The sequence below is a fragment of the Mycobacterium branderi genome (genome assembly GCF_010728725.1).
In the GTDB taxonomy this organism is placed as follows: domain Bacteria; phylum Actinomycetota; class Actinomycetes; order Mycobacteriales; family Mycobacteriaceae; genus Mycobacterium; species Mycobacterium branderi.
The window spans coordinates 1,172,648-1,287,535 of the sequence record NZ_AP022606.1; the positions used below are offsets into that span (position 1 = coordinate 1,172,648).

100 protein-coding genes and 2 pseudogenes (2 of these 102 only partly in view) are annotated in these 114,888 nt (G+C 66.3%); 46 read left to right on the plus strand and 56 right to left on the minus strand.

Translation table 11 applies throughout. The features are described 5' to 3' along the window. On the plus strand, window positions 1-457 hold the 3' end of the coding sequence (locus tag G6N47_RS06145; RefSeq protein WP_083131754.1) for a lipase maturation factor family protein. It extends 989 nt beyond the left edge of the window; 457 of the gene's 1,446 nt are visible here — the last part of the coding sequence; its start codon lies off the left edge, out of view; its stop codon occupies window positions 455-457. 8 nt (window positions 458-465) lie between these two features. Here the strand turns inward: G6N47_RS06145 and G6N47_RS06150 are convergent, their stop codons facing one another. From G6N47_RS06150 to G6N47_RS06165, 4 genes are all read right to left on the minus strand, one after another. Continuing rightward, the gene (locus tag G6N47_RS06150) at window positions 466-1,920 is read right to left on the minus strand and encodes a catalase (RefSeq protein WP_083131753.1); all 1,455 of its coding nucleotides are present in this window, start codon (window positions 1,918-1,920) and stop codon (window positions 466-468) included. A 41-nt stretch (window positions 1,921-1,961) separates the two neighbouring features. Further along, a complete protein-coding gene (locus G6N47_RS06155) occupies window positions 1,962-3,419 on the minus strand; it encodes a catalase (protein ID WP_083131752.1) in 1,458 nt (485 codons plus the stop codon). A gap of 136 nt (window positions 3,420-3,555) precedes the next feature. Then, a complete protein-coding gene (locus tag G6N47_RS06160; RefSeq protein WP_139799481.1) occupies window positions 3,556-5,289 on the minus strand; it encodes a GMC family oxidoreductase in 1,734 nt (577 codons plus the stop codon). Between the two features lie 148 nt (window positions 5,290-5,437). Further along, window positions 5,438-6,418, minus strand: coding sequence for a LysR family transcriptional regulator (locus tag G6N47_RS06165; protein ID WP_083131751.1), 981 nt, complete (start codon window positions 6,416-6,418; stop codon window positions 5,438-5,440). Window positions 6,419-6,873: 455 nt separating this feature from the next. Here G6N47_RS06165 and G6N47_RS06170 point away from each other — a divergent pair, with 455 nt between their 5' ends. From G6N47_RS06170 to G6N47_RS06180, 3 genes are all read left to right on the plus strand, one after another. Further along, on the plus strand, window positions 6,874-7,287 hold the full coding sequence (locus G6N47_RS06170; RefSeq protein ID WP_232080137.1) for a hypothetical protein: 414 nt from the start codon (window positions 6,874-6,876) through the stop codon (window positions 7,285-7,287). Window positions 7,288-7,605: 318 nt separating this feature from the next. Beyond that, window positions 7,606-8,037 (plus strand): hypothetical protein, encoded by a 432-nt coding sequence (locus G6N47_RS06175; protein ID WP_083131750.1) that lies wholly within the window; start codon window positions 7,606-7,608, stop codon window positions 8,035-8,037. Window positions 8,038-8,098: 61 nt separating this feature from the next. Further along, complete coding sequence (locus G6N47_RS06180; RefSeq protein WP_083131749.1) at window positions 8,099-9,031, plus strand: LysR family transcriptional regulator; 933 nt, start codon at window positions 8,099-8,101, stop codon at window positions 9,029-9,031. 19 nt (window positions 9,032-9,050) lie between these two features. Here G6N47_RS06180 and G6N47_RS06185 read toward each other — a convergent pair whose 3' ends face one another. Together G6N47_RS06185 and G6N47_RS06190 are read right to left on the minus strand one after the other, a co-directional pair. After that, window positions 9,051-9,509 (minus strand): hypothetical protein, encoded by a 459-nt coding sequence (locus G6N47_RS06185; protein WP_083131827.1) that lies wholly within the window; start codon window positions 9,507-9,509, stop codon window positions 9,051-9,053. Between the two features lie 2 nt (window positions 9,510-9,511). Continuing rightward, entirely contained in the window at window positions 9,512-11,917 is a 2,406-nt protein-coding gene (locus tag G6N47_RS06190; protein ID WP_083131748.1) for a molybdopterin oxidoreductase family protein, read from the minus strand. Between the two features lie 186 nt (window positions 11,918-12,103). Between G6N47_RS06190 and G6N47_RS06195 the strand changes: the two genes are divergently transcribed. Next, window positions 12,104-13,033, plus strand: coding sequence for a LysR family transcriptional regulator (locus G6N47_RS06195; protein WP_083131826.1), 930 nt, complete (start codon window positions 12,104-12,106; stop codon window positions 13,031-13,033). Between the two features lie 6 nt (window positions 13,034-13,039). After that, window positions 13,040-14,077, plus strand: coding sequence for an FUSC family protein (locus tag G6N47_RS06200; protein ID WP_169717261.1), 1,038 nt, complete (start codon window positions 13,040-13,042; stop codon window positions 14,075-14,077). Here the strand turns inward: G6N47_RS06200 and fdhD are convergent. The 4 genes from fdhD to G6N47_RS06220 are packed head-to-tail and all read right to left on the minus strand — an operon-like array spanning window position 14,067 to window position 19,848. After that, complete coding sequence (fdhD, locus tag G6N47_RS06205; protein WP_083131746.1) at window positions 14,067-14,897, minus strand: formate dehydrogenase accessory sulfurtransferase FdhD; 831 nt, start codon at window positions 14,895-14,897, stop codon at window positions 14,067-14,069. The two genes, G6N47_RS06200 and fdhD, sit on opposite strands and share 11 nt — an antisense overlap. A gap of 1 nt (window position 14,898) precedes the next feature. Beyond that, window positions 14,899-17,271 (minus strand): FdhF/YdeP family oxidoreductase, encoded by a 2,373-nt coding sequence (locus G6N47_RS06210; protein WP_083131745.1) that lies wholly within the window; start codon window positions 17,269-17,271, stop codon window positions 14,899-14,901. Window positions 17,272-17,284: 13 nt separating this feature from the next. Next, window positions 17,285-18,394 carry a cytochrome d ubiquinol oxidase subunit II gene (cydB, locus tag G6N47_RS06215; RefSeq protein ID WP_083131825.1) on the minus strand — a complete coding sequence of 370 codons (1,110 nt, stop codon included), beginning with the start codon at window positions 18,392-18,394 and terminating at the stop codon, window positions 17,285-17,287. Between the two features lie 5 nt (window positions 18,395-18,399). Continuing rightward, window positions 18,400-19,848 (minus strand): cytochrome ubiquinol oxidase subunit I, encoded by a 1,449-nt coding sequence (locus tag G6N47_RS06220; protein ID WP_083131744.1) that lies wholly within the window; start codon window positions 19,846-19,848, stop codon window positions 18,400-18,402. Between the two features lie 693 nt (window positions 19,849-20,541). Here G6N47_RS06220 and G6N47_RS06225 point away from each other — a divergent pair. The 3 genes and pseudogenes from G6N47_RS06225 to G6N47_RS06235 form a co-directional block, all read left to right on the plus strand. Continuing rightward, window positions 20,542-21,710, plus strand: a pseudogene (locus G6N47_RS06225) (molybdopterin-dependent oxidoreductase); the annotation flags it as partial. Window positions 21,711-21,725: 15 nt separating this feature from the next. Then, window positions 21,726-22,802: a GTP 3',8-cyclase MoaA gene (gene moaA / locus G6N47_RS06230; protein WP_083131743.1), complete on the plus strand. Its 1,077-nt coding sequence runs from the start codon at window positions 21,726-21,728 to the stop codon at window positions 22,800-22,802. A gap of 84 nt (window positions 22,803-22,886) precedes the next feature. Then, window positions 22,887-23,507 (plus strand): TetR family transcriptional regulator, encoded by a 621-nt coding sequence (locus tag G6N47_RS06235; RefSeq protein WP_372517518.1) that lies wholly within the window; start codon window positions 22,887-22,889, stop codon window positions 23,505-23,507. On the opposite strand, the gene G6N47_RS06240 is transcribed toward G6N47_RS06235, so the two are convergent. Further along, the gene (locus G6N47_RS06240) at window positions 23,504-23,680 is read right to left on the minus strand and encodes a hypothetical protein (protein WP_163659564.1); all 177 of its coding nucleotides are present in this window, start codon (window positions 23,678-23,680) and stop codon (window positions 23,504-23,506) included. The genes G6N47_RS06235 and G6N47_RS06240 overlap by 4 nt on opposite strands. Window positions 23,681-23,876: 196 nt before the next feature. On the opposite strand from G6N47_RS06240, the gene G6N47_RS06245 reads away from it, so the two are divergent. Continuing rightward, on the plus strand, window positions 23,877-25,280 hold the full coding sequence (locus G6N47_RS06245) for a hypothetical protein (RefSeq protein WP_232080138.1): 1,404 nt from the start codon (window positions 23,877-23,879) through the stop codon (window positions 25,278-25,280). A 102-nt stretch (window positions 25,281-25,382) separates the two neighbouring features. Here the strand turns inward: G6N47_RS06245 and G6N47_RS06250 are convergent, their stop codons facing one another. The 11 genes from G6N47_RS06250 to G6N47_RS06300 all read right to left on the minus strand — a co-directional run bounded on the left by G6N47_RS06250 (window position 25,383) and on the right by G6N47_RS06300 (window position 38,250). Further along, the gene (locus G6N47_RS06250) at window positions 25,383-26,660 is read right to left on the minus strand and encodes an Abi-alpha family protein (protein WP_083131739.1); all 1,278 of its coding nucleotides are present in this window, start codon (window positions 26,658-26,660) and stop codon (window positions 25,383-25,385) included. 98 nt (window positions 26,661-26,758) lie between these two features. Beyond that, window positions 26,759-26,998 (minus strand): hypothetical protein, encoded by a 240-nt coding sequence (locus G6N47_RS06255; protein WP_062539074.1) that lies wholly within the window; start codon window positions 26,996-26,998, stop codon window positions 26,759-26,761. Window positions 26,999-27,115: 117 nt separating this feature from the next. Further along, the gene (gene hchA, locus G6N47_RS06260) at window positions 27,116-27,985 is read right to left on the minus strand and encodes a glyoxalase III HchA (protein ID WP_083131738.1); all 870 of its coding nucleotides are present in this window, start codon (window positions 27,983-27,985) and stop codon (window positions 27,116-27,118) included. Between the two features lie 12 nt (window positions 27,986-27,997). Then, window positions 27,998-29,704: a GMC oxidoreductase gene (locus G6N47_RS06265; protein WP_083131737.1), complete on the minus strand. Its 1,707-nt coding sequence runs from the start codon at window positions 29,702-29,704 to the stop codon at window positions 27,998-28,000. Window positions 29,705-29,714: 10 nt separating this feature from the next. Beyond that, window positions 29,715-31,253, minus strand: a complete 1,539-nt coding sequence (locus G6N47_RS06270) for a succinic semialdehyde dehydrogenase (RefSeq protein ID WP_083131736.1) — start codon at window positions 31,251-31,253, stop codon at window positions 29,715-29,717. Continuing rightward, entirely contained in the window at window positions 31,250-32,299 is a 1,050-nt protein-coding gene (locus tag G6N47_RS06275) for a Rieske 2Fe-2S domain-containing protein (RefSeq protein ID WP_083131735.1), read from the minus strand. The genes G6N47_RS06270 and G6N47_RS06275 overlap by 4 nt, the downstream gene beginning before the upstream one ends. Further along, window positions 32,296-33,297 carry a PDR/VanB family oxidoreductase gene (locus G6N47_RS06280; RefSeq protein WP_083131734.1) on the minus strand — a complete coding sequence of 334 codons (1,002 nt, stop codon included), beginning with the start codon at window positions 33,295-33,297 and terminating at the stop codon, window positions 32,296-32,298. The genes G6N47_RS06275 and G6N47_RS06280 overlap by 4 nt, the downstream gene beginning before the upstream one ends. Next, the gene (locus tag G6N47_RS06285; RefSeq protein WP_083131733.1) at window positions 33,294-34,532 is read right to left on the minus strand and encodes a cytochrome P450; all 1,239 of its coding nucleotides are present in this window, start codon (window positions 34,530-34,532) and stop codon (window positions 33,294-33,296) included. Before G6N47_RS06285 ends, G6N47_RS06280 begins: the two co-directional genes overlap by 4 nt. A gap of 180 nt (window positions 34,533-34,712) precedes the next feature. Continuing rightward, window positions 34,713-36,188 carry a long-chain-fatty-acid--CoA ligase gene (locus G6N47_RS06290; RefSeq protein WP_083131824.1) on the minus strand — a complete coding sequence of 492 codons (1,476 nt, stop codon included), beginning with the start codon at window positions 36,186-36,188 and terminating at the stop codon, window positions 34,713-34,715. 5 nt (window positions 36,189-36,193) lie between these two features. Further along, window positions 36,194-37,012 carry a lysophospholipid acyltransferase family protein gene (locus tag G6N47_RS06295; protein ID WP_083131732.1) on the minus strand — a complete coding sequence of 273 codons (819 nt, stop codon included), beginning with the start codon at window positions 37,010-37,012 and terminating at the stop codon, window positions 36,194-36,196. An 89-nt stretch (window positions 37,013-37,101) separates the two neighbouring features. Beyond that, window positions 37,102-38,250 (minus strand): PucR family transcriptional regulator, encoded by a 1,149-nt coding sequence (locus tag G6N47_RS06300; RefSeq protein WP_083131731.1) that lies wholly within the window; start codon window positions 38,248-38,250, stop codon window positions 37,102-37,104. 322 nt (window positions 38,251-38,572) lie between these two features. Between G6N47_RS06300 and G6N47_RS06305 the strand changes: the two genes are divergently transcribed. Next, window positions 38,573-40,096, plus strand: coding sequence for a flavin-containing monooxygenase (locus tag G6N47_RS06305; RefSeq protein WP_083131730.1), 1,524 nt, complete (start codon window positions 38,573-38,575; stop codon window positions 40,094-40,096). Further along, complete coding sequence (locus G6N47_RS06310) at window positions 40,096-41,367, plus strand: PucR family transcriptional regulator (protein ID WP_083131729.1); 1,272 nt, start codon at window positions 40,096-40,098, stop codon at window positions 41,365-41,367. Before G6N47_RS06305 ends, G6N47_RS06310 begins: the two co-directional genes overlap by 1 nt. A 12-nt stretch (window positions 41,368-41,379) precedes the next feature. Here the strand turns inward: G6N47_RS06310 and G6N47_RS06315 are convergent, their stop codons facing one another. Further along, on the minus strand, window positions 41,380-41,799 hold the full coding sequence (locus tag G6N47_RS06315) for a hypothetical protein (RefSeq protein WP_083131728.1): 420 nt from the start codon (window positions 41,797-41,799) through the stop codon (window positions 41,380-41,382). A gap of 128 nt (window positions 41,800-41,927) precedes the next feature. Next, on the minus strand, window positions 41,928-43,574 hold the full coding sequence (locus G6N47_RS06320) for an acetolactate synthase large subunit (protein ID WP_083131727.1): 1,647 nt from the start codon (window positions 43,572-43,574) through the stop codon (window positions 41,928-41,930). A 65-nt stretch (window positions 43,575-43,639) separates the two neighbouring features. Here G6N47_RS06320 and G6N47_RS06325 point away from each other — a divergent pair, with 65 nt between their 5' ends. The 3 genes from G6N47_RS06325 to G6N47_RS06335 all read left to right on the plus strand — a co-directional run bounded on the left by G6N47_RS06325 (window position 43,640) and on the right by G6N47_RS06335 (window position 45,724). After that, window positions 43,640-43,894 (plus strand): FitA-like ribbon-helix-helix domain-containing protein, encoded by a 255-nt coding sequence (locus tag G6N47_RS06325; RefSeq protein ID WP_083131726.1) that lies wholly within the window; start codon window positions 43,640-43,642, stop codon window positions 43,892-43,894. Beyond that, window positions 43,891-44,280, plus strand: coding sequence for a type II toxin-antitoxin system VapC family toxin (locus G6N47_RS06330; protein ID WP_083131725.1), 390 nt, complete (start codon window positions 43,891-43,893; stop codon window positions 44,278-44,280). Before G6N47_RS06325 ends, G6N47_RS06330 begins: the two co-directional genes overlap by 4 nt. A gap of 70 nt (window positions 44,281-44,350) precedes the next feature. After that, window positions 44,351-45,724 carry an NADP-dependent succinic semialdehyde dehydrogenase gene (locus tag G6N47_RS06335; protein WP_083131823.1) on the plus strand — a complete coding sequence of 458 codons (1,374 nt, stop codon included), beginning with the start codon at window positions 44,351-44,353 and terminating at the stop codon, window positions 45,722-45,724. Between the two features lie 48 nt (window positions 45,725-45,772). Here G6N47_RS06335 and G6N47_RS06340 read toward each other — a convergent pair whose 3' ends face one another. Together G6N47_RS06340 and G6N47_RS06345 are read right to left on the minus strand one after the other, a co-directional pair. Next, window positions 45,773-46,714 (minus strand): R2-like ligand-binding oxidase, encoded by a 942-nt coding sequence (locus tag G6N47_RS06340; RefSeq protein WP_083131724.1) that lies wholly within the window; start codon window positions 46,712-46,714, stop codon window positions 45,773-45,775. Further along, complete coding sequence (locus G6N47_RS06345; RefSeq protein WP_083131723.1) at window positions 46,711-47,388, minus strand: TetR/AcrR family transcriptional regulator; 678 nt, start codon at window positions 47,386-47,388, stop codon at window positions 46,711-46,713. The genes G6N47_RS06340 and G6N47_RS06345 overlap by 4 nt, the downstream gene beginning before the upstream one ends. A gap of 78 nt (window positions 47,389-47,466) precedes the next feature. Here G6N47_RS06345 and G6N47_RS06350 point away from each other — a divergent pair, with 78 nt between their 5' ends. The 6 genes from G6N47_RS06350 (at window position 47,467) to G6N47_RS06375 (ending at window position 54,152) form a co-directional block, all read left to right on the plus strand. After that, window positions 47,467-48,228 carry a class I SAM-dependent methyltransferase gene (locus G6N47_RS06350; protein ID WP_083131722.1) on the plus strand — a complete coding sequence of 254 codons (762 nt, stop codon included), beginning with the start codon at window positions 47,467-47,469 and terminating at the stop codon, window positions 48,226-48,228. After that, on the plus strand, window positions 48,225-49,289 hold the full coding sequence (locus G6N47_RS06355) for a Gfo/Idh/MocA family protein (protein ID WP_083131721.1): 1,065 nt from the start codon (window positions 48,225-48,227) through the stop codon (window positions 49,287-49,289). Before G6N47_RS06350 ends, G6N47_RS06355 begins: the two co-directional genes overlap by 4 nt. Then, entirely contained in the window at window positions 49,286-50,239 is a 954-nt protein-coding gene (locus tag G6N47_RS06360; protein WP_083131720.1) for a Gfo/Idh/MocA family protein, read from the plus strand. Before G6N47_RS06355 ends, G6N47_RS06360 begins: the two co-directional genes overlap by 4 nt. 66 nt (window positions 50,240-50,305) lie before the next feature. After that, window positions 50,306-51,550, plus strand: coding sequence for an HNH endonuclease signature motif containing protein (locus tag G6N47_RS06365; protein ID WP_163659566.1), 1,245 nt, complete (start codon window positions 50,306-50,308; stop codon window positions 51,548-51,550). A gap of 174 nt (window positions 51,551-51,724) precedes the next feature. Beyond that, window positions 51,725-52,705, plus strand: a complete 981-nt coding sequence (locus G6N47_RS06370; protein WP_083133123.1) for a phosphotriesterase family protein — start codon at window positions 51,725-51,727, stop codon at window positions 52,703-52,705. Beyond that, window positions 52,698-54,152 (plus strand): AMP-binding protein, encoded by a 1,455-nt coding sequence (locus G6N47_RS06375; protein WP_083133124.1) that lies wholly within the window; start codon window positions 52,698-52,700, stop codon window positions 54,150-54,152. Before G6N47_RS06370 ends, G6N47_RS06375 begins: the two co-directional genes overlap by 8 nt. Here G6N47_RS06375 and G6N47_RS06380 read toward each other — a convergent pair. Next, on the minus strand, window positions 54,118-55,272 hold the full coding sequence (locus G6N47_RS06380) for an acyltransferase family protein (protein ID WP_083133125.1): 1,155 nt from the start codon (window positions 55,270-55,272) through the stop codon (window positions 54,118-54,120). The genes G6N47_RS06375 and G6N47_RS06380 overlap by 35 nt on opposite strands. A 124-nt stretch (window positions 55,273-55,396) precedes the next feature. Here G6N47_RS06380 and G6N47_RS06385 point away from each other — a divergent pair, with 124 nt between their 5' ends. The 3 genes from G6N47_RS06385 to G6N47_RS06395 are packed head-to-tail and all read left to right on the plus strand — an operon-like array spanning window position 55,397 to window position 58,755. Beyond that, complete coding sequence (locus tag G6N47_RS06385) at window positions 55,397-56,644, plus strand: DUF3068 domain-containing protein (RefSeq protein ID WP_163659568.1); 1,248 nt, start codon at window positions 55,397-55,399, stop codon at window positions 56,642-56,644. A gap of 26 nt (window positions 56,645-56,670) precedes the next feature. Beyond that, window positions 56,671-58,350, plus strand: a complete 1,680-nt coding sequence (locus G6N47_RS06390) for a hypothetical protein (RefSeq protein ID WP_083133243.1) — start codon at window positions 56,671-56,673, stop codon at window positions 58,348-58,350. A 24-nt stretch (window positions 58,351-58,374) separates the two neighbouring features. After that, window positions 58,375-58,755, plus strand: coding sequence for a nuclear transport factor 2 family protein (locus G6N47_RS06395; protein ID WP_083133126.1), 381 nt, complete (start codon window positions 58,375-58,377; stop codon window positions 58,753-58,755). Here G6N47_RS06395 and G6N47_RS06400 read toward each other — a convergent pair. The 3 genes from G6N47_RS06400 to G6N47_RS06410 all read right to left on the minus strand — a co-directional run bounded on the left by G6N47_RS06400 (window position 58,752) and on the right by G6N47_RS06410 (window position 62,651). Beyond that, window positions 58,752-60,176: a PPE family protein gene (locus tag G6N47_RS06400; protein WP_083133127.1), complete on the minus strand. Its 1,425-nt coding sequence runs from the start codon at window positions 60,174-60,176 to the stop codon at window positions 58,752-58,754. The genes G6N47_RS06395 and G6N47_RS06400 overlap by 4 nt on opposite strands. 139 nt (window positions 60,177-60,315) lie before the next feature. Next, window positions 60,316-61,485 (minus strand): cupin domain-containing protein, encoded by a 1,170-nt coding sequence (locus G6N47_RS06405; protein ID WP_083133244.1) that lies wholly within the window; start codon window positions 61,483-61,485, stop codon window positions 60,316-60,318. Window positions 61,486-61,496: 11 nt separating this feature from the next. After that, complete coding sequence (locus tag G6N47_RS06410) at window positions 61,497-62,651, minus strand: glycosyltransferase family 4 protein (protein WP_083133128.1); 1,155 nt, start codon at window positions 62,649-62,651, stop codon at window positions 61,497-61,499. A 42-nt stretch (window positions 62,652-62,693) separates the two neighbouring features. Between G6N47_RS06410 and G6N47_RS06415 the strand changes: the two genes are divergently transcribed. Further along, a complete protein-coding gene (locus G6N47_RS06415) occupies window positions 62,694-63,458 on the plus strand; it encodes a class I SAM-dependent methyltransferase (RefSeq protein ID WP_083133129.1) in 765 nt (254 codons plus the stop codon). A 56-nt stretch (window positions 63,459-63,514) separates the two neighbouring features. Further along, window positions 63,515-64,987 carry an aldehyde dehydrogenase gene (locus G6N47_RS06420; protein WP_083133130.1) on the plus strand — a complete coding sequence of 491 codons (1,473 nt, stop codon included), beginning with the start codon at window positions 63,515-63,517 and terminating at the stop codon, window positions 64,985-64,987. A 43-nt stretch (window positions 64,988-65,030) separates the two neighbouring features. Here the strand turns inward: G6N47_RS06420 and G6N47_RS06425 are convergent. Further along, window positions 65,031-65,857, minus strand: a pseudogene (locus tag G6N47_RS06425) (methyltransferase domain-containing protein). 136 nt (window positions 65,858-65,993) lie between these two features. On the opposite strand from G6N47_RS06425, the gene G6N47_RS06430 reads away from it, so the two are divergent. After that, the gene (locus G6N47_RS06430) at window positions 65,994-66,671 is read left to right on the plus strand and encodes a winged helix-turn-helix transcriptional regulator (protein WP_083133245.1); all 678 of its coding nucleotides are present in this window, start codon (window positions 65,994-65,996) and stop codon (window positions 66,669-66,671) included. Window positions 66,672-66,685: 14 nt separating this feature from the next. Here G6N47_RS06430 and G6N47_RS06435 read toward each other — a convergent pair whose 3' ends face one another. Continuing rightward, window positions 66,686-67,489 (minus strand): crotonase/enoyl-CoA hydratase family protein, encoded by an 804-nt coding sequence (locus tag G6N47_RS06435; RefSeq protein ID WP_083133131.1) that lies wholly within the window; start codon window positions 67,487-67,489, stop codon window positions 66,686-66,688. A 189-nt stretch (window positions 67,490-67,678) separates the two neighbouring features. Here G6N47_RS06435 and G6N47_RS29155 point away from each other — a divergent pair, with 189 nt between their 5' ends. Then, window positions 67,679-67,825 (plus strand): hypothetical protein, encoded by a 147-nt coding sequence (locus G6N47_RS29155; protein WP_169714670.1) that lies wholly within the window; start codon window positions 67,679-67,681, stop codon window positions 67,823-67,825. Between the two features lie 28 nt (window positions 67,826-67,853). Then, window positions 67,854-68,474, plus strand: coding sequence for a TetR/AcrR family transcriptional regulator (locus G6N47_RS06440; RefSeq protein WP_083133132.1), 621 nt, complete (start codon window positions 67,854-67,856; stop codon window positions 68,472-68,474). Window positions 68,475-68,481: 7 nt separating this feature from the next. Here G6N47_RS06440 and G6N47_RS06445 read toward each other — a convergent pair whose 3' ends face one another. The 6 genes from G6N47_RS06445 to G6N47_RS06470 form a co-directional block, all read right to left on the minus strand. After that, window positions 68,482-68,778, minus strand: coding sequence for a hypothetical protein (locus G6N47_RS06445; RefSeq protein WP_062540528.1), 297 nt, complete (start codon window positions 68,776-68,778; stop codon window positions 68,482-68,484). Further along, window positions 68,775-70,268: a class I adenylate-forming enzyme family protein gene (locus G6N47_RS06450; RefSeq protein ID WP_083133133.1), complete on the minus strand. Its 1,494-nt coding sequence runs from the start codon at window positions 70,266-70,268 to the stop codon at window positions 68,775-68,777. The genes G6N47_RS06445 and G6N47_RS06450 overlap by 4 nt, the downstream gene beginning before the upstream one ends. A gap of 66 nt (window positions 70,269-70,334) precedes the next feature. Further along, window positions 70,335-71,162, minus strand: coding sequence for an arylamine N-acetyltransferase family protein (locus G6N47_RS06455; RefSeq protein WP_083133246.1), 828 nt, complete (start codon window positions 71,160-71,162; stop codon window positions 70,335-70,337). Then, window positions 71,159-71,935 (minus strand): crotonase/enoyl-CoA hydratase family protein, encoded by a 777-nt coding sequence (locus G6N47_RS06460; RefSeq protein WP_083133134.1) that lies wholly within the window; start codon window positions 71,933-71,935, stop codon window positions 71,159-71,161. Before G6N47_RS06460 ends, G6N47_RS06455 begins: the two co-directional genes overlap by 4 nt. A 16-nt stretch (window positions 71,936-71,951) precedes the next feature. Then, window positions 71,952-73,121, minus strand: coding sequence for an SPFH domain-containing protein (locus G6N47_RS06465; protein WP_083133135.1), 1,170 nt, complete (start codon window positions 73,119-73,121; stop codon window positions 71,952-71,954). A gap of 13 nt (window positions 73,122-73,134) precedes the next feature. Continuing rightward, window positions 73,135-73,359 (minus strand): hypothetical protein, encoded by a 225-nt coding sequence (locus G6N47_RS06470; protein WP_083133136.1) that lies wholly within the window; start codon window positions 73,357-73,359, stop codon window positions 73,135-73,137. A gap of 121 nt (window positions 73,360-73,480) precedes the next feature. On the opposite strand from G6N47_RS06470, the gene G6N47_RS06475 reads away from it, so the two are divergent. Both G6N47_RS06475 and fadD12 read left to right on the plus strand, forming a co-directional pair. Continuing rightward, on the plus strand, window positions 73,481-74,287 hold the full coding sequence (locus G6N47_RS06475; RefSeq protein WP_083133137.1) for a 1-acyl-sn-glycerol-3-phosphate acyltransferase: 807 nt from the start codon (window positions 73,481-73,483) through the stop codon (window positions 74,285-74,287). Continuing rightward, on the plus strand, window positions 74,251-75,885 hold the full coding sequence (fadD12, locus tag G6N47_RS06480) for an acyl-CoA ligase FadD12 (protein WP_372517550.1): 1,635 nt from the start codon (window positions 74,251-74,253) through the stop codon (window positions 75,883-75,885). Before G6N47_RS06475 ends, fadD12 begins: the two co-directional genes overlap by 37 nt. A gap of 67 nt (window positions 75,886-75,952) precedes the next feature. Here fadD12 and G6N47_RS06485 read toward each other — a convergent pair whose 3' ends face one another. Further along, a complete protein-coding gene (locus G6N47_RS06485; RefSeq protein ID WP_083133138.1) occupies window positions 75,953-77,368 on the minus strand; it encodes a WS/DGAT/MGAT family O-acyltransferase in 1,416 nt (471 codons plus the stop codon). A 54-nt stretch (window positions 77,369-77,422) separates the two neighbouring features. Next, entirely contained in the window at window positions 77,423-78,640 is a 1,218-nt protein-coding gene (locus G6N47_RS06490; RefSeq protein WP_083133139.1) for an alpha/beta hydrolase, read from the minus strand. Between the two features lie 67 nt (window positions 78,641-78,707). Here G6N47_RS06490 and G6N47_RS06495 point away from each other — a divergent pair, with 67 nt between their 5' ends. The 3 genes from G6N47_RS06495 to G6N47_RS06505 are packed head-to-tail and all read left to right on the plus strand — an operon-like array spanning window position 78,708 to window position 81,932. Continuing rightward, window positions 78,708-79,601, plus strand: coding sequence for an alpha/beta hydrolase (locus G6N47_RS06495; protein ID WP_083133140.1), 894 nt, complete (start codon window positions 78,708-78,710; stop codon window positions 79,599-79,601). 4 nt (window positions 79,602-79,605) lie between these two features. Next, window positions 79,606-80,718, plus strand: a complete 1,113-nt coding sequence (locus G6N47_RS06500) for an acyl-CoA dehydrogenase family protein (protein WP_083133141.1) — start codon at window positions 79,606-79,608, stop codon at window positions 80,716-80,718. A 53-nt stretch (window positions 80,719-80,771) separates the two neighbouring features. Then, window positions 80,772-81,932 carry an acyl-CoA dehydrogenase family protein gene (locus G6N47_RS06505; protein ID WP_083133142.1) on the plus strand — a complete coding sequence of 387 codons (1,161 nt, stop codon included), beginning with the start codon at window positions 80,772-80,774 and terminating at the stop codon, window positions 81,930-81,932. A 5-nt stretch (window positions 81,933-81,937) separates the two neighbouring features. On the opposite strand, the gene G6N47_RS06510 is transcribed toward G6N47_RS06505, so the two are convergent. From G6N47_RS06510 to G6N47_RS06520, 3 genes are read right to left on the minus strand one after another with little or no spacing between them, the layout of a single operon-like run. Further along, entirely contained in the window at window positions 81,938-83,242 is a 1,305-nt protein-coding gene (locus tag G6N47_RS06510) for an amidohydrolase family protein (RefSeq protein ID WP_083133143.1), read from the minus strand. After that, window positions 83,236-84,414, minus strand: a complete 1,179-nt coding sequence (locus tag G6N47_RS06515) for a CoA transferase (protein ID WP_083133144.1) — start codon at window positions 84,412-84,414, stop codon at window positions 83,236-83,238. Before G6N47_RS06515 ends, G6N47_RS06510 begins: the two co-directional genes overlap by 7 nt. A 10-nt stretch (window positions 84,415-84,424) precedes the next feature. Then, window positions 84,425-85,402: a MaoC family dehydratase gene (locus G6N47_RS06520; RefSeq protein WP_083133145.1), complete on the minus strand. Its 978-nt coding sequence runs from the start codon at window positions 85,400-85,402 to the stop codon at window positions 84,425-84,427. A gap of 14 nt (window positions 85,403-85,416) precedes the next feature. Between G6N47_RS06520 and G6N47_RS06525 the strand changes: the two genes are divergently transcribed. Both G6N47_RS06525 and G6N47_RS06530 read left to right on the plus strand, forming a co-directional pair. Beyond that, a complete protein-coding gene (locus G6N47_RS06525; protein ID WP_083133146.1) occupies window positions 85,417-86,559 on the plus strand; it encodes an acyl-CoA dehydrogenase family protein in 1,143 nt (380 codons plus the stop codon). Window positions 86,560-86,647: 88 nt separating this feature from the next. Further along, a complete protein-coding gene (locus G6N47_RS06530) occupies window positions 86,648-87,406 on the plus strand; it encodes an alpha/beta hydrolase (protein WP_083133147.1) in 759 nt (252 codons plus the stop codon). Here G6N47_RS06530 and G6N47_RS06535 read toward each other — a convergent pair. The 5 genes from G6N47_RS06535 to G6N47_RS06555 form a co-directional block, all read right to left on the minus strand. Continuing rightward, entirely contained in the window at window positions 87,403-88,287 is an 885-nt protein-coding gene (locus G6N47_RS06535; protein ID WP_232080139.1) for an enoyl-CoA hydratase/isomerase family protein, read from the minus strand. The two genes, G6N47_RS06530 and G6N47_RS06535, sit on opposite strands and share 4 nt — an antisense overlap. Further along, the gene (gene fadD4 / locus G6N47_RS06540) at window positions 88,284-89,798 is read right to left on the minus strand and encodes a fatty-acid--CoA ligase FadD4 (RefSeq protein ID WP_083133149.1); all 1,515 of its coding nucleotides are present in this window, start codon (window positions 89,796-89,798) and stop codon (window positions 88,284-88,286) included. Before fadD4 ends, G6N47_RS06535 begins: the two co-directional genes overlap by 4 nt. A gap of 126 nt (window positions 89,799-89,924) precedes the next feature. Continuing rightward, window positions 89,925-91,745, minus strand: coding sequence for a phosphoenolpyruvate carboxykinase (GTP) (locus G6N47_RS06545; RefSeq protein ID WP_083133150.1), 1,821 nt, complete (start codon window positions 91,743-91,745; stop codon window positions 89,925-89,927). Window positions 91,746-91,884: 139 nt separating this feature from the next. Beyond that, window positions 91,885-93,363, minus strand: coding sequence for a hypothetical protein (locus G6N47_RS06550; protein WP_083133151.1), 1,479 nt, complete (start codon window positions 93,361-93,363; stop codon window positions 91,885-91,887). Continuing rightward, window positions 93,360-94,286 (minus strand): hypothetical protein, encoded by a 927-nt coding sequence (locus tag G6N47_RS06555; RefSeq protein ID WP_083133152.1) that lies wholly within the window; start codon window positions 94,284-94,286, stop codon window positions 93,360-93,362. The genes G6N47_RS06550 and G6N47_RS06555 overlap by 4 nt, the downstream gene beginning before the upstream one ends. A gap of 213 nt (window positions 94,287-94,499) precedes the next feature. On the opposite strand from G6N47_RS06555, the gene trmB reads away from it, so the two are divergent. From trmB to G6N47_RS06570, 3 genes are all read left to right on the plus strand, one after another. Further along, a complete protein-coding gene (gene trmB / locus G6N47_RS06560) occupies window positions 94,500-95,210 on the plus strand; it encodes a tRNA (guanosine(46)-N7)-methyltransferase TrmB (protein ID WP_372517549.1) in 711 nt (236 codons plus the stop codon). Continuing rightward, window positions 95,207-95,905 carry an NYN domain-containing protein gene (locus tag G6N47_RS06565; RefSeq protein ID WP_083133154.1) on the plus strand — a complete coding sequence of 233 codons (699 nt, stop codon included), beginning with the start codon at window positions 95,207-95,209 and terminating at the stop codon, window positions 95,903-95,905. Before trmB ends, G6N47_RS06565 begins: the two co-directional genes overlap by 4 nt. Window positions 95,906-95,966: 61 nt before the next feature. After that, window positions 95,967-98,849 carry an MMPL family transporter gene (locus G6N47_RS06570; RefSeq protein ID WP_083133155.1) on the plus strand — a complete coding sequence of 961 codons (2,883 nt, stop codon included), beginning with the start codon at window positions 95,967-95,969 and terminating at the stop codon, window positions 98,847-98,849. Here the strand turns inward: G6N47_RS06570 and G6N47_RS06575 are convergent. Next, the gene (locus tag G6N47_RS06575) at window positions 98,846-99,994 is read right to left on the minus strand and encodes an AI-2E family transporter (RefSeq protein ID WP_083133248.1); all 1,149 of its coding nucleotides are present in this window, start codon (window positions 99,992-99,994) and stop codon (window positions 98,846-98,848) included. The genes G6N47_RS06570 and G6N47_RS06575 overlap by 4 nt on opposite strands. Window positions 99,995-100,081: 87 nt before the next feature. On the opposite strand from G6N47_RS06575, the gene G6N47_RS06580 reads away from it, so the two are divergent. Further along, complete coding sequence (locus G6N47_RS06580; RefSeq protein WP_083133156.1) at window positions 100,082-101,239, plus strand: lysylphosphatidylglycerol synthase transmembrane domain-containing protein; 1,158 nt, start codon at window positions 100,082-100,084, stop codon at window positions 101,237-101,239. Here the strand turns inward: G6N47_RS06580 and G6N47_RS06585 are convergent. Next, window positions 101,232-101,753: a hemophore gene (locus tag G6N47_RS06585; RefSeq protein WP_083133157.1), complete on the minus strand. Its 522-nt coding sequence runs from the start codon at window positions 101,751-101,753 to the stop codon at window positions 101,232-101,234. The genes G6N47_RS06580 and G6N47_RS06585 overlap by 8 nt on opposite strands. Before the next feature lie 277 nt (window positions 101,754-102,030). Here G6N47_RS06585 and G6N47_RS06590 point away from each other — a divergent pair, with 277 nt between their 5' ends. From G6N47_RS06590 to G6N47_RS06600, 3 genes are read left to right on the plus strand one after another with little or no spacing between them, the layout of a single operon-like run. Next, a complete protein-coding gene (locus tag G6N47_RS06590; RefSeq protein ID WP_083133158.1) occupies window positions 102,031-104,985 on the plus strand; it encodes an MMPL family transporter in 2,955 nt (984 codons plus the stop codon). Then, the gene (locus G6N47_RS06595) at window positions 104,982-105,521 is read left to right on the plus strand and encodes a transcriptional regulator (RefSeq protein WP_083133159.1); all 540 of its coding nucleotides are present in this window, start codon (window positions 104,982-104,984) and stop codon (window positions 105,519-105,521) included. Before G6N47_RS06590 ends, G6N47_RS06595 begins: the two co-directional genes overlap by 4 nt. Further along, complete coding sequence (locus G6N47_RS06600) at window positions 105,518-105,937, plus strand: CoA-binding protein (protein WP_083133160.1); 420 nt, start codon at window positions 105,518-105,520, stop codon at window positions 105,935-105,937. Before G6N47_RS06595 ends, G6N47_RS06600 begins: the two co-directional genes overlap by 4 nt. A gap of 70 nt (window positions 105,938-106,007) precedes the next feature. On the opposite strand, the gene G6N47_RS06605 is transcribed toward G6N47_RS06600, so the two are convergent. Continuing rightward, window positions 106,008-106,697, minus strand: coding sequence for a hypothetical protein (locus G6N47_RS06605; protein WP_083133161.1), 690 nt, complete (start codon window positions 106,695-106,697; stop codon window positions 106,008-106,010). Continuing rightward, entirely contained in the window at window positions 106,694-107,290 is a 597-nt protein-coding gene (locus G6N47_RS06610) for a hypothetical protein (protein WP_083133162.1), read from the minus strand. The genes G6N47_RS06605 and G6N47_RS06610 overlap by 4 nt, the downstream gene beginning before the upstream one ends. A gap of 41 nt (window positions 107,291-107,331) precedes the next feature. Between G6N47_RS06610 and G6N47_RS06615 the strand changes: the two genes are divergently transcribed. Then, complete coding sequence (locus tag G6N47_RS06615) at window positions 107,332-109,317, plus strand: M13 family metallopeptidase (protein WP_083133163.1); 1,986 nt, start codon at window positions 107,332-107,334, stop codon at window positions 109,315-109,317. A gap of 91 nt (window positions 109,318-109,408) precedes the next feature. On the opposite strand, the gene G6N47_RS06620 is transcribed toward G6N47_RS06615, so the two are convergent. The 3 genes from G6N47_RS06620 to ricR all read right to left on the minus strand — a co-directional run bounded on the left by G6N47_RS06620 (window position 109,409) and on the right by ricR (window position 112,154). Next, window positions 109,409-110,431: a L,D-transpeptidase gene (locus G6N47_RS06620; protein ID WP_083133164.1), complete on the minus strand. Its 1,023-nt coding sequence runs from the start codon at window positions 110,429-110,431 to the stop codon at window positions 109,409-109,411. A gap of 134 nt (window positions 110,432-110,565) precedes the next feature. Beyond that, entirely contained in the window at window positions 110,566-111,792 is a 1,227-nt protein-coding gene (locus tag G6N47_RS06625; protein ID WP_083133249.1) for an MFS transporter, read from the minus strand. Between the two features lie 71 nt (window positions 111,793-111,863). After that, window positions 111,864-112,154, minus strand: a complete 291-nt coding sequence (ricR, locus tag G6N47_RS06630) for a copper-sensing transcriptional repressor RicR (protein ID WP_083133165.1) — start codon at window positions 112,152-112,154, stop codon at window positions 111,864-111,866. A 71-nt stretch (window positions 112,155-112,225) separates the two neighbouring features. Between ricR and ilvD the strand changes: the two genes are divergently transcribed. Further along, a complete protein-coding gene (gene ilvD / locus G6N47_RS06635; RefSeq protein ID WP_083133166.1) occupies window positions 112,226-113,935 on the plus strand; it encodes a dihydroxy-acid dehydratase in 1,710 nt (569 codons plus the stop codon). 272 nt (window positions 113,936-114,207) lie between these two features. Here the strand turns inward: ilvD and G6N47_RS06640 are convergent, their stop codons facing one another. Continuing rightward, window positions 114,208-114,651: an SPW repeat protein gene (locus tag G6N47_RS06640; RefSeq protein ID WP_083133168.1), complete on the minus strand. Its 444-nt coding sequence runs from the start codon at window positions 114,649-114,651 to the stop codon at window positions 114,208-114,210. Window positions 114,652-114,790: 139 nt separating this feature from the next. On the opposite strand from G6N47_RS06640, the gene G6N47_RS06645 reads away from it, so the two are divergent. Then, window positions 114,791-114,888 carry the 5' portion of an NAD(P)H-dependent flavin oxidoreductase gene (locus tag G6N47_RS06645; protein WP_083133169.1) on the plus strand. Its footprint extends 886 nt past the window's final position, so 98 of the gene's 984 nt are visible here — the first part of the coding sequence; the start codon lies at window positions 114,791-114,793; its stop codon lies off the right edge, out of view.

The window sequence follows — 114,888 nt, forward strand, 5'->3', positions numbered from 1 at the left end:
CAACACCTACGGGGCGTTCGGCAGCATCGGACGCGTGCGCCGGGAGGTGGTGATCGAGGGGACCGACGAGCCGACGATCACCGAGCAGACGGTATGGAAGGAATACGAATTCAAAGGCAAGCCGGGTTCGGTGCGCCGGCTGCCGCGGCAGTGGGCGCCCTATCACCTGCGGCTGGATTGGCTGATGTGGTTCGCGGCGATCTCCCCGCACTACGCGTATCCCTGGCTGCGGGGGCTTCTCGTGCGGCTGCTGCAGAACGACCCGCCGACGCTACGGCTGCTGCGGCGCAATCCTTTCCCGGATTCACCGCCGACGTTTGTGCGCGCCCAGCTCTACCGTTATCGGTTCACCACGGCGCGCGAGTTGGTACGGGAAAGGGCGTGGTGGCATCGCACGCTCGAAGGAACCTACGTTCCGCCGGTTGCGCTGGAGAAAGTGCATCGGGCTACCGCGTAGCGCTGGTCCTACCGGCTGGCGTTGGCGCGGATGCCGTCTTCGACTTTCTTGCCGATTTCGCGATCGATGTTGTACCAGTATTGGACGACTCGGGACAGCACCGGTTCTTTCACACCCGCACAGACATGCCCGACGATGTTGTGCACCAAGCGTTCCCGTTGTGCGTCATCCATCACCTCACGCACCAGGGTGCCGGCCTGACCCCAGTCGTCGTCATCGCGGCGCGGGGTATAGGCGGCGCGCATCATCTCCCCGTCAGCGGCCCAACCCACCTCGGCGGTCCGGTCCGGATCGGCTCTCGGCCCACCGACAGAGTTCGGTACGTACACCGGATCGGCGGCGTTGCCAAACCGCATCCGCCCGCCCTTGGAATAGGAGCGCACCGCACAGCGCGGGGCGTTGACGGGAATCTGATTGTGGTTGACCCCGATGCGAGCGCGGTGCGCATCGGCGTAGGCGAAACTCCTGCCGAGCAAAAGCTTGTCCGGGCTCAGCCCGGTGCCGGGCACCAGATTCGACGGCGCGAACCCGGCCTGCTCTACCTCGGTGTGGTGATCGGTGATGTTGCGGTCCAGCGTCAGCGTGCCGACGTCGATGAGCGGGTAGTCGGCATGTGGCCAGACCTTGGTGACATCAAATGGGTTGAATCGGTAGGTTTTTGCATCGGCGAACGGCATGACCTGCACCTTCAGCGACCAGCTCGGATACTCGGCTCGCTCGATGGCCTCATACAGATCGCGGATGCAGCAGTCCGGGTCGGTGCCGGCCAGGCGGTTGCCTTCTTCTTGGGTCAACCACTGGATGCCCTGGTTGGTCTTGAAGTGATACTTCACCCAGCAGATTTCCCCGGCGGAATTGATCCAGCTGAACGCGTGTAGGCCGAAACCGTTCATATGTCGAAACGTCTTCGGAATTCCGCGATCTCCCATCACCAGCGTCACCAGATGAGCTGTTTCGGGGCAGAGCGTCCAAAAGTCCCAGACCATGTTGTGGTCGTGCAGATCGTTGTCTGCACGACGCCCCCCGGCGCGGATCAAGCTGGGAAACTTGATCGGATCCCGGATGGCAAACACCGGCACATCGCTACCGACGATGTCGAAATTCCCCTCGGCGGTGTAGAACTTCACCGAAAACCCGCGGTTGTCGCGTGCCGTATCCGCACTGCCACGCTCACCGCTATTGCCCGAGGAAAACCGGGCAAATACCTCCGTGGTCGCACCCGGTTGAAACACCGCAGCCTTGGTGTACGCACTCAGATCATTGGTCACCTCGAACCGACCGAACGCACCGGCCCCCTTGGCGTGCGGCTGACGCTCGGGTGCCCGCTCCCGATTGAACGCCGCCATCTGCTCAATCAGATAGGAATCCTGCAACAGGATCGGGCCATCGGGCCCCAGCGACAATGACAGTTCGTCACTGGGTGCCGGAGCACCCGCATTCGTCGTCGTGTAGTTCTCGGCCATCTCGCGGCTGTCTTGCGGAGGAAGTCGAGTGGTACGAACGTTTACCGGCTTCGGTTCGCGGCGCGGATGCCGTCTTCGACTTTCTTGCCGATGTCGCGATCGATGTTGTACCAGTATTCGACGACTCGGGACAGCACGGGTTCTTTGACACCGTTGGTGACGTGGTGAACGATGTTGTGCACCAAGCGCTCCCGTTCCGCATCGTCCATCACGTCACGCACCAGGGCGCCGGCCTGGCTCCAGTCGTCGTCGTCGGGACGAAGGGTGTAGGGGGCCCGCACCATCTCCCCTCCCTCGGCAGACCATTTCACCACCGACGCCCGGTCAGGATCGGCTTTGGGCCCACCATAGGAGTTGGGTGCATACACCGGGTCGCATGCGTCGATAAAGCGCATCTGCCCGTCCTTGGAATAGCTGCGCACCGGACACTTTGGGGCGTTCACCGGGATCTGATTGTGGTTGGCCCCCACCCGGTGGCGGTGCGCGTCGGCGTAGGCGAAACTGCGCCCCAGCAACAGTTTGTCCGGGCTTAGTCCGATGCCGGGTACCAGCGCGTGGGGCGCGAAGGTGGCCTGCTCGACCTCGGTGTGGTGATCGCTGATGTTGCGGTCCAGCGTCATCTTGCCCAGATCGATGAGCGGATAGTCGGCATGCGGCCACACCTTGGTCACGTCAAACGGGTTGAGCCGGTAGGTTTTTGCGTCAGCGAATGGCATAATTTGCACCTTTACCGACCAGCTCGGATACTCCCCGCGTTCGATCGCATCATGCAGGTCGCGCATGCCGTAGTCCGAGTCCGTACCGGCCAACTGGTCGGCCTCTTCCTGGGTCAACCACTCGATGCCCTGATCTGTCTTGAAGTGAAACTTCACCCAACAGATCTCCCCGCCGGTGTTGAGCCAACTGAACGCGTGCAAACCAAACCCATCCATGTGCCGAAACGACTTGGGGATACCCCGATCGCTCATAATCATGGTCACCTGGTGAGCCGACTCCGGGGACAGCGTCCAAAAATCCCACTGCATGTTGTGGTCATGACAACCGTTGTTCGCACGGGTCTTGGCCGAGCGGACCATCTGCGGAAACTTAATCGGGTCGCGGATGACAAAAACCGGGAAGTCGAGGCCGACGATGTCCAGGTTGCCCTCGGGGGTGTAGAACTTCACCGAAAACCCGCGCGTGTCCCGCACGGTGTCGGCGCTGCCGCGCTCACCGGCATTGCCGGACAACCGCACAAATACGTCGGTCTTCGCACCCGGTGCAAACACCGCGGCCTTGGTGTAGGCGCTCAGATCATTGGTCACCTCGAAGCGGCCGAACGCGCCGGTACCCTTGGCGTGCGGCTGCCGTTCAGGCACGCGCTCCCGGTTGAACGCGGCCAACTGCTCGATCAGGTAGAAATCCTGCAACAGGACCGGACCATCGGGACCCAACGTCAACGAGTATTCGTCACTAGGCGCCGGAGCACCCGCGTTCGTCGTGGTGAAGTTGTCCGTCATCTCGTATCTCCTCGAATTCGAAGTCACCGGTGGCTTTTTCAGTTGGAATCGGCGGGGCGGGATGGTCGGGTGGGCCGCCCCGCCGATGGTCCGGTGTGCGCGGCCTACCACACGCAGGACGAGCAACGCTCCAGCGTTACTTGTAGAGATCCGCGTGGTCGGCCTTGATCGCGTCCGCGCCCTTCTCGCCGACCATGTAGACGGTGTTCTGGATCCGGCAGTCCGGGATGATCGGGAAGACCGAAGCGTCGATGACGCGAAGCTTGTTGACGCCGTGGACCTTCAGCTTCGGATCGACCACACCCTGGTCGATGTTCTTGGACAGCCGGTTGGTGCCGCACGGGTGGTAAGACGTCTGGACCCGGTCCTGAATGGACGTCCTCATCAGCTCGTCCGAGTGCAGCGGCATATCCCACGGGTACTGGCTGATGACGAGGTCCTTGAAGCCGTCGCCCTTGGTGAGAATGTCGTAGGCCAACCTGATGCCCTCGCGCAGCGCGATGATGTCGAGCTCGTTGGACAGATAGTTCAGGTTGATGTTGGGCTGCATGAACGGGTCGGTGCTGCCCAGCGTCACCTCACCGCCGTCGTAGACCGGGCGGACCAGGTCGACCATCACGGTGATGTGGTCCCCCTCCGGCGGGTGCGGGTACTGCCACTGGAACGCACTGCCGAACGCCGGGACGAAGTCGAGCTCGAAGTGCGGCTGTCCCTCCGGCGAGAAGGGATCGAGGCCACCGTTGGCGGCCTTGGCCTCACGGTAAATCGGATCCTTGTCTAGGTACTCGTCGACGCGGGGGAAGCCAATCATCTCCAGCAGACCAGAGCCCAGCGGACCCTTGTGGTCCTTCTGGTAGTCGGCAACGGCGGAGTCGTGCTTAGGACCGGGGCGCAGGTAGTCGTCGATGGCGTAGCCTTCCTTGATCCGCAGCACGAACGGAACGCCCGGGTGGTCGAACAAGTGCTGGCCGACGTGGCGAGAGTCGACGACCACGGGGATACCGTGCTTGGCCAACTCGCGGCCGGGGCCAATACCGCTGAGCATCAGCAGCTTCGGGCTCTCGAAAACGCCCTGGGAGAGGATGACCTCCCGGTTGGCGTAGAAGTTGCGCTCGGTGCCGGCGGCGTCGATGACGGTCACACCCTTGCAGGTGCGGTCGGCGTAATCGATGATCAGGCGCTTGGAGCGAACCTCGGGCACGATCGTGACGTTGGACTTGTCCTTCACGAACAGGTAGCTGCCGGAGCGCACCCCCCGGTAGATGGTGCTGACCGCGTGGGTCAGGCCGTTCATCTCACCGTCGTAGATGTTCTCGGTCAGTGGCAGGCCGCGCGATTTCCACGCTTGCGCGACAACGTCGCGGAAGGCCTGCAACTCAGGGATGTTGTTGTGCGAAATGGGGAGCGGACCGCCGGCGCCGATCCTCTTCATGTCGGACGAGAATGTCCCGTCGTCGTCGTGATAGGTCGGGCTCTTGCGGAGGTAGGGAAGAAGCGGCTCCCAGGTCCATTCCGAGCCACCGTATTCCGCCCACCGGTCGTAGGTCGGCTTGCAGCCGGGAATCCAGCTGAAGTAGTTGGCCGCGGAGCTGCCCCCGAGGATCTTGCCGCGGGTCTCGTTCTTGTCGATGCGCTGCCACACGCCACGATCGACGAACTTGGCCAGGTAATCCCAGTCATACGGGCTGTGGCGGAGCTCCATAGCCGTTCCCGGCGTGTTGACCCCGTCAAGCTCCCACGGATTGCCGACGCCGGCCTCGACGACCAGAACGTTGACGTTGGGATTCTCGGCCAGGCGGCCGGCGACGACGTTCCCCGCCGTGCCGCCACCAACAACAACAAAGTCAAAGCGAGCTCCGTCGGGGACCATGGGTTCCTCCTCAATGTGGATGATGTCCAGCCGTCCGCTACGAGTCTTGACCGCTGCCTTGCCGGTCGTCCAAGACGCAGAAGCTATCGGTCGATGCACGCCGCTTATGAAGTGGCGGTTGTGCGGCCCTCGTCAGTGCTGGGACGCGTCAAGAGGTGGCCGCATCCACGGATTCGCTTGCAGTAACAGATGTTTGGGGGATCACAACTATGTTGTTCGCTGCTGCGCGACGGTCGGGTCGCTGCAGTTTCAGCTGCTCTGCGCTCGCGGCGAATGCGCGCGCCACCGGCGGGGTAGGCCCCGTCGGGTTGGTGGCGAGGGCAATCTGCATCGTGACCGTCGGCTCGACGAGTTCGACCGCGCGGACATTGTGAACCATGGCAGTCGCCGTGAACCAGGTGTAGGGAAGGATGGTCGCCCAATCACCCGTGGCGACTTGCGCGAGCAACGCGCAGACCGAGTCCGTTTCGACCTGCGGCTCCACGCTGATCCCGTGACTGGCGAACGCGCCGTCGATGCAGTTGCGGACGCCAATGTCCGGCGTCAGCAACATCAGCGGCAACTGCGCCGCATCCGGCCAGCGCAGCCTCGACGAATCCGCAGGCAGCATGCCCGTCGGCGAGATCAGCACATACCGGTCCGCGTACAACGGCACCAGGTCCAGGCCTTGGCTATCTTGCGACCCCACGGGCACGATGGCGGCGTCGAGCTCGAAGTGGCGTAACCGTCGATACAACTCGGTCGTGGGCATCGCCGCGCGGACCTGGACCTTCACCAACGGGTACGCCGAGCAGAACCCTCCGAGCAACAACGACATGGTGGTGGACGCCGTCGGTATAGCCCCCAGCCGAAGTGTCCCGGTAACCTCCGACCGCGTCGCCCGCACCTCAGACTTGAACGCAGCATATTCGGCGAGAATCCGGCGAGCCCACATCACCAACTGCTCCCCCTCGGGCGTGAGGCCCTCGAAGCTGTGTCCGCGGTTGATCAGTGGGACATCCAATTCGCGCTCGAGTTTGGCGATCGCCGCGGAAAGCGCGGGCTGCGACACATAACACTTCTCGGCGGCCCGAGCGAAGTGCCGCTCCTGGGCGACCGCGACGAAATACTCCAGCTGACGAAACAGCATGGCTACCTAACTTCGCGCAACGGCGCACAGCGGAGCTTAGTGACCCCGTGGTGTGCACAAGAAACATTGCGTCCCAGAAGATCTCGATGACTGTCTGAAAGCTGCGCACATCTTCGCCAGTCAGTGACGCCGTAGGGCATGGCTCCCTCCGATTTTCCGCAAGCCCAATCGAACGGGATTCGGCAACTTCCGGAACGCTCGGTGTCGAATTCGAGGCCGTCAGATCGCTGAACTCGGCAGTGCGCTCGATGCCGACGCTATGCAGCCAGCACCGGCAGAGCGACGTCCTCGGCGCACGAACTTTCGCCGCACAGCTGTCGTTGAAAGACAACGATCGATCAGGTTTATCAAACGTTCCACATCATGTGTTGGACACAATCGGGGTCGTTTTAGGACACTGAGGTCACTTCGGTGATCGGCCGGCCCGACATGCCCGCTTGGGAAGGTAAGGAGCCATGACCACACCACGCGAGAAGGTCCGGCACGGACTACTGCTGGACGCCCTCGGCGATCCCCTCGACCTCAATGCGGTTGACTGGCATGTCAGACAGCAGAATCCATCCGCGTCTCCCTCGGAAGTGCAGAACGAAACCTTGGAGGTCATCCGTTCGTTGGTGAGCGATGGACTGTTCCAGCTGGGCGGCGCAAAGGTGCTCGGTGAACATCCCGGAGGCGTGGCGACGGAAGGGGAACGCTTCGTCCCGTGGAAGGAGTCGCTCGATCATTCGATGCACAAAATCTCCCACACCTACGTGAAGCACTACGACGATCCGGAGCGGTGGATGTACTCCGCTTACCTACAACTCACCGACAAAGGTCAAGACCTCGCACGGTCGATCGAAGACAAAGACATTCAGGGGTACCGATAGTTCGCGCAGGCGATTTCACCGATACGGCGACACATTTGTGACACGTAATCATGCCGCAGCACGACCCACCGGGTGAAAAGTTCGCTCGCAGTTGGTGATTCGCAGCCTAAATCACTTGATTTGTTTCTTGAGTCGCAGATCGCACGTCGTCGCGGCGCCTTAGACATATGGTGAACAACACCACATGTGAGGTAGCTCGATGGATTCCCTCGCGGGCGGGGCGTGTCCCGCCACTTCACGTTCACGATCGAGGCCGCGTTGGCATCCGCCGCCGGCCGGGCTCTTTGATCGGCCGACCTGATATGGCGGGGCGGTGAGATGAACGATCGAGAGCGTGTGGAGCTGGGGCGAAAGCTGCGCATCAAACCCGAACACTGGGTGGCGCTGGTCAATCCGCCACCCGAGTGCGCGTCGATCATCCCCCTGGTGCGTAGCACCGAACCCGATCGGGCTGATGTGGTGATCGGCTTTGCCACCCAACGCGCGGACCTTGACCTGCTGCACTTACTGTATGCGGCTGCCCGCGACAATCGGCTGGCCTGGCTCGCCTACCCCAGACCGGGCCGGCTAAGCACCGATCTGCGCCGCGATCTGCTTATCCGAGACCTTCGCAAATACGGCGTCGATCCGGCTGACTTTGTCTCGGTCGACGAGACCTGGTTAGCGCTGCTCCTGCGTCCGGGCCCGGACACCGCCCCTGACGCAGAGGCTGCGGAGTTGCTCGCATGGCCCTGCGCTTCGGACGCCTGATGGCCCGGCTCCGTCGGTCCCGTCAGGAGGGCTAACCAATCAGTGTTCACAAGGAGATCCCGTGCTATTCCGTCAGCTCGAGTACTTCGTAGCGGTTGCCGAGGAGCGGCATTTCGCTCGGGCGGCTAAGCGGTGCTATGTGTCCCAACCCGCGCTTTCCGCTGCCATCGCCAAGCTCGAACGCGAACTCGACGTCACGCTCATCAAACGTGGACGCAGCTTTGAAGGCCTCACTCCAGAGGGAGAGCGGTTGTTGGTGTGGGCCAAGCGGATACTCGCCGAACACAACGCCTTCCTGGCCGAGGTGGATGCCATCCGCTCCGGAGGGGCCATCGGGACACTGCGTCTGGGCACCATACCGACCGCGTCGACCACTTCGTCCCTGGTGCTCTCGGCATTCTGTTCGGCCCATCCTCAGGCAAAAGTGCAAATCCGTTCGCAGCTGACCACCGCCGATTTGTATCGGCGGCTGCGCAGCTTCGAGCTCGACGCCGCCATCGTGCCCGTCGCGCCGCAAGAGACCGAGGACCTAGAGGTGGTGCCGCTCTATGTGGATCGCTATGTGGTAATCGCGCCGACCGACATGCTGCCCACGGAGAAGTCGACAATCCGGTGGCTCGAGGCGGCGCAGCTGCCGTTGGCGTTGCTCACGCCAGACATGAGAATTCGCCAGCTCATAGACGCGGCGTTCGCGGGCAACGGGATCACGGTGAGTCCGCAGGTTGAGACGGACTCGGTCAGTACGTTGCTCGCACAGGCCGCCACCGGTGACCGGGCATGCATAGTTCCGCAGACCTGGTTGTGGACCAACATGATCGCCGCCGAACTGCGCGCCGTCAGACTCGTCGACCCCGCGCTGAAGACGCAGATCGCCGTCGCCGCCAACTCCAACCGACCTGGGTCACCCGTGGCACGCGCGTTCGTGGCAACCGCCCAGCACCTCGACTTGGACGAGTTCTTCACCAAACGGCTCGGCGGCCTCTACCGTCGCTGACCCACGCTGGCGTCGGGTGTCAGAACCCGACGAGAAGTGCTTGTGGCGCTTCGGCTTTCATCCGCATCCGCAGCCACGCCACTTGCGTGGCGATTTCTTGGTTGCAGCGGGTCGCGAGGTTGATCAGACCGCGATCCCGAGCGCCGCGGGCGGCTTGACCGATCAGTGTCCAGGTGATGTCGACGAGGTTGGCGAGCTGGTAGAGGTCCTGCAGGTCGCGCAGCAGACCGATCTGGCCCGCACGGGCAACGGTGAGCCCCTGCGGGTGTAGGCGTTCCGGCTCAGGCTCACCGAGGTGCGCGTAGCGCTCGACGATGGGAGTCAGCGCCGCGTTGCGCGCGTCGCACTGCCGGGCAAACGCCTGGCAGGTGTAGTACACGTCGGAATCCAGTTGATGGCCAATGGCGACTTTCCGGTGGGACTCGGCCAGCGCGGTTTCCGCACTTTGCAGCAAGCTGAGGTAGGTGGTCAAGTACACGATCAACACCGATCGAGGTGTGCGGGACGTACGCCGCACCCATCCGGCAGGGCGGGTGCCGAGGCGGTGTTGGTGGGGGCCGGTGCGGGGCCATCTCCGGCCCGCAGACGTTGAAGAGCGACGGCGGCGACTTTGAACTCGGGTTGTTTCGAAATCGGATCCCAAGCGCTGACGGTGAGCTCGTTCGCGGCGGTTTCACCGTAATGCCAGGGTGCGAAAACGACGCCCTCGCGTACATGCGAGATCCGTGCGGGTGCTTCGATGCTGCCCCGACGCGAGGTGGCGCGGACGATGTCGCCTTCGTCTATCCCTAGGCGCTGCGCGTCCTGCCGGGAGACTTCCAGCCACATGGCGGGAGCGGCCCGCTGCAGCTGCGGCGCCCGAGCAGTCTTCGTTCGGGTGTGCCAGTGGTAGACGGTGCGGCCGGTGGTCAGTCGCAGAGGGTATTCGGTGTCGGGCTTCTCGTAGGCGGGCTCGTACGGGGCACTCTTGAGGATCGCGCGGCCATCGGGCCTACTGGCTCGAAACTCGGTCTCGCTCACCGGCGCTCCGGTGGCCAGGTCGTGTCCATATGTCTCGCAGCGGTCCGGGCTGGTCGGGAAGTGCGCATCGACGTACAGGCGTTCCGTGCCGTTCGGTGCGTCGGCGGTGCACGGCCACTGGATGCCGCCGCGCTCGTGCAGCAGGTCATAGCTCAGGCCGGTGTAGTCCACCGGACGCCCCGCGCTGCATTGTTTCCACGCCTCGAACGCCTCCTCTGGACCCTCCCAGGGTGGCAGTGGCTGGTTGTCCTTGTCGGCCAAGCCCATCCGTCGCGCATAGTCGAGCCAGATCGCCAGATCCGGCCGGGCCTGCCCGGGTGGGTCGACGGCTTGCTCGGACAAGTGCACGGTGCGATCGACATTGGTGTAGGTGCCGGTCTTTTCCCCCCACAATGCCGCCGGGAGAACGATATCGGCGAGCTCGGTGGTTTCGGTGCGGTAGGCGTCGGAGACCACGACGAAACATTGGTCGCCGGTAAGGATCCTGCGGACGCGAGCGAGGTCGGGCATGGATACTGCGGGGTTGGTCCCGGCGATCCACAGGAACCCGATCGAGCCCTGTTCGGCGTAGCGGAACATCGTCATCCCGTCGGTCGGTGGCGCCCAGTGCGGGATGACGATCGGATCGATGTTCCACAGCTCTGCGAGTTCGCGGACATGCTCGGGGTTTTCCCAATTGCGAAATCCGGGCAACGCCGGTCCGCAGCCGGCTTCGCGGTTGTTCTCGGCGGAGGGCTGACCATTCATTTGCAAGATGCCCGCCCCCGGGCGACCGACCATGCCTCGCAGCAGGTGCAGGTTGTTGACTTGGCAGGATGCGGCGGTGGCCTGATGAGACTGGTAGAAGCCCATCGAGCAGGTCGACACCACTCGTTGGCTGATACCGAAGATCTCCGCGGCCCGGCGGATGTCGTCGGCACAGACACCGCAGACTTCGGCAGCCCACTCGGGGGTCGCATCCCGGGTCAGCGACTCGAGTTCGTCGAATCCAATCGTGTGCGCTGCTACATAGTTTCTGTCGATGAAGCCGCGCGTTATCTGCTCGTGCACCAACGCATTCATCAGGGCCATGTTGGTGCCGTTGCGAATGGGGAGATGCACGGTAGCCCGCTCCGCCACCTTGGTGCGTCGCGGATCGACACACACCAGCTGTGGGGGGTCGGCGCCGTCTAGCCGGTCGAGCATCCGTGCCCAGAGCACGGTCTGAGTTTCGGCGACATTGTGCCCGAACAAGAAGATCGCGTCGCAGGAATCGATGTCGGTGTAGGAGCCGGGTTGCCCGTCGCAGCCGAACGTCTCCTGGAACGCCGCCGACGCGGTGGCCGTGCACCAGCGTGTGTTGCCGTCCATGTGCGGGGTGCCGATCCCGCCCTTGCCGATCACGGCGAGCGTGTAGTACTCCTCGGTCATCAACTGCCCCGAGGTGAAGAAGCCATGTGACAGTGGGCCCTTCGCTTCCAGCAGTGCTCGTGAGCGTTCCACCACCCGCGACATGGCGGTGTCCCAGTCAATCTCGACCAGGCGACCTCTCTCACGGATCAGCGGAACCGTGAGCCTGTCACGTTGCTCGCCCTGCCAGCCGTACAACCCTTTCGGGCCGAGCCGGCCGTGATTGACACGGTCCTCGGCGCGTCCGCGGACCCCGACCATCCGTCCTCCACGCACCGCGATCTCCAGACCGCAACCGTTGGAACACAACAGGCAAGCACTACGCACCCACCGCTCGACATCAGATGCGGCTACCCCGTCGGCCAGAAACTCGTCGACACGAACCGGCCACCCGGTGCCCGACGAGTAGGGCGCACGGGTACCCCAAATGTCGGTGATTCGATCTGCATTCGAGGATCGACGGGATGTAGTAGCCATTCACACTCCGGTATCCAAAGTTGCACGGTGGTTGACCGAGCGTCCAAGACCGAACTCCTATACACCGATCCAAGCTGGCTATCAATCGCCGCCGAAATCTGCGTGGTCGTGCGAGACTTGTCCGCAGGACTAGCCGGCAGGGGCGTCGCGGGCTTGCTGAAGGACGCACGCGCGGAGGGAGATGTCGTGCTCTTCAGGCAGCTGGAGTACTTCGTCGCGGTCGCCGAGGAGCGCCACTTCGCCCGCGCGGCCGAGAAGTGCTATGTCTCGCAGCCCGCTCTTTCCGCCGCGATCGCCAAGCTCGAACGCGAACTCGACGTCACGTTGATCAAGCGCGGACGCAGCTTCGAGGGTCTCACTCCGGAGGGCGAGCGGTTGCTGGTGTGGGCCAAGCGAATAATCGCCGAGCACGACGCGTTCCGGGCGGAAGTGCGTGCCATGCGGTCCGGGGTGCTGGGGACGCTGCGGTTGGGCGCCATACCAACCGCTTCGACCACATCGTCTCTGGTGCTGTCCGCGTTCTGTTCGGCTCATCCGCTGGCCAAAGTCCAACTCCGATCGCAGCTGGCGACCACGGATTTGTACCGGCGGCTGCGCGGGTTTGAGCTCGACGCCGCCATTGTCCCCGTCGGGCAGGAAGAGACCCACGGCTTGGACGTGGTGCCGCTGTATGTGGATCGCTATGTCCTGATCGCGCCGGCCGACATGTTGCCGACGGACGCCTCGACGATGCGATGGCCGGAAGCCGCACAGCTGCCCCTAGCCTTGCTCACGCCGGACATGCGGGTCCGCCAGATCATCGACAAAGCCTTCGCCGGCCACGGCATCACGGTGAGCCCGCACGTCGAGACCGACTCGGTGAGCACGTTGCTCGCTCAGGCCACCAGCGGTGACAGGGCGTGCATCGTTCCGCAGACCTGGCTGTGGGCCAACCTGATGGCCGCCGACCTCCGCGCGGTCGAGCTCGTCGACCCAGTCTTGAAGACCCAGATTGCTGTCGCCGCGAACTCCACCGGGCCCGGCTCGCCTGTGGCCCGGGCATTCGTGGAAAGCGCGCAGAAACTGAAGCTCGACGAGTTCTTCGCCAAACGGCTCGGCAGCATCTATCGGCATTGACTCGCCGTGAATCGCCTTAACTCTGATACGTCGCGTCCCGCGTGGGCAGCACGGTTCGCGCCAGCCGCCGTCCGGCGATTGCGTAGCGCTCTATGGCCGATCGCTCAGACTGCGATCGCCGCCAGTGTCGCCTGGTACCTCGCTCGCGACCTGCTCGGCCATCACAACCCGTTTTTCGCGCCCATCTCCGCAGCGGTTTGTTTGTGGGCGACCAACGTGGTTCGGGCGGAGCTTGCCGTCGAAATGGTGATCGGCGTGACGTTGGGGATCGCAATCGGCGCCGCGGTGCACGCAGTTCTGGGCAGCGGACCGCTCGCCATGGGTGCAGCCGTGCTGATTTCGCTGTGTGCCGCAGATTTGATCGGCCAGGGGTTCACACGGCAAAGGCCGATGTTCGTCAACCAAACCACTATGTCGGCAATCCTGATCCTGGCGTTTCCGTATGGCGGCGTTGGCCCGGAACGGCTGTTCGACGCGTTGATCGGCGGCGGGCTGGCTGTGGTCTTCAGCATTGTGATCTTCCCGAAGAACCCACTGACCGTGATCCGCGATGCACGCCTCAGTACGGTGACCGCGCTGCGTGACATCCTCGCCCAGATCGCTGACATCACTGGCGATTTGGCGCCGGACTGGACATTGAAGGCGGCGGACCGGCTGCACCGACAACTGGCGCGGCTCATCGAAGCTCGCAGCACCGCAATTCAATTGGCGCGAGTCTGCCCACGACGGTGGCCATTGCGTGAGGCCACTCACGCCGCTGATCGTCAAGCCGCGCAGTTGGCGTTGCTTGGCAGCTCCGTGCTGCAGCTTGCCCGAGCAGTCACCGGTCCCGACGAGCACGGGGTCGCCGAACCGTTGCGTGCCGCGATTCGCGACCTCGCCGACGCTGGCGCAGCCCTCGCCGACGAGCAGCCCGCGGCCGCCGCCGCGCACGCCGCGTCCGCAAGGCAGCACGCCGCCGAGCTTCGCCCGACGACTTCGACCGCTGCAGTCATCGATGCCTGCGCCGACGAGATGCTACGGGCGGCCGACCTCAGCGAATAATGCGGTCGGGCCTGCTGTAGACGTTCATGGAGTCCCCCCGCAGGAACGCCACCAGCGTCAAACCCGACTGCGTGGCCAAGTCCACCGCAAGCGACGACGGCGCCGACACCGCAGCCAGCACGGGGATTCCGGCCATCACGGCCTTCTGGGTCAACTCGAACGACGCACGGCCGCTGACGAGAAGCACGGTGCCGGACAACGGAATTCGCCCCTGTTCGACGGCCCAACCGATCACCTTGTCCACCGCGTTATGGCGACCGATGTCCTCGCGTACCACCAGCATTCGGGCGTCAGCGTCAAACAGTGCGGCGCCATGCAAGCCGCCGGTGCTGGCAAACACGTTCTGCGCATCCCGAAGTCGGTCCGGCATCGCGGTGATCGCTTGTGTACGAACGGTGACCGGATCGTCGCCGGGACAATACCGGCTGATCGACTGCACCGCGTCCAGCGAAGCCTTACCGCACACGCCGCACGACGACGTGGTGTAGAAGTTGCGGGTGACGTCCACCTCGGGCATCGGCACGCCGGGCGCCAAGGTCACGTCGAGCACGTTGTAGGTGTTGAGGTTGTCGCTATCAGCTCGGGCGCCGCGGCAATAGCGCACCGTGAGCACGTCGTCACGACGAGTGATCACGCCCTCGGTGAGCAGAAAGCCTTGCGCGAGTTCGAAATCGGAGCCCGGTGTGCGCATTGTGACGGTCAGTGCGCGGCCGTTGACCCTGATCTCCAGCGGTTCCTCGACGGCCAGCGTTTCCGGCCGTTCGGCCGCATGACCGGCCGCCAGGTGACTGGCCCGTCGGCGTGCCGTTACACGACCCATGTCACCGCGCCGCCGAGCGGGTTACTTCGATCGGGACGTGCTTCATCACCGGTTGGCCACTCTCCCTGTTGAAGTTCCCGATCGGGCACAACACGTTGAGCTCGGGCATATATCCCGCTGCGCAGCCGCGGGGAATGTTATAGCCCACCGCACGGTAGCCGTACACGCTGCGCCGGGTGCCGTCGTCGGCGACGCTGGTGATGTCGATGTAGTCAAACTCGGAGATACCCATCTCGGCCATGTCGAGCGTGTTCATAAACAATAGCGTGCGCAAATTTTTTACGCCCCGGTACCGGTCGTCGTCGGAGTAGACGGTGGTGTTGAACTGGTCGTGGGAGCGCATCGTGCCCAAGATGAGTTGCCCTGCGGGGGGAACCACGTCGGGCAGAGCGGCGGCGGAAAATTCCGCCCGGCCGGAGTCGGTGAGGAACACGAGTTCCCGGGCAGGCTGGCGGATCCGGAAGCCCAGCGGTTGGCGTACCCGCCGGTTGAAGTCCTCAAAGCCATAGAGCCCCTTGGCCATCCGGTCCCGGATCAGGTCGTAGTCGGCGACGAGTTCGCGCCACGGGGTCTTGGAGTTCGGCAGGGTGGCCTCGGCCATGCCGGCGACGATCGCCGGTTCGGACAGCAGGTGCGGGGACGCCGGTTCCTTCATACCCACTGACAGGTGCACCATGCTCATCGAGTCCTCGACCGTGATCGACTGGATTCCGCTGGCCTGCCGGTCGATCTCGGTGCGCGCCACGCACGGCAGGATCAGTGCCCGCCGGCCGTGCACCAGATGGCTGCGGTTGAGCTTGGTGGAGACGTGCGCGGTCAGCTCGCACTGGCGCAATGCTTCGAAGGTGTAGGCGGTGTCGGGCGCGGCGAGCGCGAAGTTACCGCCCATCCCGAAGAACACCTTGACGTCGCCGCGGTGCATCGCGTTGATGGTGGCGACCACGTCGAGTCCGTGCTCACGGGGCACGTCGATCTCGCACGCGGCCGCGATGCGGTCGAGGAACTCCTTGGAGGGGTGGTGATCGACGCCGCAGGTCCGATTGCCCTGCACGTTGCTGTGGCCGCGAATTGGGCAGGGGCCCGCCCCTTCTCGGCCGATGTTGCCACGCAGCAGCAGCAGATTGACAATCTCGCGAACGGCGTCCGGCCCGTGAGCGTGCTGGCTCACACCCAGGCACCATGCGATGATTGTTGCCCGAGCTTTCCGGTAAATGTCTGCCAGGGCACGGATTTGGTCGACCGGCACGCCCGACTGGTGTTCGATCTCCGGCCAGCTCACTGCCTCACACGCCGCCTTGTACTCGGCGAACCCTCGGGTGTAGCGCTCGATGAACAACTCGTCGATTGCCGCCGGATCGTCTTTGGCCGTCTCCAGCAACGCCTTCGCGACGCCCCGGATCAGCGCAAAATCTCCGCCGGTGCGTGGCTGGATGTTCATCGTGCTGATGTCGGTGGCGCGGAACAGCGCCATGTCCAGCATTTCGTGCGGCACGATCGTGCGGGTCGCGGCCGCCTCGATCAGCGGGTTGATATGCACGATGGCCGCCCCGCGGCGATGCGCCTCCACCAGTGCGGTGAGCATCCTCGGGGCGTTGGTGGCGGCGTTGACGCCCATGATGATCAGCGCGTCGGCCTCCTCCCAGTCGACCAGATCGACGGTGCCCTTACCGGTTCCCAGCGTTGTCAGCAACGCGACACCGCTGGCTTCCTGACACATGTTCGAGCAGTCGGGGAAATTGTTGGTGCCGAACTCGCGGACAAACCACTGGTACAGGAAGGTCGCCTCGTTGCCCAGCCGGCCCGAGGTGTAAAAGGACGCCTGGTTTGGCGAGTCAAGACCGCGCAGCGTCTCTCCGATCAATGCGAACGCCCGGTCCCACTCGATCGGCACATAGTGATCGGATTGCGGGTCGTACACCATCGGTTGGGTAAGCCGACCGGCGTCCTCCAGCGCGAAGTCGCTCCACGTCAGTAGCTCGGTAACACTATGGGCGGCAAAGAAATCCGGGCCAACGCGTTTGGGGTCCATTTCCCAGGTCGAGTGCTTGATGCCGTTCTCGCAGATATCCAGGCGCAGGCCCTTACGATCGTCCGGCCATGCGCAGCCCGGGCAGTCGAATCCGCCGTTCTCGTGATTCATCCGCACGATCACCTGCGGACCCTCCAGCAGCTCACGACGTTGCAGCAGTACCTTGCTGACGCTCATCGCTGCGCCCCATCCCGCCGCGGGATGGTGATAGTCGCGTTTCTTCGGGCGGCCCTCCCCCGGCCCGCACCCCGGAGCCGCCGATTCGGGAGTGCCCTGTCCCAGCAGAACCTCCGCGCTCTCGCCGGGCAGCCGGGATGCCGACTCGCCAGGTGTTGTCGTGGTCATCGTCGTACTCTCCTTATGCCGCAGGGGCTTTTCGGTCCATCGCAATGCGCGGCCCTGCCGCATTCCTGCGCAATCCGGTCGACGGCGGGATGGCCTCCGCTGAAATCCGGCGGCGGAACACCCAGTACGTCCACGCCTGCGCAATCAGCACCGCCGGGGCGGTGATCAGGGCGGCCCAGGTCATGATCTTCAGCGTGTACGGGGTCGACGACCCGTTGTAGACGGTGATGCTCCACTGCGGGTTCAGCGTCGACGGCACCAGGTTCGGATACAACGCGCCGAACAGCAACACGACGACCGCGGCGACGACGAGCGTCGTACATGCGAAAGTCCAGCCCTCCCTCGGGTTTCCGGTCATGACCTTCAGGCCGATCCACTGGCGCCACACCAGCACGACCGCGACAAGCTGAGCGACCACGGCGGCGCCCAGCACGTACCAGGTCCAGTCCTTTCCGTGCGCCAATTGTGTCCACAGACCGAACGCCGCGACGACAGCCGTCACCGGCAGCGACAAGACGGTCGCGAAACGCAACGCGTCCTCGCGAACTCCCTGGGCGGTCTTGAGGACCAGAAAAACCGCGCCGTGGAACAAGAACAGCGAGGCGGTCGCCACACCGCCCAGCACCGTGTAGGGGTTGATGATGTCGCCGAACGACAGATGAACCCGATGGTTCGCATCGACCGGAAGGCCACGTACCAGGATGGCGAACGCGACGCCCCAGAGCACCGCGGGCAGCCAGGAGCCGGCCGCGATCCCGGCGTCGGCCCACTTGCGCCACCCGGTGTCGTCGACCTTGCCGCGCCATTCGATCGCGACAACGCGAAGGATCATGCCGAAAAGGATTGCGAGCAAAGGGAGATAGAGCGCAGAGAAAACCGTGGCGTACCAGGCTGGGAATGCGGCGAACATCGATCCTCCCGCGACGATCAGCCACACCTCGTTGCCGTCCCAGACCGGCCCGATCGTGTTGAGGACCGCCCGCCGGTGCTGCTCGGGATCGCCCTTGGCGACGCGGCCCAGCGGCGCCATCAGCATCCCGACCCCGAAGTCGAAGCCCTCCAAAATGAAGAATCCCACGAACAGCGCGGCGAGGATTACGAACCACAGCTCATGCAAGTGAATTCCTTTCAGTACGCGAACGACAGTGGCGCAACCTCGTCCGGGCTCGGCGCGACCGGTGGTGCTGGTTCGGCATCGTGTTCTTGGGGGCCGGCAACCACGTAGCGGCGCAACAACCCGAACCAGATCACCGCGAGCACCGCGTAGACCAGCGTCAGTGTGATCACCGAGAACAGCACCATGCCGGCCACGTGGTCCGACACACCCTGCTGCACGGTGATATGAATCATCTGATCGCCGGTCGGGTTGGGCACCACGATCCATGGCTGGCGGCCCATTTCGGTGAAGATCCAACCCGCACTGTTGGCCAGAAACGGGGTAGGGATCGTCAGCAGCGCGAACCAGGATAGCCAGCGCCACTTGGGTATCCGGCCGCCCCGAGTCAGCCAGAGGGCGACGAGGGAAAACAACAACGGCACCGCCAACAGGCCCACCATCGCGCGGAACGACCAATACGTCACGAACAGGTTCGGTTGGTAGTTGCCCGGGCCGAACTGTTTTTCGTAGCGCTGCTGAATGTCCTTGACGCCTTCGAGAGTGACGCCGCTGAACTTGCCCTCGGCCAGGAAGGGCAGGGCGTACTGCGCCTCCAGGACACGCACGACGCTGTCGCAGTTGTTGTGGGTGCCCACCGTCAGGATCGAGAATGTCGGATCGGTTTCGGTGTGGCACAACGACTCCGCGGACGCCATTTTCATCGGCTGCTGCTTGAACATCAGCTTGCCCTGGATGTCCCCGGTGAAGAACAAACCGACCGAGGCGACGAGCACCACCCAACAGCCCAGGATGGTCGCCGGCCGGTACATGGTGCGTGCGTCGTCGGCTGTGGGCTCGCGCACCATCAACCAGGCGGAGACTGCGGCGACGAACACGCCGGCGGTCAGCCAACTGCCCACGACTGTATGCATGAACGCTGCTATCGCAGTGTTATTGGTAAAGAGTGCGACGATGCTGTCGAGTTCGGCGCGTTTGGTTTCCGGGTTGTAGTGCGCCCCGACGGGATGCTGCATGAACGAGTTGGCCGCGATGATGAAGAACGCCGAGACGTTGACCGAGATTGCCACCACCCAGATGCAAGCCAGGTGCACGAGGCGTGGCAGCCGGCTCCACCCGAAGATCCACAGCCCGACGAACACCGACTCGAAGAAGAACGCGGCGAGCCCTTCCATGGCCAGCGGGGCGCCGAAGATGTCCCCGACGAAGCGCGAGTATTCACTCCAGTTCATCCCGAACTGGAACTCCTGCACGATCCCGGTTGCGACGCCCAGCGCGAAGTTGATCAGGAACAGCTTGCCGAAGAACCTTGCCAGCCGGTACCACGATGTGTTGCCGGTGACCACCCATGCCGTCTGCATCAGGGCGATCAGCGGAGCCAACCCGATCGTCAGCGGCACCATGATGAAGTGGTAGACCGTCGTAATCCCGAACTGCCACCGTGAAACGTCGACGACATCCATCAGGGCGTCACCTGTTGGCCCCGTCCCCCAGAGAGAGCACCACGCTCATGGCCAAAACGATAGGCCCGGACTGCACCTGCGCGCGCGCGTTCCGTCAGATTTATCAATACATCTTTTTTATTAGCCCTGCACTTTGCGCAACCCGATATTTTCCGGGAGTAATTTTGCGGCCCGAAATGGTTGCGAACCTGCCAGTTACTTGATCACGCCACCACCCCGACCGAAACTCGTAATCGTCCCGGCTGCAACGGATCCGGGACGCAACTCAGACACACGCTGTCTATGAGCCGATATCATCTTTTTATGACCATTACCCCATTGCTGTAACCGCAACCTCGGAGCTTTGCGCGGTATATGTGCTCAGATACGAAGCCGACGAGCTCATATTTCCGCTGATACGGCAGTTCCGTTTCCGGTAGTGCGTCACAGGGTCAGGCGCGTTTGTAGATTTCTCCAGTGAATACCGCGGCTATTCGTTGAATAATTGGCGGCGCCCCGTTCTGTTGCTGCCTGTCCCAGGTCATTAAGCGAGGCGGCGGTTGTGTGGCCCTAAGGCGGCAACTGGGCGCCGGAGGGAGTGGCCCCATGACGAGCACCGAGGACGCCGGTGTCGGCCGCGCCGATTCAGCGGTAGCGGACTATCGCGAGCAGTTGAAGCTGCCGGCGGACGTCGTCAATCCGACAACATGGGCCGGCGGCATCGAAGACAAGCGCGCGATCGCGCCGCGGTTGCGGGTGGGACATGATCGGTGGTTCAACCTGTTGTGGATGGTGCCGATCGGCTTCGCGCTCCTGGTCGTGGGAATCGCGGTGGGCAAAGGCCTGCACAACATGCCCGGCGTGCAGAACTTTATTGCCCGCTATCCCGGCACCGTTGTGCCGTCCGGGGTTAGCCCGGGTGTTCCGGCGTGGTCGGGGTGGGCCCACTTCTTCAACCTCGTTCTGATGACCTTCATCATCCGGTCCGGGATTCAGATACTGACCGATCACCCCCGGTTGTACTTCAGGCGTAACTCCACCCCCGGCAAGGATGAGTGGCTCCGGGTGTCTCAGCCGGTGCCGGACAACCCGTTGTGGACGGCCAAGGACGATTCAGTAGGGCTGCCAAGGCATTTCGGTCTTCCCGGGCTCCGCCACACCATCGGCTTGTCTCGGTGGCGGCACTTGGGGACTGACGTCTTGTGGTTGATCAACGGCACCCGCGAGTGGTGCAGCGAGTTGGATACGCGTTGATCGGCCCGCTGCAGCGGCTGCTTGGCTCCGCCAACCCCGAGCCGGGCGCCTTCAAAGAAAAGCACATCTCGCCATACTTCTGGCACAACGGGATCTACCCGGAGACCGCGGAATACAAAGAGCTGGAAAAGAACAACTTCGTGGACTGGCGGTTGCGGGTCTACGGGCTCGTCGAGCATCCGACGGAATTCTCGCTCGAACAGTTGAAGGTTCTGCCCTACCACGAGCAGATCAGTCAACACTTCTGCATCCAGGGCTGGTCTGGAGTAGCCAAATGGGGTGGCGTCTCGATGAAGACGATCATGGATGTCGTCAAACCACTGCCCGAGGCCAAATGGGTGGTGTTCTACTCCCTGGGTCCCGGGGCGGACGGCGGGATCTACTACGACGCACATGCGATCCGGCAGATGCGCCATCACCAAACCATGCTGGCCTACGACATGAACGGTGAGCCGCTGAGCTACGGCCACGGCGCGCCGCTGCGGCTGCGCAACGAGTTGCAGCACGGCTTCCGACAAGTGAAGTGGCTCAAGGGCATTGAGTTCGTCAAACACTTCTCCGAAGTCGGCGGCGGATATGGCGGTTACGCCGAAGACCACGAGTTCTTCGGCTACCGGCAAACCATCTGATACGAAGGGAGTTCGATGACGGTAACAGCACTCGGCGTTCCGTCGGTGCGGCCGCGAGCCGAGAGCGCCGCAACCGCGCCGCCATCGACGGGCCCGTTGATCGATAGCTACGGTCGGGTAGCGACCGATCTGCGGGTGTCATTGACCGACCGCTGCAACCTGCGATGCACCTACTGCATGCCCGCCGAGGGCATGCCATGGCTGCCCGGCACACAGCTCCTGCGCCCGGACGAGGTCGTGCGACTGGTGCGCATAGGCGTCACCCGACTGGGCATAACCTGTGTCCGGTTCACGGGTGGAGAACCCTTGCTGGCCAAGCATCTCGAGGAAATCGTTGCCGCCACCGCGGCGCTGCGGCCCCGGCCGGAGATTTCGCTGACCACCAACGGGGTAGGGCTGGCCGGGCGTGCCCAACGGCTCGCCCAAGCCGGCCTGGACCGAGTCAACGTTTCCCTGGACAGCGTCAACCCTGCACATTTCGCCGCGATCACCCGCCGCGACCGGCTGGCCGACGTGCTGGCCGGCCTGACCGCGGCGCACGCGGCAGGTCTGCGGCCTGTCAAGGTAAACGCAGTGCTGGATCCGCAAACCGGGCTCGGCGACGCGGTCGCGCTGGTGCGCTTCTGCCTCGGGCATGACTACCAGCTACGAATCATCGAACAGATGCCGCTGGACGGCGGACACCAATGGCGACGTGAGGTCGAGGTGACCGCCGATCAGACGCTGGCGGTGCTGCGCCGCCATTTCAGGTTGAAACCCGACCCAGCGCCGCGGGGTTCAGCCCCGGCCGAGCTGTGGCGCGTCACCGACCCCACGACCGGCCGCACCGGCACGGTCGGCGTGATCGCGTCAGTGTCGCACCCGTTCTGCTCAACCTGTGACCGCACCCGTTTGACCGCCGATGGCCAGATCCGCAGTTGCCTGTTCGCCGCGGACGAGACCGACCTGCGCGGCCTGATACGTAGCGGCGCTGACGATGCCGCGATCGAAAGTGCGTGGCGTACTGCGATGTGGGGCAAGCCAGCCGGCCACGGCATTAACGATCCCGGCTTCGTCCAGCCGGCACGCTCGATGAGCGCGATCGGCGGCTAACTCGATAAGCGTTGTGAATCATCGCATAACACTTCGTTCTTGGACGTAAGGTCCAGCACCCTGCGAAGGTGATCGACGGGAACCATCAAACGAGCGAGGGGTGTGGCGGTGCTCGCGTCGACCGCGCCGGAATCCGGTGTCGAGACTCAGTGGCGGCGCCGCGAACGCGTTTTGGACGCCGCGCTGGCGATCGCCGCTACCGGTGGTTACGAGGCAGTTCAAATGCGCGTGGTGGCCAAACGATCAGGTATCGCCGTCGGCACGCTCTACCGCTACTTCCCGTCCAAAGTGCACCTGCTGGTGTCGGTGCTGGCCCGGGAAATCGAATCAGTTGAAGCCAGCGCGGATCTCGACGACGCCGCCGGCACCGCAGCTGCGCGACTGCACTACGTCATCGACCGGCTCAACTTGTCAATGCAGCGCAATCCGCAACTGGCAGAAGCGATGACGCGGGCATTCGTTTTTGCCGACGCGTCCGCCGCCGACGAGGTGGACCGGGTCAGCAGGATGACGGACCGCATGTTTGCGCGGGCGATTAGCGGTGGAGACCCTGCCGAGCAGCATTACCACACCGCCAGGGTGATCTCGGATGTCTGGCTGTCGAATCTGCTCGCGTGGCTGACCCGGCGGGCATCAGCTGCCGACGTCAGCAAGAGGCTGGACCTCGCTGTACGCCTCTTGGTCGGGGAATCTATCTGCCGCTAAACAGCGGGACGCTGCTGCGGAAGTGCGACCGCACGCAGCTGTGGCCTCTTCGCGGTTGCGCCGCGGGCCCGTCGAACGCCTGCCGTGACCTTGGGGCCGACGGTGACTGCCACTGGGATCCACAGCGGGAACATGATGAAGAACATGAAGACGGTGAGCTGTAGAAATGCCACGATGTGCTCGCTTTCTCCGCAAGGCGGAATTGGGATTTCGTGCGCCCGGCCGTCGCGCTGCAAAGGAAATTACCCAGGCGAGCCGCGGCGCGCGACGTCGTCAGCGGACCAAGTTTCGGCGCAGCCTTGTCCGCGGAAGACAAAGCGGCCGCAATCTCAGCAATTACCAAAATCGAAGCACGTCAACCGGGTTACGATGTCAACCACCAGACGAGGAAACCCCGACGGGCCGGGCGAAATGATCGAATTGACGACAGCGTCATCGTTTATTGATTGGGAAGAGCTGACCGGTCAATCTCAGTTCGTGGTAGACCTTGTCAGCATTCCGATCTTCAGCGCAATCGCGGGTCTGATCACGAATTGGACTGGCGTGCTGATGCTTTTCGCGCCGGTCCATTTCACCGGCTTCCACATGCGTGGCCTCAAGACAATCTTTCCGCTTCTGCCGCGCAAGGTGCAGATCTTGCCGATCTTCGCCCCCAACGGCGTCCTGGGCTTCCAGGGGTTCATCCCCTGTCGGGCGGAAAAGATGGCCAGCCTGATCGTGGACAAGTCGATTTTCCGGATCGGCGGCATCGCGGACTTCTACCAGGAGCTCGAGCCCGACGTCCTCGCGGAACAACTGTCCAAAGCAGCGCGGCCGAATATTCGCCAGCTGGCGACCGACGTTCTCGAGAAGGAGCACGCGCTGCTGTGGCAGATATTGCCGCAGCCGGCGCGCAATGCGGTACTCGCCACGATCGACGAACGGCTACCGGTGATTTCCCGCAAGGCCTTCGCCAAGATCGGCGAGCACATCGACGACCTGCTCAACGTCAAGCTGATGACGGTCAACTACCTGCGCAGCAATCCGGGCATCCTGTGCGACATCTTCAAAGGCTTCGGCGGACCCGAGTTGAGGTTCATGGTCCGGATCGGCGCGCTGGGATTCGTGTTCGGCTTTCCGCTAGCCCTGTACCTGACGTTCGTGCGCGAATTTCATCCGCCGGTTTTGAGTGCGATTCCCACCTGGATCATGGTGCTCGGCGGAGCCGCTCTCATCGGAGTCGTCGTCAACATCCTGGCAATCAAGGTCGTATTCGAGCCCGGTGATCCGCAGCCGCGGTACAAGTACCTGTGGAAGCAAGGACTACTGCCAAGGCGACAGCATGAGGCGGCGGCCCAGTTCGCGCACATGCTCTCGACCGAAGTGCTCACTGTCACCAACTTCGCCCGAGAACTGCTTTTCGGCGCATGCGGTGACAAGACCGCGGCGTTTATCGGTGAGGTTGTCTCCGACGAGGTCACCGGGATTCTGACGCCGGTGGTTTCCAACCTGGCCCATACCTTCGGCCTGGTGGACTTGGACTCGCTGCAACGACGGGCGAGTATGGAATTTGTCAACTTCGCACCGGAAGTGTTCTATTCCAAAGAGTTCAACGAAGAGAAGGCGAAGAAGATCGAAGCCTTTGCAACGCAACGCTTCCGGGCGCTGCCCCCGGCTGAGTTCGGCGAAATGCTCTATACCGCGATCGAGCAGGATGCGTGGCTGCTGTATGTCCACGGCGGGCTGCTCGGGGTGGCAGTCGGCGCCGTGCACCTACTGCTTTTCGGATGGTGAGCTGCCGATCAGGCCTCGCCGAGTGGCCTGTTATTGCACGCTTTCAACGAAATCCCGTGTAATAACTGGCCACTCGCGACCTGGCTAGTGCTAAGCGCCGTGTCACCCATGCCCGCGGATTTTGTCCTGCCGGCCGTCGGTATCCCAGCCGCCGGCGTTGTAGCCTTCCGTATCGATGCACGCATCGATGAATTGCCGACCGAACGCGGTAAGGGCGATGCTGCGGTAGATCGTGATGGTCTTCTGCCCGCTTTCGATCGCGTGCAAGGCGGCGGGTTGCACTTCCAAGAGTGCATACCTGCGATAGTCGTCGACCGGTTCGCGCGACAGGTCGATCAGGCCCAGGCGTTCGAGGTTCGCGAAGTAATGGTGGTCGCGGTCGGGCCAGTGACAGCCCGCCATCGACGCGACCATGCTGACGTCGCCGGCCAACAACACTGAGCCCACTTGGAACAGCGTCTTGGTTCGCACGTCGAGCAGTGGCTGGGTGCCGGCCACGGCCAGGAAGCGCAGGATTCGCGCCTCGTCGGGAAGCAGTTCGTCGAGTATGCGTGAGAAGGACGGGTGCACGTCGCGACGCTGCAGCTCGGGCTTGTAGGAGATCCGGATCAGTGCGTTACCGCGCTTCCGCAACGCATCTATCTCGTCGCGCGGGCCGACGACCTTGTCGATCACATCTCGAACGCCGGTCAATGGTGCTGTCGCGACTTGGCGTAACCCCTCCCCGACTTGCTCGACGACCGGCTGCACCGGTTCGGTGGCAGCACCGATGACCCTGCCCAAGACGTCGGTGGCGGGGTTTCTGCCCAAGACCGCGCTGACGAGGTTGTCGGGCTGGGTGGCCGCCGACGGCGCCGATTTTCCGTTCGCGGTCGCGGGATCGGATTTCGACGGGCTCGTCGGCTGTTCGCGCCCGGGCGTCCCCAGCACGTCATTGACGGCATCACCCACCGCGGCGAACGGGTTCCACAAACCCGGCTCATTCACAGATTCGGACGCCGTCGCCTGCTCGGTGGGCGGCGCCGACGTGCTGCCCGTTGGAAAGTTCAGCAGCCGGCGGATGTCCGTTACACCGGCGACCCGGCCCACGGCGCCAAGAGGATTTAGTAAATCGTCGACCGGGCTTCGTCCTGCCGCTGCGCCTCCCAACAGCCCGGCGGATGCATCGCCGGAGCCGTCTGGATATCGCAATAGCTCCAACGCATTCCATACATTTGTCGCCGCGCTGCGCAGATGTTCGACGGCGTTGACAACTTCGGTGGCCAGGTTCCTGATAAGAATCACCGACGCGCCGAACTCACCGAGCGAGTCCAGATTCAGATCGCCAAGCGGCGGCACTGATCCCGGCTTGTTGCGATCTTCTGGACTTGGACTGCTCATGCTGTTCCCGCCACGGGCGACTTGTGTCTTACGTCACATTCTACGCGACAGCCTGATTCCCCACCCGGCCCCGCTCGGGTGGGGAATCAGTCGTGCTGTCACCTCTTGGCTGTCGTCTTCTTGGCGTTCTTTTCCTTGACCTTGGCGAGCTTCTCGATCTGCTCGTTCAAAGCCTTCGACCGCGCACGCAGCGCTTCGATGCTCGAATCCTTCGTGTCCTTCGCCATGTCCGTGACATCTGATTCGAGTTTCTCGACGTTTTCGAGCACGTCGTCGACAAATTCTTTGGTGTTGTCGAGAAGCTTCGACACCAGACCGGAGACGGTTGGGTCTGCCATTTTGGATTTCCTCTCGTCGTGCTGTGTAGGTGAATGTGTGTTCTTAGCAATGATTTTGGTAACAGCCTCCTCCCTTACTGCAGCCGTGGCTGGCTCATGTTTGGCAACCCCGCGTGGTTACGCACTCGCATTGGCGGCTCCGACTAAGGCGTCTGCGGCCATCAGACCGAGGCTGTGTGACGCCAGCGGACTGTCACCGGTGAGAAGCGTGCGGTCTTGGTGCGTCTTGCCGGTCATGTCATCGTTGACGACGGTCACACCCTGTTTGCTCAGCAGGTCGGCGACCAGCCACTGCAAACGGCCAGGCAGATAACCGATCTCGATATTCGGGCCTTCGTCAAGCGCGTCGGGGAAAACACAGATCGAGTAGCCCTTGAACGGCGATTCTTGCCGGCCCAGCGATGCAGCGAGCAACGCTGCGGGTCCATGGCACAAGGTGATGATGAACCTGTCCTGCGACAAAGCCCAGTCGAGCGTCTGCCCCACTGCCGGGCTTGCTGGTAGCCCCACGACGGCGCCGTGCCCGCCCGGGATAAAGACCGCGAGGTAGTCCGAGTCGGGGCCGAGGTCATCAGCTATGACGTCGGAAAGCTTCTTGGGCTGCTTGAGCTTTGGCTTGAGCGCCTCGTACGTCGTCAGGACGGCCTCGTCTTCGCGGGGCATCGCCCATAGTTCCAGCTTGGCCGGATAGCCCGCCACCGTTGCGACATCGACATCGAAGCCGGCCGCCATCATGTGGTGCGCAGGAAGCAGCATCTCGACCGGATGGTTTCCCGTGGAGAACATCCTGCCGTTGTCCAGTAGGACGTAGCGCTCCTCGGTCGCGATCATGAGCACCTTCCACCGACCTTCGGTGTAGGCGTCCTTGTGCCGTACTCCGTCAAAGTTGGTCTTCGGCGACGTGTACTGGCTGAGTGAATACGGCGACGGAAAGAACGCGTTGTCCTCAGCCGAGTCCGGCGTCGGTTCCTTGCTCAACTCAGACATGCAGCTATCTCCTTACTGCAGCCGCAACGCCGCCGGCGCATGAGCCGGAACAACCGGCTTGAGCGGCTCCACCGGAGCGCTTCGTTGATAGTGGGCGCCGAGCTCTGGTCGGGTGTCGGCTTCGCCCTTGTTTGGCCAGAAGGAGGTGGCGCGCTCGGCCTGGGCGGTGATCGTTAGCGACGGGTTGACGCCGATGTTGGCGGAAATCGCCGAACCGTCGAACACGTGCAGACCGGGATGCCCGAACACCCTGTGATAGGGGTCGACGACTCCGCGTTGCGGCGACTCGCCGATCACGCAGCCGCCGAGAAAGTGTGCGGTCATTGGGATGTCGAGGATCTCCCCAACACTGCTCCACGGGGTGCCGTCGATCTCGCGGGCCATTCGTCGCACCGCCTCGTTGGCGGCCGGTATCCAGGTCGGGTTGGGCACCCCGTGCCCCTGCCGTGACGACAATTTGGTGCGGCCAAAGCGAGTGCGCTTGGGAAACAGCGTCAGCGAGTTGTCTTCGGTTTGCATCACCAGCGCGATGACGGTGCGCTGCGACCAGTCCCGCAGTCCCACATACAGCGACGCGGCCTGGGCGGGATGGCGCACCAGTTGTCCCAACCACTTCAGCCATCGCGGCACCTTTCCGCCGCCGTCGGTCATCACGGTGGTCAGCAGCGCCATCGAGGTGGAGCCCTTGCCATACCGCACCGGTTCGATGTGGGTCTTGTCGTCGGGATGGATGGACGACGTGATCGCGATGCCGGTGTGGAAGTCGGCGCCTTTGCGGTGGCGCAGTTTGACACTGGCGGTGCACAGCGCCTCGGAGTTGGTGCGGGTGAGCTCGCCCAGCCGGGGCGAAAGCTGCGGCAAGACGCCCTCGGCCTTCATGCGGTGCAGCAGCTGCTGTGTTCCCCACGTGCCGGCGGCGAAGACGACTTGTTCAGCGGTGAATGTTCGAGCCGTCTTTTTCGGTCGCCACGAGCCGGTGCGTACAGTGTCGACGGCGTAGCCGCCGTCGATCGGCCGAACCGTGGTAACGGTTGTCAACTCGTGGATTTCGGCGCCGGCCCGCTCGGCCAGGTAGAGATAGTTCTTCACCAGCGTGTTCTTGGCGTTGTGCCGGCAACCGGTCATGCACTCGCCGACTTCGAGGCAACCGCGCCGGCGCGGACCCACGCCGCCGAAAAACGGGTCGTCCACCTCGACACCGGGCGCCTTGGTGTTGTTCGGCCCGAAGAACACGCCGACCGGCGTCATGCCGAAAGTGTCTTGTACTCCCATTTGCTCGGCGACGCGGAGCATTACCTGATCGGAATGGGTCATCGTGGGGTTGCGCACCACTCCGAGCATCCGTTTGGCTTGGTCGTAGTAGGGCGCCAGCTCTGACTTCCAATCGCTGATAGCGGCCCATTGCGGATCCTTATAGAAAGCATCGGATTTCGGCTCGTACAGCGTGTTCGCGTATACCAGCGACCCTCCGCCCACACCTGCGCCGGCCAAGATGAGCACGTCGGGCAGGGCGTGGATGCGCTGAATTCCGGTGCAGCCCAGTTTCGGTGCCCAGAAGAATTTGCGGATCTGCCAGTTGGTCTTGGGCAGCTCGTCGTCTTCGAAACGCCGCCCGGCTTCCAGAACGCCTACCGCATAGCCTTTTTCGGTCAGGCGCAGCGCCGCCACCGATCCACCGAATCCTGAGCCGATCACCACAACGTCATAGTCGAATGTCATGCGTGCTCTCCTACTTGACGCCGGGCAGCCGTTTGAGGGCGCGCAGGCCGGTGGTCATGATCCGCGCATAGCGGCCCGGGTTGAGCCATGGCGGTGCGCCGACCGGCAGCAGGCGCTCGGTCGCAATCGTCTGCGACTCGGTGTATTTGAGGATTCCGTGTTCGCCGTGGCGTCGCCCGAGGCCGGACGCTTTCATGCCGCCCATCGGCGCGTCGACCGATCCCCACGCGGCCGCGTAGGCTTCGTTGACGTTGACAGTGCCCGCCTGCAGGCGGGCAGCCACCGCCTGCCCGTGCTTCGGGTTAGACGTCCACACACTGAAGTTCAGGCCATAATCGCTGTCGTTGGCCTTCTCGATCGCCTCGTCTTCGCTGTCCACCCGGTAGAGCGAGACCACCGGCCCGAATGTCTCGTCGGCGAACGCGGTCATGCCCTCCCGTACCCCGGAAAGGATTGTCGGCTCGTAGAAGTGCGGCCCGATGTCGGGGCGCGCTTTGCCGCCGGCCAGCACCGTGGCGCCCTTGCCGACCGCGTCGTCGACGTGCTCGACCACCGTCTTGAGTTGCTTCTCGGAGATCAACGAACCCATGTCGCCCGAATAGTCGAGGGCCGCCGAGAGTTTCATCGCTTTCGCGGCGTCGGCGTAGCGGGTGGTGAATTCGTCCCACAGCGATCCCGGGACATAGATGCGTTCGACCGAGATGCACAACTGCCCGGCGTTGGAGAACGCCGCCCGGATCGCGCCCGACACCGTCTTGCCGACGTCCGCGTCGTCGAGCACCAGTAGCGCGTTCTTGCCACCCAGTTCCATCGAGCAGTCGATCAGCCGCTCCCCCGCCTGCGCGGCGACGGTGCGCCCCACCGCGGTAGAGCCGGTGAACATCAAATAGTCCGATTGCTCGATGATCGACCCGCCCAGCTCCGAGCCGGATCCCGTGACAACCTGCACCAAACCCGCTGGCATGCCGGCTTCTTCGAGCAGCCGCACCGCCCACAGCGCCGAAAACGGGGTCTGCTGGTCGGGTTTGGTCAGCACGGCATTGCCGGCGACGATCGCAGGGATGGCGTCGCTGATCCCGAGGGTGAGTGGATAGTTCCACGGCGAGATGATGCCGACCAGGCCCTTGGGGTGATGGAGTTCGGTCACCTGGGTGAGCATCAACTGCACACCCTGTCGCCGCTTGGGGCGCAGGTAGTCGGCGGCGGTATTCGCGTAGTAGCGGGCGGTCAGGCAGACGTCGAGGACCTCCTCGAAAGCATGCCGGCGCGCCTTGCCGTTCTCGAGCTGGATGAGGTCGAGGACTTCGTCCTGACGTTGCAGCACCAGATCGTGGAAGCGCAGCAGCACGGCGGCGCGTTCTTTGACCGGCCGGGCGGCCCACGCCGGCTGCATCGCGCGGGCGCGCTCGGCAGCGGCGACGACGTCGTCGGTCGTGCAGCGAGGGACGTCGCCCAGCGGCTGGCCCGTCATCGCGTTGGTGACCTCGAGGCGGGCGTCTGCAGCGGACTCCACCTGGCTGGCTAATTCTTTGATCAGAACGCTGGTCATGATGTCGCCAGAATCCGGTTCAGAGTGAAGCGGCCGGTTTCCTCGTCGACCATCTCCATCGCGATGCGGCGTGCCCGGACCGCGGCGCGGTCCGCTTTGACGTTGATGTCGCGGCGCGGCACGGTCTCCTCGCCCAGGCGACGCTGGATGGTCTCCAGCACGACGAAGTCTCGCAGCGCCCACTCGTGGAACATGGTGCGCAGAAATTCGGCGACGCGGGCATCGTCGGCCGCGAAGTTGCGCGCCATCTGCAAAAAGACGTGGGTCACCCCGGGTGATTGCGGGGTGAACCCCTGAATTCGCAAGAGCTCGTGAGATTTTCCGGTCTCCGGAGCAATGGCGTAGTGCTGGACGTGTAGCGCCGGCGAAACGAAAGTGCCTTCCTCACGCCGGCTGCCCGTGGTCTCGGCGGAAAGCCCGGTGATCTCGGCCTCCCACGGGGCAAGCCGGCTCGGCGGTGTCGTCCGGGTATAGGAGACCGAGCGTTCGGAAACTTCGACCTCGTCGAGCTGCGGAAGCACCTCGATATCGGGCGGCACCACCTCCGGGTGCATCACGAACACGTCGGTCAGGTCGAGGTAATGCTCATGCAGCAGTAGGTAATTGGCCTCGACGTGCAGCACCTCGGTGGTGCCGGCCCAGCCAGTCCCGTCGGCATACCAGGGCACCCGCGGCGGCGGGCGCAGCGCGGCCACACCGGAGTCGCCGAGCCAGATCCACACGAACGGCGACTGCTCGTAGACCGGGTAGGTGCGCACACGGGCGCCCGGCGGAATGTTCTCCTGCGACGGCACGTCGGCCAGGCAGCCGTCGGGGTCGTAGGCGAAACCGTGGTAGCCGCATACCACGCGATCGCCGTCGCGTCGGCCCTCCGACAGCGGATAGGCGCGGTGGATGCAGCGATCCTCCATGGCGACCACGTCACCGGAGCCGCGCCGATATAGCAGCACGGGCTTGTCCAGCAGGCGACGGGCGAGCAGGCCCTCCCCGACCTCGCCGCTCAGTGCGGCCACGTACCAGCAGTTGAACGGGTAGTTCGATCTCATAAGTCCAAAACCAGCCTTTCGGAGCGCGAGCGCGAAACGCAGGTCATCATCACGTCGTTGCGGGCCTTCTCGGCGTCGTTGAGCACCGAGTCCCGGTGGTCGGGTTCGCCCTCCAGCACGTCGCATTCGCAGGTGCCACAAACCCCCTCCATGCAGGAACCGAGCACGTCGACACCGGCCTCCTCGCAGACCTGGTAGATCGACTTGTCCGGCGGCACAGTCAAAGTCACGCCGGAGCGCTGGCATTCCACTTCGAAGGTCTCCAACGCTCCGGGTGATGGCTCCTCGATCGCTTTGGCCGAGAACCGCTCGATGTGCAGGCTGCCCGGCGGCCAGGTCTTGCACGCGTCCTCGACCGCGGTCAGCAGTCCCTCGGGGCCACAGCAGTACACCAGCGTGTTCTCGCCCGGCTCGGCCAGCGCGGAACCCAGATTCGCACGGAAGTTCGCACCGTCCTGGGCATCCCGCGCGCAGACGGTCACACGGTCGCCGTAGCGCAGCAAGCTGTCGACGAACGCCATCGACGACCGGGTCCTACCGCCGTACAGCAGACGCCACTGCGCTCCGGCCGCCTCGGCCGCCGCGATCATCGGTATCAATGGAGTGATGCCGATGCCACCCGCGATGAACAGGTACCGCGGCGAACCGACGAGCGGAAAGTGGTTGCGGGGTCCGCGAATACGCACCGTACTGCCCTCGTGCAGCTTGTCGTGCACGAATTGGGATCCGCCGCGACTGTTGGGATCGAGCAGCACTCCTACCTGCCATTCGGCGCGGTTGGCGGTGTCGCCGCACAGCGAGTACTGCCGCACCAGCGACGGCGTCATCAGCAGGTCGATGTGTGCCCCGGGTGCCCACTCCGGCAGGTCGGCGCCGCTGGGGTCGGCGAGCGTCAGCGTGACGACCCCGTCGGAGACCTCCTCGCGGCGCCGCACTTCGACATCAAGCTCGACCTCGCGGTAGGCGGGCCTGGCCCGGGCTGTCTCCGTCGTGGTCACGATGTTCTCCGCACCGGTATCGAGTTGTACTGGTTGAGGAACAGCGCCCGCACCCGTCTCGGGTCACCGTCCAGTTCCAGGTCGGGGAAGCGTTCCAACGTCCGCTCGATCCACAGCTTCAGCTCGAGCCTGGCGAGGTTGGCGCCCAAGCAGAAATGCTTTCCCCGGCCACCAAAGGCCTGGTGCTTGTCGGTGAGCCCCTCGCGGGTGATGTCGAACTTGTGTGGGTTCGGGAATACGCTCTCGTCCCGGTTCGACGCGATGTACCACAGCAGCAGACGGTCGCCTTCTTTGATCGTCTTGCCGTGCAACTCGGTGTCTTTGGTGGCGGCACGTGCCATGAACGAGAATGCGGGATAGCAGCGCAGCCCCTCTTCCACCGCAGCCGGAATCAGTTCGGGGTTGTCCTGAAGTTGTTGGCGCAGCTCAGGATTGCGCAGCAACTCCAGCATCGTCGCGCTGTAGGTTGCCCGGGTCGAGTCGTTGCCCGCCGACATCAGCAACACGAAGAATGTGGCGATTTCCAGTTCGTTGAGCTTGTCGCCCTCGACCTCGGCGTCGACCATGGCGGTGAGCAGGTTGCCGCCGATGGATTGGTCGCGCTGCGCGATCCTTTTCTGGGTGTACTCGACGATCTCGCCGATGACACCCATGGTGTCTTTCCACTGTTCGCGGATTACCGGGTCTTCGAACGCGGTGAAGACGTTCGTCCAGTGCACCAGCGTGGCGTCGTCCTCGGGTGGCGTGCCCAGCAGTGAGCCGATCACGCGGGACGGGATGGGCCGCGCCACGTCGGCGACCAGGTCGAACCGTTGTTTGTCGGCGACGCTGTCGAGAACACCATCGATGATCTGCCTGACCTCATCCTCGTGGGCGGCTACCGCTTCCGGCGTGAACTCCTTGATCACCAGCGCCTTGAGACGGTCATGGCGTGGCGGGTCCATGGAAATCAGTTGCAGCCGCTGGATATCCAGCGGGACGCCGATGTCGTCCCAGTGGAAGATGCCGCGCTTTTCCGAGGAGAAGGTCCGGTGGTCGCGGCTGATCGCGCGCACGTCGTCGAAGCGGGTGATGTCCCAGAAGCCGCCTTCGTCCGGCCTGTTACGTTGCGGGCTGAAGTGCACCGGGTCCTCGCGCTGCATCCGGGCGAACAGCTCATAGGGCGGGCCGTCGTCCCACACCGCTTGGTCGGCCAGGTCGACGCTGTCGAGGTCCTGCAAGTCAACCGCGGTCATCGTTGCTCCTTTTACTTGCGTACAACTAAGAATTCATCTGCATATGGCGTTAGTCTGCGCCGCTGGCGCCTTGACGGTGAGTGGTTCGAGCACAATGATTGACGTGAACCGGCTGCCGCGTTGGGTCACGTCGCGGCACGGATGGTTGCAACCAAAAATCCCGTAGCACAACGGGTTTCATCACGCTTCCACCGGGATAGCGATGTCGCGCTTGAGGATTTTGCCGGTGGGCCCCTTGGGCAACTCGTCGACGAACCAGATACGCCGCGGGTACTTGTAGCCGGCCACCCGATCCTTGAGGTAGTCGCGGATCGCCGCCGCGTCCGCCTCGGCACCGGGCTTCAAAGCGACCGCAGCGCCGACTTCTTCGCCGAGCATCTCGTCGGGGATACCGACGACCGCCGCCTCACGCACGTCGGGATGCTCGTAGAGGACTTCCTCGATCTCGCGCGGATAGACGTTGTAGCCCCCGCGGATGATCATGTCCTTGGAGCGGTCGACGATGAAGTAGTAACCGTCGTCGTCGACACGGGCCAGGTCCCCGGTATGGAACCAGCCGTCGGCGTCGATCGCCGCGGCCGTCGCGTCGGGCCGGTTCCAGTAGCCCTTCATCACGTTGTGGCCGCGGATGGCGATCTCGCCGACCCCGTCGTCGCGGACGTCGACCAGCTTCATCTCGACGCCGGCGACCGGGGTGCCGATCGAGCCCGGTTTGCGCTCGGCGCCGGGATGGTTGAACGACGCCACCGGCGAGGTCTCGCTAAGACCGTAGCCCTCGAGCACCAGGCAGTCGAAGGTCTCTTCGAAGCCGCGCATCACCTCGACCGGCATTGCCGCACCGCCAGAGATACACAGCCGCAGCGACGACGTGTCCGGGCGCGTATCGCTGTGCAGCATCGCGGCGAACATCGTCGGGACACCTTCGAATACGGTCACGCCGTCGCGCTCGATGATCTTCAGCGCCTTGGCCGGATCGAACCGGGGGATCAACGTCAGGCAGGCGCCGGCGGCGACGGCGGCATTCAGCCCGGCGGTTTGGCCGAACGCGTGAAACAGCGGCAGGGCACCAAGGATCACGTCGTCGGCCGCCAGGTCCACCATCTCGACCACGGTCGCGACGTTGCGGCGCAGGTTGGCGTGGGTCAGCTCGGCGCCCTTCGGCGTGCCGGTGGTACCCGACGTGTAGAGGATCACCGCGGTGTCGTCGTCCTCGCGCGCAACGGGTTCGGCGACGGGTGCGGCGGCGCAGATCAGCTCCTCGAACTCCCCCGGGCTCACCACGATGCACTCGGCGCCGGCGGCCGCCGCCCCGGCCTGCGCGGCGGGCGCGAACTCGTGCCACGCGATGATCGCCTTGGCCTGCGAATCCGACAGGTAGAACGTGGTCTCGCGGTCCTTCAGCAGAACATTCATCGGCACCACCACGCCGCCCGCCCGCAGTACGCCGTAATAGGCGACCGCGAAATAGGGAACGTTGGGCAGCATGACGCCGACCCGATCCCCCGGCCGCAATCCGTGCGCTACCAGCAGGCCGGCCAGGCAGGCGCTCGCCGCATCCAGCCCGGTGTAGGGAATTTCGACTTCGTCGAGACGCAGCGCAATGCGCTCCGGGTGGCGGCGGGCGGTCTCGACCAGGTTGAAGGCCAGGCTGCTCATCGCGATCACCCCAGCACCGGGAAGCTGCGGCGTTTGGCCAGCCGGTCCATGCCGTCCTGGATCGCGCCTTCGACCTCGTCGTAGACCTTGTCGACGTAGTCGCGGTCGTCGGCGCGGGCCGGGTCGGTGTCGACCCGGATCGGGTCGAGGAACTCGGTGCGGATCTTGGCGGGCAGCGGCACGTGTGCGGGCAGTATTTCGACGGCCAACGGGAACGGGAAGCCGGCGATGATTGGCATCGTCGCGCCGCGCAGCCGCTTACCCAGCCCGGTCCAGCGGGCCAGAAACCTGCCCTCGGAGAGCACGAAAACGGTGTCGTGACCACCGACCGTCGCAACCGGGACGATCGGCACGCCCGAGCGAATGGCCTGACGCACAAACCCCTTGCGGCCGAACAGCATTGCCTTGTCGCGGTGGCGCCAGTGCCGCATCGAGTCCTGCTCGCCACCCGGCCAGACGACGACGTCGTGGCCGGCGGCCAGGGCGTCGGTGACCCCCTGGCGAGAGGCGGGAATGACGCCAACCGCCCGGAAGTAGTCGCCAAGCCCCGGTGTGGCCATCAACAGGTCATGGGCAGTGCCGTGCAAGATCCGGCGGCCCTCGAAATGACGATGCCAGGAGTGCACCAGCGTCCACGCGTCCATCGTCAACGACCCTCCGGAGTGGATGCCGATCAGCAGCGACGGCTCGTCCGGGATCCGGTGCCAGCCGTCGATCTCCAGCCGAAAGTAGTGGTCGCACAAGAAATTAAAGACCGGGTTCTGTACGTAGCGCATGAACGTCTCGTTGGGCCCGCGGAGCGACGGCGCTTTGGGTGTGGTCATCTGTTTCTCCTCGCGTTCAGGGTCCGTCCAGCGCCGAGGCGGTGGCTACGGAGCGATGTCCGATATTTCGGGTCTCGTCTTGGGGGCCGCTACAACCGCATGGCCGAGAGTTCGAGGGCCCACCACACCTCGAAGAGAACCTGTGTTTCACGCAGGCTGGCCCCGGTCAGCTCTTCGAACCGTGCCAGCCGGTAGCGCACGGTGTTCTGGTGCACGAACAACCGTGTCGCCGCCCGCTCCACGTGCAGTCCGCACGCCAGGTATGCCCGCAACGTCGCCATCAGCTCACACGCCGACCCGCCCGCCGCAAGGGGTTCGAGATACCGCTGGCGCAACCAGTCGCCGACGTCGGCATCCATGGCGACCGCCGCACGAAGACCGAGCGACGCAATGTCGTGCGCGCCGCGAAGACCGCAGGCCTGCATGGTCATGAGCGCACGGGCGGCCAGCCGGTACGACTCGGCCAGCCGGTCCAGCGGGCGCGGCGGACCATAGCCGACGACGCCTTCGACGCTTGCCGGTGGCGGCTCGGTCAACAAGCCGGCGACATCGCCGTCGACGAGGGCACACATGCCCCGCGGGCGCTGCAGCGGGTCATGAAAACCAAGCGCCCGCTCCAGCTCGCGCTGCGGGACACCGTCGGCCAGCCATGCGCGCACCGCAACATATTCGCGGGTCGGGTCGAGACCGTAGGCCTCGGCTTGAATGCGTAGCTCGGCGGCCGGGGCCGTGCCGAACAGGGCGCCGCGGACGAATGCTGCGCCGCGCGTCTCCTCCGAGACCGCCAGTGCGAGTTCGGTTTTGCGGTGCGCCTTGGCCGTGGTGACCATGGCGACGTCGGACCATGCGAGTGTCGACTGGACGAATTCCAGGACTTGGGTGTCGTCGATGCCCAACCGCTGGGCCGTCTCACGCGCGTAGCCGATGGCCACCTCGACACCGATGCGCCAGGCGCGGAGCATGTCGTCGACGGGGATGCCCTGGCGGGCACGCGCCTCGCCTATGGCGGCCAGCTCCGCGAGTTCGCTGTCGCTCACCGCCGCGCGTCCGGCGTGCGCGGAGCGCAAGACCCGCTCGACCTGAAACCCGACTTCCTCGTCGAGCGTCTCGCCGGGCATGGCACGGTACGACGACAGCTCGGCCTGGATAGCCTCGCGCACGCGTCCGGCCAACACTGCCCGGTCGCCGAGCAGTGTGTCGAAGAGGACGTCCCAGGAGACCGCCAGATCGGGCATCATGCAGGGCGCAGGTTGACGAGTGCGTGGTAGCCGTGGATCGCCGCCGGGACCAATGCCGGCCACAGCACGAACATGAGCATCGCGACGATCGTCAGATAAGCCATGGTGCTTCCTTTCTGTGCGTAACTCGAAGCTGTAACCAGACGCTAGGAAGTTTCGCCTTGTGGGACGACGTCCGCGGCGGACCAACTATTGGCCGCTTGTCGTCCGCTGAAGACAACAAAACTGTGGCGACACCCAAACCGCGAAGTACCGACTTCGTTTGCCAACCCAAAGACAGCCGTGCCCCGGCGTGGTCTGATGGGCGCATGAAGGGGGCGTGATGAGCGAGAGTCAGAACGGGCTGTCTAGTACGACCGTCGCGATCATCGGCGCCGGCTTCGGCGGGATTTGCATGGGCATCAAGCTCGGCCGCGCCGGGATTCCCTACACGATCTTTGAGAAGGCATCGGCGGTCGGCGGGGTCTGGCGGGACAACGTCTACCCCGGCGCCGCATGTGACATCCCGTCGCACCTCTACAGTTACTCGTTCGAGCCCAGCCATGACTGGTCGCGCACCTACGGTCAGGCCTCGGAGATTCGCAGCTACATCGAAAGCTGCGCCCGCAAGTACGGGGTGCTCGAGCACGTCCGGTTGGGCACCGAAGTCACCGCCGCCGACTTCCAGAAGAACTCCGGCCGCTGGCGCATCACGCTCGGCGACGGCAGCCAGGTGCAGGCCCGCTTCCTGGTTGCCGCGACCGGTCAGCTGAGCCTGCCGGCCGAGCCGCAGTTCCCCGGGCTCGACAGCTTTCCGGGCAAGATATTCCATTCGGCCCGTTGGGATTACGACTACGAGATGACAGGCAAGCGGGTCGCGGTGATCGGCTCGGGGGCAAGCGCCATCCAGTTCGTGCCGCAGATTGCGCCCAAGGTCGCGCAGTTGTACCTCTTCCAGCGCTCGGCGCCGTATGTACTCCCCAAACCGGACCGGCCGTACACGCCGCTGGAGAAGTACGTGTACCGCCATTTCCCAATTGCGCTCGCCGCCAGCCGCACCCGCAAGTACCTGTACCACGAGGCGCGGGTGATCCCGATGACCAAGGGCCACGGGATGTCACTGATCAAGATGATGTTCAACCGGAATCTGCGCCGCCAAGTCCCCGACCCGAAGTTGCGAGCGACGCTGACGCCCGACTACCCGATCGGCTGCAAACGAATCCTGATCTCCAACGAGTGGTATGCGGCGATCGCCCGTCCCAACGTGAAGGTCATTCCGGCCGGGCTGAGCGAGGTGCGCGGCAGCTCTGTCGTCGGCGCCGATGGCACCGAACGCGACGTCGACGCGATCGTGTTCGGAACCGGGTTCGCCACCAACGACTTCCTCGCGCCCACGTCGATCACCGGCCTCGACGGGCTGGACCTGCGTCGTGAGGCGTGGCGCGACGGTGCCGAGGCGTACTTGGGAATGACCGTCTCCGGTTTCCCGAACATGTTCATTCTCTACGGGCCCAACACGAACCTCGGGCACAACTCGATCATCTACATGCTCGAAAGCCAAACCGACTATGTGCTTTCGGCGATCCGTCACGTCGGCGCCTACGGCAACGGCTGGGTCAACGTCCGCCCCGAGGTGCAAGCGGAATACAACCGGGAGGTGCAAGACCGGCTCGGCGACACGGTATGGGAGGCCGGCTGCACCAGCTGGTATCGCACGGCCGGCGGCAAGAACACCAACAACTGGCCCAGCTACACGATCGAGTACCGGCGCCGTACCAGGTTCTTCGACGCCGGCAACTACGAGGCCTATCCGCCGGTCGAATCTCGGCCGCTGACAAGCGTCGGCGCTGCTGACATCAAGGCGTGATGGCCGACGGCACGGACGACGCGGGAATTGCCCAGGCTGCGACGACGATCATCAGCAGGCTGGAAGACCGGTTGGACGACACCACGCGATCCACGCAGGATTATCTGGTCGCCGAGATCGTGGATCTGCGCGGCGATGCCCAGTTGCTGCAGCTGCTCCGCGACACCGTCTCAAGCAATATCGAGACGTTCTTTTCGACTGTGCGCCACCGAATCCCGATCGAGCGCGTCGAGCCCCCCGCGGCGGCGCTGGAGTATGCCCGACGCCTGGCGCAACGCGAAGTGTCGGCCAACGCGTTGGTGCGCGCCTACCGGCTGGGACATCAGGCGGTGCTGAAGAGGGCGCTGGAGGAAATCCGCGCGTCGGACCTGGATCCGAAACTGAGCCTGGGTGTATACGAGCTCATAGCGTCGATCTCGTTCGACTACATCGACCGGATCTCGCAGCGGGTGGTCGCCGTCTATCAAGATGAGCGGGAACACTGGCTGGAGCAGCGAAATACGCTGCGTACCTTGATGGTTCGCAAGGTGTTGTCGGGAGACGATGTCGATATCGATGCGATGACCACCGCGATTCGCTATCCGCTCAATCAGATCCATCTCGCGCTGGTCCTCTGGTGCGGTGAGTCCGAGCGCGGCGACGAACTGGCGTCGATGGAACGATTCGTCCATAAGCTGGCTGAATCGCTTGGCGCCCGCGACAACGCGCTGTTCATCTCCGTCGACCATGTGACCGGCTGGGCGTGGATACCGCTGCTGGGCAATGCGGCGTCGGAAACCCCGTCGCGGATCCGCGAATTCGCTGGCGCGACGGCCGACGCCCCGTTTGTCGCCGCCGGCAACCCGTTGCCGGGGATCGAGGGCTTCCGCCGCTCACACCAGCAGGCGCTGGATGCTCGCACTGTGGTGACCGCGTCGGACACGCAAGCCTCGGAAGTGATCACGGCCAGCGATCCCGGGCTCGCGGTGGCGGGGCTGGTCGCCGACAACGCCGGAGCGGCCGCGGCCTGGGTCGGGGACGTGCTCGGCCCGCTCGCGTCGCCCACGGAGGGCGACGAACGGCTCCGCGAAACGCTGCGGGTGTTTTTGCGCACCGGGTCGAGCTACAAGGCCGCCGCCGAGGAGCTGCACCTACACGTCAATTCGGTGAAGTACCGGGTGCAGCGGGCGGTCGAACGGCGCGGCCGTCCGATCGGCGACGACCGCCTCGACGTCGAGGTCGCGTTGCTACTGTGCCAGTGGTTCGGCAGTGCCGTGCTGCGCGAGAAGTGATTGCGCAGGCTCTCATCCTCCGGCGACCGCGGCGTCCTTCTTGGCAATCTTGTCCCGGTATATCGGAAACAGCGGATCGGCCAGCGGGACCAGTTTGTTGATGAGCGTCTTCACCGGCCCCGCGCGCGTGATCTTGGCGTGGACCTCACTGTCGATGATCCCGCGGGCCAAGTTGTAGTCACCACGCCAGAACTTGTCCGCGATGTCGCCAGGCATTAGCAACGCGACGTCGGGCTCGATGTCGCTGGGGCCGAAGACGACTTGATAGTCCGGACGAAATGCGACCGTCAGCTCGCAGTCCGGCTCGGTAAGGACGACCCGCAAGACGAGGTCTTGTGCTCGGACCTTCGGGCCGACCTCGGGGTGTTCGCCCGCGTCGCGAAACATTCCGCAGATGTATTCGTCGACCTCGTCGGCGTTCTTGAAAAACATTGTCCCCAACTCCTCCCTGGGGGTAACCGGTATGGGTCAAGTATTTGGCGGCGCCAAGCAGACTGCTATGGAACCGTTGCCAAGATGCGCACCGCGTCCTTGGTGGCCGTTACAAAAGACCCGGATGACTACAGCGTGCTGTCGAGTTGTCCGAGTCGCTCGGTCAGCCGCAGGTTCTCCGAATAGTCCACCGGGCAGGAGATCAGTGACACCCCGTCGTCGTCGAGCGCAGCTTTCAGTGTCGGCAGCAGCTCGTCGGCACTGTTGATCCGATAGCCCTTGGCACCAAAGCTTTCCGCGTAGCTCACCACATCGGGATTGCCGAATTTCACGTAGTAATGGTCACCGAGTTCGAGGTCCATCTTCCACTCGATGAGCCCGTAGCCGCCGTCGTCCCAGATCAGCACCACTAGCGGGATCTTTTCACGAACGGCGGTCTCGATCTCCTGCGAGTTCATCAGGAACGCGCCGTCACCCACGACGGCCAACACCTTTGAATCCGGCCTGGCCAGCTTGACGCCCAGCGCTCCGGGCAATGCAAATGCCATGGTGGACAATCCATTTGAGATCAAACAGGTGTTGCGCTCATATGTCGGGTAGAGGCGCGCCATCCACATCTTGGTGGCACCTGTGTCCACCAGCACCACGTCGTCGCGGCCCAGCGCGGCACGGGTATCGGCGACTATTCGCTGCGGCGCGAGCGGAAACCGCGAATCCTGTTGTCCGCGAGCGAATTCCTCGGCTAGCAGATCACAACCGGGAGCCGCGGCGTCGGTGCTGAAGCGGTGTCCCGCAAGCGCGTCGGTGAGCGCGTCGAGCGAGGCGCTGATGTCACCGATGATGCCGACGGCAACCGGGTAGTGCATGTCGACCTCGGCCGGGAACCGGTGCACGTGGATGATCTGTTTGTCGCCGTTCGGGTTGATCTGGACCGGGTCGAACTCCTGCAGCTCGTAGCCGACCGCGACCACGACGTCGGCGTTGTCGAACCCGAAGTTGACGTAGTCGTGCCGCATGAAGCCCATCGTCCCGATGCTGTTGGGGTGATCGTCGGGCATCACGCCCTTGCCGTGGAAGGTGTTGGCAACGGGAACCGACAGCTCGTCGGAGAACCGGACCAGGGCCGCGGTGGCGTCGTTGCGGGCCGCACCGTGGCCGGCCAGTACCACCGGGCGTTTCGCGGTGCGAAGGATGTCGGCCGCGCGCTGCACCTGTCCCTCGGCCGGCGCCTCGGCGCGGGGAACATTGCGCGGCAACGGCTTCAGGTCGTAGTCGGTCTCGTCGGTATCTATGTCCTCGGGCACCGCGAGATATACGGCCGCCGGGCGTTCGGCCTCTGCCAGCTTGAACGCCTTGCGGAACATCTCGGGGATGGCCCGTGCGGTGGGCACGCCGTCGGCCCAGCGGGTGATCGGCGCGAACATGGAGACCAGGTCGACGTACTGGTGTGACTCCTTGTACTCGCGATCGTGGCCGACCTGGGCGGAGATCGCGACCATCGGCGTGCTGTTGGTGGTGGCGTCGGCGACGCCGAGCTGCATGTTGATCGCGCCGGGCCCGAGCGTGGTGGACACCACCGCGGCGCGGCCGGTCACCCGGCCATACATCTCGGCCATGAATGCCGCCGCCTGCTCGTGGCGGGTGAGCACGTAGCGGATGTCGGAGTCGGCGAGGGCCTGGACGAGGCGGATGTTTTCCTCACCGGGTAGCCCGAAGACCACGCGGACACCCTCGTTTTCCAGGCACTTCACCATCAGCTTGGCGGCGGTACTCACCCTCGCCACGATAGTGGCAGGCGCTGTGTATGCATTTTGTATGTATATACAGCTATCATGCATTCATGAGTTCGTTGGTGCAGATCCGCAACGTTCCCGAGGCGGCCCATCGGGAACTCAAAGCACGCGCTGCCGCGCGCGGCCAGTCGCTGAATGCTTACCTGCTTGACATGATCAACCGGGAGGTCGGCCGGCCCTCGGTCACCGAAGTCCTTGAGCGTGCCGCGCAACGCGCCGAGCGTGCTGCCGGGTCTGCAGTCGAGGTCATTGACGTCGCGCGAGCCGAGCGAGACGAGCAGTTGACTCGCCGTCGCGCGTGATCGTCATCGATAGCGCGGCGCTCGTCGACGCACTCACTGTCGCCGAGGGCACCGAGGAGCTGCGCGACGACCTCGCCGCCGAGGAACTACATGCCCCTACGTTGCTGGACTTCGAGGTGGTCTCGGCCCTGCGCGGGCTAACGCTGGCCGGGCACATCAGTCCGGCGCGGGCACGCGATGCCTTGACCGACTTCGATGCCCTAGCCATTTGGCGGTGGCCAAGCAGCGCAGCCTTTCGGCTACGGGCCTTCGCCCTCCGCGACAACCTCACCGCGTACGACGCCGCATACGTAGTGCTCGCCGAAGCGCTGGAATGCCCGATCCTGACCCGAGACACACGGCTGTCGCGCTCCAGCGGCCACGATGTAGAGATTCGGGTCCGCTGACGGTCGTGGCGACGGCGTCAAAGTGGCACGCTGGAAAACGAACGTTCCGCCAACTCATGAGGATGTCACCGTGTCCATCGCCACCATCAACCCCGCCACCGGAGAGACGGTCAAGACCTTCACCCCGGCGACGGCCGAGGAAATCGACGCCGCGATCGCCCGCGCGCACGACCGGTTCGCCGACTACCGCCGCACCAGTTACGCGCAGCGTGCCGAGTGGACTAACGCGACGGCGGATCTGCTGGAGGCCGAAGCCGACCAGGTCGCGGCGATGATGACGCTGGAAATGGGCAAAACGCTTAAAGCGGCCAAAGCCGAGGTGCTGAAGTGCGCCAAGGGTTTTCGTTACTACGCAGAGAATACCGAGAAGCTGCTCGCCGACGAACCGGCCGACGGTAAAGCGGTGGGCGCCACCAAGGCCTACACCCGCTACCAGCCGCTGGGCGTCGTGCTGGCGGTGATGCCGTGGAACTTCCCGCTGTGGCAGGCGGTCCGGTTCGCCGCGCCGGCGCTGATGGCCGGCAACGTCGGGATCCTCAAGCACGCCTCCAACGTGCCGCAGACCGCGTTGTACCTCTCCGACGTCATCCGTCGCGGCGGATTTCCGGAGGGCTGTTTCCAGACGCTGCTGGTTCCGTCGAGCGCGGTCGAGGACATCCTGCGTGACCCGCGGGTGGCTGCCGCGACCCTGACCGGCAGCGAGCCCGCGGGCCAATCGGTCGGGGCCATCGCCGGCGACGAGATCAAGCCGACCGTGCTCGAGCTCGGCGGCAGCGACCCGTTCATCGTGATGCCGTCGGCTGATCTGGACGCGGCGGTGAGTACCGCGGTCACCGCGCGGGTGCAGAACAACGGGCAGTCCTGCATCGCGGCCAAACGCTTCATCGTGCACACCGACGTCTACGACGAGTTCGTGGAGAAGTTCGTGGAGAAGATGGTCGCTTTACGGGTGGGCGACCCGACCGACCCGGACACCGACGTCGGCCCGCTGGCCACCGAGTCCGGCCGCGCCGACGTCGAGAAGCTGGTCGACGAGGCCACCGCGGCGGGCGCCGTAATCCGTTGCGGCGGAAAACGTGTCGACGGGCCGGGCTGGTTCTACCCGCCGACCGTGATCACCGACATCACCCGCGACATGCCGATCTTCTACGAGGAGGTGTTCGGGCCGGTCGCCTCGGTCTATCGGGTAGCCGACATCGACGAGGCGATCGAGATCGCCAACGCCACCACGTTCGGGCTGGGCTCCAACGCGTGGACCCGCGACGAATCGGAGATCAGCCGTTTCGTCGACGACATCGAAGCCGGGCAGGTGTTCATCAACGGGATGACGGTGTCCTACCCCGAGCTGCCGTTCGGCGGCATCAAGCGCTCCGGGTATGGCCGCGAGCTGTCCGGCCACGGGATCCGGGAGTTCTGCAACGCCAAAACCGTCTGGGTCGGCTAGCGGTTTGGGCGCGATAATTGTCGCTCAGCGACGAAAACCGCGCCCAAGTCACGCGGACGCGGCCAGGACTCGTTGGTCCTCGTCGGCGAAGGTGTCCTCCAGCTGCAGCGGCGAGTAGTCGACGTCGATCTCATCGACGGGCCGGCCGCGGGCGCTGCTGATCGTGCCGAACCGTCGCATGCCCTTGTCGCTGGCGTAGGCCAGGAACTCTTCGGTGGACAGGCCGAACGGGATGTCGGGGGCGTACAGCGCGAAGCCCTCTTCGGTGAGCTTTAGCGCCAGCGGCATCAGCTCGTTCATCCGGGCCTCGAACACCGTCCAGTTGGCGTCGTCGGCGGCGACGTGGCGCCGGCAGGTGAACGTGCCCCACGCCATATGGCGCCGCTCGTCGTCGCCGATGTGGCCGACCAGCGCCTGCATTCCGGGCAGGATGCCGCGTTCGACGCAGATCTTGTGCCAGGCGTAGTAGCCGGTCAGCGCCAACATGCCCTCGACGATGTGGTTGTAGGTCACCGATGCCCGGACTTGAGCCGCCGGTGAGGGATCGGCCGACAGCGCATCGAGTGACTCGGGAAGTTCTTCGTTGAACATTTGCCGATAGGCGGGCAGGTCGTCGAAGTAGCTGTGCAAATCGGCGGTCATCCCGACGGCGTCGAGCCACCGCCGAAAGACCGAGACGTGCTTGGCTTCCTCGAAGGCGAACTGGGTCAGATACATCTCGTCGCCCAACCGACCTTCGGCGCGCATCGCATCCATGAATGGCTGGATGTCCTTGGTGACCGCTTCCTCGCCGGCGATGAACTGGGCGCACAGCCGCGTGGCGTAGTCGCGTTCACGGTCCGAGAGCTTCTCCCAATCCGCGCGGTCGCGGGAGAAGTCGATGTCGGCCGGGTCCCAGAATTTTGCATTGCCGCCGGCAAAGAGCTTGAGCGGCAAGCTATCCCAGTTGAGACCGCCGGCGGCCAGTGAGCCGTATCGTGTCCGTGTCATGGGGTTTGGACCTCCTTTGGGGTGGTGTGTGGCAGCGGGGAGAAGGCTGCCGCCAAGACCGCTATGAGGCGGCGCACCGCCAGCGCCGGCTGCTCCGGCGTGGGCTCGTCGAGCCCGAGGACCGGGTCCATCCCGCGCACGTAGGGTGCCAGCGCCAGATGCGGAAAGATCAGCAACAGCAACGACAGCAACGCGTCGGTGTCTGCATCCGCCCGCAGGTCGCCGCGGGCCTGCGCGTCACGCACCAGCGGCCGCAGCACCTCCAGGTAGTGCCGGTGGATGACGGTTCGCACGCTGACCCGGGCATCGGTGTCGACCTCCAGGCTCGCCGCGGCATGCAGCGAACGTTCCCGCGGATGATCGGCGAAGTAGGCGACCCAGTCGTCGAGCAGGTCGGTGAGAAACTCGAAAAACGGTCTGCTCGGGTCGAGTTCGCGGATGCGGTCCTCCATGTAAGAGCGCACGCGCTGGCTGCCGACGTCGGCGATGAATGCGTACAGGTCACGCTTGTCCGCGAAGTACTGGAACAGGCTGCCCTTGGCGACGCCGGCGCGGCGGGCGATGACGTTGAGGCTGCCGCGGGAAAATCCATGCGCGCCGAATTCCGCCTCGGCGGCTTCTATCACGGCTGCGCGACGAGCCGGGTCTACGCGAGCCCACGTCACCGTCGGCATCGGTGCCTCCTAGCGGTCGATGACCACTGGTCATTCTAGTGTGACGCGGCTCACTCATCAAGGTGCGATGATCGGCGGATGAACCGGGCGTTCGACGAGCTTGTGGCAGAGGCCGATTCGGTATCGGTCGCGGGCTGGGACTTCTCCTGGCTGGAGGGTCGGGCCACGGAAGAGCGGCCGTCGTGGCGATACCAGCGACTGCTACGCGGGCGTCTGGCGGAGGTCTCATCAGCGCTCGACGTCTATACAGGCGGGGGTGAGGTCTTAGCAGGAGCCGCTCCCTTTCCGCCGACGATGGCGGCCGCGGAGCCGTGGCCGCCGAACCTCGCATTGGCCACCCGGCTGTTGCATCCGCTCGGTGCGGTCGTGGTCGCCACGGGTGACGAGCCGCCGCTGCCATTCGCCGACGCGGCGTTCGATCTGATCTGCAGTCGGCATCCGTCGGCCGTGTGGTGGGACGAGATCGCCAGGGTGCTCAAACCAGGCGGCGCGTACTTTGCGCAGCACGTGGGCGTGATTTACCTTCGCGAACTCATTGAGCACTTCGTCGGGCCGCGGCCTCACGAGCGAATTCGCGGGCAATTGGACCCGGATACCGTCCGCGCCGAAGTTGCTGCCGCCGGACTGGAAGTGGTTGACCTGCGACATGAGCAGATCCGGCTCGAGTTCTTCGATGTCGGCGCAGTGATTTATTTCCTGCGCAAGTTGAGTTGGGTCATTCCGGACTTCACAGTCGGTAGGTACCACGACAAGTTATTCAGAATGCACCAACAGATCGAAACCGAAGGAGTCTTCGTCACCTACAGCTCGCGAGTATTGATAGAGGCTCACAAGCCATGAGCCAGCCGGATCCACTACGCAGCGCGCTCATCGGTGCGGGCATGGTCGGCTCCGTGCACGCCCACGCCGTCCGTCGAGCCGGCGGAAAGCTCGTGGCGATCGCTGCCAGCACGCCGGAAAGTAGTCAGCGCTCCGCGCAGCGCCTCGGCGCCGAACGCGCAGCCACCGCAGAAGAAATCCTCAGCGCTGACGACGTCGACGTCGTGCACATCTGCACACCGAACAGTCTGCATCTCAAGCAGGCCACCGCCGCGTTGGCCGCAGGCAAGCATGTCATCTGCGAAAAGCCTTTGGCAACAACAGTTTCCGATGCTGCTGCCCTCGTCGACGCCGCCGACGCCGCCCGCGCCGTTGCGGCCGTGCCATTCATTTACCGTTTTTACCCGATGGTGCGGGAGGCGCGTTGCCGGATCGCCGATGCAGCCGTGTGGCTGATGCACGGCGGCTACGTGCAAGACCACATGTCCAAAGCGAACCCGCAAGGCTGGCGATCTGACCCGACACAAAGCGGTGTTTCGATGACCTTCGCCGACATCGGTTCGCACTGGTGTGACTTGATGGAATTCGTCACCGGTCATCGCCTCCGCGCCGTCGTCGCGACGGAAGCCGGCGGACCGCGAAACAACGGCGCAGTGGTCGCTTTTCGCACCGACCGAGGGGCGATCGGAAGCGTCGTCGTCAGCCAGGCCTCACCGGGCCGAAAAAACCAGCTGTCCTTCTCTTTCGACGGTCGTGACACGGCGGTGCAATTCGACCAGGAACATCCCGACGAGCTCATCGTCGGCGGGCTGCACGCCAACACGGTGCTATCACGCGACGCGGATGCACTCGATCCGCGCAGCGCGCGCTACTCCGTGCTGCCTCCAGGTCATCCCCAGGGCTACCAGGATTGCTTTAACTTGTTTGTTGCCGACGTGTACGAGACCATCCGCACCGGCACCGCGCCCGACGGGCTACCGACGTTCGCAGACGGCTTGCGGGCAGCCAAGATTCACTCCGCAGTGGCCGCCTCGGTGTGCAGCGGCGCCTGGGCGGACGTCGAACCGTCGGATGACCGGTGAACTCTAAGCCGGTGCGGCTCGCCCTCATTGGACTGGGCAACATGGGCATGGAACACTTGGCCATCTTTGCGAGCCTGCACCCGCAGGCACAGATCGCCGCGCTCGCCGACAGCCATGTTCCCTTCGTCGAACGCGCCGCTGCTTCTGTGCCGGCCGCAGCCGTTTTCCACGATCCCGTCGATTGCGTCAACAACGCCGACGTCGACGCGGTTGTGGTGGCGACCGCTGACGACACCCACCACGAGATCGTCGAAGCGTGTATCGCCCGCGGCCTGTACGTGCTCTGTGAGAAGCCACTGACGACGTCGGCCGACCAGTCGTTGCAGTTGGTCAACGCCGAATCGGCCACCGGTCGCCGGCTGGTGCAGGTCGGCTACATGCGTCGCTACGACGCCACCTACCAGGAGATCCACCGCACGCTGCAGTCCGGCCGTATCGGGGAACCGGTCCTGATCACTCAGCGCCACCGTAATCCGCTGGCAGTCATCACCTTTGACGAGCAACAACTCATCACAAGCTCTGCGTCCCACGACATCGACGTGTTCCGCTGGCTGTGCGGTGAGGACGTCGACGAGGTTTCCGCCATCGCCCACGCCAGTCGCGACGGATCAACAGTGTTCGTCGTCCTCACACTGACCTCGCAGTCGGGTGTGCTTGGCGCCATGGAACTCGGCCGTGGGCCGGGGCTGGAATACGACATCGGCTGCGACATCGTGGGCAGCTCCGGCGTGCTCACCCTCGCCTCCCCCACACCGAGCGCGTCGGCCGAGGCCTGGATGCAACGTTTCCACCAGGCCTATCGCGTACAAGACGCCGCCTGGTTGGCCGGAGTGTCCGGCGAGCCTTTCACCGGAGCGTCGAGCTACGACGGGTACGCCACCAACGTCGTCATCGATGCCGCCCTGGCCTCCCTGGCCAGTGGACGCCCGCAGCCTGTACGGCAGACGTGAAAGTCGGCGGGCTGGGCCGGGATCGACGACGGCGAACTTGTCGGACCCGGGTGCGATGATGCGGGTATGTCGTTGACCAGTGCTTCGCCTGCTGTGGGGTTGAGGCCTGTCGATCGGCTTGAGGTGTTGTTTGAGGAGTTGGCGGAGTTGGCCGGTCAGCGCAATGCCATTGATGCGCGCCTGGTGCAGATTGCCGCGGAGCTGGATCGTGACGAGCTGTGGGGGATGACCGGTGTGCGCTCGCTGGCGGCGTTGATGGCCTGGAAACTCGGGTTGTCCTCGGGCACGGCGCACACCATCGCGACGGTGGCGCGCCGGTTCGAGGAGTTTCCGCGCTGCGCTCAGGGGATGGCCGAGGGCCGGCTGTCGCTAGATCAGGTCGGCGTGATCGCGGGGCGGGCCGGGCAGGGCTCCGATGAGCATTACGCGGCGTTGGCGGCGGTGGCCACGGTCAGCCAGCTGCGCACCGCGGTCAAGCTCGAACCGCGACCCGAGCCCGAGGGGCGGCCTGAGCCGCAGCCCTCGATCACCAAGGGCGGCGATGAGCAGTTCGCCTGGTGGCGGATCAAACTCGCCCACGACGACGCGGCCAAATTCGAGGCGGCGCTGGCCTCGCACCGCGATGCGCTGATCACCGAGTGGAAGGCCGATCGCCCCGACGGGCGGGTCTTCGAGCAGGCGCCGCCGCTGCCGGGCACCCTGGAGGCGTTCATGCGGCTGGTCGAAACCAGTTGGGACACCGAGGTGGCCCGCCGCCCACACGGCCAGCACACCACGGTGGTGGCCCACCTCGACGTTAAAGAGCGCGTCGCCGCGCTGCATCTGGGCCCGCTGCTATCCGAGGCCGAGCGCCAATACCTGGGCTGTGACGCCACCTGTGAGGTGTGGTTCGAACGTGCCGGGCAGCCGATCGGCGCCGGGCGCACCACCCGGGTGATCAACCGGCGGCTGCGCCGCGCCCTCGAGCACCGCGACCGTTGCTGTGTGGTGCCCGGCTGTGGGGCCACCCGCGGCCTGCACGCCCACCACATCCGCCACTGGGAAGACGGCGGCCCCACCGAGCTGTCCAACCTGGTGTTGGTCTGCCCGTACCACCACCGGCTGCACCACAAAGGCGACATCACCATCACCGGAACCGCCGACAATCTGATCGTCACCGACAGCGACGGCCAACGCCTGAGCGCAGCATCACTGGCGCGCCCACCCAAGCATCCCCCACCCGATGTCCCACCCTGGTCCGGGCCCCTCGGCGAACGCGCCGACTGGTGGTGGTACGACCCCTTCCAACCCCAACCACCACCACCCAACTAGGCCGGCTAGCCCAAACGGATTGAAGCATAGAGGAATTCGCTTACCTGGCCTTGATAATCCGCGACCTCACCACGGCCTCATCAAGGCCATGGCGGCCGGACATTGATGCCCGGATGACGCCTCGCCAATGCAATCTCGCCGATTTCAAGCCGCGAGAGTCCTACCATCGGCCCCATGTCGCAACTGAATACCGCACGCGGACCGATCGATACCGCCGACCTCGGCGTCACGCTGATGCACGAGCACGTGTTCATCATGACGACCGAGATCATGGAGAACTATCCCGAGGATTGGGGCGACGAGGCCCAGCGTGAGGCCGACGCCGTCAAGCGGCTCAACGAACTCAAGGCCGCCGGGGTCGACACCATCGTCGATCTGACCGTCATCGGACTGGGCCGCTACATCCCGCGCATCGCCCGCGTCGCCGCCCAAACCGACCTCAATATCGTCGTCGCGACCGGCTTGTACACCTACAACGACGTGCCGTTCCGGTTCCACTTCCAGGGCCCGGGCACTCAACTCGACGGCCCGGAGATCATGACCGACATGTTCGTCCGCGACATCGAAGAGGGCATCGCCGACACCGGTATCAAGGCGGCGATCCTCAAGTGCGCCACCGACGAACCCGGCATCACTCCCGGCGTCGAGCGGGTGCTGCGCGCGGTGGCCCAGGCACACAAGCGCACCGGTGTGCCGATTTCCACGCACACCCACGCCGGTCTGCGGCGTGGGCTCGAGCAGCAACGCATCTTCGAAGAAGAAGGCGTCGACCTGTCTCGGGTGGTCATCGGCCACTCCGGCGATTCCACCGACATCGGTTACCTCGAAGAGCTGATCGCCGCCGGGTCTTATCTCGGCATGGACCGGTTCGGCATCGACGTGATCCTGCCCTTCGAGGACCGAGTGAACACGGTGGCGCAGATGTGCGAACGCGGCCACGCCGACCAGATGGTGCTCTCCCACGACGCCAACTGCTACTTCGACGCGCTGCCCGAAGAGCTGATGCCGGTCGTCGCACCCAATTGGCACTACCTGCACATCCACAACGACGTGATCCCGGCATTGAAGGAACGCGGCGTCACCGACGAGCACCTGCACACCATGCTCGTCGACAACCCGCGCAAAATCTTCGAACGACAGGGCGGCTATGAGTGAGGTCCCACCGATCGGCACGCAGATCTCAGCGCTGGCCGCCGAAGCGCCCGACGAACCCGCCATAACCTGCGACGGGCGCACGATCACTCGCGCCGAACTCGACAAGTCGACGAACCGCCTGGCCCGCGCATACAAAGAGCTCGGCGTGGGCGTCGGCGACTACGTGACGATCGTCTTACCGAATTCGATCGAGTGGGTGCAGGCCGCGGTCGCGTGCTGGAAGCTGGGCGCGGTGCCCCAGCCGCTGTCGCCGCGGCTTCCGGATGCCGAATTCGAAGGCATCATCGAGCTACGGCCCAGGGCCTTGATCATCGGCCGCGACCATCCCGAAATCCCCAGTGTGCCAGCAGGATTCACGCCAGAAACCTCCGACGACACGCTGCCCGAAGCGGTGTCGCCGTGCTGGAAGTCGATGGCCTCGGGCGGCAGCACCGGTCGTCCCAAATTGATCGAAGCGGGCGGCGACAGCCGGATACCACCCGAGATCGGCTACCCGTTGGGCGCGCAAGAGGGCGACGTCAACCTGATCTCCGTGCCGCTGACCCACAACACCGGCTTTACCACCACGGTGATCGGCCTGCTGATGCGCCACCACCTGGTGCTGATGCCAAGATTCGATCCGCACGAATTCCTGCGGCTCGTCACCGAACATCGCGTCACGTTTTTGACGACGGTGCCGACCATCATGCAGCGCCTGCTGCCGGTCTATCGGGCCGATCCAGGTGCTTACGACCTGTCATCGATCCGGCGATTCTGGCACCTGGGCGCGCCGTGCCCGCCCGCGATCAAGCAAGCCTGGATCGACCTGCTCGGTCCCGAGAAGATCTGGGAACTGTACGGCGGCACCGAATTACAAGCGCTGACCTTCATCTCCGGCGATCAGTGGCTTACTCATCGCGGCTCCGTGGGCATCGTCGTGGCCGGCGAGATGAAGGTGCTCGACGACGACGGCCGCGAATGCCCACCCGGCGTCGTCGGCGAGATCTACATGCGCCCCAGCCCCGGCACCGCGCCGACCTACCGCTATGTCGGCGTCACCGCCAAGAGCCGCGACGGCTGGGATTCGCTGGGCGATCTGGGCCACTTCGACGAAGACGGGTTTCTCTACCTGTCGGATCGCCGCGTCGACATGTTCACTGTCGGCGGCCGCAACGTCTATCCCGCCGAGATCGAGAGCGCCCTATCGGAACACCCGGATGTGTTGTCCTGCTTGGTGGTTGGCGTACCCGACGATGATCTGGGCCAAGTGCCCTACGCGCTGGTGCAATCGGAGGCACTCGACGAAGAAACGGTCCGCGCGTTTCTGGCCGAACGGATTGCCGCATATAAGGTGCCGCGTACCGTCGAGTTCGTCGACACCGCGCTGCGCGACGACGCCGGCAAGGCACGTCGCTCGGCGGTACGCGAGCAGATCATGGCGCGATTGCGTCCTCTTGGCGCCGGCTGACCGCCTCGCGTCTGCGGATCTCCCAGCGCCGCAACGCTTCCCGGCACGGCGATTCGACCAGCGCGTAGCTCACGGCCGCGATCGCGATTGCGAAAAGCAGCGTCAGCACCAACACCTCCGGCATGTGGCCGCGGAACGAGAACTCACCGATTACCGGGAACACCATGGTCAGCGCCGCCAGGTGCCAGATGAATATGCCGTAGGACCAGCGGCCCAGCGTCACCATCGGCGCGCTGCCCAACAACCGGTGCGGGGTATCCGGCCGGTCTAACACCAGCGGCGCGACCAATGCGGCGGCCACCAGCGACCCCATCGCGGTCTTGACCGCGAACTGGGCGGCGGTGCTGGGCGTCAAGCCGGCCGGGCCCGCCAGCGGCGACGCGGCCACCAGATATGCGCCCACCGCAACGACGGCCATCACCACCCGGCGCCGCGCCAGCCGATGCGGCAACCCGATCGGGCTGTGCACCCACTCCGCGAGCAGCATGCCGGCGGCGAACCAGGAAAAAAACGCTGGCGACCAGTTCAGCGGGTTGAGCCCGGGCGCCGCGTGGAAAGGAATCCAGCCCCAAAACCAACTGGCGACGCCCAGACCGGCGATCACCGGCACGCGGGCACGGACCGGCAGCCGCGCGGCCAGCAGCGCGAGGATCGGCAGCGCCATATAGAAGGTGACCTCGACCGACAGGCTCCACATCTGAGTCAGTCCCGCGGTCAGCGTCAGCGGCACATAGACCTGCGTGAGCGACAGATTCGCCAACCAGACCGTCAGGCTCGCGTGCTCGGCGTCCGGCAGCAAGGTCAGTATCACCACCACGGCCACCACATAGGCCGGCATGATGCGCACCACCCGCGACCGCAGATAGTGGCCTGTCGACGGACCGGGCCCCAGACCGCGCGCCGCGGCGGCGTGCCCCCGCCACAGAAGAAACCCCGACAACGCGAAGAACACCGCAACCGCCAGGTCGAAACGGCCGAACAGCCGGCCGTCGACCCCGCTGGAATGCCCGGTTTGAAACGCGACGTGGGTGACGACGACGCCGACGGCCGCACATGCCCGCATGCCTTCTACGGCGGGCAGGAAGCTGCGCACCCCACCGATCTGCTGGCCATCGCTCATGCGAGACAGTGTGCCCGCGATGCAACGCGGGACTAAGCCGGCACCTTAAATTTTGCTGTTAGGGTCAAACGAGTTTTGGCTTTGCTCCGAGGTCGGCCGGTCTTGGACCAGAAGGAGGACGCGGGTGAACCGAGCAGTCATGTTGCGGATCGCCGCATGCGGAATCATGGGGCTTGGGGCCGCTCTGCTGATCGCCGCGCTGCTGCTCTGGACGTACACCGCCAGCAGGATCACCAAGATTCCGCTCAACCTGGACACCACGCTGATCAGCGACGGCAGCGGAACCGCCCTGGATCCCGCGTCGTTGTCCGGCGACCACTTCGTCATCGACAAGAATGTCCCGCTGGTTTCCCAGCAACAGATCAGCGTCGAGTCGCCCGCCAACGCCGACGTGGTCACCTTCCAGGTGGGTACCTCGGTTCGCCGCACCGACAAGCAGAAGGACACCGGCCTGCTGCTGGCTTTGGTCGACACCGTCACCCTCAACCGGAAGACGGCCATGGCGGTCTCCGACGAGACCCATCCCGGTGGCGCCGTGCAAAAGCCGCGCACCATCAACGACGACAACCCGCCGACGAACATCGCGCTGCCGCATGACGGGCTGTCCTACCGGTTTCCGTTCCACACCGAAAAACAGACGTACTCATACTTCGACCCGATTGCACAGAAGGCGTTCGACGCCAACTACACCGGCGAAGAAGACGTCAACGGCCTGACCACTTACAAGTTCACCCAGAACGTCGGTTACGACGCAGACGGAAAGTTGGCCGACCCGGTGAAGTACCCGTCGCTGTACGCCAACGACGAGGACAGCAAGGCCACGGCGACGGCCGCGATGTGGGACGTCCCCAGCGACAACCCCGACGAGAAGATCACCATGACCCGCTATTACGCGGCGCAGAAGACCTTCTGGGTGGACCCCGAGTCGGGCACGATCGTCAAGGAAGAAGAGCACGCCAACCACTACTTCGCCCGTGACGCGCTCAAGCCCGAGGTGGCGCTGGCCGACTACAAGGTCACCACCACCGAGGAGACCATCGAAGCGCAGGTCAACGCGGCCCGCAACGAGCGCGATCGCATAGCGCTGTGGTCGCGGGTACTGCCGATCACCTTCACCGCGGCCGGCTTGATTGCCCTGATCGGCGGGGTGCTGCTGGGTTCGTTCAGCCTGCGGACCGAGGCGGCGTTGCTCGACCCTGGCCTGGACACCGCCGACCACGGCTTCTTCGGCCGCGGCGGGCCGCCCTCCGAGCCGGTACCCGGGGCCGAGGCCGAGACGGAGAAGCTGCCCACACCGCCCGCGGACCTGCACCGAGATACTCCGCCGCCGCCGACGACGCCACCCGAATCCGGTCCGCCAGACCGGACCTGACCTTGACCGGGATCGGCCGCTGGATTCTGCGGTGGTCCCGTCCCGGTTACGCGCTGGCCCTGGCGCTACTGGTGGCCGGACCATTGCTGAGACCGGGTTATCTACTGCTGCGCGACGCGGTGTCCACGCCGCGGTCCTATCTGTCCGATAGTGCTCTTGGTCTGTCCGAATCGGCGCCGCGCGCAACGCCGCAGGATTTCGCGGTGGCACTCGCCTCGCACGGCGTCGACGGCGGCGTCGTGGTCAAGGCGCTGCTCGTCGCAGGGCTGTGGCTGGCCGGCTGGGGTGCGGCCCGGCTGGCGGCGACGGTGCTGCCCGACGCCGGAGCGAGCGGCCAGTTCGTGGCGATCACGCTGGCGATCTGGAATCCCTATGTCGGCGAGCGGTTGCTGCAGGGACATTGGAGCCTGCTCGTGGGTTACGGCTGCCTGCCGTGGGTGGCGACGACGATGCTGGCGCTGCGGTCAGCAGGCGGGTGGCCGCGGTTCTTCGGGCTGGCGTTCTGGATCGCGCTGGCCGGTCTGACGCCGACCGGGTTGATGCTGGCCGCGACGCTGGGTTTGGTGTGCGTGCTGACGCCGGGCTGCGGGCATCGGCGTTGGCTGTGCTTTGCGGCGACGCTGGCCGGCGCGGTGGTGGCGGCGTTGCCGTGGCTGACGGCGACGGCACTGGGCTCATCGCTGCCGGCGCAGCAGGGCGCCGCGATTGCCGCGTTCGCAGCGCGCGCCGAGCCGGGCCTGGGCACGCTGGGCAGCCTGGCCAGCCTGGGCGGCATCTGGAACGGTGAGGCGGTACCGCCCACTCGCGCAACGCTTTTCGCGTTAGTCGGGGCAGTGGTGTTGCTGGGTGTGGTGGCTTCCGGACTGCCGGTCGTGGTGCGTCGACCGGCGGCGGTTCCGCTGCTGGCGTTGGCGGCGGTGGCGGTGCTGGTTCCTGCCGCGCTGGCCACCGGCCCGGGCCAGGCCGTGCTGCGGGCCGTCGTCGACGCCGCGCCCGGCCTCGGTGTGCTGCGCGACGGGCAGAAGTGGGTGGCGCTGGCGATGCCCGGTTATGCGCTGGCGGCCGCGGGCTCGGTGCTGACGCTTCGGCGCTGGGTGTACCCGTCGGTGACGGCGCTGATCTGTTGCGCTGCACTGATATTCACGCTGCCCGACCTGGCCTGGGGTGTCTGGGGCAGGGTGCAGCCGGTGCACTATCCGCGGGGCTGGGCCGTCGTCGCGGCGGCAATCAACGACCACCCCGGGACGGTGGCGGTGTTACCGGCCGGCAGCATGCGGCGCTTCTCGTGGTCGGGTCCGACGCCGGCGCTGGACCCGCTGCCCCGCTGGCTGCGCGCCGACGTGCTGACGACCGGCGACCTGACGATTTCCGGGGTGACCGTTGTTGGCGAGGGCACCCGGGCTCGTGGAGTGCAACAGCTGCTCTTGGCCGGAGCAGATCCCGCCGCGCTGAACCGCGCCGGGGTGGCGTGGCTGGTCGTGGAACGGGGAACGCCCGGCGAGATGGGCTCTGCGGCAAGGGTTCTCGGGCGACTACCCGCGCTCTATCGCGGCCCGGACCTCGAGTTGTATCGAGTCGGCGGGGAGAGTGTCGGTGCGCCCGCCAGTCGGCGGTCGACCGTGTTGGTCGCGCATTTCGTGTGGCTTGCGATGCTTGCCGTCGGCGCGATCGGCATAGGGGTGGCCTGCAGGCGTCGTAATCAGTGACAGCAACAACGAGGATGGGCGAGCATGAGCTTGTCGAAGGACGACGTGCGCCGGGTTGTCGATGTCTACCTGCGCGCATGGATGGCCCAGGATCCCGACCTGATCGTCACCATCTTCACCCCGACCGCCACCTATCATGAGCGTGTACTCGAGGAGCCGATCCGCGGTGTAGCCGGTATCCGCGACTATTGGAGGACCAAAGTCGTTGCGGAACAGGCGAATATCGAGGCCGACTTGCTCAACCTCTACCTCGACGGGACGACAGCCGTAGCCGAGTGGGAAGCCCGGTTCGACGACGTCGTCCAAGGCCACCGCAAACTGATGCGCGAGGTCGCCATCCTGGAATTCGACGGCGATCGGATCGCCAGTCTGCGCGAGTACTGGGCATCCGAACGCGTCGACTAAGTGTCGTCGGGATCCCAGCTGCTGGGCATCATCGGCATGGTCGGCCCGCCGGTCGAATCGCCGGCCAACGTGGTCAACCCCGCCGCTTGCCCGGCACTGGTCTTCTGCGCGGTACCGGCGAACCCCAGCGTTCCCGCACCCTGATCCGAGGCTGTCACGTCGGGCTCCAGATCCATGTATTCGTAACCCCTGCCCAGTTGCTTCACCATGGTTCGGCGCCTGCGCTGGCGCGCCTCTTCCCGCGCCGCCGCCGCGGCCGCAGCGGCGGACGAGTCAGGCTCAGACGCCTTCATTTTGGCGCCGGCGCGGACGCTCATCGGCGCGCCGGTCCCCACCCCGGGCGGACCCACCACATACGGGTAGGCGAAACCCGCCCCGCCGGGCGGAGGCGGTGCCGGCGGGGCGGTGGTCGCGACGGTGCTCGCCGCGGGCGCGGTCGCGGGTGCCGGGGACACGGTCGGGGCGGCGACGGGCGAAGGCGCGGGTGCGGGCGCAACTCCGGCGACCGGCGGGATGTCGGCCGGCGCCGGGGCCGCCACCGCCTCCGGAAGGGCGGGCGCCGAGACGGAAGCGGATTGCGACATGCCGGCCAGCCCGGCCAGGCCCGCCGCACCCGCGATAGGCATGGCGGGTGCGATCAAGCCGAACGAGAGCTCCGATAGTTGCGTCAGCTGCGGGGCGAACGTGAGATACACCTCGCCTCCCCAGCGCGGAATCCAATACGTGAAAATCTGATAGAGCACCTGGGCGTTGGTCGGATTTGGATTCGTCAGCTCATTCCAGATAGCGGAGCCGATCTTGTCCAACCGCTCCGTCCACCAACTCGGATCGGTGGGGCCCGGCCCCTCGTCTTGGCTTCCGCCGGAGTTGCCGTTGCTGTTGGATTTCTGGATTTCCGGCGCAGGGTCGGTTTGCGGCGTCGACGCCACCGCAGTACTGGTCACCGCATGATATGTCGTCATCGTGGTGGCCGCCTGCACCCACATCCGCGCATAGTCGGCCTCGTTGAGCGCGATCGGGATGGTGTTGATCCCAAAGAAATTCGTCGCCACCAACACCGCATGCATGGCGTGGTTGGCAGCCAGCTCGCCCAGTGTCGGCATGGCCGCCAGCGCGGTGGTGTAGGCGGCCGCCACCGTCTCATGCTGGGCGGCCGTCGCCGCACTGTTCGCGCTGGTCTGCATCAGCCACGCCAGATACGGAACATGCGCGGCCACATACGCTTCCGCGCTGGGGCCCTGCCATGCCCCGGTCTGCACCGCCGCCAACAGCGAGCTGAGTTCGGTGGCCGCCGACTCGTATTCGACGCTCAACGAATTCCACACGCCAGCGGCTGCCAGTAACGACTCCGGCCCCGGTCCGCTGCTCAGCAGCGCCGAATGCACCTCCGGCGGCGACGCCATCCAGATCGGCGCGGTCATCGTCGAACACTCACAGGCAGCCTCCCGGGGTAATTCTTCCGCCGGGCGAGTACTTGCGCAATAAAGAACTGCGGATGATTTCGGCTTATTGTGTCCGCTTTTTCGGACTGTTGGTCTCGATTTCTACGCGAAAGCGCTTTCAGTCGTCGAGTAGCCGGACGAGGAATCCGGTCGTGACCAATGTGCGGGCCAGCGCCATCTGCTGCTCCGCGCTCAATCCGGGCAGCTCGCGAACCCGAAATGGCTCGGTGCTCTTCGACATGAACTGCATCGCGGCTTCGTGTTCGGGGCCCACCTTTATCAGCAGTTGCGCAAACTGCAGGCCAACACCACCGTCATCGGCCACCACCCGCGAATAAAGCGGCTGATACTTGACAACCAGCGAGTCTCCGTCGATTCCAACGGCGTTCGAGATCTGTCCGACCGGTGGGCAGCGGCCACGCCGGGCCAGAACCTCCTCCATTGCCCCGAGACCTTCTTCGACGACCTCGGGGTCCTCGACGGTTCTGAGGATGTCGCGTACGACGTCAACCAGACTCGCGCGCACGCCGGCGTCGTCCAGGTACCGCGCCGGCAGACGGGCGTGAACGCCGTCGTCGCGAAGACTCAGCGCATGCAGCAGGTGGGTCATGAGGGTCAGCACGGTGGGCGCGTGAATTCCCACGGTCAAATGCACGGACGGCTCCGACTGCGTCTCAGCCCCGTGAACCCGGCCGCGCGGCAGGTACAGCACGTCGCCGGCTTCCAGGCGCAACTCGGTCGGCGACGAGAGTTCGGGCGTGACAACCGAATCCGGGCGGTGCATCTCGTGCGGCGGGACCACTGCATCGGTGGACAGGTACCACACCTTGGACCCCTGGATCTGAAGTATCAACACGTCGTGAGGGTCGTAGTGAGGAACGAAGCCGGCTGACCCGGGCGGCGTGATGTAGCCGTTGACCCGCGTCGGGAAATTCAGATCGACCTCGATGGCATGCGACAACGACCCGATCGCACGCACGTACTCCTCAAGCCGGTTGAGGACGACCGTGTAGCCGTCGTCAAAGTCCTTGCGGACGCGCGTCAGATCGAGGCTGCCGTCCGCAAGCCGGTAGCTGGCAGGATCCTTGTCCTCGCCCCGCCGGACCAGCCGCACCCCGGATGGCTCTGGCCGGACATACTCCAGAAGTTCGTCGATTACCGACGGCCCCTGCAGGAGGCGCTCGAAGTAGCCTGCGTTGCATCGCTTGACGTGGTAGTGCGTCGTCGCCCATATCTCGTCGAGAAAGGTCTGCACTGTGAGCGGTTGGAGCAGCCAGGCTAGCGACATCTCGGCCACGGCTACACCACGCCGCTGATCCGCTTTCCGGCCAACACGGATTCCAGCACTGTGCGCATCGCGTCGGCGCTTTGCGGCCAAGAGAATTCGGCACTGCGTGCCTGCGCCTTGCCTCCGAGCTGGTCGCGCAGCACCGCGTCGTCCAGAAGTTGGTGCAGCCGATTGACCAACTCGGTACGGTCGTCGACCAATACACCGGTCACCCCGTCGACGATCGAATCGGCCAGCCCGCCCGACGACCGGTAGCCGATGGTCGGCACCGCGTGCTGTGCTGCCTCGACCACGGCTAGGCCCCAGCCCTCCTTGCGCGACGGCAGCACGTGCACCCAAGACTGTTGCACCACACGGTGTTTGGTTACGTCGTCGACGTGGCCATGGAATGTCACCGCGTCGCTGATGCCGAGGCGCGCCGCGTGGTCGACCAGCCGCTGCCACCACCACCCGCCGCCGATGATGTCCAGGTGCAAGCCCGGTATTCGCGGACGCAGCACCGCCACCGCTTCCAGCGCGTCCTCGATCTGCTTGTGAGGCACCAGTCTCGACAACACGACAATCCGGGGTGCGCTCGCCCGCGGCCCGTTCAGCGTGGATGCCGGCGCCTCGTCAAGACCGTTGCGCACCACGGCAATTCGCTCGTAGTCCACTCCCAGCGCCACCAGGTCGCGGGCCGACGGCAACGACACCGTCACATACTGGCTGCGTCGGTGCACCCGCGGCGACAACCGGGACTCGACGAACCAGCCCAGCCGGCCGAGCATCCGACCGGCGACCGGCCACTGCTCGCGGTGGCAGTGGTGCACCAGCACGGCAACCCGTCGTCCGTAGACCAGCCGGGCCAGAAACGGCAGGCCGTTCTGGGTGTCGATCACCACGTCCGGCCGCACGTGCCGCAGTGGTCCGAGCCCGAGGCGCGCCGCCGTCATCGCCAGCAGTGCCCACACGTACACCGAATAGCGCCCGCCGGCGCGGCTAATCCGTACGCCGTCGATCACTTCGCGGCGAGCCGCGCCCGGGTAGCGTGCGGTACGCAGCGTGACGGCGATACCGGACTCGGCGAGCTGCGCGCCGATACGCTGCAAATACGCTTCGCTGCCGCCGCCCTGCGGGTGTCCGGTGTCACGCCAGCACAACAGCAGGACGGAGCGCAGAGCAGACATCAGGGGTCAGCCTAATGGGAAAGCCTCCGTAGGCTGACGGCGATGGCCGTGACCGACCTGTTTGCCCGGCGGGCGACGCTGTCGCGTTCGCTGCGGCTGCTCTCGGAGTTCCGCTACGAGCAATCGCAGCCGGCCCGCTTCTACGGAACGCTGGCTGCCGATACCGCGGCGATGGTCGGCGACCTCTGGCGCGGCGTGCACGAAGAATCCGCGGCGGGCCGAACCCTGCTCGACGTCGGCGGCGGGCCGGGATACTTCGCGACGGCGTTCACCGACGCCGGAATACGGTACATCGGGGTCGAACCGGACCCGGACGAAATGCACGCGGCCGCACCGGCTTACACGCACAACTCGGGTGAGTTCGTGCGGGCGTCGGGCATGGCGCTGCCGTTCGCCGACGACTCGGTGGACATCTGCTTGTCCTCCAACGTCGCCGAACATGTTCCGCGGCCCTGGCAGCTGGGCGCCGAAATGCTGCGGGTGACCCGGCCGGGCGGGCTGGCGGTGTTGTCGTACACGGTGTGGCTGGGGCCGTTCGGCGGGCATGAGATGGGCCTGACCCACTACCTGGGCGGCGAGCGGGCCGCCGCACGCTACGCCCGCAAACATGGCCACCCGGCCAAGAACAACTACGGGTCGTCGTTATTCGCGGTCTCGGCGGCCGACGGCCTGGACTGGGCGGCCAGCACCGGGACGCTCGTCGCCGCATTTCCGCGCTACCACCCGCGATGGGCGTGGTGGATGACGTCGGTGCCGGGCCTGCGGGAATTTCTGGTGAGCAACATGGTGCTGGTGCTACAGCCGTAGCCACCAGTTGATTGGAACCTGTTCTCGTTTTGCCGCTCGCTGGGTAGGGTGGCGCCATGAGCCAAAGCCACAAGACTGAATACGACAAGCTGTTCATCGGCGGCAAGTGGGCCGAACCGTCGAGTACCGACGTCATCGAGGTGCGCTGTCCGGCCACCGGCGACTATGTCGGCAGGGTGCCGCTCGCGGCTGCGGCCGACGTCGACGCCGCCGTCGCGGCGGCCCGCAGGGCGTTCGACACCGGACCGTGGCCCTCGACACCGCCGGCCGAGCGGGCGGCCGTCATCGCCAACGCGCTCAAGTTGATGGAAGAGCGCAAGGAGCTCTTCGCCGCATTGCTCGCCGGCGAAACCGGGCAGCCGCCGACCACCGTCGAGACGATGCACTGGATGAGCTCGATCGGAGCGCTGAACTTTTTCGCGGGCCCGGCCGTCGAGCAGGTCAAGTGGAAAGAGATCCGCAACGGCGGGTACGGCCAAAGCATCGTCTACCGCGAGCCGCTCGGCGTCGTCGGCGCGATCGTCGCGTGGAATGTGCCGCTGTTCCTGGCCGTCAACAAGCTGGGCCCCGCGCTGCTGGCCGGGTGCACGGTGGTGCTGAAGCCGGCAGCCGAAACACCGTTGAGCGCAATCGCTTTGGCGGAAGTGTTCGCCGAAGCCGGCCTGCCCGAGGGCGTGCTCTCGATAGTGCCCGGCGGGATCGAGACCGGGCAAGCACTGACGTCCAACCCGGACGTCGACATCTTCACCTTCACCGGCAGCTCGAGCGTCGGCAAGGAGATCGGCCGGCGCGCCGCCGACCTGCTCAAGCCGTGCACCCTGGAGCTCGGCGGCAAGTCGGCGGCCATCGTGCTCGACGACGTCGACCTGGCGTCCGCCATCCCGATGCTGGTGTTCTCCGGGATCATGAACACCGGGCAGGCCTGCGTGGCCCAGACCCGCATCCTGGCGCCGCGCTCGCGCTACGACGAAATCGTGGATGCGGTAAGCAATTTCGTGCAGGCGCTGCCGGTGGGCTTGCCGTCGGACCCGGCCGCCCAGATCGGTTCGCTGATCTCGGAGAAGCAGCGCACGCGGGTCGAGGGCTACATCGCCAAGGGCATCGAGGAGGGCGCCCGGCTTGTGTGCGGCGGCGGGCGGCCCGAGGGGCTCGACAGCGGCTTCTTTGTGCAGCCGACGGTGTTCGCCGATGTCGACAACAAGATGACGATTGCCCAGGAGGAGATCTTCGGGCCAGTACTGTCCATCATTCCCTACGACACCGAAGACGACGCCGTCGCGATCGCCAACGACTCGGTGTACGGCCTGGCCGGCAGCGTGTGGACCGCCGACGTGCCGCACGGGATCGAGATCGCGGAGAAGATCCGCACCGGGACGTATGCGATCAACTGGTACGCGTTCGATCCGTGCTGTCCGTTCGGCGGCTACAAGAACTCCGGCATCGGCCGCGAAAACGGGCCCGAGGGCGTCGAGCACTTCACCCAGCAGAAGAGTGTGCTGATGCCGATGGGCTACACGATCGACGGTTAGCTCGGACTCGCGGCTATATCGGCCCATCTCCCTTGACTCGCTGCTAGCGCTTGCGCGCGGTGATAAGCAGGTACTCCCAGCGCATCGTCGACGATCCGGCCAGGAATCGTTGCCCAGTCCAGCCAACGCGGCATCGAGCGCGGCGACACGCTCGTGGTCGGCCGCGATGCTGCGATACGTGGTGATCGTCGGTCCATAGTTGGTTTTGAAGAAGTCGCGGAATGCCTCTCCGGTGGCAAACAGGTCGACGTTCAGCGCGCGTCGCTGCATGGCCAGATCGATTACCCGTTCGCCCAGCAGTTGCTTGACGTGGTCTTCCTTGCCCCACAGCGGCGGTGACTGAACCCCGGGTGGTGGCGCCGGTGTAAAGGGCTTCATCGTCGCGAACATCTGACCGATGAAGCCCTCGGGGGTCCAGTTGATCAGCGCGAGCGTTCCGCCGCGACGGCACACGCGAACCAGTTCGTCGGCTGCCCGTTGATGGTGCGGGGCGAACATCACGCCGACACACGACACCACCGCGTCAAAGCTGTTGTCGTCGAACGGCAGTGCCTCGGCATCGGCCTCCCTCCATTCGAGTTCGACGCCGCGCTCGGCTGCCGCCGCGCGTCCGACTTTCAGCAACTCAGGGGTTAGGTCGCTCGCGACCACGCGGGCACCCGCTTCCGCGGCGGGGATTGAGGCGTTGCCGGTTCCGGCGGCCACATCGAGCAGGCGTTCACCCGGTCCGATGCCGCTGGCTTGCACCAGCACGGGTCCAAGTGGCGCGACCAATTCGCTGGCCACGATGCCATAGTCGCCAGTTGCCCAGACTGCGCGCTGTTTGCCGGCCAAGTCATGGTCAGCGGTAGTGGCGGCATCAGCGGTCACGGTGATCTCCTCGTTCGAAGCTTTTGCTGCATGGAGAATCGTCCGTTTACCAGCGCGGCGATTCCAGTGCCAAATCTGAACCGGTCGCGGTTCTGAATCTGTACCACCAGCCGCCTTCGGGATGTACCGTCACAACATGCCGTCCTACGGCCAGTTCTGCCCCGTCGCCAAAGCCATGGAGCTGCTTGACGAGCGATGGACGATGCTGGTGGTGCGCGAATTACTAGCGGGCAGTAGACACTTCAACGAGCTGCGCCGTGGCGTACCCAAGATGTCGCCGGCTTTGCTGTCCAAGCGGCTGCAGACCCTGACCCGCGCGGGTCTCGTCGAACGTTCCGAGGCCGACGGGCGGGCGGCGTACACACTGACACCGTGCGGCAAGGAGCTGCAAGACGTCGTGCAGGCAATCGGCGCCTGGGGTGTGCGATGGATTCCGCAAATCGGCGACGAAGAGCTCGACCCGCATCTGCTGATGTGGGACATCCATCGCACGGTGCCGATCAACAAGTGGCCGCGCGAGCGCACGGTGCTGGCATTCCGCCTGTCGGGCGTGGCGCCGAAGGCGTCGTCGTCGTGGTGGCTCATAGTCGCGGGCGGTCGAGCCGATGTATGCGACTTCGATCCCGGCTACGACGTCGCCGCGACGGTGTCGTGCACCCTGCGCGCACTCACCTTTATCTGGCGGGGCGATGTGTCGTGGTCGCGTGCGCTGCTCGACGGGTCGGTATCCATCGACGCGCCGTCGCAGGTGCGCCGCGTAGTGCCTATGTGGATCGGTCAATCTCGGATGGCCGCCGTCCCACGCCCCGCCTAGCAACCTAACGCGGGCTACTGTCCCTGGAAGTGGGCCTGCCGGCGCTCGACGAACGACTGCACGCCCTCGGCGGCATCGGCGGTCCCGAATAACGCGGCAACCTCCGGTCGCAGCCGTGCGATAGCGGCCGCATCACCGTGTTCGCGGGCCAGATGCGCCGACGCCAGAGTGGCCCGAACGCCCAGCGGTGCAGCATGATTCGCGATAGTGTGGGCGATCTCGCATGCCCGGGCCAGCGCGGCGGCCGCGTCGACGGTCACCTCCTGCACCAGTCCGATGCGGTGTGCCTCGTCGGCGTCGAACTCGTCGCCGGTGAGCAGCCAGCGCATCGCATTGCCCCAGCCGGCGTCGCGGGGAAGCCGGATCGTCGCACCGCCGAACGGGTAGATCCCGCGTTGCACCTCGAGCTGCGCGAACCGGGTACCGGCCGTGGCCACTCGGATGTCAGCCGCCAACAGCAGCTCGATGCCCAGCGTCATGCACCAGCCCTGGGCGACGGCGACCAGCGGAGTGGTCCAGGAGCCGTCGAGGCGCCACGGGTCGCGCCCGCCGTCTGGGAACTCCAGTTCGCCGGCGGCGATCGCCGGTGCGACGTCGACCAGGTCCAGCCCGCCGGTGAAGTGCTCGCCGTGGGCAAACAGCACCCCGGCACGGATCTCGGCGTCGGTCTCCAGCAGCGCATATGCCCGAGACAGGTCGGCGAGCATCGCGCGGTTGAAGGCATTGCGTTTGTCTGGCCGGTTGAGACCGATCAGCAGCACGTGGCCGTCCCGCTCGAGGGTCACGGTCTCCAGAACGGGCAGTGAGGTTTCGGTCATGGGCCGAGTCAACCGCAGGTCTAAGTAATATGCAATAGGACATAGACAGTGCGGCGTGCTAGCGCGGCTTGCCCATATGAGGTGCAGTTGTCCCTTGTAGGGCTACCTACTTGTATAGAACCCCTAGCTTGTTCTATGCTGTCTTGCATAATCATGGGCCTCACCGGCGCATGAGGCAGGAGAAAGATCATGTGGGTCCTCGAGTTGAACATCGTCGGTTACCGCTTCACCCGTGAGGTTCCCGACCTGCCCCACACGTCCTTGAAGTCGGTGCGGTTGCACCCGCGCAGCGTGCACTGGCGGATGCCGCAACTACGCCACTCGCACGCCGCTTGAGAGTCGGGGTTCCCGGGGGGAGTTCGCCATGTCGATAGCCACGCGCACCAGACGCGCCAAACGAGGCGGGACGCGCACCAAGATGCTGGTCAGCGCCGCGGAGGTGATGCGGGAACGCGGGGCCGCCGGCGTCACCATCGACGAAGTGCTCAATCGCAGCGGCGCGCCGCGCGGCTCGGTCTACTACCACTTTCCCGAGGGCCGCAACCAAATCCTCACCGAAGCCCTGCGGTATGCCGGTGATGCCATCACCGCCACCATCGATCAATCCGCCGAGCGTGGCGCGATGGTGCTGCTGCGCGAGTTCGTCGAATTGTGGGAAAAGCTGCTGGCCGACAGCGACTTCGCAGCCGGCTGCCCCGTCGTGGCGGCGGCAATCGGCTCGGCCGACGAGGATCCGCCCTTGACCGCCGAGGCGGGGCAGATCCTGGGCCGCTGGTGCGCGGCACTGGCCCGGGCATTCGTCGCCGACGGCTTCCCTGAATCGGATGCGGCATCGCTGGCGGTGACGTCGATCGCGGCGCTCGAGGGCGCCGTCGTGTTATGCCGTTCGACGCGTAGCACCGATCCGCTACGCGAGGTGCACAGCCAACTCGAATTCCTCATCAAGGCAAGGGAATTCGTCCGCCGTAACGGCGTGCCGAAGTAACGCGCGGTTAGTCGCTGGCCGGCAAGGGCTTGGCCTCTTTGAGGCTCAGCGCGGTCTGACCGATTGCCAGCGTGCCGGCACCGGCCTTGGTCACCAGCACCTCGGCGCCGTTCTCGTCCACGTAGCGCTTGCCCATCACGTTGCCGTCGGCGAACGCCGGATCCAGTTCCCCGGAACGCTCGGCGCCCAACGGCACCATCGGCGCCCCGCCGCAGCGCAAGTCGTCGAGGCTGTCGGCGCTGCGCACGACGATGACCTGCGTGTCGCACACCTGGCTGGCCAGGCGGGTTCCGTTCTTGATCATGATTTCGATCCTAGAGTTCTTAGGGATTCCACGATTTCGCGGCGAAGCACCTTGCCGGTGGCGTTGGTGGGCAGCTCGTCGCGAAAGACTACTCGGTCGGGAGTACGCGAACCGCGCAAGTGCTTGCGGACATACTCGCGCAGCTCGTCGGGGTCCGGTTCGACGTCGGGCACGGGCACCACCACCGCGACGATCGCCTGACCCCACTGCGGATCGTCGACGCCGACCACGGCGACGTCGCGCACATGCGGGTGCTCGATCAGCACATCCTCGAGCTCGGCCGGGGCAATGTTCTCACCGCCGCGGATGATCGTGTCGTCGCTGCGCCCGCCGATGAACAAGTAGCCGCCCTCGTCGAGCATCGCGATGTCGCGAGTGGCAAACCACCCGTCGGCGTCGAGCACCGAACCGATCCCCGTGTAGCGGCCCGACACCTGGTCGCCCCGGACGAACAGCTCGCCGGTCTGCCCCGGCCCCAGTACGGCACCGCTCTCGTCGCGGATCTGCACCTCGATTCCCGGCACGGGCTGACCAACCGATCCCAGCCGGCGGGCGACCGCCGGATCCGACGCCGCCTGCGCCTCGCGGTGGTCCTCCGGGGTGAGCACCGCGATCGTCGAACTGGTCTCGGTCAGGCCGTAGGCGTTGACGAAGCCGACGTTCGGCAACAGCTCCAGCGCACGGCGGACCAGCGGCAGACCGACCTTCGAGCCGCCGTAGGCGAGGTTGCGCAGCGACGGCAACTCGTGACGGCCGGTCTCCAGCACGGTGACGATGCGGTCGAGCATCGTCGGTACCACGGTGGCGGTGGTGACGTGCTCGGCGTTGATCAGCCTCACCCATTCCTCGGGGTCGAAGATCGGCAGGTAGACCATCTTGCGGCCGGCGTACAGGTTCGACAGCGCGGCCCCGACGCCCGCGATGTGATACGGCGGCACGCAGATCAGCGCGGCGTCGGCCGGCTCGGCCGACTCGAATTCCACTGTGCCGGTGACGTAACTGGTCAGGTTGTTGTGCGAGAGTTCGACGGCCTTGGGCTGCGACGTGGTCCCCGACGTGAACAAGACGATCGCCGTCGCGTCCGGGTCGGGGAACTCCGCGGCCGGCTCCGCGCTGCGGGCCTTCGCCAGAAACTCGTCGGAGTCCATCACCTGCTTGCCGACGACCATGTCGCGGTAGCGGTCGTCGACGATCACCAACGGTTCGGGCAACCGCGCGATCAGAGTCTGGATGCCCTCGGCGGAGAGCCGGTAGTTGATCGGCGTGAACGGCACACCGGCGCGCGCCGAGGCGAAGATCAGCAGCGGCAGCACTGCCCCGCCGGTGCCGACGTAAGCCACATGGCGGCAGCCCGATCCAGCGATGACCCCGGCGCCGCCGTCGGCCAGGTCACTCAGCTCTTGCGTCGTCAGCCGGAGGTCGCCGGAGACGACGGCGGTCCGGTCGGGATTGCTCGAGACCGCCATCTCGAGGAGTAGCGAAATGCTCAAAGCTCGGACTTTCTGTGCCCGTTACAAACGCAGCCAAAAGTGTCATGCCGAGTTTAGACGATGCAATTAGTTGTCGAGTACCTGGGCGATCCTGGCCTCGACGTCGCCGAGACCCGACACGTCGATCCCGAACCTGTCGACCAGCGCGTCGAGCACCTGCCCGGCGGCGTCGAATCGGATGCGCTCGGTTTCGCCCTTCGAATGGATGGCCAGATGGCGCCCGTTGAGGTTCCATCGCGCGTCGTCGGTCACCAGCGCGGCAGTGAGGCTGGTGACGAAGTGAGACTCGGGATACGTTGACACATACCAACTTCCGACCAGCAGGTCGATCAGCGGGCGTGGCTCGGTGCTGAAGATGTACAGCGGCTGCCACGTCTTTCTGACCAGTGCTTCCAGTACGTAGCCGTCGCCATGGGTGCGCAGCCGATACGGCTCGTGGCGCGTCTGTTGGACCGGGCCGGGTGTCAGCCGGATGGGCGAGGACAGGGTTTGGCCGCCGAAACCGACATCGACAAGAAACGGGCCGTCCACGCCGGGGATGCGGACCGACAGCGCCTGGTGGGTCTGCGCCGGCGGCGGTCCGTCCAACCCTTGCGGGCTCATCCACACCACCCGGCCCGCCAGCGCGTCGACCCCAAAACCCAACTGCTCGAGCACATATCGCAACAGGTTGTTGTGCTCGTAGCAGTAGCCGCCGCGACGCCGGCGCACCAGCTTGTCCGTCAGCACCTGAGGGCTGAGGTCGGCCACCGGAACACCGAGCAGCGGGTCGAGGTTCTCGAACGGAATGTGACGTCCGTGCGCGGCCACCAGTCCGGCCAGCGTCTCCAGCGTCGGGTCGGCCGACCCCGAGTAGTTGATGCGGGCGAAATACGCCGAGAGGTTGATGCTCAGGTCCCGGTCCACTTGGGAGGCCGCTTCTCGGCGAACGCGATCGCGCCCTCCTTGGCGTCGTTGGAGGCGAACACCGGCATCAGGATCTTGGTCTGCTCGGCGAACATGTTCTCCGGGCTCCAGCCGCGCGACTCGACGATGATCCGCTTGGTGGCGGCGACAGCCAGCGGGCCGTTAGCGGTGATCTTCTCGGCCAGCTTGATCGCCTCGTCCAGTGCCTTGCCCGGCTCGGCCAGCACGTTGACCAGACCCAGGGCATGCGCCCGCTCGGCCGGCAGGTTGTCACCGGTCAGCGCCAGCTCCATCGCGACCGCATACGGGATGCGCTGTGGCAGCCGCAGCAGTCCCCCGCCCCCGGCGACCAGGCCGCGCTTGACTTCCGGGATGCCGAACGCCGATTCCCTGGATGCCACGATCAGGTCGGTGGCCAGCGCCAACTCGGTGCCACCCGCCAACGCGTAGCCCTCGACGGCGGCGATCAGCGGCTTGGTCGGCGGACGTTCGGTGAAGCCCAGCCCGCGGCCTTCGACGACGACGTTCTCGCCGCGGGCGAACGCCTTGAGGTCCATGCCCGCGCAGAACGAGCCGCCGGCGCCGGTCAGGATCGCCACCGACAGGCCGGCGTCGCCGTCCAGCCGGTCCATCGCGTCGGCCAGGCCCTTGCTGACCGCGGCGTTGACGGCGTTTTTGGCCTCGGGCCGATTGATCGTGATGATCAGGATTCGGTCGCGCTGTTCGACGAGAACTGGCGGTGCTTCGGTTGCGGTGCTCACGACGCTGTGACACTCCTTAGTTTTCGGTGGCAGGTCCGACCGATGGTATCGACCGCTCAACCGGGTATGACGTCGGCTCACGTTGGCCGTCCTCGTCCGGCTTGCTGGCCGAGCCGAGGTTGTCCCGCAGGGTGCCCAGGATCGACAGACCCTGCGCGACGACGCCGGTAATCATCTCGTTGACGCCTTCCGGCCCGTTGAGGACGGTCAGCCTGGCGCCCGCGAGCCCCTTGGCCGCCTCCGACACCAGCAACGGCAGCTGCTCGATGAGTTGCTGATCCAACGCAATCTTGTTGTTGGAGGCCGCCGCCTCGGCCGCGATCTTGGTGCGATCGGCGTCGGCCTGCGCCAGGATGCGCACCCGCTCGGCTTCGGCCTCAGCAGGTTTGACGACCTCGGCCTGCAACTCCTGCTCACGCAGTTCGGCTCGCTTCTGGGCCAGCAGCCGCTGCTCAGCGAGAACCTCTTGCTGCGCGCGGGCCTCGGCCAGCGGAGCTGCTTGTGCGGCTTCGGCGTTGGCCCGGTCGACGTCCTTCTTGTACTGCGCCTGCAGGATCTCGGTCTCCCGTTGATATTTCGCTTGTTCGCGGGCCGACGCCTGCTCCGCCTCCGCGGCGGCCTGGCGGGCCTGCGCCTGGGCGATCTGGGCGTCACGCTGCACGGCCGCGTTGTGCGGCGCAGCCAGCGCGGCGATGTAACCCAGGTTGCCGTCGTCGATGGACTGGATCTGAAACGAATCCACCAGCAGCCCAATGTTTCCCATCTCGATCTTGGACGCGGTCAACACCTCGTCAGCGAGCTTCTGGCGCTCCCGGATGATCTCCTCAACTGTCATCGAGCCCACGATCGAACGCAGATGCCCCGAGAAGATCCGGCCGGTCAGCGTCGACATCTCCTGCTCCTGCTCGGACAAAAAGCGTTGCGCCGCATTGACAATCGAGGCGGTGTCGTTGGCCACCTTGAACGCGATCACCGCCCGCACGTCCAGCAGGATGCCCTGCCCGGTCACACAGCGTTCCTCGATCTCGGCCTCATACATCGCCAACGACAAAAAGCTGACCCGCCGGAAAAACGGCATCACCCACTTGCCGTGGCCGATGACGACCCGGAACGGTTCGTCGCCGCGCGAGCGGGCCCCGCTGATGAGCATCGCCTCGTCCGGTTCGGGAACGTGGTAACCAAGCATGGGTCGTCTCTCCTTATGTGGGCAGTGTCGGTTCGGCCGGCCAGGGCACCACGTCCACCTGCCGGCCCGGACGAACGGTGACGATCAAGACGGTCTCATGCTGGGCGATCGGCTCGTCGGCAAACGCGATGTAGGTTTCGGTGGCGCCCCGAACAGCAACCAAGATCTCGCCGGGCTGACCACCGCCACGAATCGGGCTCGTTGTCGTCGCTGTCAGGCCGAGTACGTCGTCCCGCACGCTGCGATACTAGTGACTTGGGCTAACATCACAGCCACATTCAGCGCGGAATCATAGCGGCGATCGCAAGCGCGGCGAAGCCGAGCGCAGCGGGTCGCCGCCATCAGATCAAGGGGGACTGTTGACTGCCATCGACCTCGAACCAACCGAAATCTCCAAGTGGGATCCCGGTCTCACCGAACGGGTGATCGGGTGGATCCGCCCGCTGATCAAGGGCTACCACCGTGCGGAGGTGCGCGGCCTGGAGTCGTTCCCGCCGGGCGGCGCGCTGGTGGTGTCCAACCATTCCGGCGGCCTGTTCCCGATGGACGTTCCGGTCTTTGCGACCGGCTTCTACGAGAAGTTCGGCTACGACCGTCCGGTCTACACCCTGAGCCATGACGTGCTGTTCACCGGCCCGATCGCGGACTTCTTCGTCCGGACCGGTTTCATACGCGCCAATCACGAGAACGCCGACGAGGCGCTGCGGTCCGGCGGCGTGGTGGTGGTTTTCCCGGGCGGCGACTACGACGTGTACCGGCCGACGCTGGCGGAGAACACCATCGACTTCGACGGGCGCACCGGCTATGTCCGGGCGGCGTTGAACGCCGGCGTCCCGATCGTGCCGGCGGTCGCCATCGGCGGGCAGGAAAGCCAGCTGTATCTGTCGCGCGGCACGTGGCTGGCGCACGCGCTGCGACTGGACAAGCTGATGCGGGTGAAGATCCTGCCGATCTCCGTGGGCTTCCCGTTCGGGCTGTCCGCGGTCCTGCCGGTCAACGTGCCGCTGCCGACCAAGATCGTCATGCAGGTGCTCGAGCCGATCGACGTCGCTGAGCAGTTCGGGGAGGACCCCGACATCGACGAGGTCGACGCCCACGTCCGCCACGTCATGCAAAAGGCGCTCGACGCATTGGCCAAAGAGCGGCGCCTGCCGATCGTCGGCTAGTGGCCGTCTTCGGCCTGCTGGCCACCATGGCCCGCGCAGGAATCATCGCACCGCTGCGGCCTGACCGATACCTGCGGATCGCCGCGGCCGCACGCCGCGAAGGTCTTTCCGTCACAAGCGGTTTCGCGATGTCGGCTGCGCGCTGCCCGGATAGGCCGGCACTGATCGACGAGCTGGGGTCACTGACCTACCGCGAGCTCGACCAGCGCAGCGACGCACTGGCCGCGGCGTTGCAGGGGCTGCCCGGCGGCACACCGGCGGTGGTCGGGATCATGTGCCGCAACCACCGCGGTTTCGTCGAAGCCTTGGTGGCCGCCAACCGGATCGGCTCCGACGTGTTACTGCTCAACACCTCGTTCGCTGGGCCTGCACTGGCCGAGGTCGTCCACCGCGAGGGCGCGGACGCGGTGATCTACGACGAGGAGTTCACCGACTCGGTCGACCGCGCGCTGGCCGACAAGCCGGATACTGTGCGCATCGTCGCGTGGACCGAACAGCCGCACGATCTCACGGTCGAGGGGCTCATCGCCGCGCACGCCGGTCAGCGTCCCGCGCGGACGGGCCGCAAAGGCAAACTGATCCTGCTGACGTCGGGAACAACCGGAAGTCCCAAGGGCGCCAAGCATTCCGGCGGCGGCGTGGGCGAGCTCAAGGCGATCCTGGACCGGGTGCCCTGGCACACCGAGGAGACGACGGTGGTGGTGGCGCCGATGTTTCACGCCTGGGGTTTTTCCCAGCTGGTGTTCGCCGCGTCGCTGGGCTGCACGGTGGTGACCCGGCGCAAGTTCGACCCGGAAGCCACCCTCGATCTCGTCGACCGCTACCAGGCCACCGGCCTGTGCGTGGTGCCGGTGATGTTCGACCGGATCATGGACCTCCCCGACGAGGTGCGCCGCCGTTATAGTTGCCGCTCGCTGCGGTTCGCCACCGCATCGGGCTCGCGGATGCGGCCCGACGTGGTGACCCGGTTCATGGACGAGTTCGGCGACGTGATCTACAACAACTACAACGCCACCGAGGCGGGCATGATCGCGACGGCGACACCCGAGGATCTGCGGGCCGCACCCGACACCGCCGGCAAGCCCGCGGTCGGCACCGAGATCCGCATCCTCGACAGCGAGTTCCGCGAGGTGCCGGTGGGCGAGGTCGGGCAGATTTTCGTGCGCAACTCCAACCGGTTCGACGGCTATACGTCGGGTAATACCAAGGATTTTCACGAGGGCTTCATGGCGTCCGGTGACGTCGGCCGGGTCGACGAGGCCGGGCGGCTCTATGTGGTCGGTCGTGACGACGAGATGATCGTGTCCGGCGGCGAGAACGTCTACCCGATCGAAGTGGAAAAGACTTTGGTGGCGCATCCCGACGTCGCCGAGGCGGCGGTGCTCGGGGTCGACGACGAACAGTACGGCCAGCGGCTGGCGGCGTTCGTGGTCCCGTCGCCCGGCTCGACGGTCACCGTCGACGCGCTGAAGCAGCACGTGCGCGACAACCTGGCCAACTACAAGGTGCCCCGCGAGATCGTCGTGCTGCCCGAACTGCCCCGCAGCAGCACCGGCAAAGTGGTGCGCGGCGAGTTGTTGGCACGCCTCAGCGGGTAGCCGCGAAAGTGCAACTGGCGACACGTTTCTCGAGTGCGACCGCCGATAGTTGCACTCTCGCGGGCGATCAGGCTTGCGCCATCGCGCTCTCGACCACGGTCAGCTTGTCGGAAAGCCCTGCGGCGCGGCGTAATTCGACGAAGTCGTCGAGGATGGCCTCGGTCACCTCGTGCGGGTCGTCGAGCGTGATGCCGTCGGAGAGCACCGACACGTTGAGCTGGTCGACATAGCTCCACACCGTGATGTTCAGGCCGCTGCCCGCGGTCAACGGCCCCACCGAATAGATCTCGGTGACCAGCGCGCCGCCGACCCGGCCAGGCTCGCGAGGCCCCGGAACGTTGGAGATCGGCAGGTTGAGCACCTTGTTTTGGCCGTCACGGCTGGCCAGCCACCGAAACAGCGACTCGGCCGGCGCCGGCGGGAAGTAGGCCGACCATCGGCTCACCAGCTCGGGCCCGAGCAGCTGATGGCTCTCCTTGGCCTCGGCTGCGTTGTCGTGGGCCAGGCGCACCCGTTCCAGCGGGTCCTCGATGTCGCACGGCAACGCCACCAGCATTCCGGTGAAGTAGTTCCCCGAGATGCGCTCCGGCGAGAAGTCGAAACTCACCGGCACGGAGGCCAAAAGCGGCTCGGCCTTGCCGTCATAGCGCAGCAGCAGTTTGCGCAACGCCCCCGCCGACAGGGCCAGCACCACGTCGTTGATCGTGACGCCGAGCGCCTTGCCGGTCTCCTTGATGTCAGCCAACGCCAAAGTGGCGGTGGCGAATTTGCGCTCCGGCGTGAGCATGTGGTTGATGAACGTCGGCGGCGGAGTGAACGGCCGGGTCAACTGGGGCGAGAGCTTGCGGCTGCTGCGGCGCACCCTGCCCACGCCCTCCGCGGTATAGCGCACGGTGCGTGGAATTCTTCCGAGCTGGCGCAGGTGATCGCCGAACGCCGAACGGACCAGTTCTGCCTTGGACGGGGCCGGATCGGGCGCATACCGCTTTTTGCCCGTCGGCGGTTCGGGCGCCAGGTCCATGCCGCGCGCCAGCAGGTTGGCGGCCGCGACACCGTCGGCCAGCGCGTGGTGGATCTTGCCCACCACCGCAATCCTGTTGTTGGCCAAGCCCTCGACGAAATACATCTCCCACAGCGGGCGGCTACGATCCAGCGGCGTGCTGGCGATCTGCCCGATCGCCTCGTCGAGTTCGCGGCGACCGCCCGGCGCGGGCAGCCGCCAGGGCCGGATGTGGTAGGTGAGGTCGACGTCGCAGTTCTCCCGCCACATCGGGTGGTGGAACTTCATCGGGATGTCGACCAGCTGGTAGCAGAACGGGTCCAACTTGTAGAGCCGGCTGTGGATGACGCGGCGAAACGCGTCGATATCGAAATCACGGCGGTCGGGGTCCAACTCGATCACCGCGATTTTGAGGGTGTGCATATGCACGTTGGGAGTCTCGCTGTACAGCAGTACCGCGTCCCAGCCACTGAGTCTTTTCACCGCTGCACACCCCTTTTTGGACCCTGTGGGACGGACCTTACAGTCGGGCGGCGCTCAAATAACCTCTTTGGCCATCAATGCGTGATTGCGGTGAACCTGGTTGAGGAACAACCCGACTGCGGTCGCCATCGCGCCCGTGCGGGCCCCGTCGATCAGGTCGAAGCCGTGCCCGGCGCCGGGCAGTTCCATGTAGCTGACCGGCGAATGCGACACCGACCGTAGCCGCTCGACGAAGCTGCGCGCCTGCTCGACGGGAATCACCGTGTCGTTGCTGCCGTGAATCACCAGGAACGGCGGCGCATCCGGGTGCACCCGGGCGATCGGTGAAGCGTTGCGGAATATGTCGGGGTGCCGGTCGATGCTGCGCTTGACCACCACCCGTTCCAAGAAGTCGACGAAGCGCACCCGCTCGGCGGTCGACCGGTCCTCCCAGTCGTAGCGGCCGTAGATCCCGACGACGGCGTCCACCGAGGTGTCCGAACCCTCGGGCAGTTCGGCCTGCAGCTCGCGGTCGTTGACGGTGAGCCCGGCCAGCGCGGCCAGATGCCCGCCGGCCGAAGACCCCGCCACCGCAACGAAATTGCGGTCGCCGCCGAACTTGTCGACATTGGCGCGCGCCCAGGCGATCGCGGTCTTGACGTCGGTGATGTGGCTCGGCCAGCGGTGGTGCGGCGCCACCCGGTAGTCGATCGACAGGCACACCCAGCCCAGCTCGGCCAGACGCGACAGCAGCGCGTAACCCTGCAGGGCACGGCTGCCGTGCACCCAGGCGCCGCCGGGCACGAACAGCAGCACCGGCGCGGGCCGGGCCGGCAAGTCCTTCCGGCGCCACACGTCGAGCAGTTGGGCCGGGTGATCGCCGTAGCGGACGTCGGTGCGATGCAGGTAGCGGCGGTGCTTCAGCGCCCGCCATACCGGCGGCGTGCGCTCCGGCGCGGGCCATTCGATGTCGAGGTCCTTGGCCGAGACGATGCCGCGCAACGCGGCTTGCGAGACGGTGTGGGTCTGGTCGCGCTCGCGCTTGCGGACCTCGCCGATGCCCGGGGTCAGCCAGGACTTGGCCGTCGTGGACAGGAACTCGGGCAGCACCCGGCAGCCCCAAACGCCCATCGCCGTCGCGCCACCCAGCGGCTCCAGATGCCTGCCCACCACCGGCAGCGAAGCCGACGCGACGCTCAATGCCAGCATGTAGTCCGCCGGGCGGGCTCGCAGCAACCACCGGACCCTTGCGGCTGTGGTCGGTCCGGGGTAGCGGGTCGCGGGGCGCACCATTCCGGGAGCGTACCCCGCCCGGTTGCCCGCAAACGGAGATCAGGCCGACACGCGCAATACTGGACCGATGTCGAACACCGATGTTCACCCCGATCTGCGCCGAATCGCCCGCCTCGCGCCGCGAACCTTGGTCAGCCCGCGCACGTTACGACTGATGCGGGCCGCGACGCGGCTGCAGGGTCTGCGCAGCCCGGGCGACGTCGAAGTGCTCACGTTGGACTCCGGCGCCGGGGTCCGGCTGTTCCGGCCCACCAGCACAGCCGAATCCACGCCCGCATTGCTGTGGATCCACGGTGGCGGGTACGTGCTGGGCAGGGCAAGCCAAGACGACAAGCTGTGTCGTCGCTTCAGCCGCGAGCTGGGCGCCACAGTGGCGTCGGTGGACTACCGGCTGGCCCCCGAACACCCCTACCCCGCGCCGCTCGAGGACTGCTATTCGGCGTTGACGTGGCTGGCCCGGCTGCCCGCGGTGGATCCGGCGCGGATCGCCATCGGCGGTGCCAGCGCGGGCGGCGGGCTGGCGGCCGCGCTGGCGCTGCTCGCCCGCGACCGCGGCGAGATCACGCCGGCTCTGCAGCTGCTGGCCTACCCGATGCTCGACGATCGCAGTGCGAACAATCCGAGCCTCCCGTCGTACCGGTTGTGGAGCCCCAGCAGTAACCGGTTCGGCTGGGCCGCTTATCTCGGTGACGCCGACCCGCAGGTCGCCGTACCCGCGCGCCGCGACGACCTGAGCGGGCTGCCCCCGGCATGGATCGGGGTCGGCACCCACGACCTGTTCCACGACGAGGACCTCGCCTACGCCGAGCGGCTCACTCAGGCCGGGGTGCCGTGCCACGTCGAGGTGGTCCCCGGCGCGTTTCACGGGTTCGACCTGCTGGTGCCGAAAGCCAAAGTGTCCCAGGCGTTTTTCGCCAGTCAGTGCGCCAGCCTTCGGACGGCGCTGGCAGCGAAGGGCTGAGGGCGTGCCGTTTTCTGTGACCGACGAGCAGCGGGCATTGCGCAGCACGGTCGCCGACTTGATGGCGAAACGCTCCCCGGAGTCCGCGGTGCGAGCGTTGATGGCCACCGACACCGGTTTCGACCCGGCCATGTGGCAGGAGATGGCCGCGATGGGTCTGGTGGGGCTGCTGATCGGTGAGCAGTACGGCGGCGCCGGCGCGGGACCGGTCGAGCTGGGCATCGTGGCCGAGGAGATGGGCGCGGCACTGCTGGTCGGCCCGTATCTGTCGACGGCGGTGCTGGTGCCCAGCCTGCTCGCCGGGGTTTCCGACGCCGCAGAATCCGCGGCGGTGTTGCCGCGGATCGCGTCCGGTGAGCTGATCGCCAGCGTGGCCTTCGCCGAGGACGGCTCGGCGCGGATACCGTCGACCATCGCGACGTCGGCCCGCGCGGTCGGTGAGCGCTGGGAGGTGACCGGAAGCAAGCAGTTCGTGCTCGACGGCGCATTGGCCGAGTTGGTGTATGTGCTGGCCGTGGCCGACGCCGGGCCGGGGGTGTTCGCCGTCAAGACCGATGCGCCGGGCGTAGAGGTGACGCCGTTGACCACCGTCGACCCGACCCGCAAACAGTGCCGGCTCCAATTATCCGGCGCCCCAGCACGTTTGGTCGGCCAGCTGGGTTCCGGCGTCGAGGTGTTCAATGCGGCGCTCGATTGCGCCGCGGTGGCGCTGGTCGGCGAGCAGGCCGGCGGGGCGCGCCGCGTCACGCACATGGCCGCCGAGTACGCCAAGACCCGCTACCAGTTCGGCCGGGCGATCGGCAGCTTTCAGGCCGTCAAGCACATGTGCGCCGACATGTTGCTGGAAGCCGAGTCGGCGGTGTCGGCCGCACGGTTCGCCGCCGAGTCGGTTGCGCGGCAATCGCCGTCGCGGATCGCGGATCTGGCGCTGGCACAGGGCTATTGCTCGGATGCCTTCGTGTTCGTCGCCGCGACCAACATTCAGGTGCACGGTGGCATCGGGTTCACCTGGGAACATCCGGCACATCTGTATCTGCGGCGGGCCCGCAGCGACGCCCAGCTGCTGGGCAGCCCGTCCTGGCACCGCGAACGTTACCTGCAGGAGATCGGAGCCTGACGTGACTCGCGTCGGCGACGATGCAGAGCGAAGCGATGAGGAGGAGCGACGCCATGACTGACGAAGAAGTGCGCCGCGAGGTCCGAGACTGGCTGGCCGCCAATTGGTCTCCCGGCGTCGATCGCGCCGAGTGGGCGCACACCGTCGTCGACGCCGGCTGGGCCGTCCCCAGCTGGGAACCCGATTGGTATGGACGCGGTCTCACCGATACCCAATCCCGCATTGTCGCCGAGGAATTCGCGGCGGTCGGGGCGCCGGGCTCCGGGCATGACCGGGCAAACCTGTTCGCCTGCACGCTGCACGACTGCGGCATCGACGAACAGAAGCGGCGGCTGATCCCGCCGTCGATCCGCGGCGAGAGCAAGTGGTGTCTGCTGTACAGCGAGCCGGGCGCCGGGTCGGATCTGGCGGGCCTGCGCACCCGCGCCGACCGCGACGGCGACGACTGGGTGATCAACGGCCAGAAGGTGTGGACGTCGTTCGCCAAGACCGCCGATTACGGCATGCTGGTGGCCCGGACCGACTGGGATGTGCCCAAGCACAAGGGAATCAGCTTCTTCATGTTCCCGATGCGACAACCCGGCGTCGAAATCCGCCCGATCCATCAGATCACCGGTGAAGCGGAGTTCAACGAGGTGTTCATCGAGAACGCCCGGGTGCCCGCCGACAACATGGTCGGCGAGCCGGGTGAAGGCTGGGCGGTGCTGCAGGTGGCGCTCGGCCACGAACGCCGGTTCATGGGTGACCTGGCCCGCACGTCCAAGGATGCCAAGCGGCCCAAATCCGAAAAGGGCGGTGGCTTGGTGCAATTGGCGCGGGAATTCGGCCGAATCGACGACGCCGATGTCCGTCAGCAGATCGCCCGGGTCGACGCGCTGGTTACCGTGAACCGTTGGAACAGAGAGCGATCGAAGGCCGCTACTGACCGCGGCGAGGCGGCGACGCTGACGGCACTGGGCAAGATCGCGATGTCGCGGATCCTGCACGAAACCGCCCGGGTGGAGACCGAGATCGTCGGCGCCGAGGCGATGCTGGCCGGACCGGACAACCCGGTCGGTGACGCGGTGACATTCCGGACCCTCAACGCGTATTTCACCTCGATCGGCGGCGGCACCGACCAGATTCAGCGCAACATCATCGGCGAACGCATACTCGGTCTGCCCAAAGAGCCGGAGCCCTACCGCAATACACCGTTCCGCGACCTACCGCACTAACGAGGTCACCTTGCGGCGTAAACGATTTCCCCGCCGATGATCGTGGCGGCCACCTGTTCTGCGTCCAGTTCGGCCAGGACGGCTTCCGGTGGGGCGCTCAGCACGCACAGGTCGCCGGGCTGGCCCGGTTCGACGGTGCGGACCCGGCTGGGGTGCTCGGCCCAGCCCAGGAACATCATCAACGCTCGCCGCTCCGGGACACATTCGTCGGGGCCCAGCACCGCCCCGCTCGGGGTGATGCGATGGACCGCGGCGCGCATCGCCGCCCACGGGTCGCCGTGGCCGAACGGCATGTCGGTGGACAGTGCGACCGGAACCCCGGCAAGCAGCAGCGACGCCACCCGCCACAGTTGGTGGTGTTCGCCGGCCGGTATCTCGGCCAGATATTGATCACCGCGCTCGGCAACGAAATTGGGCTGGGTCACCACGGTCACCCCGAGGTCCACCAGGTCGTCGAGGCAGTCGGACGGTGTATCGGCCGCGTGCTCGATGCGGTCGCGTGGATGGGCGCCGGCCTGCTGCAGCGCCGCGATCGTCACGAGCAACTGAGCGGCCGTCACGCAGTGGATGGCGACCGGGCCACCGTCGCGGTGCCGTTCGGCAATCCAGCGTGCGAGTTCGTCGAGATCCAGATCGTCGTCACGCAGGATCCGCTTGCCGGGTGACAGGAAATGCAGCCGCTGGCGTAGTTCACCGTGGCGATGCAGCTCCGTCAACCTCACGATGTCGCCGACCTCGAGATCCGGTGTGGCATCGGTGATCCCGGTGACGCCGTAGCTGCTCAGCCGACGGCTGACGTCGGCGAGACCGAGATCGCGGCGCTCCAACGCCTCCGACCAATCCGAGTCGGCGCTGCGCAGGCGCCCGTCGGGGTGGTCGGCCAGCCCGACCCGGGCCAGGCCGGCGGAGTTGAGGATCCACAGCACACCGCTGCGGTGCTGGATGCGCACCGGCACTGCGGGTGCCAGCGCATCCAGCGCGGTCCGGTCCAACGGCCCGGCCACCGAGTCGTGATAGCCGATTGCACGGATCCAGCCGTCGTCGCCGGTCTGGGCGGTGGCCAGCGCGCCGGCCAGCGCGTCGCGGTCGCGCACGTGGGGAGGCCCCACCTGGAGCGAAGTTTCGGCTGCGGCCGCGGAGTGCAGGTGGACGTGGTGGTCGTGCAGGCCGGGTATCACGGTGCCGCCTTCAGCGTCGAATACGTCCTCACCGGGCCGGGGTTGAAGGTTCGCGTCCACCTGGCCGATCTGCTCGCCGACCCGAATGTCGAGCACGGCACCGTCGAGCCTGGTCGCACGTCGAATCAACATGGCGCACCGAGCTTTTCGGCGACGATGTGCTTTACCGCGGCATTGTCGGCCCCCAGCGGCGGCGCCGACGGGCTCGGTGGCGGGGGTTGCGGCGCGGCGACGGGCATGTCGCAAGCCGGCGATGTCGGCAGCGCGGCGTAGCCCGCGGCCACCTGTGCCATCGACACCTCGATCAGTTCGCCGCCGCCACGGCGCAGCGACTGCGCCACCGCCCGCGCCGCCTCCAGTCCGGCGAGCGGGTCGGCGACGGCGTCGCCGCAGAACACCGGGCCGGCGCCGACGAGCCCGCCCGCGACCGCGGCGTCGTCGCCGAACGCCGCCCGGTCCGGCTGACCGGCGTGGCCGCAGATCCGCAGCCATACCCGCCCGGCCCGGGCCGGGACGTCGTCGACGCTCAGCCGGCGTCGGCGTAGCGCGGCGGGGCGGGATCCCTCGATGACGACGTCGGCGGCGCTCAGCAAGTCCCGTAATGCCCCGTCGTCGAAATCCACGCAGTAGGAAAGCTTTCCGAAGTTCATCCAATCGAAGAACGCCGGCTCCCCGCGACGGGTCCCGTCCGGGCGGGCCGGGCTTTCCACCTTGACGACGACAGCGCCCGCGCGGGCCAGCAGGTGGGTACACAGCGGACCGGCCCACAGCGACGACAGGTCGGCCACCAGCAGCCCGTCGAGGTCGCGCGGCTCGGCGGTGTCACCGATTCGGCGCACCACGGGCGTCGCCGGGACCGCTTCGCCGAGCGCCGCCGCCGCGACGTCCAGCAGCTGGGCGCGGGTGACTACTTCGTACGCGGAACATGTTGCTGTCCAACGCGTTAGCTCGCACCAGGGATCCTCCGGAGTGGTGTTTGTTTCCAGCAGGGCGGCCAGTGCCTCGATGTCTTCGGGGCGTGGCAGCGCGATCGCGCACCAGCCGTCGACGGTGGGCAGCAACCGGGTAGCGCCACCCGCAGATATCGAGCCCAGCCGGGTCAGGCCGCGCAGCGCCGCGCGGCCCGCCAATACCATCGCCGCGTCAACCTCGACGCCGGTCAGCTCGGCGATCTCGGCGGTCACGCGGCGCGCCTGGGTCAGCACGGCAGCGCGGGAGAAATCGGGCGGCCCATCCGGTGGGCCGGTCAGATAGGCCAGGCCGCTGCCGGCCCAGTCTGCTGCGGCCGCATCCACGCCCACCATTGTGCGCGCGTCAGAACTGCAGCGCGGTGAACCGCCAGTCCAGCACCTGGCGGTCCGGCTCGCCCACCGCATAGACCAACGATCGCAGCGTCAGCACGCCGCCCTGGTCGGTCGGCTGCGCGGACTCGACGTGCAGCGCGCTGTAGAGCGTGTCACCCTCGTGCACCGGACCCGTGTGGTCGCAGGACTCCCAGCCCAGCACCGTCGCCAAGTTGGGCAACAACCGGGTGGCTTGCGCCAGCGCCAACCCGATGGTGTGGCCGCCGTAAACCAGCCGGCGTCCGCCAACCCGCGAATCATGGTGTACCGCAGCGATATTCAGCGTGAGCCGGGCCAGCTCCGGTGCGCTGCTGACGATGTCGCCGCTGCTATGCAAGACCGAGCCGGCCATGCCGGGGTGGAAATGCGGCCCCGGAATGCGCTGGCGGAACACGGCGCCGCTCCACTGCTCGGTGGCCGAGGGCGGCGGCACCAGGTCGGTACCGACCGTCGAGAGGTCGTCGGCGTGCTCGGCGGCGTCCGGCGCGGCGCCGGGACTCAACGGCAGCATCGCGCAGCGGTAGAAGTCGAGCACCAATCGATCGGCCTGGTCGATGGTGGTCATCCGCAGGGCCACCAGGCCGGTGGGCGCGCGCCCGGGTTTGGCCGAGTTCTTCTTCAGGCCCACCACCTCGGTGCGGGTGAACAGGCTGTCGCCGATCGCCGGAAAGCGGTAGAAGACCAGCCCGCGGTAGAACAGGTTGGCCTTGACGTGTTGGGTCACCAGCGTCGACTGCCCGATCGCGACGTCGCACACCAGGCCGGGGTGGGCCAGCGGCGTCGTCGACCCGGTGACTGCGTGGGACAGTTCGGCGTCCAGCGGCAGCCGCAGCCGGTCGCCGAGGATGCTCTGGTGCACGGCGGCCACTCCCGGGGACAGCGTCATCGACGGGGCGGCGGGAAAAACCTGTCCGACGTGCAGGTCGTCGAAGTACGGGCCGCCGGTCATGTCAGCATGGCCTCATGACCCCCGAAGAGACGATGCTGGTCGAGACCGTGCGTGAGTTTGTCGACAAAGACGTCAGGCCGACGGTGCGCGAAGTCGAGCATGCCAACGAGTATCCGCAAGTGTGGATCGAGCAGATGAAGCGGATCGGCATTTACGGCCTCGCCATTCCCGAAGAGTACGGCGGGTCGCCGGTGTCGATGCCGTGCTACGTGCTGGTCACCCAGGAGCTGGCCCGCGGCTGGATGAGCCTGGCCGGTGCGATGGGCGGGCACACCGTGGTGGCCAAGCTACTCACGCTGTTCGGCACCGAGGAGCAGAAGCGTCGCTACCTGCCGCCGATGGCCACCGGTGAGCTGCGGGCCACCATGGCGCTCACCGAGCCCGGCGGCGGCAGCGATCTGCAGAACATGTCGACCACCGCGCTGGCCGACGGCGACGAGCTGGTGATCAACGGGTCGAAGACCTGGATCAGCAATGCGCGGCGTTCCGGGCTGATTGCGTTGCTGTGCAAGACCGATCCGCGCGCGACGCCACGCCACACCGGCATCTCGGTGGTGCTGGTGGAACCCGGCCCGGGGCTGACGATTTCGCGGGACCTGCCCAAGCTGGGCTACAAGGGCGTCGAATCGTGTGAGCTGTCGTTCGACGGCTACCGGGTTCCCGGGTCGGCTGTTCTCGGCGGCGTACCGGGCAAGGGCTTCGCGCAGATGATGAAAGGCCTTGAGACAGGCCGCATTCAGGTGGCGTCACGGGCGCTGGGAGTGGCGACGGCGGCGCTCGACGATGCGCTGGCCTACGCACAACAGCGGGAAAGTTTCGGCAAACCGATCTGGAAGCACCAGGCCGTCGGCAACTACCTGGCCGACATGGCGACCAAGCTCACCGCCGCGCGCCAGCTCACCCGCTATGCGGCGGAACGCTACGACAGCGGCGAACGCTGCGACATGGAGGCCGGCATGGCCAAACTGTTCGCCTCCGAGGTGGCGATGGAGATCGCGTTGAACGCGGTCCGCATTCACGGCGGGTACGGCTATTCGACCGAATACGACGTTGAGCGGTACTTTCGCGACGCCCCGCTGATGATCGTCGGCGAGGGCACCAACGAAATCCAGCGCAACGTGATCGCCGGGCAACTGGTGGCCCGCGGCGGCCTCTGATGACCTCCACCTCCGCGCCGAGTGTGCGGTTATGCCACGCTTTTTCGCTCCGACCGTGCATTAAGTCCACACTCGGCAGCGTTCGCACATGCTGACATCACTGCAGCGGCGGTTGATCTACTTCCCGTCGCCCGGGCCGGTACCGCCCGCCGCAGCCGTCCTGCCCGGCGGCGAGGACGTCGTCCTGCACACCGACGACGGGCTGCGGCTGAGTGCGTGGTTCTTCCCCGCCGCGGGCGGCGGACCGGCGGTGTTGGTCTGCAACGGAAATGGCGGCGACCGCACGTTGCGCGCGCCGCTGGCAGCCGCTTTGCGCGACGCCGGTGTGTCGGTACTGCTCTTCGACTACCGGGGTTACGGCGGAAACCCCGGCCGGCCAACCGAAGACGGCCTGGCCGCGGACGCCCGAGCCGCCCGGGCGTTCCTGGCGGCTCGCCCGGAAATCGATCGGATTGTCTACTTCGGCGAGTCGCTGGGCGCGGCGGTGGCGGTTCGGCTGGCGCTCGAGTCGCCGCCGGCCGCGATGGTGCTGCGCTCGCCGTTCACATCGCTGACCGATGTCGGCCGGTTGCACTACCCGTTCCTGCCGGTCGGCCCACTGCTGGCCGATCGGTACCCGTCGATCAACCGGATCGCGCGCGTGGGGGCACCGCTTTTGGTGGTCGCCGGCGATCGCGACACCCTGGTGCCTGCGAAGCTGAGCCGACGCCTGTATGACGCTGCGCGCGAGCCGAAGCGGTTCCTTCTGGTGCCCGGCGCGGACCACAACAGCATGGACTTGCTCGACGGCCCGTTGATGATCGATGCGATCGTGCGATTCCTCCGCGAGTACGACGTGCTGGCCTAGCCGACCGCGTCCACCAGCCCCCATGCCAGCGCCGTCGCCGGGTCGATGGTGTGACCGGAAAGCACCAGATACGCTGTGCGCCAACGGCCGATGCGCCGGGTGACGCTGACGGTGCCACCGGCGCCCGGGATCAGACCGAGGCTCAGCTCGGGAAGCCCGAACACCGAATCGGGCGCAGCCGCAACATGTCCGCAGAACGCCGCCATCTCCAGTCCGCTGCCCAGCACTTGCCCGTGCACCTCCGCGCGGCAGGCCGGCCCGAACCGTGCGGTCAGCGCGTCGAGCACCAGGGCGGGGCTGTAGCGGGTGCGGGCCAGATGCGCGGTGGCGGGATCGCGCAAGGTGCCGAACTCGGCGAGGTCGCCGCCGCTGCAGAACGACGGCCCATTGCCGGACAGCACCACCTCGTCGACCGACGTGTCGTAGCGCGCGACGTCGAGCGCTTCCAGCAGTGCGGCGCGAGCGTCGGTGGAAAATGCGTTGTGCCGCGACGGCCGGTTGAATTTGATCCGCAGCGTGTTGCCGTCGCGTTCGGCCACTACCGGATCGGGGATCTCCGGCATACGGGCCGGGCCGCGTTCGGCAAGCCAGCGGGCGAATTCCTGGCCGGATTGCAGCGTCGAATAGGCCAGAGACTCGGTGATCACCCCGGCGCGCGTCGGGCCACCAGGATCCACCGCGCGCAGCACGTCGTCGCACACGGCTGCCGCCTGCGGCCAATGCTTCAGTCGCTCATGGAGTTCGGCGAGGGCGGCATCGACCGATGGCACGGTGACCACCCGCCGGTCGTCGCTGGGATCCTCGCTTAGCGTGAAAGTTGCTTGTTCACTGGCATTTTCAGTGCTGACGAAGATTCCCGCTGGCAGCTCGACAACGCTCACGAATACTTCTTGACCAACTCGCCTTTGAACATCTTGCCGGTCTCGGTGCGCGGCAGCTCGGCTTCGAACGAGATCGAGCGTGGACATTTGTAGTGGGCGAGGCGGTCCCGCAGCCATGCCAACAGCTCGGCGGCGAACTCGTCGGTGGCGTCGGCCGGGTCGAGCGTCTGCACCACCGCCTTGACGCTTTGGCCCATCTCGTCGTCGGGAATGCCGAACACCGCCGCGTCCAACACTTTTGGATGCGTGACCAGCATGTTCTCTGCCTCTTGGGGGTAGATGTTCACCCCGCCGGAGATGATCATGTGGTGGCGGCGGTCGGTCAGGTACAGGTAGCCCTCGTCGTCGACGTAGCCGACATCGCCGACCGTCACCCAGCCGTGCTTGTCGCGCGATGCCGCGGTTTTCGCTGCGTCGTTGAGGTATTCGAACGCATAGCCGCCCTCGAAGTAGATCTCGCCGGCCTGCCCGGGCGGCAGCTCGTCGCCGTTCTCGTCGAGGATGTGTATCTGGCAGGCCATTGGTTTGCCGACCGAGCCCGGATGGGCCAGCCACTCCTCGGCGGTGATCAACGTCGACCCGATCGCCTCCGAGGATGCGTAGTACTCGTCGATGATCGGGCCCCACCAGTCGATCATCTGCTTCTTGATCTCCACCGGGCACGGCGCTGCCGCATGGATCACCCGCTGCAGACTCGACAAGTCATATGAATTACGCACCGACTCCGGCAGTTTCAGCATGCGGGTGAACATCGCCGGTACGAACTGGCCGTGGGTTACCCCGTAGCGCTGGATCGCGTCGAGGCAGCCCTCGGGGTCGAACTTCTCGAGGACCACTGTGGTGATGCCGGCGGCCTGCACGCTCATCGACCACACCGACGGCGCCGTGTGATACAGCGGCGCCGGGCTCATGTAAATCGAGTCCGGCGTCATCCAGAATCCGACTAGCGCCGACATCATGCCGGGGGCCTCGGCCGGAGGGACGTGTGGCAGTTCGCGTTTGATGCCCTTGGGCCGGCCCGTGGTGCCCGACGAGTACTGCAAAAGGTCGCCCTCGCGCTCGTCGGGGATCGGCGTAACCGGTTGATCCGCAACACATTCCGGGTAACGCTGCCAGCCGGACAGGTCGTCGTCGGCGATCATGAGCAGCTCGGGCAATCCGCCCGGCAAATGCTCCGCCAAGTTCTCGCAGGTTTTCCGCAGCGCGGCCGAGCCGATGATCGCCTTGGCGGCGCTGTTGTCGACGATGTAGGCAGCTTCGGGCGCGGTCAGGTGGGTGTTGATCGGCACGTAGTACAGGCCGCTGCGCCGCGCGGCCCACATCACGGCGTGGATGTGCTCGTTGTTCTCCATGAGGATCGCGACCGCGTCGCCTTCGGCCAGCCCAGCCCGGCGAAAGTAATGCGCCAGCCGATTGGCCCGGGCTTCCAGCTCGTCGAAGGTGATGACCGTGCCGGACGGATGGAGGACGACCGCCGGCTTACCGGTGCCGACATGCTCGCGAATCTGCATGGGGCAGACTGTACCGCCACCAAACTTGACAGCTGTCAAGTGGTCGACTCACCCGCGAAGGTGCGTAGTTGTACGTGAAAGCCGGTCGAAACCTGTACAACTGCGCACGCTCGCGCAGGAAGGTGACTAGCCCAGCCGCTGCTTGAGCGCCTCGAACTCGTCCTTGACGCCGGTGGGCAGCTTTTCGCCGACGAACTCGAACCACTCCTCGATCATCGGCAGTTCCTGGCGCCATTCGTCGGCCTTGACCTCCAACGCGCGCTGCACGTCTGCGGCGTCCACGTCCAGCCCATCCAAGTCGAGGTCGTCGGCGGTGGGCACGATGCCGATCGGGGTCTCCTGACCGCCCGCCCGGTGTTCGATGCGGTCGACGATCCACTTGAGCACCCGGCTGTTCTCGCCGAAGCCCGGCCACAGGAACTTGCCGTCGTCGCCACGGCGGAACCAGTTGACGAAGAACACCTTCGGCAGCTTGGACTCATCGGAGTTTTTACCGATATCGATCCAGTGCTGGAAGTAGTCGCCCACGTGATAGCCCAGGAACGGCAGCATCGCCATCGGGTCGCGCCGCACGGTGCCGACCTTGCCCTCGGCGGCGGCGGTCTGCTCGCTGCCCATCGTGGCGCCCATGAACACGCCGTGTTGCCAGTCGCGGGCCTCGGTCACCAGCGGCACCGTCGTCTTGCGGCGGGCACCGAACAGGATGCCGGAGATCGGCACGCCCTGCGGGTCGTCCCACTCAGGCGCCAGGATCGGGCACTGCGACATCGGCGTGCAGTACCGCGAGTTCGGGTGCGCGGCTTTGGTTTCCGTCTCGCGGATAACCCAGTCGTTGCCCTTCCAGTCGATCAGGTGGTCCGGCTCGCCCTCCAGGCCCTCCCACCACACGTCGCCGTCGTCGGTGAGCGCAACGTTGGTGAACACGGTGTTGCCGGCGGCGATGGTGCGCATCGCGTTGGGGTTGGACTTCCAGTTGGTGCCCGGCGCGACACCGAAGAAGCCGGCCTCCGGGTTGACGGCGTAGAGCCGGCCGTCCTTGCCGAACCGCATCCAGGCGATGTCGTCGCCGAGGGTTTCGGCGCGCCAGCCCGGGATGGTCGGCTGGATCATCGCCAGGTTGGTCTTGCCGCACGCCGACGGGAAGGCCGCGGCGAAGTAGTACGCCTTGTTCTCCGGCGAGATCAGCTTGAGGATCAGCATGTGCTCGGCGAGCCAGCCCTCGTCGTGGGCCATCGCCGAGGCGATCCGCAACGAATAGCACTTCTTACCCAGCAGCGCGTTGCCGCCGTAACCCGAGCCGTAGCTCCAGATTTCACGGGTCTCAGGGAAGTGGGTGATGTATTTGGTCTCGTTGCACGGCCACGGCACGTCTTTTTGGCCGGGCTCCAGCGGCGCTCCCACCGAATGCAGCGCCTTGACGAAGAAGCCGTCGTCGCCCATCTTCTCCAGGGCGGCCTTGCCCATCCGGGTCATCACCTTCATCGAGACGACGACGTATTCCGAGTCGGTGATCTCCACGCCCAGCTTGGGGTCGTCGGCGCCGAGCGGGCCCATGCAGAACGGCACCACCCACATCGTGCGCCCGCGCATGCAGCCGCGGTACAGCTCGGTCATGATCGACCGCATCTTGGCCGGCTCCATCCAGTTGTTGGTCGGACCGGCGCCGCTCTCCTGCTCGGTGCAGATGAACGTGCGGGACTCGACGCGCGCCACGTCAGACGGGTCGGAAAGAGCCAGGTAGGAGTTCGGACGCTTCTTTTCGTTCAGCTTCTTGAAAGTGCCCGCCTCGACCAGCTGCTGGCAAAGCCGCTCCCATTCTTCGTCGGAGCCGTCCGCGAACACCACCCGGTCCGGCTGGGTGAGCTCGGCCACCTCCGCCACCCAGGACAACAGGCCCTGGTGGTTCGTCGGCGCGGTATCCAGACCGGGGATGGTCGCTGAGGTCATCGAAATCTCCTGAACTCTCACTCGTGCGTGTCACAGCTGCGAAGGTTTGCAAAACGTCTTTGCGATCCTTAACACAGGTTATCGCGGGCCGTATACCCAAAATGGCTCGGGCGTGTATCAGCTCACTCACAAGAACGATTCAGATCGCCTTATCGGCCCCAATTGTCGGCGCCGACGTCGCCGTCTCCGCGTGGGCGCACTCCCCCAACTGCGCGCGCACGGCGTCGAGCGCAGCCCGCAGCGTCGGCATCTCCCGGTCACGCAACGCCGCGGCCCGAGCCGCCGCGACGGCATGCTCACGCAGCTCGGTGTCGATGACGCTCACTTGGTCGGCCACATGTGCGCTTTCGGCTTCGTCGTGCTCGCCGAGCGCAGCGCTGAGCGCCGACTCGGCGGCCAGAACCCGGGTGGCCACCAGCTGCTCGACCGCCGAGCGCAGCGATCCGGTTGCCTCGCCGACCCAGCGGTCGAGCACCGCGCGGTCGGCCAGCAGGCCGCGAGTGCCGACCACCCAGACGGTGACCGCCAGACCGATCGCCACGCAGGCGACGATCCCGGCCGCGGTCAGCCCGGGCGCCAAGTCGAGCAGCAGCCGGCTCAGCGTCAGCGCCACGCCCAGCCCGAAACCGGCGCCCAGCAGCATCATCAGCCTGGTCTCCAGCCGCCTCGACTTCAGCGGCGGCGCACCGATCTCCACCCGCGGCAGCTCGGCTGCCGGCGGCTCCACCGCCAGCCCCAGCGCCTGCGCGACATCGGTCAGGTGCGCGGTGGTGCCCTCGTCGACCTCGGTCACCACCTCCTCGACGCGGCCGCGGGCGTAGGCCTCGAAGCCGGGCAGCTTGCGCCGACTCAGACCGGCCGCATCCTCCTGCAACTCTGAACGCACTGAGGCGCAGCGGTTCCGGGCGAAGTAAGACAACTGCACGCGCGCCTGCTGGACCTGGCTGCGCAGCGCGATCGTGCGCTCGGATTTGGACAGCCGCCGCTGGCGCAGCACGGCGTTGCGTTGCTCCCGCAGCGCCTCGACCCGCGCACGGCGGCCCGCGCCCTCGGCGTCGCGGTCATACCGGCATGCGACGGTCTGCAGCCGGGACTCCCAGGCCCGCAACCGGTTTCGCCGCGCAAGGTCGGGGTCGGCCAGTTGCTCCCCGACCGCGGCAATCAGGTCGTCGACGCGCGGCTCGCCGCGTTCGGGCGCCGCGGCCGCCCCCACCCAGCGCACCCCGCCGTAGCGCGGCGCGTGCTCGGCCAGCGTCTCGCGGTCGGCGGCCAGCACGTCGCGCCAGTTGCGGTGGACGTCGATCTTGGACACCACGCCGATAACCGGGTCGGTGTCGGTGGCCGCTGCGTCGAGCAGCGCGGCGTCGGATCCGGTCAGCACCGCGGCCGCGGAGACCACGAACACCACGGCGCTCGGCGCCTCGCCGGGCGCCAGGTCCGCCGCCTCGACGAAGGTGTGCTGGGGCAGCCGTTCGCGCAGCACGGCAGCAACGCCGCTGACTCCGGCGAGCCACGGGCCGGTCACCAGCACAGCGTCGCGGCGCGCAATCACGGGCGCACTGAGCCGCGGGCCGATCGCGCCGACCAGTGCGTCGACGTCGGCGACCGGGTCGGTCATGACGATCCCCCGGCGTGCGACCAGAGCCGCAGCGATCCCCTGGCGATGTCGGCGCCACAGGCGCGGTGGGTGGCGCTGACCGGTCCGCGGCCGTAGCGCTGCCAGCGCACTGCCCGCCGCAGGTGTGCCGCGGGGCTGTCGCAGCGGTCGACGTCCAGCCCGGTGGCCTCGACGACGTCGATCGCGGCGGCCATCCGCGCGATCACCGTGGCGTCGCGGGACAAGAACTCGGCGGCCCGCGGGTCGGTGACAGCGAGCGCCTCCAGCTCGGCGACGGCGTCGAGCATCCGCCGGTAGTGCACCTCGGCGCCGACGGCCGCCAGCTCGGCCAGCACGGCGTCGATGCGGCTCAGCCTGCGCAGCCGAGCCCGGACCTGGGCCTTCGACGCCCCCCGGCGGATCCCGGCGACCGCCGCAGCGACGCCGAACAGGTCGAGGGTGTCGACCAGGCGCCGGCGGACCTCAACCGGCAGCGGGTGTGCGCAGGCGACGAAGCTGTCCGGCGAGCTCAGGTCGGCGGGCCGGGCCGCAAGCACCCGCAGCGCGCCCCACAGGGTGTCGTCCAGTACCGCCACAGCCAGCAATCCCACCATCGGCGCGACCGGCACGCCGAGCCCGGCCACCGGCCCGCCGGCCACGTCGGCCTTGTTCTGTACCACCAGCAGCGGCCGTTGCGCCGCCGCGATCGCGGCCCGATCCTCGGGTTTGACCACCTCGGCGATCACGTGGACCTGCAGATCGGCGTCCGGCGTCACCGGGACCCCGGCCTGGGCAAGAGCGTGCGCGACGGTACGACGGCCCACTCCACGGCGCCCGGACACGGCGACCCGCAGCGGCGCACGCAGGGGCTCGGCGATCACGTCCCAGCGGGCGTCGGCGGCATATCGCGCCAGCTCGTCGAGGAAACCCCGCTGTCCGCTCATGTCCCGCCCATTGTCCCTGAACTGGCCCGCTGAACCGGCGAGCGCCGCTCCCATCGCATCGTGACATCCGCCGCGCCGTGGCGCGAGCCAGTACCAGCCGAAGGCAACTGTTGGGTATCAATCTGTACCGCGATGCGGCTACACCATGGGTATATGGGTAACGATGGACCAATGCACGCACAATCCGGGGTCCAGGCGCGCCCGGACACCGGCGTGCCCGCCCCGCGTTCTGGCTATCCCCGGACCACCAGCTTCCGGACCCGGCGCTCGGCCCTCTCGGCCGCCCAGCAGCGGACCTGGGACCGATTGTGGCCGCAACTCGGCATCCTGGCCCGCAGCGCCGACGGGCCGGCCGATCCACCCGACATCCGGGCCTGGTTCGGCAGGGAGGCGCCGGTGGTTCTCGAGATCGGTTGCGGCACAGGGACTTCCACCCTCGCGATGGCACAGTCCGAGCCGGATGTCGACGTGATCGCGGTCGAGGTCTACCGGCGCGGGCTGGCGCAACTGCTGAGCGCCATCGACCGGGAGAACGTCGGCAACATCCGCCTGGTCCGCGGAGATGCGCTCGACGTCCTCGAGCACCTCATCCCGTCGGGCACGTTGACGGGAGTGCGGGTGTTCTTCCCCGACCCCTGGCCCAAGGCCCGCCACCACAAGCGGCGGTTGCTGCAGCCGCGCACCGTGGCGCTGATCGCCGACCGGTTGCGGCCCGGCGGGGTACTGCACGCCGCCACCGACCACGCCGGATACGCCGAGCAGATCGCCGAGGTCGGCGACGCCGAGCCGCGGTTGCGCCGGGCCGATCCCGACGACCCGACTCTGCCGATCTCGGTCGTCCGCCCCATCACCAAGTACGAGACCAAGGCACAAGACGCCGGCAGTGCCGTTACCGAATTGCTCTGGGAAAGAACCAGTCCATGAGCCTGACCGAAGAAACGGGCGCACTGATGCCCGCGCTGGCCGAACCATCCGGCGACGACACGGCCGGCCCGGGCGGCCGACGCGTGCTGTTGGTCTGGGATGCGCCCAACCTGGACATGGGTCTCGGCTCCATCCTGGGCCGGCGGCCGACGGCGCTGGAACGCCCGCGCTTCGACGCGCTGGGCCGCTGGCTTTTGACCCGCACCGCCGAGGTGGCCGCCGACCGGCACGACGTGTCGAGCGAACCCGAGGCCACCGTGTTCACCAACATCGCGCCGGGCAGCGCCGACGTGGTTCGACCGTGGGTGGATGCCTTGCGTAACGTGGGGTTTGCCGTCTTCGCCAAGCCGAAAATCGACGAGGACAGCGACGTCGACGGCGACATGCTGCAGCACATCGCGTTGCGCTGCCAGGAGGGTCTGGCGGCGCTGGTGGTGGCCTCCGCCGACGGCCAGGCATTCCGCGAACCGCTGGAGGAAATCTCGCGCGGCGGGGTTCCCGTCCAGGTGCTCGGATTTCGCGAACATGCGAGTTGGGCGTTAGCGTCGGATACCTTGGAGTTCGTCGACCTGGAGGACATCGACGGTGTGTTCCGGGAACCGCTGCCCCGGATCGGACTGGATTCGCTGCCTGAGCAGGGGGCGTGGCTGCAGCCGTTCCGGCCGCTGTCGTCGCTACTGACCTCGCGTGTGTGACAACTGGATAAATAGGCAGCGGGTCACGGAGATTTTTCAGTAGATCCAGTAAGGAGCTTACGTGTTCGCCTGGTGGGGCCGAACTGTATACCGCTACCGGTACATCGTGATCGGGGTCATGGTGGCGCTGTGCCTTGGCGGCGGCATCTTCGGGATGAGCCTCGGCAAACACGTCACCCAGAGCGGGTTCTACGACGACGGCAGCCAGTCGGTGAAGGCGTCGGTGCTGGGCGACCAGGTGTACGGCCGCGACCGAACCAGTCACGTCGTCGCTGTTTTCACCGCGCCCAAAGGTAAGACGGTCGACGACAAGCCGTGGTTCGACGGCATCAAAGACGGGCTCAACAACGTCAAGCGCGACCACCCTGACCAGGTGCTCAGCTGGGTGGGCTACTTCACCAACCCCGACGTGCTGAGCAACATGGCCGACGCCGACAAACAACACGCCTTCGCGTCCATCCAGCTCAAGGGCGACGACGACGACACCATCCTGAAGAACTACCAGGCCGTCGAGCCCAGCCTGCAAAAGCTCGACGGCGGCACGGTCAAACTGGCCGGCCTGCAGCCGATCGCCAACGCGCTGACCGGCACCATCGCCACCGACCAGAGGCGCATGGAGGTCCTTGCACTGCCGCTGGTGGCGGTGGTGCTGTTCTTCGTGTTCGGTGGGGTCATCGCCGCCGGGCTGCCGGTCATGGTCGGCGGCTTGAGCATCGCCGGCGCGACCGGCATCCTGCGGTTTGCCACTCTCTTCGGGCCGGTGAACTTCTTCGCCCAGCCGGTGATCTCGCTGATCGGTTTGGGTCTTGCCATCGACTACGGGCTGTTCGTGGTGAGCCGCTTCCGCGAGGAGATCGCCGAAGGCTACGACACCGAGGCCGCGGTGCGCCGCAGCGTGATGACGGCCGGTCGCACCGTGGTGTTCTCGGCGGTGCTGATCATCGTCTCGGGCGCCGCCCTGCTGGTGATGCCGCAGGGCTTCGTGAAAGGGCTGACCTACGCCATCTTCGCGGCGGTGGGGCTGGCGGCGCTGCTGTCGATCACGCTGCTGCCGGCCTGCCTGGGCGTGCTGGGCCACCACGTCGACGCGCTCGGGGTGCGGACGCTGTTGCGGGTGCCGTTCTTCCGTAACTGGAAGCCGATGAACTGGTGGCTGAACTTCCTGGCCGACAAGACCCAGAAGACCAAGACCCGCGAGGAAGTCGAGGGCGAGTTCTGGGGCAAGCTGGTCAACGTCGTGATGAAGCGGCCGCTGGCGTTCGCTGTCCCGATAGTGATCGCGATGATCCTGTTGATCATCCCGTTGGGGAAGTTGTCCTTCGGCGGGATGAGCGAGAAGTACCTGCCGCCGGACAATCCCAGCCGTCAGGCCCAGGAGCAGTTCGACAAGATCTTCCCCGGGTTCCGCACCGAGAAGCTGACGCTGGTCATCCAATCCGACAACCACAAGCCCGTCACCGACCAGCAGGTCGCCGACATCCGCAACAAGGCGATGTCCATCAACGGGTTCGTCAAGCCGGACAACAACGCGGCCGACATGTGGAAGGAACGCCCCGTGCTGCCGGGCGCGTCGAAGGACAAGTCGGTGCGGGTGATCGAGAACGGTTTGGTCAACCGCAACGACGCGGCGCAGAAGATCAAGGAACTGCGGGCGATCCCCCCGCCCAAGGGGCTGGAGTTGATGGTCGGCGGGACGCCGGCGCTCGAGCAGGACAGCATCCACGCCTTGTCGGCCCAGGGGCCGCTGATGTTGGTGATCCTGCTGACCACCACCACTTTGTTGATGTTCCTGGCGTTCGGGTCGGTGGTGCTGCCGATCAAGGCCGCGGTGATGAGCGCGTTGACGCTCGGTTCGACAATGGGAATCCTGACCTGGATCTTTGTCGACGGACACGGCGCGGGGTTGCTGAACTTCACCCCGACGCCGTTGATGGTGGTCGTGATCGCCCTGGTGGTCGCAGTGGGCTGGGGCCTGGCCACCGACTACGAAGTGTTCCTGGTCTCCCGGATGGTGGAGGCGCGGGAATCCGGGATGTCCACGTCGGAGGCAATCCGGATCGGGACCGCGACCACCGGTCGCCTGATCACCGCTGCCGCGCTGATCCTGGCCGTTGTCGCCGGCTCGTTCGTGTTCTCCGACCTGGTGATGATGAAATACCTGGCGTTCGGCTTGATGGCGGCGCTGCTGCTGGACGCGACGGTGGTGCGGATGTTCCTGGTGCCGTCGGTGATGAAGCTGCTCGGCGACGACTGTTGGTGGGCGCCGCGGTGGATGAAGCGGCTGCAGACCCGGCTCGGCCTCGGCGAGATCCACCTGCCGCCCGAGCGCAAGCGGCCCGCGCAGCGTCGGCCCGAGCGGGTGGCCGTCGCGCCGCGTGGTCCGGTTGCCACCAAACCGCGACCGCCACACGATCCCACCCACCCGTCGGCGGAAGGCGCCGCCCGCCCCCGCCCGCAGTACCGGCCGCCGCGTCAGGACACCCCGTCGGCGGCGGGCACCACCCGGATGCGGGCCCCGACGTCGCCGGGGTCTGCGGATGAACCGGAGACCACCCGCTTCGCCGCGCCGAAGAACGCCGCACCGGAACCCCGCGGCGGCGAACGCCGGCCCAAGCCGTCGGGCACCCCGCCGCAAGACCGCGAAATCGAGTCCTGGCTCAGCGAACTGCGCGGGCCCAAACCCGCTGAGCGGCAAGGTGATTCACGCACCACGGGGAACCCCGACCAGACGCGGTCGGTACCGGTACCCCCACAACAGTCCGACGACGAGGAAGAAGCCACCACGGCCATCCCCACGGCGCCGGCGGACGACGACGATTCCGACATGGCCACCGAGAAACTGAACTCCCGGGCGCACAACGCCCCAGAAGCCGAGCGGACGCGCCAGCGTCGCAGCGGGGGTCTGAGCGCGCAGGACCTGCTGCGCCGCGAAGGCCGCTTCTAACTACTGGGTTCTGCGGCAGCTTCGGCGTCGACGTCGTCCGGTTCTGCCGCCATGACGGACTCGCCTTCCTCGGTCAGCGCTTCAGCCGTCGCGGACGGTTCAGGCGCCAACAGCACCTTGAATGCGTTGTTGAGGAAAGCCACCGTGGGGACGGCCAGCAGCGCGCCGACGATACCGGCGAGCACCCCGCCGGTCGAGATCGCCAACACGACCGCCAGCGGGTGGATCGACACCGCGCGGCCCATCACCAGCGGCTGCAGGATGTGCGCCTCCAGCTGGTTGACCCCGATCAGCACCCCGAGCGTGATCAGCGCGTAGACGAAGCCCTTCGCCAGCAGCGCGACCACGATCGCCAGAATGCCGCTGATCACGGCACCGACCAGCGGGATGAACGCACCCAGGAACACCAGCGAGGCCAGCGGCAACGCCAGCGGCACGCCCATGATCGCCAGGCCGGTTCCGACCCCGGCGGCGTCGACCAGCGCGACTAAAAAGGTGGCACGGATATAGCCGATCAGAGAGCCGTAACCGGCCCGGCCCGCGGCGCGGACCCGCTCCCGGGCGTTGACGGGGAAGATCTTGGTGACGTACTGCCAGATGTTGCGCCCGCCGTAGAGGAAGAAGATCAGCGTGAACAGCATCATCAGCGCGGCGGTGAGGATCTCGGTGATGGTCGCCGCGGTGGACAACGCGCCGCTGGTCAGCTTCGCCTGATTGTTGCGCAGCGCCTGGATCGCGGCGTTACCGGCATTGTCGATCTGCTGGCGGCTCAGATGCATCGGCCCTTCGATCAGCCACTTGCGGGTGGAGTCGATGCTGTGCGTCACCTGGTCGACCAAATCCGGCAGCCCGATTACGAATTCACTGATGACGAACGACAGGATGCCGCCGAGGATCGCGAAGCCGGCCAGCAGCACCAGGGTCACCGCCGCGCCGCGCGGCACGCCGCGGCGGTCCAGCCAGTCCACCATGGGCACCAGCAACGCGCTGAGCATCAACGCCACCAGCACCGGGACGACGATGATCTCCAGCTTCTTGACCACCCAGAGAAACGCCACGACGGCGGCCAGGATGACCAACAACCGCCACGCCCAAGCGGCGGTCTTGCGGACAAGAGGTTCGACCGAGTCGTCGATCGACGGCATGCGGTCAAGCGTAATCGGCGCAAACACCGACACGGCGCGACGCGAAGCAACGATCCTTGCGCGACCTGCGCGGCTACCCTAAACCACGTGTCGCACGACGCGCTGCCACACAACGTCGACGGTCAGCACGAAGCGCCCGTCCACGGCAAATACTGGTGGCTCCGCTGGGTGATCCTGGGCATCGTCGCCGTCGTGCTCGCGGTCGAGGTGGCGTTGGTCTGGGACCAGCTGGCCGCGGCGGCCAACAGCCTGTACTCGGCCAAGTGGTACTGGCTGCTGGCCGCAGCGCTGGCGGCCGCCGCGTCGATGCACAGCTTCGCCCAGATCCAGCGGACCTTGCTGAGGTCCGCCGGCGTCGAGGTCAAGCAGTGGCGGTCGGAGGCCGCCTTCTACGCCGCCAACTCGCTGAGTACCACGCTGCCCGGCGGGCCGGTGCTGTCGGCCACGTTTCTTCTTCGGCAGCAACGGATTTGGGGCGCGTCGACCGTGGTGGCGTCGTGGCAGCTGGTGATGTCGGGTGTGCTGCAGGCGGTGGGGCTGGCGCTGCTCGGCCTGGGCGGCGCGTTCTTTCTCGGCGCGAAGAACAACCCGTTTTCTCTGCTGTTCACGCTGGGCGGCTTTGTCGCGCTGTTGTTGCTGGCCCAAGCGGTGGCGTCACGACCGGAGCTGATCGACGGCATCGGTCTGCGGGTGCTGTCGTGGGTCAACTCCGTGCGCGGCAGGCCGGCCACTACCGGCATCGACAGGTGGCGGCAAACCCTCGACCAGCTGGAGTCGGTCAGCCTGGGCCGTCGTGACCTGTCGGTGGCGTTCGGCTGGTCGCTGTTCAACTGGATCGCCGACGTGGCGTGCCTCGGCTTCGCCGCCTACGCCGCCGGCGGAAACGCGTCGGTCGCCGGGCTGACGGTGGCCTACGCGGCGGCGCGCGCGGTCGGCACGATCCCGCTGATGCCGGGCGGGCTGCTGGTCGTGGAGGCGGTGCTGGTCCCCGGTCTGGTCTCCAGCGGCATGTCGTTGCCCGACGCCATCTCGGCGATGCTGATCTACCGGGTGATCAGCTGGTTGTTGATCGCCGCGGTCGGCTGGGTGGTGTTCTTCTTCATGTTCCGGACCGAAAACGAGGTCGAGCCCGACAGCGAGGCGAACTCGCAGGACCAGCTCCCGCCGGCCGATCCGGGCGACGGGGCGCTGCAAGGCCCGCTGCCGCCACCGGACCCCGAAACCGGGGGCCGGGCCGCTACCTGACGACGACCGGTGCCTGCGCTGGCGCTGGACCCGCCGGTGCCGCCGGGGCGCCCCCGGCCGGAGCGCCGCCCACCGGACCGGCCACCGGCGACGCCGGAGCCCCACCACCGGGCAGCCCGTTCTGCGCTCCCTGCATCATTCCCAGCATCTGCGGAAGGCTGATCGGCAGCTTGCACTTGGTCGACAGCGAGGTCAGCGGCGCCGAGATGGTCTGCAGATCACTGGCGACCTTGGGGTTGGCGTCGAAGTACGACTTCAGCGAGTTGACCGATTGGGGTCCGGCAGGCTGCTGCATGACGTTGGTCATCGCCTGGTTGGTCTCCGGGTGCGAGTCCAGGTAGTCGCCGGCCGACTTGGCCACCGAGCCGACCGTGCGCGCCATCTCGCTCGCGGCGCAGGGATCGGACGCACCGACCGCCGACGGCATAGCCGACGCCACGCTGGCAGCGCCGCCCAGCGCGGTAGCGGCCAGTACGCCAAAAAGCCTGTGGCGCAACGTCGCACTCGTCGTCATGAATACTCCTTAAGGCTGGCGGACGTCCGGTCGCGCCACGTTGCAATGGGATTGATCCCCGACCCGGAAAACGCCCACCGGTCATCCTGCCATCCGCTGCTGCGCCTCCGCCAATCCTGGCGGGCACGAAATGCTCACACGCCCCGGCGCCGGTAACGGTCGCCGATGCCGAGTCGTTGCAGCTCAGCGACCCGAAGCCGAGATACTTTACAGCACGCTGCGGTAGGCTCGCCTGCACGAAACGCGGAAAGCGGGGAGGGCGGCCATCCAGCAGTTCATGATGCGCCTCAGCAGCAACCTGCGTCGCTTCCGCTGGCTGGTCTTCACGGGTTGGTTGCTCGCGCTGATCCCTGCGATCTATTTGACGGTGACCCAGTCGGGGCACCTGACCGGCGGCGGCTTCGAGGTGGCCGGGTCGCAGTCGCTGCGCGTGCACGACGAACTCGAGGCGCATTACCCCGATCAGGGCGCTTCGCCGCTGGCGCTGGTGGCGGCACCGCGCGCCGACGCCAGCTTCGAAGACATGAACGACGCCGTGGCCATGCTCAAGCGGGTCGCCGGCGAGGTTCCCGATGTGGTGATGGTGCCCAACCCGACCCAGCGGGCGCCGCAGCCCGACCGGCCCTATGTGGTGTCCCTGCGGCTCGACAGCAACAACAGCAGCGCCAGCGACGCCGCCAAGAAGCTGCGCACCAAGATCGGGGTACACGGCGATAAACCCGGGCAGATCGAAAACGGCCGGGTGCGGCTGTATGTCATCGGCCAGGGCGCGCTGTCCACGGCGGCGGCCGCCAACACCAAACACGACATCGCCGCGGCCGAAAAATGGAATCTGCCGATCATCCTGATCGTGTTGCTGGCGGTGTTCGGTTCGCTGGCCGCCGCCGCGATCCCGCTGGCACTCGGCATCTGCACCGTCGCGATCACGATGGGCCTGGTCTATCTGCTGTCGGCCTACACCACGATGTCGGTGTTCGTCACGTCGACCGTGTCGATGTTCGGTATCGCGCTGGCCGTCGACTACTCGCTGTTCATCTTGATGCGTTTCCGCGAGGAGCTGCGCGCCGGACGTCAGCCCGCCGAGGCCGTCGACGCCGCCATGGCCACGTCCGGGCTGGCGGTGGCGCTGTCCGGGATGACCGTCGTCGCCTCGCTGACCGGCATCTACCTGATCGACACCCCGGCGCTGGCGTCGATGGCCACCGGGGCGATCCTGGCGGTGGCGGTGGCCATGCTGACCTCCACCACGATGACGCCGGCGGTGCTGGCGACCTTCGGACGGGCGGCGGCCAAGAGGTCGGCGGCGCTGCACTGGTCGCGGCGCCCCGAGACCACCCAGTCGCGGTTCTGGACGCACTGGATCAGCTGGGTGATGCACCGGCCGTGGGCGTGGGCGTTGGCGGCCTCGGCGGTTCTGCTGGCGATGGCGGCGCCGGCCTTGTCGATGGTGCTGGGCAACAGCCTGCTGCGCCAGTTCGATTCCTCCCACGAGATCCGCGCCGGGGTGGCCGGCGCGGCCGAGGCGCTCGGGCCCGGCGCGCTGGGCCCGGTACAGGTGCTGATCACCTTCCCGGGCGGCGACGCCTCCTCCCGCGGGCACAGCCAGGCACTCGGGGCATTGGCACACGAGATCGCGCAAGCGCCCGACATCGTCACCGTCGCACCGCCGGTGTTCGCCGACGACAACAGCAGCGCCATGCTCTCCGCGGTGCTTGCCGTGGATCCCGAGGATCTGGGTGCGCGCCACACCGTGGACTGGCTTCGGGCCCATCTGCCCGGCCTGCCCGAGGTCGGTTCGGCGCAGGTGGCCATCGGCGGTCCCACCGCGCTGATCAAAGACTTCGACGACCAGGTGTCGCGGACCGAGCCGTGGGTGTTGGTGTTCGTCGCGCTGATCGCGTTCGTCATGTTGCTGGTTTCGATCCAGTCGGTATTCCTGGCGTTCAAGGGCGTGCTGATGACGGTGTTGTCGGTGGCGGCGGCCTACGGCAGCTTGGTGATGGTCTTCCAGTGGGGCTGGCTGGAGAAACTGGGGTTCGAACCGATCACCTCGATCGATTCCACGGTTCCGCCGCTGGTGCTGGCGATGACGTTCGGCCTGTCGATGGACTACGAGATCTTCTTGCTGACCCGCATCCGGGAACGGTTCTTACAGACCGGCCACACCCGCGACGCCGTCGCCTACGGGGTCAGCACCAGTGCCCGCACGATCACCAGCGCGGCGCTGATCATGATCGCGGTGTTCATCGGTTTCGCGTTCGCCGGCATGCCGCTGGTTGCCGAGATCGGGGTGGCCTGTGCGGTGGCGATCGCGGTGGACGCCACCGTGGTGCGGCTGGTGATGGTGCCCGCGCTGATGGCGATGTTCGACCAGTGGAACTGGTGGCTGCCGGCCTGGCTGCACCGCATCCTGCCGTCGGTGGACTTCGAAAAACCGCTGCCCGTGGCCGATCTCGGCGACGTCGTGATGATTCCCGACGACATCTCCGCCCCGGTGGTGCCGGGCGCCGACCTGCGGATGGTGCTCAAGTCGGCGGCCAAGCTCAAACACCTTGTCCCGGATGCGATTTGCGTGGCCGACCCGCTGGCCTTCACCGGATGCGGGCGTAACGGCGATCTGCGGGGACGGGTCAAGGGCAGCGACGACGCCGCCACCCACCGCGTCGCCATGGCCGCTGCCGGCAACGGGTCGGTGACCCGCAAGCTCGTCGGGGGCCTGCCGTACCGCAACGGCACCGGGCGCTCGGTGCGGCCGGTGCACCCCGTGACGCTGTGGCGGGGTCGGCTTTCCGTCGCGCTCGATGCGCTGGAAAGCCAACGGAGAGCCGACAAGCCACGGTTCGAGCGGCGCAGCCCGGTGGAAACCACCCACGTGCAGTTGCCCACCGGCGATCGCCTGCAAATCCCCACCGGCGCCGAAACACTACGTCTCAAGGGATTCCTGATCATGTCGCGCAACAGCAGCCGCGACTACGCGGAATTTGCTGAGCTGGTCGACACGATGGAGCCTGAAACCGCCGCGGTCGTGCTGGCGGGCATGGACAAGTACTACTGTTGTCCATCATCTAAGCGACAATGGATCGCTACCCAGTTGGTTCGTCGGCTCGCGGATCCACACCCGTCCGATGTCGAGGACGATCAGTGGCCCGAACCGGATGGGAAGGCAGACTGGGAGGAGGTCAGGCAGCGCTGCCTGTCGGTGGCGGTGGCGATGCTGGAGGAGGCGAGGTGACGTTGGCATCGGACCGACGCCCCGGACCGGCGCCGTATCGGTCCCCCGCCGCCCCGCGTCCGCGCCCGGCGCCGCAGCGGCCGCCTCGCCCTGCCTACGCCGACCAGCCCGTCGAGTTCTGGCCCACCTCGGCGATCCGTGCCGCGCTGGACAGCGGCGACATCGCGACATGGAAGCAGATCGCGGTCGCGATCAAGCGAGACCCGTACGGCCGCACCGCGCGTCAGGTCGAAGAGGTTCTCGAGCGGGCCCGCCCCTACGGCATCTCCAAAGCACTCGCCGAGGTGCTCGATCGCGCCCGCGCGCACCTGGAGGCCAACGAGCGCGAAGAAGTCGCCCGCCACGTGCGCCTGCTGATGGACCGATCCGGGCTGGGCCCACGGGAATTCGCGTCGCGCATCGGGGTCCCCGTCGAGGAACTGGCCGACTATCTCGAGGCGAGGGTCAGCCCGTCGGCGTCGCTGATGATCCGGATGCGACGGCTGTCCGACCGGTTCGCCAAGTCGCGGTCGCGGCGCGCGCCGGACAACGGATGACGGCTTCGCCCGACGACGCCGCGCTGCGGCGAATCCTGGCCGAGACCCGCACGATCGCGGTGGTCGGCGCCTCGGCCAAACACACCCGGCCGAGCTACGAGATCTATTCGTATCTTGTTTCGACCGGCCAGTATCAGGTGTTCCCGGTCAACCCGACGATCACGGAAATCGACGGCGCCCGAGTGTATCCGCGGCTGGCGGATCTGCCGGTGATTCCTGACATGGTCGACGTCTTCCGCCGGTTCGACGAGTTGCCGGCCGTGCTGGGCGACACGCTCGCGCTGCAACCGCACCCGAAAACCCTTTGGCTGCAGCAAGGTCTGTGGCACGAACAGGTGGGCCGCGACGCCGCGGCCGCCGGGCTGCACGTGGTGATGGACCGTTGCCTGATGGTCGAGCACGCGCGGCTGTCATAAATTGCGGCGACCCGTCCCCCGCAAGCGGGCGGTACCCCCAGCGCCCCCTGCGTCGCGCTTGCGATCGCCGCTACCGTGAATTGATCGGCGACCAGTTCTGCACCAGCCAGCTTCCGCTGTCCTTGCTCAGCACCACCCGCACCGCCGGGCTGGCGTGCTCGGGCGGCTGACCCGGCACATCCTGGGTGACCCGCAGGATCACCGCCACGACGGCCGCCGACGGTCCGATCGCTTCGACACCGGCCGCCAGCGTCTGGGCCTGGGCGTTGACGTGGCGACGGGCCAGGTCGGCGCTGGACTTGGCGTATTGCTCCTTCAACGGCCCGGCCTTGTCGGGCGCCATCATCGCCGCCGCCCGATCGATCGACGCGCTCGGGGCGCCCGGCGAGAACGACGCCGCCGCCTCCGCCATCCCGGTCGCGATCCGGACCACTTCGGCCGAGTCGCGTTTGAGCTCGCGGTCCGGCGTCGTCCAGCGGTAATACCCGGTCAGCACCGCGGCCACCAGCGCCACCGCGCACAGCGCCGCGACAACCAGCCGCAGCTGCGGGGCGTCGTCGTCGGTGCCCACGGTCACCGAATCCCGTCGCAGCAGCCAGAAATTGACCAGCACGCCCTCGACGATCAGCAGGATCAGCGCCGAACACGCCGCCACCCACCACAGCGGCCAGGCCAGCACCACCCCGATCGCCAGCAGCGCCGCGATCGCCGCCAGCGGCGCCGCCACGTCGAACGCCGCCACCCGCCACGCGTTTCTCATCGGATCGACCCCAGCTGCGAGATCAGCAGCCTGCCGTCGACGTCGGACACCGCCAGCCGCAGGTTCCAGTGCACGATCTGCGGCTTGCCGCCGACGTTCTCGCTGACCGACGTGGCAACCACCATGACGGTGTCGGTGCGCCGGGCGATTCCCGCCGGCAGCGGGTCGGCCGGCCGCCGGCCCGGCTGGGCGTCCGGCTCGTGATGCACGCTTTCGATCGCGACGGCCTCGATCTGGCCGGTGCTGCGGGCCTGTAGCCGCTGGACGACCTGGCGGTAGGGCTGCATGGCGGAGTCGAAGTCGGCGTTGAGTTCTCCCACGGTGCCGTCGTGGAGCCGCTGCAGGTTGGCGTCGACGTTGTCGGTGTTCATGTTGATCAGCACGCCGGTCCACTCGGCGGCGGTCTGCATGACGCGGCTTTGGTAGTGCCGCTCGTCGACGTCGCCGCGGTGCGTCGTCCAGATGAGCACGCCCAGCGCGATGGCCGCGACCGACAGCACACCCAGCACGGTCGAGCCGATGCCGTAGACGGAGAAGATCGGGCCGCCGGGCGCTTCTTCGGCGGCCGGCTCGCTCTGCTCGGCGTCGGGCATGGCCGTGAGGCTACCTGCCGATCGATGGTAAGGATGGCAGGGTGACGGTAGAAGCAATCCGCTCGGGCATCGACCTGAGCCAAGTCGACGCTGGTGTCCGCCCGCAAGACGACCTGTTCGGTCACGTCAACGGCCGCTGGCTGGCCGAGTATCAGATCCCGCCCGACCGCGCGACCGACGGCGCCTTCCGCTGCCTGTTCGACCGGGCAGAAGAGCAGGTCCGCGACCTGATCACCGAACTCAGCGAGCGCTCCGCCGCGGCCGGCACCGACGAACAACGCATCGGCGACCTCTACGCCAGCTTCCTCGACGAGGAGGCCGTCGAACGGCGCGGCCTGCGGCCGCTGTTGGACGAGCTGGCGCTGATCGACGACGCTGCCGACGCCGACGAGCTGGCCGCGGTGGTGGGTGCGCTGCAGCGCACCGGCGTGCGAGGCGGGGTCGGCGTGTACGTCGACACCGACGAGAAGAACTCCGCCCGTTACCTTGTGCATGTCAACCAGTCGGGGCTGGGGCTGCCCGACGAGTCCTACTACCGCGACGACCAGCACGCCGAGCTGCTGGCCGCCTATCCCGGTCATATCGCGCGGATGTTCACGTTGGTGTACGGCGGTGACGCGGCGGACCATGCCGAAACGGCCGGCCGCATCGTGGCATTGGAGACCAAACTGGCTGCCGCGCACTGGGATGTGGTCAAGCGCCGCGACGCCGACCTCACGTACAACCTGCGTACGTTCGCCGACCTTTCCACCGAGGCACCGGGTTTCGACTGGACCGGTTGGGTGAGCGCGCTGGGCAGCACACCGGACGCGGTGGCGGAACTTGTTGTGCGCCAACCGGATTACCTCACCGAGTTCGCGGCGCTGTGGCACGGCGAGGACCTCGACGACTGGAAGCGTTGGGCGCGTTGGCGGTTGATCCACGCCCGCGCCGGGCTGTTGACCGATGCGCTGGTTCGCGAAGACTTCGCGTTCTACGGCCGCGCGCTGACCGGGGCCGAAGAGATCCGCGAGCGCTGGAAGCGCGGCGTGTCGATGGTGGAGGGACTGCTGGGCGACGCCGTCGGAAAGCTGTACGTGCAAAGACATTTCCCGCCGGAGGCCAAGGCCCGCATGGACGCGCTGGTGGACAACCTGCGCGAGGCATACCGGATCAGCATCGAGGGCCTGGACTGGATGACGCCGCAGACCCGGCAACGTGCGCTGGCCAAGCTGGACAAGTTCACCGCCAAGATCGGCTATCCCGCCAAGTGGCGCGACTATTCGGCGCTGGTGATCGACCGCAATGATCTCTACGGCAACTACCAACGCGGCTACGCGGTCAACCACGACCGCGAGCTTGCCAAGCTCGGCGGTCCCGTCGACCGCGACGAGTGGTTCATGACCCCGCAGACCGTCAACGCCTACTACAACCCCGGGATGAACGAAATCGTCTTCCCCGCAGGCATTTTGCAGCCGCCGTTCTTCGATCCCCAGGCCGACGACGCCGCCAACTACGGCGGCATCGGCGCGGTGATCGGACACGAGATCGGGCACGGGTTCGACGACCAGGGCGCCAAATACGACGGCGACGGCAACCTGGTCGACTGGTGGACCGACGACGACCGCGCCGAGTTCGGTGCCCGCACCAAGGCGTTGATCGAGCAATACGACGGCTACACGCCGCGAGCACTCGACAACGGTCACCGTGTCAACGGGGCGTTCACCGTCGGCGAGAACATCGGCGATCTGGGCGGGCTCTCAATAGCCCTGCTCGCGTATCAGCTGTCGCTGAACGGCCGTCCCGCCCCGGTGATCGACGGGCTCACCGGCGTGCAGCGGGTGTTCTTCGGCTGGGCGCAGGTGTGGCGGACCAAATCCCGTGACGCCGAGGCGATTCGGCGTCTGGCGGTCGATCCGCATTCGCCGCCGGAGTTCCGTTGCAACGGCGTCATCCGCAACATCGACGCCTTCTATGACGCGTTCGACGTCGCCGAGAACGATGCGTTGTACTTGGAGCCGGCCCGTCGGGTGCGCATCTGGAATTAGGCAGCGCGAGCTGGGCCCACACCACAGGTGGGGGAACGCAGAATCGCACTCCGCGAAGCGGATTCGTGCGATTCTGCGTCTGGTGGCCGGGCTAGAGCTGCCAGTCGTTGGAGCCGTCGTTCTTGCTGTAGGTGCCGACGGAGTTCTTCACGACGATGGGATCGCCGGTGCCGAAGTTGTCGAAGAACCACTTGGCGTTGGCCGGGCTGATGTTGATGCAGCCGTGGCTGACGTTGCGCTTGCCCTGATCGGCCACCGACCACGGCGCGCTGTGCACGAAGTCGCCGCTGTTGTCGAACATCACGGCGTTTTCGACGTTCACCTTGTAGCCGTACGTCGAGTCGACCGGCACGCCGTAGGTGGTGGAATCCATCACCACCTTGGCCTTTTTGTCCAGCACGTAGTAGGTGCCGTTGGCGGTCTGGTGGCCGCCTGCCGCCATACCCATCGACATCGGGATGGTCTTCTCTACGGTCCCGTTGCGGGTGACGGTCATCGTGTGCGTCGCGTCGTCGGCGGTTGCCACCAGCGCGTCGCCGGTGTGGAAGTCCGACGTGGTGCCCGCCGCGTCGATGTGCACGTTGGTGTGGGCCGGCCAGAAGTTGATCGGGCGCCACCGCACCTGGGTGGGGGTCATCCAGTAGAACTTGCCCGGCACCGGCGGGGTCGACGAAATGTGGATCGCCTGCTCGGCCATCGGCTTGTCGGCAATCGGCCGCTGGAAGTTGATGATGATCGGCTGGGCGACGCCGACCATCGAGCCGCTGACCGGAGTGAACGTCGGCGGCAGGAACGGCGGCTGGCCCGTGAAGGGCTCGGGGTTCTGGCCCGCCGCCGGCCCCGTGGCGGTCGCAGGCTGAGTCGCCGGTGCCGCCGGTGCAACCGGTGCTGCCGGCGGCCCGGCCAGTGGGTCAGCCGGGGGCGGAGCGATCGGGTCGGCCGGGGGCGGCGGCGCCAACGGGTCCGCGGGTGCGGGCTCTGCCACGCCAGGGTCGCCGGGTGGCGGCGGCTGGTCCGGATCGCCCAGCGCCGAACCGGTGCCCAGCGTCAGCACAGCGGTCAATCCGGCTGTGCTGAGCGCGGCGACGAGAGCTCCCCTCGTCCATCGCGACATATGCATACCTCCAGTCACAGTCCCACCCAGTGTGGCATAGCGCGGACAGCGGCCCGGCAGTCAGCGGCTGCCCGGTATCCCCCTTAATCGCGCTGACCTGCGCTAATGCGTCATCGGGCAGAAGGCCGGAACCGTTACTCGTGGCCGGCGGGCACGTCGAAGATGTGCCGGCTCGCGGTCATTCCCGCCAGCGCGACGCCCATCAGAACCGCCGATGCGGACAGCATCATCGGCACGCTGTGTTCGTAGAGCAGGCCGCCAGCCAGCGAACCGGCCATGATGCCCACCTGGAACGCCGTGACGTACAGCGACGACGCCCCGTCGGGGTCACCCGCGGCGTTGCGCATCGCCGTCGACTGCAGCATCGGCGACACCGCGGTCGCCATCGCCCCCCACAGCACGATCGCACCGGTCCCCACCAGCGCCGTCGCCGCAGTGGCCCGACCACCGAACGCCAGCGCGGTCAACAGGACAAACGCCGCCGTCAGGCCGGCCATGCACACGATCACCGCACGTTTGGGCCGGCGGTCCAGCGGGCGGGCCACCACCGGGACGGCCACCAGCCCGGCGATCCCGTAGACGGCCAACACCCAGGCCAGGTTGGGTCCCCGCACCCCCACGACGTCGCGGATGACCACCACGATGAAGGTGTACGACACGAAATGCCCGGTGACGGCCACCATCGTGAGCAAGCTCACCGCCCACAGCCGGCCGTTGCGGTGGTGGCGGGCCCGCGGCCCGACCCGCTCGAGCTGCGCTGCCGAGAGCACCATCTCCGGCAGCACCAGCCACGCGGCCAGGGTGACGATGCCCGCGGCGATGGTCACGCACACCACGGCCCAGCGCCAGCCCCACATCAGGCTCATCGCCGCGGTCAGCGGGCTGCCGACCACCAGGGCCAGGCTGGTGCCCACATAGATCGCCGTCGTCGCGCGTCCGGCGTGGCTGGGCGGCACCAACCGGGTCGCAATCGGCGCGATCACCGACCACATCAGGCCGTGGGTAACCGCACACAGCACTCGTCCGCCGGCCAGCACCCCGAAATTGGGAGCCAGCGCCGACACCAGCTGCGACATGGTCAGGCAGGCCAGCGTCAGCAGCAGCGTCCGCCGCCGCGGCCAGTGCGCCGTCCAGCGCACCAGCGGAATCGTCGTCAACGCCGCCACCAGCGCGTACCAGGACAACAAGGTGCCGACCAATGCCAGGCTGACATGCAGATCGCGCGCAATGGCGGGCAGCGCGCCCACCGGCACGATTTCGGCCGTGACATAGATGAATGCCGCGGCGGCCAGCACCGACAACTGCACCGCGATCCGCGGCGTCCACGGTCCGCTGCGAAGGGTTTCGGTTTCGGCGGTCATCAGGGCTGCACTTACCGTACGCACTTCGCCCATGACCAGCACTCAATCATGGGTATTCGGGCGTGTGCGCGTCAGGAACGCACGAGTCGCGCGATCGCGGCGGACGCCTCGGCGAGTTTCACGTCGGCCTCGTCGCCGCCGTCGGCCACCGCGCGGCTCACGCAGTGTCCGAGGTGCTCGTTGAGCAGGTTCAACGCCACGGACCGCAGCGCGCTGTTGACCGCGCTGATCTGGGTGAGGACGTCGATGCAGTACTTGTCCTCGTCGATCATCTTGGCGATGCCCCGCACCTGTCCCTCGATGCGGCGCAGCCGCTTGGCGTAGTTGTCCTTCTGCGGCGAGTAGCCGTGTGCGGCTGTCATGCTTACAGGGTACCCCTGCGGGGTATGGAAATAGATTTGGGAGGTGCTCTCGGCCCGCGCATACTTGGGCCATGCCCCAAACCAAGGCACGTACCCCTGATATCAAACCCCGCAGTCGCGACGTCACCGACGGTCTGGAAAAGGCCGCCGCCCGCGGAATGCTGCGCGCGGTCGGCATGGACGACGACGACTTCGCCAAGCCCCAGATCGGTGTGGCGTCGTCGTGGAACGAGATCACGCCGTGCAACCTGTCGTTGGACCGCCTCGCCAAGGCGGTGAAGGAAGGGGTTTTCGCCGCGGGGGGCTATCCGCTTGAGTTCGGCACGATCTCGGTGTCCGACGGCATCTCGATGGGCCACGAGGGCATGCACTTCTCGCTGGTGTCGCGCGAGGTGATCGCCGACAGCGTGGAAACCGTGATGCAGGCCGAGCGGCTCGACGGCTCGGTGCTGTTGGCCGGCTGCGACAAGTCGCTGCCCGGAATGCTGATGGCCGCCGCGCGATTGGACCTGGCCGCAGTGTTCCTCTACGCGGGCTCGATCCTGCCCGGGCGGGCCAAGCTGTCCGACGGGACCGAGCGCGAGGTGACGATCATCGACGCGTTCGAGGCGGTCGGCGCGTGTGCGCGCGGGCTGATGCCACGCGAGGACGTCGACGCGATCGAGCGGGCCATCTGCCCCGGCGAGGGCGCCTGTGGGGGCATGTACACCGCCAACACGATGGCCAGCGCCGCTGAGGCACTGGGCATGTCGCTGCCCGGCAGCGCGGCACCTCCGGCGGCGGATCGCCGCCGCGACGTGTTCGCCCGCCACAGCGGCGAGGCCGTGATCGAACTGCTGCGCCGCGGAATCACCGCCCGCGACATCCTCACCAGGGAGGCCTTCGAGAACGCGATCGCGGTGGTGATGGCGTTCGGCGGCTCGACCAACGCTGTGCTGCACCTGTTGGCGATCGCGTACGAGGCCAACGTCAAGTTGTCGCTGGAGGATTTCAGCCGCATAGGTTCGCGGGTGCCGCACCTGGCCGACGTCAAGCCGTTCGGCCGGCATGTGATGCTCGACGTCGACCGCGTCGGCGGTGTCCCGGTCGTGATGAAAGCACTGCTGGATGCCGGTCTGCTGCATGGTGATTGCCTGACCGTGACAGGACAGACCGTCGCCGAAAACCTCGCGCACGTCGCCCCGCCCGATCCCGACGGCAAGGTGCTGCGAGCGCTGCAAAATCCTATCCACCCGACCGGCGGGATCACGATCCTGCACGGATCGCTGGCACCGGAGGGCGCGGTGGTCAAGTCGGCGGGCTTCGACTCCGACGTGTTCGAAGGCACTGCAAGGGTTTTCGACCGGGAACGAGCCGCGCTTGATGCTTTGGAAGACGGCACGATCACCGCGGGCGACGCGGTGGTGATCCGCTACGAGGGCCCCAAGGGCGGGCCCGGGATGCGCGAAATGCTTGCCATCACAGGCGCCATCAAGGGCGCCGGGCTGGGTAAGGACGTGCTGTTATTGACCGACGGCCGCTTCTCCGGCGGCACCACCGGACTCTGTGTCGGCCATATCGCCCCGGAGGCGGTCGACGGCGGACCGATCGCGTTCCTGCGCGACGGCGACCGCATCCGCCTCGACGTCGCCAACGGAACACTGGACGTGCTCGTCGACACCGGCGAGTTTGCTTCCCGGCGTGCGGGTTTCACCCCGCTGCCACCGCGCTACACCAGCGGAGTGCTGGCCAAGTACACCAAGCTGGTGGGGTCCGCGGCAATCGGGGCGGTCTGCACATAACCTTGGCAGCGACGGATTGGCTGGCGTGGGATCACAACGCCTACTACCAACGCCTGCTGATGGGGCAGCTGCCAAAGGGTGTCGATCCACCGCTGACAACCCGCCGGGCCCGGCAAGTGGCAACCGCAACGCTGCCCGGCGCGCAGGTGCGACGCCTGGTGTTCTGGCGTTACCTTCTAGTCTGGCGCCGACCTGTCGAAACATGATGGCGCACAAGGCCTGTCCCGGCCGGTTCGCCCGGCCGGGTCAGGGAGAATCGGCGCCCGGTCTGGCTATGCGTGCTTTGCTTCGTCGCTGCGCGCCCGCATACCGAAGTACATCGCGTTCAAGCCCAGCACCGTCAGCACCGCACCTGCAATCACATTCGACCAGATCATGCCGCCGTGCGGCGAGACGTGGTAGATGACCCACGGCGAAACGATGAACCACACCCCCAACACCGGCAGCGTCCAGGTCATGCCGTGAGTGCGGTCCAGTGCGGCCGCGAACCCATACGCCAGCGCCGCGCACACAAGACCGACGATCAGGTCGTTGACAGCCAGCGGCCTGGTCATCTGGAAGCCGACGATCCACGGCGAGACAGCCGCATAGACCGCCGTCAGCAAAGTCAGACCGAAGGTGCCTTGCGCGGACATCGACTCGGCGGCCCGCTCATACCGGGCCCGCAGAGCCAACAAATCCGGGTGGTGATCGATTGATGAATGGACTGTGCTCATTTTGTGACCTTTCTGTTATGCAGCAAGCCTTTTGGGCCTTCTGCAACCCATCCACCTGCTCCAAGATTACGCTCGCCGCTCGTCTGCCAGCAACGAAAATGAGCGGCACTCGACCAGCGGTGAACTAGCGTCGAGTCTCATGGAGATCGCAGACCGACTCCGGCTCGACGTCCCGGTCGCCCAGGCCGGCATGGGCGGCGGACTGGCGGGCGCGCGACTGGCCGCAGCGGTCGCCCA

Coding starts and splice junctions, on each gene's coding strand:
- G6N47_RS06150 (WP_083131753.1), bottom strand. CDS start 1,920: ATGGCCGAGAACTACACGACGACGAATGCGGGTGCTCCGGCACCCAGT.
- G6N47_RS06155 (WP_083131752.1), bottom strand. CDS start 3,419: ATGACGGACAACTTCACCACGACGAACGCGGGTGCTCCGGCGCCTAGT.
- G6N47_RS06160 (WP_139799481.1), bottom strand. CDS start 5,289: ATGGTCCCCGACGGAGCTCGCTTTGACTTTGTTGTTGTTGGTGGCGGC.
- G6N47_RS06165 (WP_083131751.1), bottom strand. CDS start 6,418: ATGCTGTTTCGTCAGCTGGAGTATTTCGTCGCGGTCGCCCAGGAGCGG.
- G6N47_RS06170 (WP_232080137.1), top strand. CDS start 6,874: ATGACCACACCACGCGAGAAGGTCCGGCACGGACTACTGCTGGACGCC.
- G6N47_RS06175 (WP_083131750.1), top strand. CDS start 7,606: ATGAACGATCGAGAGCGTGTGGAGCTGGGGCGAAAGCTGCGCATCAAA.
- G6N47_RS06190 (WP_083131748.1), bottom strand. CDS start 11,917: ATGGCTACTACATCCCGTCGATCCTCGAATGCAGATCGAATCACCGAC.
- fdhD (WP_083131746.1), bottom strand. CDS start 14,897: ATGGGTCGTGTAACGGCACGCCGACGGGCCAGTCACCTGGCGGCCGGT.
- G6N47_RS06210 (WP_083131745.1), bottom strand. CDS start 17,271: ATGACCACGACAACACCTGGCGAGTCGGCATCCCGGCTGCCCGGCGAG.
- G6N47_RS06220 (WP_083131744.1), bottom strand. CDS start 19,848: ATGGATGTCGTCGACGTTTCACGGTGGCAGTTCGGGATTACGACGGTC.
- moaA (WP_083131743.1), top strand. CDS start 21,726: ATGACGGTAACAGCACTCGGCGTTCCGTCGGTGCGGCCGCGAGCCGAG.
- G6N47_RS06245 (WP_232080138.1), top strand. CDS start 23,877: ATGTCAACCACCAGACGAGGAAACCCCGACGGGCCGGGCGAAATGATC.
- G6N47_RS06250 (WP_083131739.1), bottom strand. CDS start 26,660: ATGAGCAGTCCAAGTCCAGAAGATCGCAACAAGCCGGGATCAGTGCCG.
- G6N47_RS06255 (WP_062539074.1), bottom strand. CDS start 26,998: ATGGCAGACCCAACCGTCTCCGGTCTGGTGTCGAAGCTTCTCGACAAC.
- hchA (WP_083131738.1), bottom strand. CDS start 27,985: ATGTCTGAGTTGAGCAAGGAACCGACGCCGGACTCGGCTGAGGACAAC.
- G6N47_RS06265 (WP_083131737.1), bottom strand. CDS start 29,704: ATGACATTCGACTATGACGTTGTGGTGATCGGCTCAGGATTCGGTGGA.
- G6N47_RS06270 (WP_083131736.1), bottom strand. CDS start 31,253: ATGACCAGCGTTCTGATCAAAGAATTAGCCAGCCAGGTGGAGTCCGCT.
- G6N47_RS06275 (WP_083131735.1), bottom strand. CDS start 32,299: ATGAGATCGAACTACCCGTTCAACTGCTGGTACGTGGCCGCACTGAGC.
- G6N47_RS06285 (WP_083131733.1), bottom strand. CDS start 34,532: ATGACCGCGGTTGACTTGCAGGACCTCGACAGCGTCGACCTGGCCGAC.
- G6N47_RS06290 (WP_083131824.1), bottom strand. CDS start 36,188: ATGAGCAGCCTGGCCTTCAACCTGGTCGAGACCGCCCGCCGCCACCCG.
- G6N47_RS06295 (WP_083131732.1), bottom strand. CDS start 37,012: ATGACCACACCCAAAGCGCCGTCGCTCCGCGGGCCCAACGAGACGTTC.
- G6N47_RS06300 (WP_083131731.1), bottom strand. CDS start 38,250: ATGATGCCCGATCTGGCGGTCTCCTGGGACGTCCTCTTCGACACACTG.
- G6N47_RS06305 (WP_083131730.1), top strand. CDS start 38,573: ATGAGCGAGAGTCAGAACGGGCTGTCTAGTACGACCGTCGCGATCATC.
- G6N47_RS06310 (WP_083131729.1), top strand. CDS start 40,096: ATGGCCGACGGCACGGACGACGCGGGAATTGCCCAGGCTGCGACGACG.
- G6N47_RS06315 (WP_083131728.1), bottom strand. CDS start 41,799: ATGTTTTTCAAGAACGCCGACGAGGTCGACGAATACATCTGCGGAATG.
- G6N47_RS06325 (WP_083131726.1), top strand. CDS start 43,640: ATGAGTTCGTTGGTGCAGATCCGCAACGTTCCCGAGGCGGCCCATCGG.
- G6N47_RS06340 (WP_083131724.1), bottom strand. CDS start 46,714: ATGACACGGACACGATACGGCTCACTGGCCGCCGGCGGTCTCAACTGG.
- G6N47_RS06345 (WP_083131723.1), bottom strand. CDS start 47,388: ATGCCGACGGTGACGTGGGCTCGCGTAGACCCGGCTCGTCGCGCAGCC.
- G6N47_RS06350 (WP_083131722.1), top strand. CDS start 47,467: ATGAACCGGGCGTTCGACGAGCTTGTGGCAGAGGCCGATTCGGTATCG.
- G6N47_RS06355 (WP_083131721.1), top strand. CDS start 48,225: ATGAGCCAGCCGGATCCACTACGCAGCGCGCTCATCGGTGCGGGCATG.
- G6N47_RS06365 (WP_163659566.1), top strand. CDS start 50,306: ATGTCGTTGACCAGTGCTTCGCCTGCTGTGGGGTTGAGGCCTGTCGAT.
- G6N47_RS06370 (WP_083133123.1), top strand. CDS start 51,725: ATGTCGCAACTGAATACCGCACGCGGACCGATCGATACCGCCGACCTC.
- G6N47_RS06375 (WP_083133124.1), top strand. CDS start 52,698: ATGAGTGAGGTCCCACCGATCGGCACGCAGATCTCAGCGCTGGCCGCC.
- G6N47_RS06380 (WP_083133125.1), bottom strand. CDS start 55,272: ATGAGCGATGGCCAGCAGATCGGTGGGGTGCGCAGCTTCCTGCCCGCC.
- G6N47_RS06395 (WP_083133126.1), top strand. CDS start 58,375: ATGAGCTTGTCGAAGGACGACGTGCGCCGGGTTGTCGATGTCTACCTG.
- G6N47_RS06400 (WP_083133127.1), bottom strand. CDS start 60,176: ATGACCGCGCCGATCTGGATGGCGTCGCCGCCGGAGGTGCATTCGGCG.
- G6N47_RS06405 (WP_083133244.1), bottom strand. CDS start 61,485: ATGTCGCTAGCCTGGCTGCTCCAACCGCTCACAGTGCAGACCTTTCTC.
- G6N47_RS06410 (WP_083133128.1), bottom strand. CDS start 62,651: ATGTCTGCTCTGCGCTCCGTCCTGCTGTTGTGCTGGCGTGACACCGGA.
- G6N47_RS06415 (WP_083133129.1), top strand. CDS start 62,694: ATGGCCGTGACCGACCTGTTTGCCCGGCGGGCGACGCTGTCGCGTTCG.
- G6N47_RS06420 (WP_083133130.1), top strand. CDS start 63,515: ATGAGCCAAAGCCACAAGACTGAATACGACAAGCTGTTCATCGGCGGC.
- G6N47_RS06430 (WP_083133245.1), top strand. CDS start 65,994: ATGCCGTCCTACGGCCAGTTCTGCCCCGTCGCCAAAGCCATGGAGCTG.
- G6N47_RS06435 (WP_083133131.1), bottom strand. CDS start 67,489: ATGACCGAAACCTCACTGCCCGTTCTGGAGACCGTGACCCTCGAGCGG.
- G6N47_RS29155 (WP_169714670.1), top strand. CDS start 67,679: ATGTGGGTCCTCGAGTTGAACATCGTCGGTTACCGCTTCACCCGTGAG.
- G6N47_RS06440 (WP_083133132.1), top strand. CDS start 67,854: ATGTCGATAGCCACGCGCACCAGACGCGCCAAACGAGGCGGGACGCGC.
- G6N47_RS06445 (WP_062540528.1), bottom strand. CDS start 68,778: ATGATCAAGAACGGAACCCGCCTGGCCAGCCAGGTGTGCGACACGCAG.
- G6N47_RS06465 (WP_083133135.1), bottom strand. CDS start 73,121: ATGCTTGGTTACCACGTTCCCGAACCGGACGAGGCGATGCTCATCAGC.
- G6N47_RS06490 (WP_083133139.1), bottom strand. CDS start 78,640: ATGGTGCGCCCCGCGACCCGCTACCCCGGACCGACCACAGCCGCAAGG.
- G6N47_RS06495 (WP_083133140.1), top strand. CDS start 78,708: ATGTCGAACACCGATGTTCACCCCGATCTGCGCCGAATCGCCCGCCTC.
- G6N47_RS06505 (WP_083133142.1), top strand. CDS start 80,772: ATGACTGACGAAGAAGTGCGCCGCGAGGTCCGAGACTGGCTGGCCGCC.
- G6N47_RS06510 (WP_083133143.1), bottom strand. CDS start 83,242: ATGTTGATTCGACGTGCGACCAGGCTCGACGGTGCCGTGCTCGACATT.
- G6N47_RS06515 (WP_083133144.1), bottom strand. CDS start 84,414: ATGGTGGGCGTGGATGCGGCCGCAGCAGACTGGGCCGGCAGCGGCCTG.
- G6N47_RS06520 (WP_083133145.1), bottom strand. CDS start 85,402: ATGACCGGCGGCCCGTACTTCGACGACCTGCACGTCGGACAGGTTTTT.
- G6N47_RS06525 (WP_083133146.1), top strand. CDS start 85,417: ATGACCCCCGAAGAGACGATGCTGGTCGAGACCGTGCGTGAGTTTGTC.
- G6N47_RS06530 (WP_083133147.1), top strand. CDS start 86,648: ATGCTGACATCACTGCAGCGGCGGTTGATCTACTTCCCGTCGCCCGGG.
- fadD4 (WP_083133149.1), bottom strand. CDS start 89,798: ATGCAGATTCGCGAGCATGTCGGCACCGGTAAGCCGGCGGTCGTCCTC.
- G6N47_RS06545 (WP_083133150.1), bottom strand. CDS start 91,745: ATGACCTCAGCGACCATCCCCGGTCTGGATACCGCGCCGACGAACCAC.
- G6N47_RS06550 (WP_083133151.1), bottom strand. CDS start 93,363: ATGACCGACCCGGTCGCCGACGTCGACGCACTGGTCGGCGCGATCGGC.
- G6N47_RS06555 (WP_083133152.1), bottom strand. CDS start 94,286: ATGAGCGGACAGCGGGGTTTCCTCGACGAGCTGGCGCGATATGCCGCC.
- G6N47_RS06565 (WP_083133154.1), top strand. CDS start 95,207: ATGAGCCTGACCGAAGAAACGGGCGCACTGATGCCCGCGCTGGCCGAA.
- G6N47_RS06575 (WP_083133248.1), bottom strand. CDS start 99,994: ATGCCGTCGATCGACGACTCGGTCGAACCTCTTGTCCGCAAGACCGCC.
- G6N47_RS06585 (WP_083133157.1), bottom strand. CDS start 101,753: ATGACGACGAGTGCGACGTTGCGCCACAGGCTTTTTGGCGTACTGGCC.
- G6N47_RS06590 (WP_083133158.1), top strand. CDS start 102,031: ATGATGCGCCTCAGCAGCAACCTGCGTCGCTTCCGCTGGCTGGTCTTC.
- G6N47_RS06600 (WP_083133160.1), top strand. CDS start 105,518: ATGACGGCTTCGCCCGACGACGCCGCGCTGCGGCGAATCCTGGCCGAG.
- G6N47_RS06605 (WP_083133161.1), bottom strand. CDS start 106,697: ATGAGAAACGCGTGGCGGGTGGCGGCGTTCGACGTGGCGGCGCCGCTG.
- G6N47_RS06610 (WP_083133162.1), bottom strand. CDS start 107,290: ATGCCCGACGCCGAGCAGAGCGAGCCGGCCGCCGAAGAAGCGCCCGGC.
- G6N47_RS06620 (WP_083133164.1), bottom strand. CDS start 110,431: ATGTCGCGATGGACGAGGGGAGCTCTCGTCGCCGCGCTCAGCACAGCC.
- G6N47_RS06625 (WP_083133249.1), bottom strand. CDS start 111,792: ATGACCGCCGAAACCGAAACCCTTCGCAGCGGACCGTGGACGCCGCGG.
- ricR (WP_083133165.1), bottom strand. CDS start 112,154: ATGACAGCCGCACACGGCTACTCGCCGCAGAAGGACAACTACGCCAAG.
- ilvD (WP_083133166.1), top strand. CDS start 112,226: ATGCCCCAAACCAAGGCACGTACCCCTGATATCAAACCCCGCAGTCGC.
- G6N47_RS06640 (WP_083133168.1), bottom strand. CDS start 114,651: ATGAGCACAGTCCATTCATCAATCGATCACCACCCGGATTTGTTGGCT.